This is a genomic window from Mesorhizobium sp. M1027 (assembly GCF_040318745.1).
GTDB lineage: Bacteria > Pseudomonadota > Alphaproteobacteria > Rhizobiales > Rhizobiaceae > Mesorhizobium.
The window spans coordinates 172,121-285,211 of the sequence record NZ_JAMYMW010000004.1 but is presented as its reverse complement, the minus strand read 5'-3'; the positions used below and the strand labels follow the sequence as shown (position 1 = coordinate 285,211).

The 113,091-nt window shown below is 62.9% G+C and carries 110 protein-coding genes, 1 tRNA gene and 1 other RNA gene (2 of these 112 only partly in view); 44 read left to right on the top strand and 68 right to left on the bottom strand.

The genetic code is table 11. The features are described from left to right. The 4 genes from NKH50_RS10495 to NKH50_RS10480 all read right to left on the bottom strand — a co-directional run. Positions 1-469, bottom strand: the beginning of a protein-coding gene (locus tag NKH50_RS10495; protein WP_352702306.1) for a type II and III secretion system protein family protein. Its footprint begins 1,061 nt before the window's first position; only the first 469 of its 1,530 coding nucleotides appear in the window; it begins with the start codon at positions 467-469; its stop codon lies off the left edge, out of view. Further along, the gene (gene cpaB / locus NKH50_RS10490) at positions 466-1,281 is read right to left on the bottom strand and encodes a Flp pilus assembly protein CpaB (protein ID WP_352702308.1); all 816 of its coding nucleotides are present in this window, start codon (positions 1,279-1,281) and stop codon (positions 466-468) included. Before cpaB ends, NKH50_RS10495 begins: the two co-directional genes overlap by 4 nt. Positions 1,282-1,469: 188 nt before the next feature. Further along, positions 1,470-1,988, bottom strand: coding sequence for an A24 family peptidase (locus tag NKH50_RS10485; RefSeq protein WP_254816291.1), 519 nt, complete (start codon positions 1,986-1,988; stop codon positions 1,470-1,472). Between the two features lie 152 nt (positions 1,989-2,140). Then, positions 2,141-2,311 carry a Flp family type IVb pilin gene (locus NKH50_RS10480; protein ID WP_254816290.1) on the bottom strand — a complete coding sequence of 57 codons (171 nt, stop codon included), beginning with the start codon at positions 2,309-2,311 and terminating at the stop codon, positions 2,141-2,143. 336 nt (positions 2,312-2,647) lie between these two features. Here NKH50_RS10480 and NKH50_RS10475 point away from each other — a divergent pair, with 336 nt between their 5' ends. The 12 genes from NKH50_RS10475 to NKH50_RS10420 all read left to right on the top strand — a co-directional run bounded on the left by NKH50_RS10475 (position 2,648) and on the right by NKH50_RS10420 (position 14,374). Next, positions 2,648-3,070, top strand: a complete 423-nt coding sequence (locus tag NKH50_RS10475; protein ID WP_352702310.1) for a pilus assembly protein N-terminal domain-containing protein — start codon at positions 2,648-2,650, stop codon at positions 3,068-3,070. Positions 3,071-3,222: 152 nt separating this feature from the next. Next, entirely contained in the window at positions 3,223-3,783 is a 561-nt protein-coding gene (locus NKH50_RS10470; protein WP_352702312.1) for a TadE/TadG family type IV pilus assembly protein, read from the top strand. A gap of 30 nt (positions 3,784-3,813) precedes the next feature. Then, entirely contained in the window at positions 3,814-4,434 is a 621-nt protein-coding gene (locus NKH50_RS10465; RefSeq protein WP_254816287.1) for a TadE/TadG family type IV pilus assembly protein, read from the top strand. A 389-nt stretch (positions 4,435-4,823) separates the two neighbouring features. Beyond that, a complete protein-coding gene (locus tag NKH50_RS10460; protein WP_352878439.1) occupies positions 4,824-6,065 on the top strand; it encodes a phosphopentomutase in 1,242 nt (413 codons plus the stop codon). Next, positions 6,058-6,948, top strand: coding sequence for a bifunctional DNA-formamidopyrimidine glycosylase/DNA-(apurinic or apyrimidinic site) lyase (gene mutM, locus NKH50_RS10455; protein ID WP_352878436.1), 891 nt, complete (start codon positions 6,058-6,060; stop codon positions 6,946-6,948). Before NKH50_RS10460 ends, mutM begins: the two co-directional genes overlap by 8 nt. 24 nt (positions 6,949-6,972) lie before the next feature. Then, the gene (locus NKH50_RS10450) at positions 6,973-7,746 is read left to right on the top strand and encodes an enoyl-CoA hydratase (RefSeq protein ID WP_254816283.1); all 774 of its coding nucleotides are present in this window, start codon (positions 6,973-6,975) and stop codon (positions 7,744-7,746) included. 159 nt (positions 7,747-7,905) lie between these two features. Then, positions 7,906-8,172 carry a 30S ribosomal protein S20 gene (gene rpsT, locus NKH50_RS10445; protein WP_023676922.1) on the top strand — a complete coding sequence of 89 codons (267 nt, stop codon included), beginning with the start codon at positions 7,906-7,908 and terminating at the stop codon, positions 8,170-8,172. Positions 8,173-9,086: 914 nt separating this feature from the next. Continuing rightward, positions 9,087-10,559, top strand: a complete 1,473-nt coding sequence (dnaA, locus tag NKH50_RS10440; RefSeq protein WP_352751485.1) for a chromosomal replication initiator protein DnaA — start codon at positions 9,087-9,089, stop codon at positions 10,557-10,559. Positions 10,560-10,758: 199 nt separating this feature from the next. Continuing rightward, positions 10,759-11,877, top strand: coding sequence for a DNA polymerase III subunit beta (gene dnaN, locus NKH50_RS10435; RefSeq protein ID WP_023676920.1), 1,119 nt, complete (start codon positions 10,759-10,761; stop codon positions 11,875-11,877). 25 nt (positions 11,878-11,902) lie between these two features. Beyond that, positions 11,903-13,051: a DNA replication/repair protein RecF gene (gene recF / locus NKH50_RS10430; RefSeq protein ID WP_352822504.1), complete on the top strand. Its 1,149-nt coding sequence runs from the start codon at positions 11,903-11,905 to the stop codon at positions 13,049-13,051. Positions 13,052-13,127: 76 nt separating this feature from the next. Beyond that, positions 13,128-13,889, top strand: coding sequence for a molybdopterin-synthase adenylyltransferase MoeB (locus NKH50_RS10425; RefSeq protein ID WP_352644387.1), 762 nt, complete (start codon positions 13,128-13,130; stop codon positions 13,887-13,889). Further along, positions 13,886-14,374 carry a GNAT family N-acetyltransferase gene (locus NKH50_RS10420; protein WP_352644389.1) on the top strand — a complete coding sequence of 163 codons (489 nt, stop codon included), beginning with the start codon at positions 13,886-13,888 and terminating at the stop codon, positions 14,372-14,374. Before NKH50_RS10425 ends, NKH50_RS10420 begins: the two co-directional genes overlap by 4 nt. Positions 14,375-14,439: 65 nt before the next feature. On the opposite strand, the gene NKH50_RS10415 is transcribed toward NKH50_RS10420, so the two are convergent. Further along, on the bottom strand, positions 14,440-15,441 hold the full coding sequence (locus NKH50_RS10415; RefSeq protein ID WP_254816279.1) for a 2-hydroxyacid dehydrogenase: 1,002 nt from the start codon (positions 15,439-15,441) through the stop codon (positions 14,440-14,442). 155 nt (positions 15,442-15,596) lie between these two features. Here NKH50_RS10415 and NKH50_RS10410 point away from each other — a divergent pair, with 155 nt between their 5' ends. Next, the gene (locus tag NKH50_RS10410; RefSeq protein ID WP_023676915.1) at positions 15,597-16,154 is read left to right on the top strand and encodes an SH3 domain-containing protein; all 558 of its coding nucleotides are present in this window, start codon (positions 15,597-15,599) and stop codon (positions 16,152-16,154) included. An 81-nt stretch (positions 16,155-16,235) separates the two neighbouring features. Here the strand turns inward: NKH50_RS10410 and NKH50_RS10405 are convergent, their stop codons facing one another. Both NKH50_RS10405 and irrA read right to left on the bottom strand, forming a co-directional pair. Further along, entirely contained in the window at positions 16,236-16,397 is a 162-nt protein-coding gene (locus tag NKH50_RS10405) for a hypothetical protein (protein ID WP_352644393.1), read from the bottom strand. A 10-nt stretch (positions 16,398-16,407) separates the two neighbouring features. Next, on the bottom strand, positions 16,408-16,839 hold the full coding sequence (gene irrA / locus NKH50_RS10400; protein WP_023676913.1) for an iron response transcriptional regulator IrrA: 432 nt from the start codon (positions 16,837-16,839) through the stop codon (positions 16,408-16,410). Between the two features lie 240 nt (positions 16,840-17,079). Here irrA and fabA point away from each other — a divergent pair, with 240 nt between their 5' ends. The 3 genes from fabA (at position 17,080) to fabI (ending at position 19,769) form a co-directional block, all read left to right on the top strand. After that, positions 17,080-17,598, top strand: coding sequence for a 3-hydroxyacyl-[acyl-carrier-protein] dehydratase FabA (gene fabA, locus NKH50_RS10395; RefSeq protein WP_352506149.1), 519 nt, complete (start codon positions 17,080-17,082; stop codon positions 17,596-17,598). Between the two features lie 124 nt (positions 17,599-17,722). Beyond that, positions 17,723-18,943, top strand: coding sequence for a beta-ketoacyl-ACP synthase I (gene fabB / locus NKH50_RS10390; RefSeq protein ID WP_352506148.1), 1,221 nt, complete (start codon positions 17,723-17,725; stop codon positions 18,941-18,943). A gap of 13 nt (positions 18,944-18,956) precedes the next feature. Continuing rightward, positions 18,957-19,769: an enoyl-ACP reductase FabI gene (gene fabI / locus NKH50_RS10385; protein WP_352506146.1), complete on the top strand. Its 813-nt coding sequence runs from the start codon at positions 18,957-18,959 to the stop codon at positions 19,767-19,769. Between the two features lie 36 nt (positions 19,770-19,805). Here fabI and NKH50_RS10380 read toward each other — a convergent pair whose 3' ends face one another. The 11 genes from NKH50_RS10380 to rimP all read right to left on the bottom strand — a co-directional run bounded on the left by NKH50_RS10380 (position 19,806) and on the right by rimP (position 32,722). Then, positions 19,806-20,819, bottom strand: a complete 1,014-nt coding sequence (locus NKH50_RS10380) for a class I SAM-dependent methyltransferase (RefSeq protein WP_352506145.1) — start codon at positions 20,817-20,819, stop codon at positions 19,806-19,808. 88 nt (positions 20,820-20,907) lie between these two features. Beyond that, entirely contained in the window at positions 20,908-23,055 is a 2,148-nt protein-coding gene (gene pnp, locus NKH50_RS10375) for a polyribonucleotide nucleotidyltransferase (protein WP_352878429.1), read from the bottom strand. A 407-nt stretch (positions 23,056-23,462) separates the two neighbouring features. Further along, positions 23,463-23,774: a 30S ribosomal protein S15 gene (gene rpsO, locus NKH50_RS10370; protein WP_280940423.1), complete on the bottom strand. Its 312-nt coding sequence runs from the start codon at positions 23,772-23,774 to the stop codon at positions 23,463-23,465. 140 nt (positions 23,775-23,914) lie between these two features. Next, the gene (corA, locus tag NKH50_RS10365) at positions 23,915-25,009 is read right to left on the bottom strand and encodes a magnesium/cobalt transporter CorA (RefSeq protein ID WP_352878426.1); all 1,095 of its coding nucleotides are present in this window, start codon (positions 25,007-25,009) and stop codon (positions 23,915-23,917) included. Between the two features lie 146 nt (positions 25,010-25,155). Beyond that, positions 25,156-26,109 carry a tRNA pseudouridine(55) synthase TruB gene (gene truB / locus NKH50_RS10360; RefSeq protein ID WP_352740338.1) on the bottom strand — a complete coding sequence of 318 codons (954 nt, stop codon included), beginning with the start codon at positions 26,107-26,109 and terminating at the stop codon, positions 25,156-25,158. Continuing rightward, a complete protein-coding gene (gene rbfA / locus NKH50_RS10355) occupies positions 26,109-26,534 on the bottom strand; it encodes a 30S ribosome-binding factor RbfA (RefSeq protein WP_352878423.1) in 426 nt (141 codons plus the stop codon). The genes truB and rbfA overlap by 1 nt, the downstream gene beginning before the upstream one ends. Before the next feature lie 96 nt (positions 26,535-26,630). Further along, the gene (locus NKH50_RS10350; protein ID WP_352878420.1) at positions 26,631-27,185 is read right to left on the bottom strand and encodes a hypothetical protein; all 555 of its coding nucleotides are present in this window, start codon (positions 27,183-27,185) and stop codon (positions 26,631-26,633) included. Positions 27,186-27,194: 9 nt separating this feature from the next. After that, complete coding sequence (infB, locus tag NKH50_RS10345; RefSeq protein ID WP_352740335.1) at positions 27,195-29,762, bottom strand: translation initiation factor IF-2; 2,568 nt, start codon at positions 29,760-29,762, stop codon at positions 27,195-27,197. Beyond that, positions 29,759-30,409, bottom strand: coding sequence for an RNA-binding protein (locus NKH50_RS10340; RefSeq protein ID WP_352740334.1), 651 nt, complete (start codon positions 30,407-30,409; stop codon positions 29,759-29,761). The genes infB and NKH50_RS10340 overlap by 4 nt, the downstream gene beginning before the upstream one ends. 38 nt (positions 30,410-30,447) lie before the next feature. Continuing rightward, positions 30,448-32,043, bottom strand: a complete 1,596-nt coding sequence (gene nusA / locus NKH50_RS10335) for a transcription termination factor NusA (protein WP_352686820.1) — start codon at positions 32,041-32,043, stop codon at positions 30,448-30,450. A gap of 46 nt (positions 32,044-32,089) precedes the next feature. Next, on the bottom strand, positions 32,090-32,722 hold the full coding sequence (gene rimP / locus NKH50_RS10330; protein WP_352644410.1) for a ribosome maturation factor RimP: 633 nt from the start codon (positions 32,720-32,722) through the stop codon (positions 32,090-32,092). 281 nt (positions 32,723-33,003) lie between these two features. On the opposite strand from rimP, the gene NKH50_RS10325 reads away from it, so the two are divergent. Further along, positions 33,004-33,168: a hypothetical protein gene (locus NKH50_RS10325; protein WP_352644412.1), complete on the top strand. Its 165-nt coding sequence runs from the start codon at positions 33,004-33,006 to the stop codon at positions 33,166-33,168. Between the two features lie 60 nt (positions 33,169-33,228). Here the strand turns inward: NKH50_RS10325 and trmB are convergent, their stop codons facing one another. The 17 genes from trmB to NKH50_RS10240 all read right to left on the bottom strand — a co-directional run bounded on the left by trmB (position 33,229) and on the right by NKH50_RS10240 (position 50,018). Continuing rightward, positions 33,229-33,930: a tRNA (guanine(46)-N(7))-methyltransferase TrmB gene (trmB, locus tag NKH50_RS10320; protein ID WP_352740330.1), complete on the bottom strand. Its 702-nt coding sequence runs from the start codon at positions 33,928-33,930 to the stop codon at positions 33,229-33,231. 11 nt (positions 33,931-33,941) lie between these two features. Then, positions 33,942-35,231 carry a methionine adenosyltransferase gene (gene metK, locus NKH50_RS10315; protein ID WP_023719567.1) on the bottom strand — a complete coding sequence of 430 codons (1,290 nt, stop codon included), beginning with the start codon at positions 35,229-35,231 and terminating at the stop codon, positions 33,942-33,944. A gap of 331 nt (positions 35,232-35,562) precedes the next feature. Continuing rightward, entirely contained in the window at positions 35,563-35,982 is a 420-nt protein-coding gene (locus NKH50_RS10310; RefSeq protein ID WP_023676895.1) for a helix-turn-helix domain-containing protein, read from the bottom strand. Between the two features lie 137 nt (positions 35,983-36,119). Next, the gene (gene lnt, locus NKH50_RS10305; RefSeq protein WP_352878416.1) at positions 36,120-37,706 is read right to left on the bottom strand and encodes an apolipoprotein N-acyltransferase; all 1,587 of its coding nucleotides are present in this window, start codon (positions 37,704-37,706) and stop codon (positions 36,120-36,122) included. A gap of 69 nt (positions 37,707-37,775) precedes the next feature. Further along, a complete protein-coding gene (locus NKH50_RS10300) occupies positions 37,776-38,849 on the bottom strand; it encodes a hemolysin family protein (RefSeq protein WP_254816261.1) in 1,074 nt (357 codons plus the stop codon). Between the two features lie 28 nt (positions 38,850-38,877). After that, complete coding sequence (gene ybeY / locus NKH50_RS10295) at positions 38,878-39,375, bottom strand: rRNA maturation RNase YbeY (protein WP_352878413.1); 498 nt, start codon at positions 39,373-39,375, stop codon at positions 38,878-38,880. A 17-nt stretch (positions 39,376-39,392) separates the two neighbouring features. Beyond that, positions 39,393-40,385, bottom strand: a complete 993-nt coding sequence (locus NKH50_RS10290; RefSeq protein ID WP_352464821.1) for a PhoH family protein — start codon at positions 40,383-40,385, stop codon at positions 39,393-39,395. Positions 40,386-40,468: 83 nt separating this feature from the next. Further along, entirely contained in the window at positions 40,469-41,878 is a 1,410-nt protein-coding gene (gene miaB, locus NKH50_RS10285) for a tRNA (N6-isopentenyl adenosine(37)-C2)-methylthiotransferase MiaB (protein WP_352878410.1), read from the bottom strand. Positions 41,879-41,940: 62 nt separating this feature from the next. Further along, on the bottom strand, positions 41,941-42,741 hold the full coding sequence (gene olsA / locus NKH50_RS10280; protein ID WP_352878407.1) for a lyso-ornithine lipid O-acyltransferase: 801 nt from the start codon (positions 42,739-42,741) through the stop codon (positions 41,941-41,943). Between the two features lie 21 nt (positions 42,742-42,762). Then, a complete protein-coding gene (gene rimI, locus NKH50_RS10275; protein WP_352878404.1) occupies positions 42,763-43,257 on the bottom strand; it encodes a ribosomal protein S18-alanine N-acetyltransferase in 495 nt (164 codons plus the stop codon). Beyond that, positions 43,257-43,949, bottom strand: a complete 693-nt coding sequence (tsaB, locus tag NKH50_RS10270) for a tRNA (adenosine(37)-N6)-threonylcarbamoyltransferase complex dimerization subunit type 1 TsaB (RefSeq protein WP_352878401.1) — start codon at positions 43,947-43,949, stop codon at positions 43,257-43,259. The genes rimI and tsaB overlap by 1 nt, the downstream gene beginning before the upstream one ends. 159 nt (positions 43,950-44,108) lie before the next feature. Beyond that, positions 44,109-45,215: a DUF1513 domain-containing protein gene (locus tag NKH50_RS10265; protein ID WP_352878399.1), complete on the bottom strand. Its 1,107-nt coding sequence runs from the start codon at positions 45,213-45,215 to the stop codon at positions 44,109-44,111. 2 nt (positions 45,216-45,217) lie between these two features. Beyond that, positions 45,218-46,291 carry an imelysin family protein gene (locus tag NKH50_RS10260; RefSeq protein ID WP_352878396.1) on the bottom strand — a complete coding sequence of 358 codons (1,074 nt, stop codon included), beginning with the start codon at positions 46,289-46,291 and terminating at the stop codon, positions 45,218-45,220. Further along, the gene (locus tag NKH50_RS10255) at positions 46,291-47,895 is read right to left on the bottom strand and encodes a di-heme oxidoreductase family protein (protein ID WP_352878394.1); all 1,605 of its coding nucleotides are present in this window, start codon (positions 47,893-47,895) and stop codon (positions 46,291-46,293) included. Before NKH50_RS10255 ends, NKH50_RS10260 begins: the two co-directional genes overlap by 1 nt. Before the next feature lie 12 nt (positions 47,896-47,907). Continuing rightward, the gene (gene bfr / locus NKH50_RS10250; protein WP_352878391.1) at positions 47,908-48,393 is read right to left on the bottom strand and encodes a bacterioferritin; all 486 of its coding nucleotides are present in this window, start codon (positions 48,391-48,393) and stop codon (positions 47,908-47,910) included. Next, positions 48,359-48,670 (bottom strand): (2Fe-2S)-binding protein, encoded by a 312-nt coding sequence (locus NKH50_RS10245; RefSeq protein WP_023676882.1) that lies wholly within the window; start codon positions 48,668-48,670, stop codon positions 48,359-48,361. Before NKH50_RS10245 ends, bfr begins: the two co-directional genes overlap by 35 nt. A 55-nt stretch (positions 48,671-48,725) precedes the next feature. Beyond that, on the bottom strand, positions 48,726-50,018 hold the full coding sequence (locus NKH50_RS10240) for an imelysin family protein (RefSeq protein ID WP_352878571.1): 1,293 nt from the start codon (positions 50,016-50,018) through the stop codon (positions 48,726-48,728). A gap of 422 nt (positions 50,019-50,440) precedes the next feature. Between NKH50_RS10240 and NKH50_RS10235 the strand changes: the two genes are divergently transcribed. Together NKH50_RS10235 and NKH50_RS10230 are read left to right on the top strand one after the other, a co-directional pair. After that, the gene (locus tag NKH50_RS10235; protein WP_352878388.1) at positions 50,441-51,691 is read left to right on the top strand and encodes an NAD(P)/FAD-dependent oxidoreductase; all 1,251 of its coding nucleotides are present in this window, start codon (positions 50,441-50,443) and stop codon (positions 51,689-51,691) included. Positions 51,692-51,811: 120 nt separating this feature from the next. After that, the gene (locus NKH50_RS10230) at positions 51,812-52,414 is read left to right on the top strand and encodes a sulfotransferase family protein (RefSeq protein ID WP_352878385.1); all 603 of its coding nucleotides are present in this window, start codon (positions 51,812-51,814) and stop codon (positions 52,412-52,414) included. A gap of 63 nt (positions 52,415-52,477) precedes the next feature. Here NKH50_RS10230 and NKH50_RS10225 read toward each other — a convergent pair whose 3' ends face one another. From NKH50_RS10225 to ffs, 13 genes are all read right to left on the bottom strand, one after another. After that, positions 52,478-53,755, bottom strand: coding sequence for a 4-aminobutyrate--2-oxoglutarate transaminase (locus NKH50_RS10225; protein WP_352878382.1), 1,278 nt, complete (start codon positions 53,753-53,755; stop codon positions 52,478-52,480). 144 nt (positions 53,756-53,899) lie between these two features. Beyond that, positions 53,900-54,649 (bottom strand): ABC transporter ATP-binding protein, encoded by a 750-nt coding sequence (locus NKH50_RS10220; protein ID WP_254816189.1) that lies wholly within the window; start codon positions 54,647-54,649, stop codon positions 53,900-53,902. Then, complete coding sequence (locus tag NKH50_RS10215; RefSeq protein WP_352878379.1) at positions 54,646-55,479, bottom strand: ABC transporter ATP-binding protein; 834 nt, start codon at positions 55,477-55,479, stop codon at positions 54,646-54,648. The genes NKH50_RS10220 and NKH50_RS10215 overlap by 4 nt, the downstream gene beginning before the upstream one ends. Then, a complete protein-coding gene (locus NKH50_RS10210; protein WP_352878376.1) occupies positions 55,476-56,396 on the bottom strand; it encodes an ABC transporter permease in 921 nt (306 codons plus the stop codon). Before NKH50_RS10210 ends, NKH50_RS10215 begins: the two co-directional genes overlap by 4 nt. A 13-nt stretch (positions 56,397-56,409) precedes the next feature. Beyond that, positions 56,410-57,477, bottom strand: a complete 1,068-nt coding sequence (locus NKH50_RS10205; RefSeq protein WP_254816192.1) for an ABC transporter permease — start codon at positions 57,475-57,477, stop codon at positions 56,410-56,412. Between the two features lie 18 nt (positions 57,478-57,495). Beyond that, positions 57,496-59,139 carry an ABC transporter substrate-binding protein gene (locus tag NKH50_RS10200; protein ID WP_254816193.1) on the bottom strand — a complete coding sequence of 548 codons (1,644 nt, stop codon included), beginning with the start codon at positions 59,137-59,139 and terminating at the stop codon, positions 57,496-57,498. Continuing rightward, on the bottom strand, positions 59,136-59,294 hold the full coding sequence (locus NKH50_RS10195; protein ID WP_352475995.1) for a hypothetical protein: 159 nt from the start codon (positions 59,292-59,294) through the stop codon (positions 59,136-59,138). Before NKH50_RS10195 ends, NKH50_RS10200 begins: the two co-directional genes overlap by 4 nt. 45 nt (positions 59,295-59,339) lie before the next feature. Continuing rightward, positions 59,340-60,572 (bottom strand): lytic murein transglycosylase, encoded by a 1,233-nt coding sequence (locus NKH50_RS10190; protein WP_352878372.1) that lies wholly within the window; start codon positions 60,570-60,572, stop codon positions 59,340-59,342. 223 nt (positions 60,573-60,795) lie between these two features. Beyond that, positions 60,796-61,401: a recombination mediator RecR gene (gene recR / locus NKH50_RS10185; protein WP_352686846.1), complete on the bottom strand. Its 606-nt coding sequence runs from the start codon at positions 61,399-61,401 to the stop codon at positions 60,796-60,798. A 147-nt stretch (positions 61,402-61,548) separates the two neighbouring features. After that, positions 61,549-62,487 carry a cell wall hydrolase gene (locus NKH50_RS10180; RefSeq protein ID WP_352878369.1) on the bottom strand — a complete coding sequence of 313 codons (939 nt, stop codon included), beginning with the start codon at positions 62,485-62,487 and terminating at the stop codon, positions 61,549-61,551. A gap of 420 nt (positions 62,488-62,907) precedes the next feature. Next, positions 62,908-63,231, bottom strand: coding sequence for a YbaB/EbfC family nucleoid-associated protein (locus tag NKH50_RS10175; protein WP_254816197.1), 324 nt, complete (start codon positions 63,229-63,231; stop codon positions 62,908-62,910). Positions 63,232-63,262: 31 nt separating this feature from the next. Beyond that, complete coding sequence (locus NKH50_RS10170) at positions 63,263-65,089, bottom strand: DNA polymerase III subunit gamma/tau (RefSeq protein ID WP_352878366.1); 1,827 nt, start codon at positions 65,087-65,089, stop codon at positions 63,263-63,265. Between the two features lie 104 nt (positions 65,090-65,193). Then, an RNA gene (gene ffs, locus NKH50_RS10165) (signal recognition particle sRNA small type) lies at positions 65,194-65,290 on the bottom strand. Between the two features lie 358 nt (positions 65,291-65,648). Between ffs and NKH50_RS10160 the strand changes: the two genes are divergently transcribed. The 3 genes from NKH50_RS10160 to NKH50_RS10150 are packed head-to-tail and all read left to right on the top strand — an operon-like array spanning position 65,649 to position 67,376. Further along, positions 65,649-66,068: an HIT family protein gene (locus NKH50_RS10160; protein WP_023676868.1), complete on the top strand. Its 420-nt coding sequence runs from the start codon at positions 65,649-65,651 to the stop codon at positions 66,066-66,068. A 38-nt stretch (positions 66,069-66,106) separates the two neighbouring features. After that, positions 66,107-67,048: an NAD(+) diphosphatase gene (gene nudC, locus NKH50_RS10155; protein WP_352506120.1), complete on the top strand. Its 942-nt coding sequence runs from the start codon at positions 66,107-66,109 to the stop codon at positions 67,046-67,048. 25 nt (positions 67,049-67,073) lie between these two features. After that, positions 67,074-67,376, top strand: a complete 303-nt coding sequence (locus NKH50_RS10150) for a Dabb family protein (RefSeq protein WP_254816201.1) — start codon at positions 67,074-67,076, stop codon at positions 67,374-67,376. Between the two features lie 26 nt (positions 67,377-67,402). Here the strand turns inward: NKH50_RS10150 and NKH50_RS10145 are convergent, their stop codons facing one another. From NKH50_RS10145 to NKH50_RS10105, 9 genes are all read right to left on the bottom strand, one after another. Then, positions 67,403-68,344, bottom strand: coding sequence for a 2-hydroxyacid dehydrogenase (locus NKH50_RS10145; protein WP_352878362.1), 942 nt, complete (start codon positions 68,342-68,344; stop codon positions 67,403-67,405). A 95-nt stretch (positions 68,345-68,439) separates the two neighbouring features. Continuing rightward, entirely contained in the window at positions 68,440-70,068 is a 1,629-nt protein-coding gene (locus tag NKH50_RS10140; protein ID WP_352878359.1) for an ABC transporter ATP-binding protein, read from the bottom strand. Beyond that, positions 70,065-70,565, bottom strand: coding sequence for a type II toxin-antitoxin system VapC family toxin (locus tag NKH50_RS10135; RefSeq protein ID WP_352506117.1), 501 nt, complete (start codon positions 70,563-70,565; stop codon positions 70,065-70,067). Before NKH50_RS10135 ends, NKH50_RS10140 begins: the two co-directional genes overlap by 4 nt. After that, positions 70,565-70,798 (bottom strand): hypothetical protein, encoded by a 234-nt coding sequence (locus NKH50_RS10130; RefSeq protein ID WP_352506116.1) that lies wholly within the window; start codon positions 70,796-70,798, stop codon positions 70,565-70,567. The genes NKH50_RS10135 and NKH50_RS10130 overlap by 1 nt, the downstream gene beginning before the upstream one ends. 224 nt (positions 70,799-71,022) lie before the next feature. Then, the gene (locus NKH50_RS10125; RefSeq protein WP_254816204.1) at positions 71,023-72,162 is read right to left on the bottom strand and encodes an ABC transporter permease; all 1,140 of its coding nucleotides are present in this window, start codon (positions 72,160-72,162) and stop codon (positions 71,023-71,025) included. Next, on the bottom strand, positions 72,162-73,256 hold the full coding sequence (locus NKH50_RS10120; RefSeq protein ID WP_254816205.1) for a microcin C ABC transporter permease YejB: 1,095 nt from the start codon (positions 73,254-73,256) through the stop codon (positions 72,162-72,164). The genes NKH50_RS10125 and NKH50_RS10120 overlap by 1 nt, the downstream gene beginning before the upstream one ends. A gap of 30 nt (positions 73,257-73,286) precedes the next feature. Further along, entirely contained in the window at positions 73,287-75,155 is a 1,869-nt protein-coding gene (locus tag NKH50_RS10115) for an extracellular solute-binding protein (RefSeq protein WP_352878354.1), read from the bottom strand. Further along, positions 75,155-77,038 carry an extracellular solute-binding protein gene (locus tag NKH50_RS10110; RefSeq protein WP_352740896.1) on the bottom strand — a complete coding sequence of 628 codons (1,884 nt, stop codon included), beginning with the start codon at positions 77,036-77,038 and terminating at the stop codon, positions 75,155-75,157. Before NKH50_RS10110 ends, NKH50_RS10115 begins: the two co-directional genes overlap by 1 nt. Before the next feature lie 173 nt (positions 77,039-77,211). Further along, a complete protein-coding gene (locus NKH50_RS10105) occupies positions 77,212-77,856 on the bottom strand; it encodes a c-type cytochrome (protein ID WP_352740894.1) in 645 nt (214 codons plus the stop codon). Between the two features lie 191 nt (positions 77,857-78,047). On the opposite strand from NKH50_RS10105, the gene NKH50_RS10100 reads away from it, so the two are divergent. Together NKH50_RS10100 and NKH50_RS10095 are read left to right on the top strand one after the other, a co-directional pair. Then, a complete protein-coding gene (locus NKH50_RS10100; RefSeq protein WP_352506112.1) occupies positions 78,048-78,776 on the top strand; it encodes a 3-deoxy-manno-octulosonate cytidylyltransferase in 729 nt (242 codons plus the stop codon). Between the two features lie 33 nt (positions 78,777-78,809). Beyond that, positions 78,810-79,673 (top strand): prephenate dehydratase, encoded by an 864-nt coding sequence (locus NKH50_RS10095; RefSeq protein WP_254816209.1) that lies wholly within the window; start codon positions 78,810-78,812, stop codon positions 79,671-79,673. Positions 79,674-79,680: 7 nt separating this feature from the next. On the opposite strand, the gene NKH50_RS10090 is transcribed toward NKH50_RS10095, so the two are convergent. Continuing rightward, positions 79,681-80,037 (bottom strand): hypothetical protein, encoded by a 357-nt coding sequence (locus tag NKH50_RS10090; RefSeq protein ID WP_352702377.1) that lies wholly within the window; start codon positions 80,035-80,037, stop codon positions 79,681-79,683. Positions 80,038-80,092: 55 nt separating this feature from the next. Then, entirely contained in the window at positions 80,093-81,037 is a 945-nt protein-coding gene (locus tag NKH50_RS10085; protein ID WP_352506110.1) for a methyltransferase domain-containing protein, read from the bottom strand. A 109-nt stretch (positions 81,038-81,146) separates the two neighbouring features. Between NKH50_RS10085 and NKH50_RS10080 the strand changes: the two genes are divergently transcribed. After that, on the top strand, positions 81,147-82,157 hold the full coding sequence (locus tag NKH50_RS10080) for a ligase-associated DNA damage response exonuclease (RefSeq protein WP_352702546.1): 1,011 nt from the start codon (positions 81,147-81,149) through the stop codon (positions 82,155-82,157). 238 nt (positions 82,158-82,395) lie between these two features. Continuing rightward, entirely contained in the window at positions 82,396-83,997 is a 1,602-nt protein-coding gene (locus NKH50_RS10075; RefSeq protein ID WP_352878348.1) for a cisplatin damage response ATP-dependent DNA ligase, read from the top strand. A 102-nt stretch (positions 83,998-84,099) separates the two neighbouring features. Here NKH50_RS10075 and NKH50_RS10070 read toward each other — a convergent pair whose 3' ends face one another. After that, on the bottom strand, positions 84,100-85,245 hold the full coding sequence (locus NKH50_RS10070) for a hypothetical protein (RefSeq protein ID WP_352686879.1): 1,146 nt from the start codon (positions 85,243-85,245) through the stop codon (positions 84,100-84,102). 341 nt (positions 85,246-85,586) lie between these two features. Here NKH50_RS10070 and NKH50_RS10065 point away from each other — a divergent pair. Next, positions 85,587-85,662, top strand: a tRNA-Thr gene (locus tag NKH50_RS10065). 192 nt (positions 85,663-85,854) lie between these two features. On the opposite strand, the gene NKH50_RS10060 is transcribed toward NKH50_RS10065, so the two are convergent. From NKH50_RS10060 to NKH50_RS10040, 5 genes are all read right to left on the bottom strand, one after another. Then, complete coding sequence (locus tag NKH50_RS10060; protein ID WP_352878345.1) at positions 85,855-87,444, bottom strand: indolepyruvate oxidoreductase subunit beta family protein; 1,590 nt, start codon at positions 87,442-87,444, stop codon at positions 85,855-85,857. Further along, on the bottom strand, positions 87,437-89,590 hold the full coding sequence (locus tag NKH50_RS10055) for a thiamine pyrophosphate-dependent enzyme (RefSeq protein ID WP_352878343.1): 2,154 nt from the start codon (positions 89,588-89,590) through the stop codon (positions 87,437-87,439). Before NKH50_RS10055 ends, NKH50_RS10060 begins: the two co-directional genes overlap by 8 nt. Positions 89,591-89,632: 42 nt before the next feature. Continuing rightward, on the bottom strand, positions 89,633-90,112 hold the full coding sequence (locus NKH50_RS10050) for a MarR family winged helix-turn-helix transcriptional regulator (RefSeq protein ID WP_352455076.1): 480 nt from the start codon (positions 90,110-90,112) through the stop codon (positions 89,633-89,635). Next, positions 90,112-91,683, bottom strand: coding sequence for a phytoene desaturase family protein (locus NKH50_RS10045; protein WP_352878340.1), 1,572 nt, complete (start codon positions 91,681-91,683; stop codon positions 90,112-90,114). The genes NKH50_RS10050 and NKH50_RS10045 overlap by 1 nt, the downstream gene beginning before the upstream one ends. A 312-nt stretch (positions 91,684-91,995) precedes the next feature. Beyond that, positions 91,996-92,787 (bottom strand): cyclase family protein, encoded by a 792-nt coding sequence (locus NKH50_RS10040; RefSeq protein ID WP_254816222.1) that lies wholly within the window; start codon positions 92,785-92,787, stop codon positions 91,996-91,998. A 117-nt stretch (positions 92,788-92,904) separates the two neighbouring features. On the opposite strand from NKH50_RS10040, the gene NKH50_RS10035 reads away from it, so the two are divergent. From NKH50_RS10035 to NKH50_RS09960, 16 genes are all read left to right on the top strand, one after another. After that, a complete protein-coding gene (locus NKH50_RS10035) occupies positions 92,905-94,479 on the top strand; it encodes a phytoene desaturase family protein (RefSeq protein WP_352878338.1) in 1,575 nt (524 codons plus the stop codon). A 107-nt stretch (positions 94,480-94,586) separates the two neighbouring features. Continuing rightward, entirely contained in the window at positions 94,587-96,113 is a 1,527-nt protein-coding gene (locus NKH50_RS10030; RefSeq protein WP_352878336.1) for an ABC transporter substrate-binding protein, read from the top strand. Between the two features lie 64 nt (positions 96,114-96,177). Continuing rightward, positions 96,178-97,185: an ABC transporter permease gene (locus NKH50_RS10025; RefSeq protein ID WP_352878334.1), complete on the top strand. Its 1,008-nt coding sequence runs from the start codon at positions 96,178-96,180 to the stop codon at positions 97,183-97,185. Then, a complete protein-coding gene (locus NKH50_RS10020; RefSeq protein WP_352756007.1) occupies positions 97,178-98,026 on the top strand; it encodes an ABC transporter permease in 849 nt (282 codons plus the stop codon). Before NKH50_RS10025 ends, NKH50_RS10020 begins: the two co-directional genes overlap by 8 nt. Beyond that, positions 98,023-98,913 carry an ABC transporter ATP-binding protein gene (locus NKH50_RS10015; RefSeq protein ID WP_352878332.1) on the top strand — a complete coding sequence of 297 codons (891 nt, stop codon included), beginning with the start codon at positions 98,023-98,025 and terminating at the stop codon, positions 98,911-98,913. Before NKH50_RS10020 ends, NKH50_RS10015 begins: the two co-directional genes overlap by 4 nt. Then, positions 98,906-99,736 (top strand): ATP-binding cassette domain-containing protein, encoded by an 831-nt coding sequence (locus NKH50_RS10010; protein ID WP_352878330.1) that lies wholly within the window; start codon positions 98,906-98,908, stop codon positions 99,734-99,736. The genes NKH50_RS10015 and NKH50_RS10010 overlap by 8 nt, the downstream gene beginning before the upstream one ends. 80 nt (positions 99,737-99,816) lie before the next feature. After that, positions 99,817-100,416, top strand: a complete 600-nt coding sequence (locus tag NKH50_RS10005) for a VOC family protein (protein ID WP_352878328.1) — start codon at positions 99,817-99,819, stop codon at positions 100,414-100,416. Between the two features lie 143 nt (positions 100,417-100,559). Further along, positions 100,560-102,854 carry a bifunctional salicylyl-CoA 5-hydroxylase/oxidoreductase gene (locus NKH50_RS10000; RefSeq protein ID WP_352878326.1) on the top strand — a complete coding sequence of 765 codons (2,295 nt, stop codon included), beginning with the start codon at positions 100,560-100,562 and terminating at the stop codon, positions 102,852-102,854. Continuing rightward, positions 102,851-103,624: an SDR family NAD(P)-dependent oxidoreductase gene (locus NKH50_RS09995; protein ID WP_352878324.1), complete on the top strand. Its 774-nt coding sequence runs from the start codon at positions 102,851-102,853 to the stop codon at positions 103,622-103,624. Before NKH50_RS10000 ends, NKH50_RS09995 begins: the two co-directional genes overlap by 4 nt. Further along, positions 103,618-104,088: a MarR family winged helix-turn-helix transcriptional regulator gene (locus NKH50_RS09990; protein WP_254816232.1), complete on the top strand. Its 471-nt coding sequence runs from the start codon at positions 103,618-103,620 to the stop codon at positions 104,086-104,088. The genes NKH50_RS09995 and NKH50_RS09990 overlap by 7 nt, the downstream gene beginning before the upstream one ends. Next, positions 104,085-104,897, top strand: a complete 813-nt coding sequence (locus tag NKH50_RS09985; protein WP_352878321.1) for an enoyl-CoA hydratase family protein — start codon at positions 104,085-104,087, stop codon at positions 104,895-104,897. Before NKH50_RS09990 ends, NKH50_RS09985 begins: the two co-directional genes overlap by 4 nt. Before the next feature lie 237 nt (positions 104,898-105,134). Further along, the gene (locus NKH50_RS09980; protein ID WP_352878319.1) at positions 105,135-106,283 is read left to right on the top strand and encodes an acyl-CoA dehydrogenase family protein; all 1,149 of its coding nucleotides are present in this window, start codon (positions 105,135-105,137) and stop codon (positions 106,281-106,283) included. A 72-nt stretch (positions 106,284-106,355) separates the two neighbouring features. Continuing rightward, entirely contained in the window at positions 106,356-106,751 is a 396-nt protein-coding gene (locus NKH50_RS09975) for a RidA family protein (protein WP_254816235.1), read from the top strand. A gap of 177 nt (positions 106,752-106,928) precedes the next feature. Further along, a complete protein-coding gene (locus NKH50_RS09970; protein ID WP_352878317.1) occupies positions 106,929-107,720 on the top strand; it encodes an ABC transporter substrate-binding protein in 792 nt (263 codons plus the stop codon). 108 nt (positions 107,721-107,828) lie between these two features. Continuing rightward, positions 107,829-108,503: an amino acid ABC transporter permease gene (locus tag NKH50_RS09965; protein WP_352476024.1), complete on the top strand. Its 675-nt coding sequence runs from the start codon at positions 107,829-107,831 to the stop codon at positions 108,501-108,503. A gap of 69 nt (positions 108,504-108,572) precedes the next feature. Further along, a complete protein-coding gene (locus tag NKH50_RS09960; protein WP_352878315.1) occupies positions 108,573-109,865 on the top strand; it encodes a cysteine desulfurase-like protein in 1,293 nt (430 codons plus the stop codon). Here the strand turns inward: NKH50_RS09960 and NKH50_RS09955 are convergent. Continuing rightward, entirely contained in the window at positions 109,796-110,668 is an 873-nt protein-coding gene (locus NKH50_RS09955) for an NAD(P)H-dependent oxidoreductase (RefSeq protein WP_254816395.1), read from the bottom strand. The two genes, NKH50_RS09960 and NKH50_RS09955, sit on opposite strands and share 70 nt — an antisense overlap. Positions 110,669-110,761: 93 nt before the next feature. On the opposite strand from NKH50_RS09955, the gene NKH50_RS09950 reads away from it, so the two are divergent. Then, the gene (locus NKH50_RS09950) at positions 110,762-111,682 is read left to right on the top strand and encodes a LysR family transcriptional regulator (protein ID WP_352878313.1); all 921 of its coding nucleotides are present in this window, start codon (positions 110,762-110,764) and stop codon (positions 111,680-111,682) included. Positions 111,683-111,704: 22 nt separating this feature from the next. Here the strand turns inward: NKH50_RS09950 and NKH50_RS09945 are convergent, their stop codons facing one another. Further along, positions 111,705-112,535, bottom strand: coding sequence for a dipeptide ABC transporter ATP-binding protein (locus NKH50_RS09945; RefSeq protein WP_352565201.1), 831 nt, complete (start codon positions 112,533-112,535; stop codon positions 111,705-111,707). After that, positions 112,532-113,091, bottom strand: the 3' portion of a protein-coding gene (locus NKH50_RS09940) for an ABC transporter ATP-binding protein (protein WP_352878311.1). The gene runs 316 nt beyond the window's last position; the window shows 560 of its 876 coding nt (coding positions 317-876); the start codon falls outside the window, past its right edge — the gene reads right to left on this strand; it ends in the stop codon at positions 112,532-112,534. The genes NKH50_RS09945 and NKH50_RS09940 overlap by 4 nt, the downstream gene beginning before the upstream one ends.

The following is a 113,091-nucleotide window of genomic DNA, read 5'->3' as shown; positions in this document are numbered from 1 at the left end:
CGCGCTTGGCGTCCAGAGGAGTGTCCACGGTTCCCGTCAGAACGACGTTGTCGTTCAGCAACTCGATCTTGACCTCCGACGACGGGATGAAGCGCTTGATATAGTCCTCCAGCCCGGCAACATCGCGTTCGACCGCCAGGTCAAGGCTGACGATCTGCTCGCCATTCGGGCCAAAGACGAAGATGTTGGTCTCGCCGACCGCCTTTCCGAACAGATAGATGCGGCGGGCGGTGCGGGTCACCGCGTCGGCTACAGCGGGGTTGGCGACGAGGATATCATAGGCATCGCTCGGCAGGTCGATGACCACCGATTTATTGAGTCCGAGTTTGACCCGCTGGGTGGCGGTCGAAGCCGTGACCCTGGCATTGCCCGCCGCACTGGCATCGAGGATGCCATATGCATTCGTTCCAAGGAGAAACAGGCCGATCGCCGCAGCCAGGGTGAGCGGCAGTTTGGTTTTTAGCCTCATTTCCTTGCCCCCACCTCGGAAACTTCGCCCGACTTGATCAACCGCACGGTGCCGCGCCGACCGTTGCCGGAAACCAGGTAGTCGGCCTCGCCCACATTCTTGTCCTGGCTGTCCTTGATCGAGCGCAGCGCCAGTGTCAGGCGATCCGCCATCTGCTGTGCGACGGTGATGATCTCGGACTGCTGCGGCGTCAGCTCCAGGGTGGCGGTCTGGCCGACTCTGGTCTTCTTGCCTTCCTCATCTTCCTGAATGGTCTGATCGATCGCCAGGACACGAATGTTCTTGAGGATAGTTTCGGTCGTGAAGCCCGGACCACCGCCATTGGCGGCATCGGATCTGCGGGTCATGATGACGTCGACGAAATCGTTCGGAAGAATGAAGCCACCGGCCGAGGTGTCGGCCGAAATGCTTGTGGCGACAGCCCGCATGCCGGAGGGCAGGATCGACGACATGAAGCTTTGCCCTTCACCGATCAACTTCGAGCGGCGCAGCGGCTCGCCGGCATAGAGCGCCACGCGGGCGACGGCGCCCTTCAGGTTGTCCAGCGCTTCAGGCTCGGCAGCGCGGGTGATGAAATTTGCGTTGATGCCGGCGGACGGCCATGACTCCCAGGAAATGTTGTTTTCAAGCGGACTGCCCATCGGCACGTCGCCGGAAAGAACAAGCACATCCTGCAGCGCGATCGCCGGCGCCTGAGGACCGGAATCGACAACCGGAGGCGGCGGAGCCACAACCATGTTCTTCGCGACATAGCCTGCACCACCGGCCGCGGCTATCGCCACGCCTAGAATAATTAATCGGGATGCTGGCATCTGTCCGAACCTCGCCCTTGGCAAACCACTAGCCAAGCCGGACTTTGCAGCGGCAATCGTCAAAACAAGGTTAATGTTATACTTACGATCGTGATTAATTTAAGGTTTACATAAATTAGAGCGACAACTCTGGCCCGAAGGAAAACGTGGCCAATTCGCCTGCTCGGCGCCAACGGCGTAAAGCGAATTCAGCCCGCCAGCCTGGTAAGCGCCCAGGCCATCAACGGTGAGTCGGAATAGGTGAGCAGACCGCCAATGCCAAGCGCAATGCCGTACGGAACGCCGGTCGCCTCATCGGCGAAATGGCGCAGGAACCGATTGTGGCTTGTGACGGCGGCAAGCAGCGATTTTCGATAGGCGATGATGGCAAGGGTCAGCAGACCGCCGATGAACGTCGAGGTGACGAGATACTCGACGAGATGGATGTTCAGTCCCATCCATACGGCAGTGGCGGCCAAGAGCTTGGCGTCGCCGCCGCCCATGCCGCCAAGCGCGAACAGGCCGAATGTCACTACAAGAACCAGGCCGCCGGCGGCGAAGTGCCCGCCATAAGTGGCCCAGTCCATGCCGGTCAAGGGCGCAACCAAGGCAAAGACAACGACGAGCAGCACAGGCACGCGATTGGCGATCGTCATCGACAGCATGTCGGAGATTGCGGCAAAAAGCATGCAGAATGGAAAGACGACGAAGATCACGGCTTCAAGCATGGGCGTGGCGCCTGTGGTCAAACTGTACCTGGTCCCAGCCTAGGTATGTTCGATTAACGATTGATGAGGTCTAAAGTTCAAAATCATGCGTAGGGCTAAATAAGGGCCGCCAGTGCGGCGGCCCTTATTGGGAAGCAACGGAATGTTGTTGCTTACGAAGCGTTGACCTTGGTGGCAATCTTGTCAAACTTGGCGTTCAGCGCGGTGCCGAGCGAGGTGGCGCCGACCATGATGGCGAGCGCGATGAGAGCGGCGATCAGACCGTATTCGATAGCGGTCGCGCCGGATTCGTCCTTCACAAAACGTGCGATGAGGTTAGACATTTGAGCTCCTACTCCAATTGTTACAGCACTTCCGTCAACTTCTCTTGGTGGCTGATCGGATACTGCGAATCTAAGGAGAAGCTGTTTCAATCGGCTTAATAAACAGGCTTACCGATTCCTTTCCCGCTTAGATGGCATTGCGTGGTTAACCCAGAACTAAAATACCCGCAGCTAGGACCCCGGGCCGACACAAAAGGCGCAATTCGGCAAAGACGTTCCAGCCGTGCCGGCTAGGCCCAATGCCGGTTCCGGCTTGATCCTGAACTCCAGCCGCTTAACGGTTGGTTCACCAATCTCGTTCATGTTCCGTTGAACAGTTTGCCAGGGGGCGCCTTAATGGCCGGGCCGAGATCATCATTTCCAGTTGCCGTGCTTTGTGCCGCAGCGGCTTTCGCCTTTCCAGCCAAGGCCGGCGCCGGCATCGAGGTGACGATGAACCAGGCAAAGATCATCAAATTGTCGCGCGCCGCCGATACGATTGTCGTCGGCAATCCGGCGATCGCCGACGCCTCCGTGCAGGACGCATCGACGATCGTACTGACCGGCAAGGGATTTGGCGTCACCAATCTTGTCGTCCTCGATCACGAGGGTAACCCGATCGTCGATGAGCAAATAACCGTCGTGCGCCAGGCGGCGGCGTCGGTGCGCATCTATCGACGCGCCGAAGTGCAGACGATGTCCTGCGCGCCATATTGCGAAAGCTCGTATAAGAGCGATGCCGAGAAGACCTCTGAAGCCGAGATGAGCGCCGGGCATTAGCTGGCCGACGTCTCCGTCTTTGGCGAGAACGTGCTTCGGTTATGGCCGGGTTAAGGCCTTCCCGTTGAATTTAACGGTCATTCCAACCGGACTTCAATCGGTTCCGACTAAGGGTGGGACCGATACAGAAGCGGCATCGGCGGGCAGAGGACATGAGCAAGGCAGGACGAGCAGGTTCTCCAAGACGGTTTTTGGGCGACCGCCGCGGAAGCGCGGCAATAGAATTCGCCATGCTTGCAATTCCTTTCGCGCTTCTTGTCTTCGCCATCCTGGAGAGCTGCATTTCTTTTGCCGCACAGGAAGTGATGGCAAACGCCACAGACGACATCGCGCGCCAGTTGCGTACCGGCCAGCTAAGACCGGCCGATGTGTCCGGCACCAAGCTGCGGGATTTGATCTGCACCAAATTGGAGATCATGGTCGCCAAGACCTGTCCCGGACTGCTGGTGGACTTGCGCGAATATCCGACCTTCGCCGATGCGGCGCTGGCCGGTTTCAAGATCCAGGATGGCGACGTCGTGCTGACCAAGGGCACGAGCACACAGACCTTCACCGTCGCACCTGGCCTGGCGGAGTCGAGAAACATGCTGCGGGTTTTTTACAAATGGCCGGTGATGACCGACTTCATGGCCAAATCGATGGCCAATCTGAAGGACGGCAAAACGCTGCATTTTGCCTCGATCACTTGGCAGAACGAGCCGTTCGACAACTGAGCCACCTAGTCGCTTGAAAAGGGCAAAGCCATGATTCGTGCGGGGGCACAGTTGGGCATCGCAGGGATTTGTACAAGAGCAGTCCGGCTTTGCTCGGACCGCCGCGGTATTGCGGCCGTCGAGTTTGCCCTCATCGTGCCTGTCCTGTTGATCATGTACTTTATGACAATGGAGGCCTCGCAAGCCATCGAGACCAGCAAGAAGGTCAGCCGCATCGGCAGCATGGTAGCGGACCTCGTCACACAGCAGCAGACCATCAAGGCGGCCGATGTCGATGCCATCATGGCGATCGGCAGTTCCACGCTCCAGCCCTACAACCGCTCGAAACCGAAGATCATCATCACGGCGATACAGGTGACGAACGAGACGACGCCGAAAGTCCTGGTCGTGTGGTCGCGCAAACTGGTGGATGGCGTCTCTAGCCTCGACGCGGTCAAGGATTCCACCACAACGGTCCCGAGCGCTCTCAAGATCAAAGGCACTTTCCTCATTCGGGTCGAGAGCGATCTCGCCTACAAGCCAATCATCACCTGGTCGGCGGACGGCCAAAGCCGGTTCGGGTTGAGCTCGGTCTTCAATTCGATATCGATGGCGGAAACTTATTATCTGCGGCCGCGCAGGAGCCCGACCATTCCGTGCAGCGATTGCTGACGCCTGAAGCCCGCTAACCGGTCTGTTGCTATTGCTTGCGACCGCGGGCCGAGACTAGACGCACGATGGCTGCAGCCAGCACATAGTCCCTCGGACCGGCAACGGTTCGGCGACGATACCGATACGGAACGTTCCGATAACATTGCGCCAATCGGCGCGCGCCAGGTTTGCGCAAGACCCCTCCAGCAGCAAAGCCAGTACGGCGGCGAATGCTGTCAGGGCAAGCCTCATGCGAGCTCCGCGCCGCGCATTTCCATCCGCAGATCGACCATGCCGCGATTCGTCTCTCCGGGGCCAGCATGCCAACCGTGCTGTTTGGGTTTCCGAATTGCCAATGGCGGCGCGGAACCCTATGTCTGAGCCAACACACAGGAATGATGAACCTTTCGATGGCACGCGCCTTCCTTTTTGTTCTGGACTCCTTCGGCATCGGCGGCGCGGCCGATGCCGAACGCTATGGCGACACCGGCTCCAATACGTTCGCACACATCGCGCGGGCCTGCGCAGAAGGCCGCGCCGATCGCGAAGGCCTGCGTGACGGGCCCCTTCTTGTACCAAACATGTTTGCGCTCGGCCTCGGCCATGCGGCGGCAACGGCGACGGGTTTCAGGTTCGAGAATGCCGGCAGTGCGCCGCTTGCCGCCGCCTTTCACGGCGCGGCCCAAGAGGTTTCGAGCGGCAAGGACACGCCATCGGGCCATTGGGAAATAGCCGGCCTGCCGGTCCGTTTCGACTGGGGTTACTTCCCGGACGCGATTCCCGCCTTTCCGGCCGAGTTGACCGAAGCAATGGTGCGTGAAGGGAAGGTGCCCGGCATCCTCGGCAATTGCCATGCTCCGGGCACCGAGATTATCGAACGGTTCGGCGATGACCATATCCGCACCGGCAAGCCGATCTGCTACACCTCGATCGACTCCGTCCTGCAGATCGCCGCGCATGAGGTTCATTTCGGCCTGGAACGGCTTTACGAGTTCTGCAAGGTGGTGCGCAGGCTCGTCGATCCGCTGAATATCGGCCGCGTCATAGCACGGCCGTTCATCGGTGAGACCGCCGCCAGGTTCGAGCGGACGCACAATCGCCGCGACTATGCCGTGCCGCCGCCGGAACCGACGCTGCTCGACCGGCTGACGGCGCGCGGCAGCCGGGTTATCGCAGTCGGCAAGATCGGCGACATCTTCGCCCATCGAGGGATCTCGGAAGTGCGCAAGGGTGCCGGCAACATGGCGATGTTCGACAAGGCGCTTGGTGCGATCGACGACGCCGGCGACGGCGACCTCGTCTTTGCGAACTTTGTCGATTTCGACACCGAGTTCGGGCATCGGCGCGACGTCGCGGGCTATGCCGCCGCGCTGGAGGCTTTCGATCGGCGCCTGCCGGAGGCATTCGCACGGCTGAAGCCAGGCGATCTGCTCATCTTGACCGCCGATCATGGCAACGATCCGACCTGGCGCGGCACCGACCACACGCGCGAGCGTGTTCCGGTTATCGGCACACGGCCGGGTTTCAAAGGCGCAGACATCGGACTGAGGACGACATTCGCCGACATCGGCGAAACGGTGGCCGAACATCTCGGGCTGGCGCGCGGCCGTTACGGCACCTCCTTCCATGCCATGACAGGCGGCCATGCCTGAGCTGCCGGAGGTCGAGACGGTCCGGCGCGGTCTGCAGCCGATCCTGGAAGGCGCCCGCATCGTCGGTGTGGAGGCACGCCGGCCCGATTTGCGCTTTCCGTTCCCCGAGAGATTTTCCGAGCGGCTGACCGGCAAGACGATTGCTGCGCTCGGCCGCCGTGCCAAATATCTGACAATGCACATGGACAACGGCCCGGTTCTGATCTGCCATCTCGGCATGTCGGGTTCGTTTCGCATCGAAACGGCCGACGAGAGCGCAACGCCCGGCGCGTTCCACCACGAACGTTCGAAAAACACTGCTCACGATCACGTCGTCTTCGACATCGCATCCCCTGCCGGCGTCCGCTCTCGCGTGATCTTCAACGACCCGCGCCGCTTCGGGTTCATGCTGTTTTCGGAAGGCGAGCCCGACATGCATCCGATGCTGGCGGGATTAGGCGTCGAGCCTACAGGCAACGCACTCGACGGCACGCTGCTCGCTTCGTTGCTGAAAGGTCGCAAGTCACCGCTGAAAGCGGCACTTCTGGACCAGAGGCTAATTGCCGGGCTAGGCAATATCTACGTCTCGGAAGCGCTTTGGCGGGCCGGCCTGTCGCCGCTGCGCGAAGCGGGCACCCTCGCGAGAGCCGGCAAGAAAGCCAAAGAGCAGAGCGAACGCCTGGCCGAAGCTATCCGCTCGGTCGTCGCCGATGCGATCGCCGCCGGCGGCTCGTCGTTGCGCGACTATATGCAGACCGATGGATCGCTGGGCTACTTCCAGCATTCCTTCGCGGTTTACGATCGCGAGGGCGAAGCCTGCTCCAAGCCTGGTTGTGGCGGCCACATCGAGCGTATCGTGCAAAGCGGTCGTTCGACTTTCCACTGCCGGGCCTGTCAGGCTTAAACCAGAAGCGAGGAGGAGCAAAGCATGGGCTATGAAACCATCATCGTCGAAACCCGCGGCAAGGTCGGGCTGATTACGCTGAACCGGCCGCAGGCGCTCAACGCGCTGAATTCACAAGTGCTGGCGGAACTGGTCGCCTCGGTGAACAGCATGGGCGCCAATGCCGACATTGGCGCCATGGTCATCACTGGTTCGGAGAAGGCTTTCGCGGCAGGTGCCGATATCAAGGAAATGCAGTCGATCTCCTACGTGGATGCTTATGTGCAGGATTTCTTCGTCGGCTGGGAAGAATTTACGCGGGCACGAAAGCCGATCATCGCGGCGGTGGCGGGCTATGCGCTGGGGGGCGGCTGCGAACTGGCGATGATGTGCGACTTCATCATCGCCGCCGACACCGCCAAGTTTGGCCAACCCGAGATCACGCTGGGCGTCATGCCCGGCATGGGCGGGTCGCAGCGCCTGACGCGCTTTGTCGGCAAGTCGAAGGCAATGGATATGTGCCTGACGGGACGGATGATGGACGCCGCGGAGGCCGAACGTTCCGGCCTGGTCTCGCGCGTCGTGCCCGCCGGCGAGTTGATCGAGGAAGCGCTTAAGGCAGCGGCCAAGATCGCCGATTTTTCCTTACCGTCGGTGATGATGGCGAAGGAGGCCGTCAACCGCGCCTATGAGACGACGCTCACCGAGGGTCTACGGTTCGAGCGCCGGCTGTTTCATTCGCTGTTTGCGCTGGATGACCAGAAGGAAGGCATGGCGGCCTTCACCGGCAAGCGGAAGCCGAATTTCACGAACCGATGAGATGACGAGGGCACCGGTCAAAAAGAAAACACTGCAGCGTTGACGTGCCGGAAAAGCTGAACTATAAGCCGCACCAACCGAGGCGGCCTGTGGCTGCCCGTTTGTTTTTTGCGCCCCGCGGTATCCCGCAAGCGCCCACCAGATCAGAAGAGAGGCACCATGGCCAATACCTCCTCGGCCAAAAAGGCAACGCGCAAGATCGCCCGCCGCGCGGCGATCAACAAGAACCGCCGCTCCCGCGTCCGAACCTACATCCGCCAGGTCGAAGAGGCGCTCGCGGCTGGCGACAAGGCGGCCGCACAGGCTGCCTTCAAGGTGGCCGAGCCGGAACTGATGCGCGCCGCGACCAAGGGCGTGGTGCACAAGAACACGGCATCGCGCAAGGTGTCGCGGTTGGCCCAACGGGTCAAGGTGCTGTCAGCCTGATATATCCATTCCTGAACTGCGCTACTTCAAACCCGGCCAATCGCGCCGGGTTTTTTCGTTTGCCGGCAAGTACTTAAAAGAAAGCCCGCAAAATGGCGCTCCGCGAGCATTTCAAAGTTCGAAATGCTTTGCCGGCATATACATGCCCGCTCATATTCGGAGCCTCCGAATCCGCCAATACGAAAATTTCCGAGCGTCACGGATTTCCGTTTCTTTTCATAAGCTTACCGATGGTGATCCACAGCTTGTTCACATCAGCTGCGGCCGATAGGCGACAATTGGCTGTCAAGTGAATTATTTCAGAAAATTTCGCGTTGTGTAGCGTTTTTCATATTCGCCGGAAAAGGGTTTGAATCACAATGGCTTTGTCAAAATCAACTATTGCAGCATGGCGTTCGAAAAGTCCCTTGCTAGTCAGATTCCTTAAAAATCCGTTAGGGGTGGCCTTGCTCTATCCACAACGATTTCGGTAATGTCTGTCCATCGAAGGGACGGGCCCTTGGCCCTTGACCAGCCTGAAACCGGCCAGCTCAAATTGGCAGAGTTTGCGGCGCGGATTCAACTCCGCGGACGGGGTTGGTTTGTCTTTTCGATACGGTAGGGGACTGGCGTAATTGTACATGGCAGGTCGACGGTGCGCCGGCGGTTGTTCGCCGGACGGCATTTTGTTGCCCTGACATGACCAAAGCGGATCGGCGCTTCGGCGCCGGACCGACAACGAGGCGATTCATCAGCCGGCGGCGGCGATGGTGTCGCAGCGAAGACACGGTCGCCGGAAACATGGATGCAGGAGGCGCATCCCCGGCGGAAAACAGGTACAAGAGACAAGGAACTCGATCATGCAGAGCGGCGGCATCGAAAGGGAGCTTACAGGCGACCTCCCATTTCCTGGAACGTTAGTCGGAAGGAACGACATGGCGGCTTCCAATGAAGCTGAACAGAAGTTCGATCGGGTCAAGGCCCAGTTGAAGGCGCGTCTGGGAACCGAGGTCTATTCGAGCTGGTTCGGGCGCATGAAGGTCGCTGAATCCTCTAAGGGCATTGTCCGCATCTCAGTGCCAACCGCATTCCTGCGTTCATGGATCAACGGCCACTATCTCGATCTCATCACCGAATTGTGGAAGCACGAGGATCCGGAGATCCTCAAGATCGAGATCGTGGTTCGCACCGCCACACGACAGGGCCGCAACAGCGTTGAGCCAGAAGTGGCGCCGGCGCGCAAGATGACCAGGCAGACGCAAACCGCGCTCTCTGCGGGCACGGCGAGCCCCAGCAGGGTCGAACGGGTCCCGGTACCCCGCCCGGGGATGCCGGCAGAAACCGAGTTCCGGCACAACGTTCTCGGTTCGCCGCTCGATCCACGCTACACTTTCACCTCCTTCATCGAAGGACCATCGAACCGAGTGGCTTTTGCCGCCGCCAAGGCGGTCGCGGAATCGCAGTCGAGCGCGGTGCGTTTCAATCCGCTTTTTCTTCACGCGACGGTCGGGCTTGGCAAGACGCATCTGTTGCAGGCGATCGCCGCAGAATCGCTGAAGCAGAATCCGAAATCGCGCGTCGTCTACCTGACGGCGGAATATTTCATGTGGCGGTTCGCCACCGCGATCCGGGACAACAACGCACTGACGCTGAAAGAGCAGCTCCGCGACATCGATCTCCTCATCATCGACGACATGCAGTTCCTGCAGGGCAAGTCGATCCAGCATGAATTCTGCCATCTGATCAACATGCTGCTCGACAGCGCCAAGCAGGTGGTGGTCGCTGCCGACCGGCCGCCGTCCGAATTGGAGTCGCTGGAGCCACGCGTCCGCTCGCGCCTCAACGGCGGCGTCGCGCTGGAAATGTCGGCCCCGGATTTCGCCATGCGTATCGGTATGCTCAAGCTCAGGCTTGCCACCGCCAAGCTCGACGATGCGTCGCTGGATATTTCCGAAGAGATCCTCAACCACGTCGCCCGCACGGTGACCGGCAGCGGGCGCGAGCTCGAAGGTGCCTTCAACCAGCTTTTGTTTCGCCAATCCTTCGAACCGCAGATCACCATCGACCGCATCGATGAGATCCTCGGCCACATCTATCGTTCGGGTGAACCGAAGCGGGTGCGTATCGAGGACATCCAGCGCATCGTCGCGCGCCACTACAACGTGTCGAAGACCGAACTGCTGTCCAACCGGCGCACACGCACCATCGTCAAGCCGCGGCAGGTCGCTATGTATCTGTCGAAGGTTTTGACGCCGCGCTCGCTGCCGGAGATCGGGCGGCGGTTCGGCGGCCGCGACCATACGACCGTGCTGCATGCGGTGCGCAAGATCGAGGATCTTTCCGGTGCCGACAACACACTGGCGCAGGAGCTCGAATTGCTGAGAAGGCTGATCAACGACCAGGCCTGATGGCCCGAGAAACGCCGGCTCGCGAACTTCGGCCTTTTTATGCCTAGAAAGCCCGCGCAGCCGGTCCGAACCGGTGGCGCGGGCTTGCGTTTGCCGGGTTTTTCCTGTCAGTTTACGCAGATTCTGAGCCTGTTCAGACCTTTCGCGGGGCACCGCTTGCCGGAGACCCGTTCATTCATTCAAGCGAGCCTGTTTCGTCATGCGTGTTATCCTGGAACGGTCAAATCTCCTGAAGTCTCTCAACCATGTCCACCGCGTGGTCGAGCGGCGCAACACCATTCCGATCCTGTCGAACGTGCTGCTCAGCGCCGAGGGGGCCAGCCTTGAAATGAAGGCGACCGACCTCGACCTGGAGGTGACCGAAGCGACGCCGGCAAAGGTCGAGCGCGGCGGGGCGACAACGGTCCCGGCGCATCTGCTCTACGACATCGTGCGCAAGCTTGCCGACGGCGCGGAGGTGGCGCTGAAGACCGACGAAGACGGCAACGCCATGACGGTGACGTCGGGGCGCTCGAGCTTCCGCCTGCAGTGCCTGCCGCAGTCCGACTTTCCCGAACTTTCAGCCGGGTCGTTCTCGCATATTTTCCGGCTCGATTCCGTCGGACTAAAGGGCCTCATCGAAAAGACCCAGTTCGCCATCTCGACCGAGGAGACGCGCTATTATCTGAACGGCATTTATCTGCACACGCACGAGGCCGGCGGCAAGCTGAAACTGCGCTCTGTCGCGACCGACGGCCACCGGCTGGCGCGCGCCGAGATCGATGCGCCGGCAGGCTCTGAGGGCATGCCTGGCGTCATCATCCCGCGAAAGACGGTCAGCGAGTTGCAAAAGCTGGTCGACGATCCCGATGTTGCAGTCACCACCGAGTTGTCCGACACCAAGATTCGTTTCACCATCGGCAGCGTTATCTTGACCTCCAAGCTGATCGACGGCACTTTCCCGGACTACCAGCGCGTCATTCCGACCGGCAACGACAAGAAGCTGATTATCGATCGCCAGAGTTTCGCCGCTGCCGTCGATCGCGTTTCGACCATTTCGTCCGAACGCGGCCGGGCGGTGAAGCTTTCGATCGCCGAAGGACAGGTCACGCTTGCGGTCAACAACCCGGATTCGGGCAGTGCCACCGAGGAACTGGCGGCCGACTATTCGTCTGATCCGATCGAGATCGGCTTCAACGCCAAATACCTGCTCGACGTTGCCGCGCAACTGACCGGCACGGAGGCGAAGTTCATGCTGGCGGATGCCGGTTCCCCGACGCTGATCCACGATATGGCCGACGAGACCGCGCTCTACGTGCTGATGCCGATGCGGGTGTAGGGCCCGAACGGGCCATCTTGCTGCCGTGACCAAATCTGCAAAACCGCAGCAGACCTACATAAGTAAGCTCACACTTACGAATTTCCGCAACTATGCGGCGTTGGCAATCGACCTTGATCCCGGCGCCGTGGTTTTCTCCGGCGACAATGGCGCCGGAAAAACCAATCTGCTTGAAGCGATCTCGCTGCTCACGCCTGGCCGCGGCTTGCGCCGCGCACCCTATGTCGAGGTGGCGCGCGAAGGCGGCGACGGTGGCTTTGCTCTGCATGCCCGGCTTGACGGGCCGGAAGGCCAGGTCGAGATCGGTACCGGAATAGCGGGCAGCGACGGCGAAGGCGGCCGGCGAGTGCGGATCAACGGCGCGGCGGCACGCTCAGCCGAAGACATGCTGGAATGGCTGCGCGTGGTCTGGTTGACACCGGCTATGGACGGCCTGTTCCCCGGGCCGGCGGCCGATCGTCGGCGCTTCCTCGACCGGCTGGTGCTTGCGATCGATCCCGGCCACGGGCAGCGCGCGCTTGACTACGAAAAGGCAATGCGCGGCCGCAACAGGCTGCTTGCCGACGGTTCGCGCGACAGTGCGTGGTTCGATGCGATCGAGATGCAAATGGCCGAGACCGGCGTGGCAATTGCCGCGGCGCGTGCCGAACTGGTGCGCCTGCTCGCCGCCATGATCGACCGGCTGCCCGGCGACGGACCGTTTCCGCAAGCCGACATCGGCATCTCGGGCGAACTGGAAGGCGAAATCGGTATTTTACCGGCCGTCGACGTCGAGGAACGGTTCCGTCACGCCCTTGCCCAGGGGCGCGACCGCGACCGCACCGCCGGGCGCACGCTCGACGGCCCGCACCGTACCGACCTCGTGGTGCGCCACCGGCCCAAAGCGATGCCAGCCGAGCTCTGTTCGACCGGCGAGCAGAAGGCGCTGCTGGTCGGCATCGTCTTATCGCATGCGCGGCTAACCGGCGAAATATCGGGCATGACGCCGATCCTGCTGCTCGACGAGATTGCCGCCCATCTCGACGGCGGTCGACGGGCGGCCTTGTTCTCGATCCTGGAGGAACTGAACTGCCAGGCCTTCATGACCGGGACCGATGCCGCGTTGTTTGACAGCCTCAAGGGACGAGCGCAGTTCCTGACCGTAGATCACGGTAAGGTCAGGCCGACCATTTGACCTTCGGCCATGGCGCATTGCTGAGTGGCACGTATTGATGCCTGACAAGTTTTTTCCTCCGTTATAAGGTCCGGGGATGATCGCAGCCGCCCTTACCGACGAAGAGCTCGAACGCTACGCCCGCCACATAGTGCTGCCCGAAATCGGCGGCGCCGGCCAGCAGCGGCTAAAGCGGGCGCGGGTGCTGGTCATCGGCGCCGGCGGATTGGGTGCGCCGGTGCTCGAATATCTCGCCGCTGCGGGCGTTGGCACGCTCGGTATCGTCGATGACGACAGTGTCTCCCTTTCCAACTTGCAACGACAAGTGATCCACGGCACGGACATGGTCGGCATGGCAAAGACCGACAGTGCCAAGGCTGCGATCAGCCGCATCAATCCAAACGTCGTGGTGGAAGAGCACAATTTCAGGCTGACCGCAGACACCGCCCCTGCCCTCATCGCCCGTTATGACATCGTCGTTGACGGCTCCGACAATTTCGAAACACGCTACGCAGTGGCCGACGCCTGCGCCGCCGAAAGCCGGCCGCTCGTGCATGCCGCCGTTGGCCGCTTCGACGGCTCGGTCACCGTGCTGAAGCCGTTCGAAACCGGCCCGGACGGCACGTTGAACCCAAGCTACCGCGATCTCTTTCCCGAGGCGCCGCCGCCGGGACTGGTGCCGTCCTGCGCGGTGGCCGGCATTGTCGGCGCGCTGACCGGGGTCATCGGCACGCTGCAAGCAATGGAAGCGATCAAGCTGATCACCGGGATTGGCGAGCCGCTGGTCGGGCGACTGCTGCTCTACGATGCGCTGGCCGCACGCTTCGATACGATCCGCTACAAGCGAACCAGCCCGTGAGCCAGCCTGCCGAGGTCTCCATTGTGCAGCTTGCGGCCGATTTCGACCGTTGGGCCGAGCTCTTGGCCCTTGTCCTGCGCGCCTTCGCCTTCATGGACGGCGTCATTGACCCGCCGTCCTCGGCGCATCGACTTACCGTTGAAAATCTCAGGGCTAGAGCGCTGGAGGAGACAGCATTCCTGGCCCTGAAGGAAAACGAGATCGTCGGTTGCGTCTTCGTCCTGAAGCGCGCAGACGACCTCTATATTGGAAAGCTCGCGGTCGAGCCGGTTCTTCAGGGACAAGGCATTGGAAAACAGCTGCTGCAGGCCGTCGAAGATCTCGCCCGCGGCCATAACAGGACCGCCATCGAGCTCCAGACCCGGATCGAGCTGACCGGAAATCACGCAGCCTTTGCCCGCCTCGGTTTTCGTGAAACCGAACGGACAGCGCACAAGGGCTACGACCGACCGACCTCAATCACCATGCGCAAGGCCCTTTGGTAAGCCAACGCTATCCAACGACGAACACGCGGTTGCCGCGGCAAGACCGGTGCCGGTGTGACGGCAGGTCACGCCCTCAATGGCAGCACGCGGTCGGGCGGGCGATGACCGTCGAAGAAGGCGCGGATGTTGATGATTACCTTCTCGCCCATGTCGATACGGCCTTCGAGGGTCGCCGAGCCCATATGCGGCAACAGCACGACCTTGCCTTTGTGGGCAAGTTTCAGCAGCTTGCTGTTCAGCGCCGGCTCGTGCTCGTAGACGTCGAGGCCGGCGCCGGCGATCTTGCCGTCATGGATGAGCTTGACCAGCGATTCCTCATCGATGATATCGCCGCGCGCGGTGTTGACTATGTAAGCTGACGGTTGCAGAAGCGCCAGCCGCCGCGCCGAAAGCAGGTGGAAGGTTGCCGGTGTCGATGGGCAATTGACGGAGATAATGTCCATGCGGGCGAGCATCTGGTCGAGGCTTTCCCAATATGTCGCTTCCAACTCGTCCTCGATTGCCGGAAGCACGCGGTGGCGGTTGTGGTAGTGGATCGAGAGGCCAAAGGCCTTGGCGCGCCTGGCGACGGCGGTGCCGATGCGACCCATGCCGACAATGCCGAGCCGTTTGCCCCAGATGCGCCGGCCGAGCATCCAAGTCGGCGACCAGCCCGCCCATTTCTTGTCGCCGGTCAGCACGTTGGCGCCTTCGGCCAGCCGCCGCGGCACGGCCAGCATTAGCGCCATGGTCATGTCGGCCGTATCTTCGGTCAACACGTTCGGCGTGTTGGTGACGGTGATGCCTTTCTTGGCCGCTGCCGCAACATCGATCTTGTCGACGCCATTGCCAAAATTGGCGATCAGCTTGAGGTTGTCGCCAGCCTGGGCAATCAGCGCCGCATCGATATTGTCGGTCACGGTCGGCACCAGCACGTCGGCCTCCTTGACCGCCGCCACCAATTCCGGCTGCGTCATCGGCCTGTCCTCGACATTCAAGCGGGCGTCGAACAACTCGCGCATGCGGGTCTCGACCGGGTCGGGCAATTTGCGCGTGATGATGACGAGGGGCTTCTTTTTGCCTGCCATTGTTTCCTCGAACCCGATCTCGTTGAGACCTCTTTAACCAAGAACGGCGAAACTGAGAGCCGATCGCGGTACCGGTCATTCATGTAACAAGCGGTTCCGCCGAAGACAAAGAAAAAGGGGCGAAGGCCGATGGGCCGGCGCCGAAAGGAACGAAAGTGTCTGGTTTCGCGTCGCTCCGCCTGACCCTCAGTGCAGCATTCCTCGGCGCTCTCATCCATAGCCCACTGGTGATGGCGCAAAGTGCCGCGGCACCCGCCCAGAGCGTCACGCTCGGACCAAGCGGCTTGCCGCTGCCGCGCTTCGTCAGCCTGAAATCCGGCCGCGTCAACTCGCGCGTTGGGCCGGGCGTCAATTATTCCGTCGACTGGATGTATATGAAGCCAGGCCTGCCGATGGAGATCATCCAGGAGTTCGATACGTGGCGCCGTGTGCGCGATGCCGACGGCTCGGAAGGCTGGATCAATCAGTCGCTGCTTTCGGGCCGCCGTACGGCGATCGTCGCCCCCTGGCAGCGCGGCAAGGACGCTCGCGTCAACCTCCTGGACGATCCGGCAAAAGATGCTGGCGTCATCGCGATCCTCGAACCGGGGGTGATGGGCACGATCAAGTCCTGCGATGGCCAGTGGTGCGAAATGACCTTCGACGGTCATACCGGCTGGCTCGCGCAGTCGCTCGTCTGGGGTGCCTATCCCGGCGAAAAGGTCAAGAACTGACGTTTCTGGACCGCAGGTCGGGCCAGCACGGCAAGCACCGGATCCGGCACTTGTTTCGCTGATCTTCGGTTCGGGGATGGTTTAGCGGCCGATGCGGCCGAGATGGGTATCCTGGAAACTGCTCGACAGCTTCAAGCCATATCCCAAACAACCACCAGGAACACCAGCGATCGCATAGAAGACAAAAGCCGCCACCGCGACTGCGACCCATTCGAGCCGGAGCGTCAAATCCAGGAATTTCATAAGGCGCCGGTCAGTCGCAGCGTTTCGGACGCAGTCTCACCACGATATCGACATTGGCGATCTCCATGCCTTCCGGCGGTTCCGGCAAGTTGGAAACCGTCACCGGGCCGCTGTCGATATCGAAGATCCTGTTTTCGCCCTCGATATAGAAATGATGGTGATCGGAGGTGTTGGTGTCGAAATAAGTCTTCGATCCCTCGACGGCAAGGATGCGCAGAAGACCGGCCTGGGTAAACTGGTGCAGAGCATTGTAGACGGTGGCCAGAGACACCGGCACGCCGGCGGCAAGCGCCTCCTCGTGCAGTTCCTCGGCCGAAAGATGGCGGTCGCCCTTGGCGAAAAGCAGATCGGCCAGCGCGATGCGCTGGCGTGTCGGCCTCAGACCGGCCTCGCGAACCCGCTTGTCCACAGCGACATTATCCTTCCGGCAACCCAGATCCATCTACCCGTCGCGCTCACAGTTCCGCCTCAGACACGCCCAAAATGGCAGAAATAGAGCATCTGCCGAAACTGAACGTGTCGTGACATATATTCTGTCGACCGAATGCGATCAATAGCGCGCATTGACCCGGGCAGACGGGCAGGTTAAGCGCAAACGCCGGTTTCCGGCCTGAAACAGATTGTGTTAGGAAACCACCGACAAGGGCGCCTATCGCCCGGGACGATCACGGGGACGAGATTGATGGCGGGTTCGAAATCCAGCTACGGTTACGAGGAATTGCTTGCCTGCGCCCGCGGCGAGCTGTTCGGACCGGGAAATGCGCAGCTGCCCTATCCGCCGATGCTGATGTTCGACCGCATCACCGAGATCAGCGAAACTGGCGGTGCGTTCGACAAGGGTTTCATCCGCGCGGAATTCGATATCAAGCCGGATTTGTGGTTTTTCGCCTGCCATTTCATTGGCAATCCGATCATGCCGGGATGCCTGGGCCTGGACGCCATGTGGCAGTTGACGGGGTTCTATCTCGGATGGCTCGGTGAACCCGGCAAGGGAATGGCTCTGTCGACCGGGGAGGTGAGGTTCAAAGGCATGGTCACGCCAACGGTCAAGAAGGTGGAGTATGGCGTCGACTTCAAGCGGGTGATGCGCGGTCGGCTTGTGCTTGGTATCGCCGATGGCTGGCTGAAGGCAGATGGCGAGCCCATATATGCGGCAACGGATCTGAAGGTCGGTCTTTCCAAGCAATCGGCCGCCGTCTGAACGAAGACCCTACAGTGCCACGTCTTGGACGTCCAAAGGACGCTGTAGCACTTTAATTTTGCGCATGGTTCCGTTCCGCAAATCGATTTCAGGTTTCGGAGGTCCGCGCTGGAAGGAGTTGCGAATGAGACGGGTCGTAGTCACAGGTCTCGGCATCGTGTCGTCGATAGGCAATAATGCCAACGAGGTGCAGACCTCGCTGCACGATGCCAGATCCGGCATCAGCTTCTCCGACTCTTTCGCCGAGCATGGCTTCCGTTGCCGGGTGTGGGGTGCGCCGACACTGGATCCGTCGGGCATGATCGACCGTCGCGCCATGCGCTTCCTGTCGCAGGGTGCTGCCTGGAACCACGTCGCAATGGACCAGGCGATCGCAGATGCCGGCCTCGACGAGACCGACATCACCAACGAGCGCACCGGCATCGTGATGGGCTCCGGCGGACCGTCGACCCGTGCAATCGTCGAGGCGGCCGAGACCACGATCAAAAACGGCAGCCCCAAGCGGATCGGCCCGTTCGCGGTGCCAAAAGCGATGTCGTCGACCGCGTCGGCGACGCTTGCCACCTGGTTCAAGATCCACGGCGTCAACTATTCCATCTCATCGGCCTGCTCGACGTCTGCGCATTGCATCGGCAATGGCTACGAGCTGATCCAGTGGGGCAAGCAGGACATCGTCTTCGCCGGCGGCCATGAGGATCTCGACTGGACGATGTCGGATCTCTTCGATGCCATGGGCGCCATGTCGTCCAAGTTCAACGACAGGGCATCGGTCGCCTCCCGCGCCTACGACGTCGATCGCGACGGATTCGTCATTGCCGGCGGCGCCGGCGTGCTGATTCTTGAAGAGCTCGAGCACGCAAAAGCGCGCGGCGCCAAGATCTATGCCGAGATCGTCGGCTATGGCGCCACCTCGGACGGCTACGACATGGTGGCGCCATCGGGCGAAGGCGCGGCACGCTGCATGCGACAGGCAATGGCGACCGTCACTTCACCAGTCGACTACATCAATACGCACGGCACCTCGACGCCGGTCGGCGACTCCAAGGAAATGGGCGCCATCCGCGAGGTGTTCGGAGAGGAAGTGCCTTTCATCACATCGACGAAATCGCTGACCGGCCATTCGCTAGGTGCGGCCGGCGTGCAGGAATCGATCTACTCGATCCTGATGATGCAAGGCGGCTTCATCGGCGAGAGCGCCCATATCGAGAACCTCGATCCGGAATTCGAAGGCATGCCGATCGTGCGCAAGCGCATCGACGACGCAAGGATCGACACTGTTTTGTCCAATTCGTTCGGTTTCGGTGGCACCAACGCTACGCTGATTTTCCAGCGCTATTCCGCATAAGGATTTGCCGACCATGGACGGATTGATGAAGGGCAAGCGCGGGCTTGTCATGGGTGTCGCCAACGATCATTCCATTGCCTGGGGTATCGCCCGCAAACTGTCCGAACATGGCGCGGAACTCGCCTTCACCTATCAGGGCGAGGCCTTCGGACGCCGGGTCAAGCCGCTCGCCGAGAAGCTGGGCGCATCGCTGGTGGTGCCTTGCGACGTCGAGGACAGCGCATCGGTCGCCGCAACTTTCGAGACCTTGGGCAAGGCATGGGGTGGGCTGGACTTCATTGTCCACGCCATCGGTTTTTCCGACAAGAACGAGCTGAAAGGCCTCTACGCCGATACCAGCCGCGACAATTTCATCCGCACCATGGTGATCTCCTGCTATTCCTTCACCGAGGTTGCCCGCCACGCCGCCACGTTGATGAAGGACGGCGGCTCGATGATCACGCTGACTTATGCGGGTTCGGTTCGCGTCATGCCGAACTACAACGTCATGGGTGTTGCCAAGGCCGGGCTGGAGGCCAGCGTCCGCTATCTAGCCAACGACTACGGCCCGCGAGGCATCAGGGTGAACGGCATATCGGCGGGACCGGTACGGACGCTTGCGGGCGCCGGGATTTCCGACGCACGCCACATGTTCTCCTACCAGCAGCGCAACTCGCCGCTACGCCGTACGGTGACGATCGACGAAGTCGGCGGCTCCGCGCTCTATTTGCTGTCCGACCTGTCGTCCGGCGTCACCGGCGAAATCCACTATGTCGATTCCGGCTATCACATCGTGTCCATGCCGACGCTTGACGAGTTGAAGCAGACCGACGCCGGACGGGAATAGCGCGAGCGACACGTCGCCGGCTTGCCCCGCAGCGTTTCAGCGTCGCGCCGAGAAGACCGTGAACATGCCGTCGCGGGCGAGCTCCCCATGGCTGGAGAAGGCGGCCGCCAGCACCGGTTCGTAGGGAAGCTGACGGTTTGCCACCATGAACAACCGGCCGCCCGGCTTCAGCGCTTTGCCTGCCGCGCGGATCATACCGGCACCGATTTCCGGCTCAGTCGCCCGGCTGCGGTGAAAGGGCGGGTTCATGACGACCACATCGTAGCGGCGCTCGACCGGTTCGCTCAAAAGATCTGTCCAGAAGAAACGTGGTTCCACGCCTGTGCTGCCGACATTGGTTTTGGCCGCCTCCAGCGCCTCGAAATCCGCTTCGTAAAGGTCAAGCGCCGATATGCCGGGTGAGCGGGCGGCGACCTCGGCAGCGACATAGCCCCAACCGGCACAGAAATCCGCAACACTGCCACGCAGATCGTTGGGCAGATTTTCGACCAGCAGCTTCGATCCCGCATCGATCTTGTCGAAGGAAAACATGCCTGGGGCCGTGCGGAAGCGGTCCTCGACCACCAAATCCGGATTGGCGGCTCGAAGCGTTGCCGCGGCAACGGTATCGGCCGGCCGGCGAAACCAGAAGGCAATGCCGTGATGCTTCGGCAGGTGGCCTTCGAGCGGCACAAGGGCGCCGACATGCTTGCGCAGGCTGGCGACGCCATCGTCCTTGCCGCCGGCGACGACGATCAACCCCCCTGGTGCCACGCGTTCGACCGCTTCGGCGACGCGCAACTCGTTTTGGCCGCGATGGCGGCCGGCGAGCACAAATGCCGCGTCGAAAGCCTCGCCTTCGACCTGCGGCGTGACAGTGAAGCCGGATGCCTGCAAGGCACGAAAATGCGGCCTGAAGCCTTGGACGAGATGAAGCTTGGCATCAAAGCCTTCGGGTAAGCGAAAGCCGGGCTCGGCACCGAGAAAGAGAATGCATTCATCCTTTCGTGGCAGGGACACAGCCCCCGCCTCGAATGGATGGAAAAGCGTCTTCAGCGGCTCGGCGGACATTCACCACTCTTGAACTGCAAGGCTGTTGTTGAATGCAAACGGGCGCGACCTTCCGGCGCGCCCGCTTCGATTGCATAGTTAGATCAGCTTAGGCGGCGTTTTCTTCGCCTTCGCTCTTTTTGTCGCGAGCGATTTCCTTGCCGGTGGCCTGGTCGACGACCTTCATCGACAGGCGGACCTTGCCGCGCTCGTCGAAGCCCATCAGCTTGACCCAGACCTTGTCGCCTTCCTTGACGACATCGGAGGTCTTGGCGACACGATCATTGGCGAGCTGCGAGATGTGGACGAGACCGTCACGCGGGCCGAAGAAGTTGACGAAAGCGCCGAAGTCGGCGGTCTTGACGACCGTGCCTTCGTAGATCTCCCCGACTTCCGGCTCAGCGACGATGGTGTGTATCCACTTCTTCGCCGCCTCGATCTCCTTGGCGTTGGCCGAAGCGATCTTGACCGTGCCGTCATCCTCGATGTTGATCTTGGCACCGGTCTTTTCGACGATTTCGCGGATGACCTTGCCGCCCGAGCCGATCACATCGCGGATCTTGTCGGTCGGAATGTGCATGACCTCGATGCGCGGTGCGAACTCGCCGAGTTCGGCACGCGCGCCGGACAGCGCGTGGGCCATTTCGCCGAGAATGTGCTGACGGCCCTCCTTGGCCTGGTCAAGCGCGATCTTCATGATCTCCTCGGTGATGCCCTCGATCTTGATGTCCATCTGCAGCGAGGTGATGCCGTAGGCGGTGCCGGCAACCTTGAAGTCCATGTCGCCGAGGTGGTCCTCGTCGCCAAGAATGTCGGAGAGCACGGCGAAGCGCTCGCCTTCCTTGATCAGGCCCATTGCAATACCGGCGACCGGCTTGGCCAGTGGCACGCCGGCATCCATCAGCGCCAGCGAGGTGCCGCAGACGGTAGCCATCGATGACGAACCGTTGGACTCGGTGATCTCCGAAACGACGCGCAACGTATAGGGGAACTGGTCGGCGGTCGGCAGCATCGGCCGGATGGCGCGCCAGGCGAGCTTGCCATGACCGATTTCGCGGCGGCCCGGCGAACCCATGCGGCCGGTCTCACCGACCGAATAGGGAGGGAAGTTGTAGTGCAGGAGGAACTTCTCCTTGTACATGCCGGTCAGCGAATCGACATACTGCTCGTCCTCGCCGGTGCCGAGCGTGGCGACGACCAGCGCCTGGGTCTCGCCACGGGTGAACAGCGCCGAGCCGTGCGTGCGCGGCAGGACGCCGACTTCCGAGACGATCTTGCGGACCGTCTTCAGGTCGCGGCCGTCGATGCGCGAGCCGGTGTCGAGGATGTTCCAGCGCACGACCTTGGCCTGGAGTTCCTTGAACACGGTGCCGATCTGTTCGGACGTGTACTTGGCCTCTTCGCCTTCTGCCGGCGCGAACGCGGCCTTGACCTTCGCCTTGACGGCGTCGACGGCGGCATAGCGCTTCTGCTTGTCGGTGATCTTGTAGGCGTCGCGAAGCTCGCCTTCGACGATCTTGAGCATCTCGGCTTCAAGTGCGGAATAGTCTGGGGCGGTGAAGTCGCGCGGGTCCTTGGCCGCGACTTCAGCCAGCTTGATGATCGCGTCGATCACCGGCTGGAATCCCCTGTGGCCGAACATGACGGCGCCCAGCATAAGGTCCTCGCCGAGTTCCTTGGCTTCGGACTCGACCATCAGCACGGCGTCGGCGGTGCCGGCGACGACCAGGTCGAGCTTCGATTCTTGCATCTCGTCGACGTGCGGGTTGAGCACATATTCGCCGTTGATGTACCCGACGCGGGCGGCGCCGACCGGACCCATGAACGGCACGCCGGACAAGGTCAGGGCGGCGGAGGTGGCGACGATCGACAGGATGTCCGGATCATTTTCGAGATCGTGCTGGACGACAGTGACGACGATCTGGGTGTCGTTCTTGTAGCCTTCGGCGAAGAGCGGGCGGATCGGGCGGTCGATCAGGCGGGAAACCAGCGTTTCCTTCTCGCTCGGACGGCCTTCCCGCTTGAAATAGCCACCCGGGATCTTGCCGGCGGCGTAAGTCTTTTCCTGGTAGTTGACCGTCAGCGGGAAGAAATCGAGGCCGGATTTCGGCTCCTTCATCGAGACGACGGTGGCGAGAACCTTGGTTTCGCCGTAGGTAGCCAGCACCGCGCCATCAGCCTGACGCGCGATCTTGCCGGTTTCGAGAATGAGCGGGCGGCCGCCCCATTCGATTTCCACTTTGTGGTAATTGAACATGTCTTGTCCTTCGTATGCGGAAAGGGCCGCGCCGTTTCAGCGTGCGCGGATGCCCTTTCCCTTGGCTTCCTTTCTCGGGCAGCCACGGGCAAGACAACGGGAAGCTCGGCTATTCGGCGCGGTGCCGCACGAGCGTCCTGCAATCCTGCCCCATGACCGTCCATGGGCGGTTTCGAATGGCCCTCTGCTGTTTCGAAACCGGGTTGGCCAATCGATCCGACTGGCCTTGCGCGTGAACCCGAAAACCAGGTTTTCGGAAAGTATCCTGCGCAAATCTAAAACTTCAGAGCGTCCTTTGCGCAGCCAAACCGGTGCGCGGCGCTCTGCTTTCTTCATTGGAGCCTTGGATGATCCGATGCTCCAATGCGCGACCGGCGGGCTCTCGAAAGAACCCGCCGGTCAATTCGTCAACGGCGCAGACCGAGCTTCTCGATCAGCGTCTGATAGCGCGCGTCGTCCTTGCGCTTGAGATAATCAAGCAGGCTGCGGCGCTGGGAAACGAGAGCGAGCAGACCACGGCGGGAATGGTTATCCTTCTTGTGGTCCTTGAAATGATCGGTCAGGTTCTTGATGCGCTCGGAAAGGATGGCCACCTGAACTTCCGGAGACCCGGTATCGCCCTTGGCGGTTGCGAATTCGCCCATCAATTCCTTCTTGCGTTCGGCAGTAATCGACATCGTGTTTTTCCTTGTCTGTTTGAGGAAACGGGACGCCCTCAGCCGGGATGTCGTCCAGCAGGGGCCGGTGCAAGCAACGCGTCAAAGCGCGAAGCTGCGGCGCATATAGTGCAATTCCGACAAAAAGGCCAGCCTAATTCACAAGCCGGCTTTTCGCTGCATAAACGGGCACTTCCGCCTAGTCAGAGCCATTTCTTCCATTTGAAGTACGCAAAGAGCCCGACCGCAACAAGCGCCATGAAGGCGAGCGACAGGGGATAGCCGTAATAGGCCTTCAGCTCCGACATATTCCAGGGCGAGGTGTCGGGGTCGAAATTCATGCCCCATACGCCGACGAGAAAGGTAAGCGGCATGAAGATCACCGAGACGATCGTCAGATAGCTGATGACGTCGTTGGTGCGCGCCTGGCTGAGCGACAAGTGCATCTCGATCAGGCCGGTCAGCATGTCGCGCTGGGTTTCGACCAGTTCGATCAATCGCAGCGAATGATCGAGCGTGTCGTTCAGGAATATCTTGGTTTCGGCCTTCACATAGGGCACGTCGTTGCGGATCATGGTCGCCAGCGCATCGCGCATCGGCCAAAGCACTCCCTTCAGCACATTGGCATCGCGCCGCAATTCGTGAAGCTGCCGCATCTGGTGCTTGTGCGCCTGGTGCAGCATCTGGTCCTCGATGCTATCGACCAATTCGCCAGCAGCCTCGATCGGCGGGAAATAGCTGTCGACGATGGCGTCGATCAAAGCATAGGCGAGATAGTCGGCGCCGCGCGAGCGCAAGCGGTTGGGCACCGAGCTTGCGATCCGCTTGCGCACGGGGTCGAATGGGTCGCCTTCGCGCTCCTGGAAGGTGACGACGAAGGTCTTGCCGAAGAAGACGGCGATCTGTTCGTAACGGTGCGCGGTGACGTCGTCGATCATCCTGACGACGACAAAGGCGTGGTCCTCGAAGAAATCCACCTTCGGCCGCTGACCGGTGTTGACGACGTCTTCCAGCGCCAGCGGATGCAGGTTGAAAATCCGGCCGATCTCCTCGATCAGCTGGATATTGGCGAGGCCTGTGCAGTCGAGCCAGATGACCGGCCAATTGTGGCAATGGGTGTTGACGTCGTCGATGCTGGCATTCTCGATCGTCTTGAACTTTTCAGGCGAGATCAACGTCAGCCTGAGCTCGGAGCGGCGCGCCGCCGGGTCGGCGATCAGCGTGCCCGGCGAAGCCCCGACCGGCGGCCTCCGTGTTTTGAGCGCCGCTCGTTTGTTGACCGTGTCAGCCTTTGCCATGTGCCCCCTCGAGTGCAGCGTCGAACGGCACTACAGCGCAGCGCATCCTTTCGGACGGCAAACGGCACCGTAGCCCCGTTGATCTAACGCATGATCGTTTCCCAAAATAGAATCCGGTTTGGAGATCATGCGCCGGGCCACAGCTGTTACCCGATAAAGACCCGCTTTGGCTTGAACATGCCTTGCTCAATGGCGCCGATGGCGACCAACTTGCCGCGCGCGGTGGCGCAGGCCTCCTCCGCTTCCACCGGCGCGTCACGGCCGCGAATGATGACCGGATTGCCGAGGCGGATTTTGGTTGCCGCATCATCGCTGATCGCGACCTGCGGCAGGCATTCGAGCGCCGCGGCGGTGTCGACCAGGAGTGCATCGATGGCACCGAAGTCGATCGGGGCGTCCGCTGCTTGCGGCTCGCCCTGCTCGCCGAAGCGGGCGATTTCCAGCTCGGCCAGGGTGACGAAATCTTCCTGCGTGAACGGCTCGACCTCGACCCGCCGCAGCTCGGCAATGTGGCCGAAGCAGCCGAGGTCGCGGCCCATGTCGCGCGCCAGCGAGCGGACATAGGTGCCCTTGCCGCATTCGACCTCGAAGACGGTGCGATCGACCATATGCTCGACCAGGTCGAGCCGGCCGATCTCGACCTCGCGTGCCGGAATGTCGACCGTCTCGCCATCGCGGGCAAGGTCATAAGCGCGCTCGCCGGCGATCTTGATCGCCGAAAATTGCGGCGGCGTCTGCATGATGACGCCGGTATATTTCGAAAGCAGCGCCAGCACGTCGGCTTCCGCCGGACGGCGGTCCGAGCTTTTGGTCGCCGGGCCTTCGAGGTCGTCGGTCGAACGCTCCTCGCCCCAGGCAACCGTGAAGCGGTAGACCTTGGCGCCGTCCTGGACGTAAGGCACGGTCTTAGTCGCTTCGCCGAGCGCGATCGGCAGCATGCCGGACGCGAGCGGGTCGAGCGTGCCGGCGTGGCCGGCCTTTTCCGCCTGGAACAGCCATTTGATCTTGGACACGGCTTCGGTCGAGCCCATGCCGACCGGCTTGTCCAGTACCAGCCAGCCCGAGATCGGCCGGCCCTTCTTCTTGCCGCGACGCGCCACTATTCGCTATCCTTCCGGTCGTCTTTGTCTTTGTCGTCGGCGCTGAGATCGCGCGCCACTTCGGGCGAGTGCAGCAATTCGTTGATCTTCTGGAAATTGTCGTAGCTGGTGTCGAGCCGGAAGCGGAATTCCGGCATGTACTTCATCTGCCGCAGCGCGCCGGAGACACGGCCGCGGACGAACTTCGCATGCTTGTTGAGCGCTTCGACCACCACGCCGGCATCCTTGGCGCCAAGCGGTGAGACGAAGGCGGTGGCGATCTTCAGATCGGGCGACATACGCACTTCGGAAACCGAGACCACGGCATTCTCGATCAGCGGATCGAGAATTTCGCCGTGCTGCAAAGTCTCGGAGAGCGCATGGCGCACCTGCTCGCCGACGCGCAGCATGCGCTGGGATGGGCCAGCTGTTGATGGTCTTGGCATGAAAATCTCTTCTCTCAGTGCGGGTTCGAACCGCCTCAAACGGTTGACTTAGCGCCGTTGATCCGGCTTGGCTACCCCAAGGAACCTGCACCTCAGCTAATGTAAGGTGCGCGGCACTGAATGCTCTGTCTCCGGGCCGGCCTGTAATGAGACCATGAACGAAACGATCCTGTCGTATTCGGCTTTCAAATCGCTCTCGGACCCAAATGCACTCATCGGAATAAACCAGCCACCCTCTTGCGTCACAAAACCGATGCCGAATTCGGTCAGAGTAACTCGGCTTACGGATTTCCATCCGATGTGGATCTCTGTATCTGCGGCACGCTTTGAGATGCCGGCGACATCCACTCGGATCATGGTGGGTTCAGGCTCGAAATGAGCAACCTCGACTCGCCTCGCCAGAATGGGGCCGAGATTGATCATGATACCCGTGACAATGGTCATCATGCCCACAACTCCCGCGACTCCGGCCAAAGCACCGGAGCCGTCGAGATAGTTTGTGGCAAGCACAAGCGGAATGCCAACGAGAAAGCAGTAAAACAACCGTCTCAGGGCGCCGAGACGACTTTCGCTCCGCGCCCTTGAGTAGACCCCTGAAAAATCGGCAGGAGACAGAACAAAGCGGTACTCAAGGCTTCGTTCTTGCTCCATATGCCGACACTACAGCGTCCTGGTCACCATCTCGACGCGGAAGCACTCGATGACGTCGCCGGCGCGCATGTCCTCGTAGTTCTGGAAGGCCATGCCGCATTCCTGGCCGGCCGGAACTTCCGAAACTTCGTCCTTGAAGCGCTTCAGGGTCTTCAGCGTGCCTTCGTGGATGACGACATTGTCGCGGATCAGGCGCACGCCCGCACCACGCTCGACCTTGCCTTCGGTGACACGGCAGCCGGCGATCTTGCCGACCTTGGTGATGTCGAAGATTTCGAGGATCTCGGCATTGCCGATGAAGGTCTCGCGACGCTCCGGCGAGAGCAGGCCGGAAAGAGCCGCTTTCACATCATCGACCAGATTGTAGATGATCGAATAGTAGCGGATCTCGATGCCTGCCGCAGCCGCGGCTGCGCGGGCCTGCGCGTTGGCGCGAACGTTGAAGCCGATGATCGCAGCCCCGGACGTTTCCGCCAGCGACACGTCGCTTTCGGTGATGCCGCCGGCCCCGGCATGGACGATGCGGGCGCGCACCTCGTCGGTGCCGAGATTGTCGAGCGCCGCATTGATCGCCTCGATCGAGCCCTGCACGTCGCCCTTGATGACCAGCGGGAATTCCTTCAATCCGCTTGTCTGCAATTGCGACATCATCTGTTCAAGCGAGCCGCGCTGGCCGGCATGCCTGGCCACCGCCTTCTCACGCGCCAGACGCTGGCGATATTCGGTGATCTCGCGGGCGCGGGCCTCGTTGTTGACAACGGCGAAACGGTCGCCGGCCAGCGGCGTACCTTGCAGACCGAGGACTTCCACCGGCATTGCCGGCGGCGCTTCCTTGACCTGCTCGCCGCGATCGTTGACGAGCGCGCGTACCCGGCCCCATTCGTTGCCGGCGACGAGAATGTCGCCCGGCATCAATGTGCCGGTCTGCACCAGCACGGTAGCAACTGGGCCGCGGCCCTTGTCGAGCTGGGCTTCGATGACCACGCCTTCGGCGGTGCGGTCCGGATTGGCCTTCAGGTCGAGGATTTCGGCCTGCAGCAGGATCGCTTCGAGCAACTTGTCGAGATTGATACCCTTGGTAGCCGACACCTCGACATCCAGCACCTCGCCGCCCATCGATTCGACGAACACCTCGTGGCGCAGCAGTTCCGAGCGCACCTTCTGCGGATCGGCGTCATGCTTGTCGATCTTGTTGATCGCCACAATGATCGGAACGCCGGCCGCCTTGGCGTGATTGATCGATTCGATCGTCTGCGGCATGACGCTGTCGTCGGCTGCCACCACGAGGATGGCGATATCGGTCGCCTGGGCACCGCGGGCACGCATCGCCGTGAAGGCGGCGTGGCCGGGCGTGTCTATGAACGTGATCTTGTGACCGTTCTTCTCGACCTGATAAGCGCCGATATGCTGAGTAATGCCGCCGGCTTCGCCGGACACGACGTTGGCATTGCGGATGGCATCGAGCAACGAGGTCTTGCCGTGATCGACATGGCCCATGATCGTTACCACCGGCGGACGCGGCTGCAGGTCCTCGGGGCGATCGGCGATGTTGAACAAGCCCTCTTCGATGTCGGACTCGGCGACGCGGCGGACCGTGTGGCCAAATTCGGTGGCGACCAGTTCGGCCGTGTCAGCGTCGATGACGTCTCCAGGCTTCAGGATCTGGCCCTGCTTCATGAAGAACTTGACCACGTCGACAGCGCGCTCGGACATGCGCTGCGCCAGCTCCTGGATGGTGATGGTTTCGGGCAGGATCACTTCACGCATGACTTTCTCGCGTGGCTCGTTATGCAACGCGCGCTTGAATTTCTCCTGACGGCGGCGCATCGACGAGAGCGAGCGGGCGCGCGCATCCTCGTCGGAAAGAGCCGAATTCAGCGTCAGCTTGCCGCGGCGGCGGTCTTCCTCGCCCTTGGTCGGCTTGGCAGGACGTGCCACTTCGGGCGTGACCAGACGGCGCACCGGTGCACCGGCACCGGCCCGCTTCGGCTTGACCTCTTCCTCGTCATCGACTGTCGCCAGTTCGGCGGCGAGCGGCGCACGGCGGCGCGCCTCTTCCTCGGCACGGCGGCGGGATTCGGCCTCGGCTTGCAGCCGTGCCTCTTCCTCGGCCTGACGCCGAGCCGATTCCTCGCGCTCGCGGCGGCGGCGCTCTTCGTCCTCGCTGCGGCGCTTGGCCTCCTCGATGGCGCGCTGGCGATCCTCGACGTCGCGGACCTTCGAGCCCTCGAGAGCCCGGCGGCGTGCTTCCATTTCCTGGCGCGACAACTCGTTCAGCACCATGCCGCCGCGTTCGATCGGCGGGGGAGGCGGCGGCGCCTTGGGAGCTTCCTGCACGGCAGGCGCTGCCGCGACCGGCTTCGGCGTGAAAACGGACACAGGCGCTGCCGCCGGCTCCGGCTTGTCGCCAGGCAGCGAGAACTTGCGTTTCTTGGTCTCGACGACCACCGACTTGGTGCGGCCATGCGAGAAGTTCTGGCGCACCGTGCCCTGTTCCATACCGGGGCGCTTCAGCGTCAAGGTCTTCTTCGGCGTAACACTCAGCGTCTTGTCGTCGCCCGATTTCGTATCGCTCATTCCATATCCTCTGCGGCATCATCTTCGTCAGCAACGGCCGCAAGCATTGCCAGATCGTCCGGGGAACCGCCCCGATATCGGTCGAGCGCAACCATGCGCTTCTGGACCGCCCTGCCCGCGTCTCCCGCGAGAACGGCAGCATGTATCACATTTGTACCCCCCAATGCCAAGCTCAACTCGGCCTCGGAGAAAAGTTTGTAAGCGCGGATCGCAGGCCCGCCGAGGTGGACGGTTGCCCGTCGCGCCTGGCTTATCTTGCGGACGCCATCGTCGGAGGCCTCGGTCGCGTGGAGCACGAAAAGTGCAAGTCCGCCGCGCACGACGCTCTCGACCTTGGTCGCTCCGAGCGCTATGGCGCCCGCCTTGCGGGCCAAGCCAAGCATGCCCAGAGCGGACCTGGAAAGCAGCGCGTCGACCATACCGCCAAGATCGGCTGGCACGCTCACCTGCGCCTTGAAAGCACGGGCAAACAGGTTTTTGGCCGCCGCCTTTTCTATATGTAGGCGGTCGGCCGTCACCCAGCAACCGCGGCCGGGCAGGTTTCTCTTGATGTCCGGAACGACGGCCGAATCCGGGCCGACGACGAAACGGATCAGCTCATCCGGTTCGGCTTGCCTGCGGGTGACGATGCAGGTGCGATCGTTCATCTCGTCCAAGGGCGGGTTCGGTGCGATGCGGTTTCACCTCACGCACCGACGGTTTCGTCAGCCGGCGCACCCTCGGCGGCAAGCTCGTCTTCGGTGATCCAGCCAGCCTTCAGGCGAGCCGCCAGGACCATCTGCTCGGCATCGGCGCGTGATACGCCATGGTTGGCGAGCACACCCGGGAATACCTTCGTCTCGCCGTCCTTGCGTTCTTTCCAACCGGTCAGGTCGTCGGCGGCGTAGCCGGCGAAATCCTCGATCGTCTTCACGCCGTCCTCGCCGAGCGTCACCATCATGGCGGTGGTGATGCCGGGAATCTCCCGCAATTCATCCTTGACGCCGAGGGCCTTGCGCTTCTCGTCGTGCTCGGCTTCGATCTTCTCCAGATATTCGCGGGCGCGGGTCTGGATTTCCGAAGCCGTGTCCTCGTCGAAGCCGTCGATCGACGCGATTTCGCCGGAATCGACATACGCGACTTCCTCGACGCTGGTGAAGCCTTCGGACGCGAGCACCTGGCCGACCATCTCGTCGACGTCGAGGGCTTCCATGAACAGCGACGACCGTTCGACGAATTCCTTCTGGCGGCGTTCGCTCTCTTCCTGCTCGGTCAGGATGTCGATATCCCAGCCGGTGAGCTGCGAGGCAAGACGGACGTTCTGGCCGCGGCGGCCAATGGCCAGCGACAGCTGATCGTCGGGAACGACGACCTCGATGCGCTCGGCATCCTCGTCGAGCACGACCTTGGCAACTTCCGCCGGCTGCAACGCATTGACAATGAAGGACGCCGCCGAAGGCGACCACGGAATGATGTCGATCTTCTCGCCCTGCAATTCACCGACGACCGCCTGGACGCGGCTGCCGCGCATACCGACGCAGGCACCGACCGGATCGATGGAGCTGTCGCGCGAGATGACAGCGATCTTGGCGCGCGAACCCGGATCGCGGGCGACCGACTTGATCTCGATGATGCCGTCGTAGATTTCCGGCACTTCCATGGTGAACAGCTTCGCCATGAACTGCGGATGGGTGCGCGACAGGAAGATCTGCGGGCCGCGCTGTTCGCGGCGCACGTCATAGACATAGGCGCGGACGCGATCGCCATACTTGTAGTTTTCGCGCGGAATCAGCTCGTCGCGGCGGATGATCGCCTCGCCGCGGCCGAGATCGACGATGACGTTGCCGTATTCGACGCGCTTGACGGTGCCGTTGACGATCTCGCCGATACGGTCCTTGTATTCGTCATATTGCCGGTCGCGCTCGGCCTCGCGCACCTTCTGCACGATGACCTGCTTGGCCGACTGGGCGGCGATGCGGCCGAAATCCATCGGCGGCAGCTGTTCGGCGATGAAATCGCCGAGCTGGGCGTCCGGATTTCGCTCGCGCGCCGAGGAAATGGCAATCTGGGTCGCGTAGTCGTCGACCTTCTCGACCACTTCCATCAGCCGCTGCAGCTTCATCTCGCCGGTATTCGGATTGATATCCGCCCGGATATTGGTTTCCTGGCCGTAGCGCGAGCGCGCGGCCTTCTGGATCGCATCGGCCATGGCGGCGATGACGATCGACTTGTCGATCGACTTTTCACGCGCGACCGCATCGGCGATCTGCAGCAGTTCAAGCCTGTTGGCGCTTACAACCATCTTCTTTCTCCCGAGCTTGTCGCCGACCTTACCGCCGGCAGCCCAATCACATTTCCTGTTCGGTTTCGTCTTCCGCACCCGCTGGTGCGTCTTCGGGTTCGCCGCGGCGTTTCCTGGCTTCCTTGCGCGCCCGGTTGTCCTTCGACAGTGCATCGCGGATAAGATCGTCGGTCAGAACCAGCCGCGCTTCGGCAATCGCATCGTAGGGAACACGCACCGTCGGCTCCTCGCCGTAAGCGGCCTTGTCGCGCTCGATCACCACACCGTCCGCGTCGCTTTCGGCGATCCTGCCCTTGAAGCGCTTGCGGTCGGCGACGAGAACCGACGTCTCCATCTTCACCAGATGGCCGGTCCAGGCTGCAAAGTCCGATTTGCGGACCAGCGGCCGGTCGATGCCCGGCGACGACACTTCGAGATGATAAGCCTTCTCGATCGGATCATCGACATCGAGCGCCGGCGACACCGCCCGGCTGACCTCTTCACAATCCTCGACCGTCATGGTGCCGTCCTCGCGCTCGGCCATGATCTGCAGCGTCAGCCCGTTCTGGCCCGACAGGTGCACACGTACCAGGCGGAAGCCAATGGCCCGCAGTACCGGCTGAACGATCAGCGCGATGCGCGCATCGATGCCGCTTTCGCGGATGATGCGATCGTCGCCTTCGCTTGCCATCACTGTCATTCGGTCCTGTCGCTCGATCCCTGTTGGTCGGCAGGTAATAAAAAAGAGCGGGACCGGGTGGACCCACTCTTCGTCATACCGACCAAGAATTTGAAGCTGATATAGACGATCGTGGTCCTCGTTTCAAGCCCGTCGTGCATGACGGCAAGGCTCCGAGTCCGCAGCGCTGCGCCAAATGCATGGCGCCCATGCAGTGATCCCCCTTTGAGCACCGGCCACGCACGACTATCTATATTGCATTGCACAATTGGAGCGCTCACTGCGTTCGAAAGGGTACGATCATGAACAATCGTGGATTTTTTTCAGCCATAGGCGATGTCTTTAGCGTGTTCGGCAGCGCCGTAGCAGCGTCGCGGGCTGTGGAAAACGGTCGCAAGCCGCGTGCGCATGATCTGCGCAATCTCGGCATGGAGCCGGCAGCCTTCGACAATATCCGTCGCTTCTGAGCCAGGTGAGCGCCGAGAGCCTTCGGCCCGCTCGCCTTGTGCTCAGCTCTAATTTCCCGATTATTTCCGCACGAAGGTCAGATAGGCGGGCCGTCGGCCTTCGCGAATGGCCTTGGCCTCATAGCGCGTCCCCGGCCAGCCATCATAGGGCCGATGCCAGTCGGCGGCTTCGCTTGCCTGCCACGTGAAGGCGCCGTGCGCACGGCAATGCAGCAGCGTCCAGTTCACATAGCTGTCGATGTCGGACGCAAAGTGGAACTTTCCGCCGTGCTTCAGGACGCGCCCGAAGCGGTCGAGATTGACCGGGCTGACGAAGCGCCGCTTCCAGTGCTTCTTCTTCGGCCACGGATCCGGATAGAGGAGGTCAATGCCGTCAAGCGAAGCCTGCGGCAGCCAGTCCAGCAGGCGCGTGGCGTCGTCATCATAGACGCGCAGATTGGCAAGCGGCCGCTCCCGGACCGCCATCATCATCTTGGCCATGCCGTTGACGAAAGGCTCGACGCCGATAAAGCCGGTCGCCTGGCTGGCCGTAGCACGGTGCAGAAGATGTTCGCCGCCGCCAAAACCGATTTCGAGCTGGACAGCGGAAACTTCGGCTTCGAAAAGGCTGCGCAGATCGGCCGGCGGTTCAACCGTCAGATCGAGCCTGTAGGCGGCGAAGCCGCTCTCCAGCGCCGCTGCCTGCTGTGGTCGAATGGTCTTGCCGCGCCGGCGACCGAAAAAGGCCTCGGTCGCACGGCTTGGCCGGTCCTTCGGGTCCATAGGCGCCGCGGTTAGGCGGCGACTGCTTCGGCGACCGGTTCGGCGAGAGCGTCCTTGAGCGCCTTGGCGAGATCGGTCTTCTCCCAGGAGAAGGATCCGTCGCGGCCGGCCTTGCGGCCAAAATGGCCGTAGGACGACGTCTTGGCATAGATCGGCTTGTTGAGATCGAGGTGGCGGCGGATGCCAGACGGCGACAGGTCCATCACGGTGCGCAGTGCACGCTCGAGCTTTGCCTCGTCGACCTTACCGGTGCCGTGGAGGTCGACGTAGATCGACAGCGGCTGGGCGACACCGATCGCATAGGAAAGCTGGATAGTGCAGCGATCGGCGAGCTTCGCGGCAACCACGTTCTTGGCGAGATAGCGCGCCGCATAGGCGGCCGAGCGGTCGACCTTGGTGGTGTCCTTGCCGGAGAAAGCGCCGCCGCCATGGGGCGCAGCCCCACCGTAGGTGTCGACGATGATCTTGCGGCCGGTCAGGCCGGCGTCGCCGTCGGGCCCGCCGATGACGAACTTGCCGGTCGGGTTGATGTACCAGTTGCAATTGTCGGCGATCTTCAGGTCGCCCAGTGCTTCGCGAATATAGGGCTCGACGACGTTGCGCACCTTCTTCGAATCCCATGTCTCATCGAGATGCTGGGTCGACAGCACGATCTGCGTCACTTCCGCCGCTTTGCCGTCGACATAGCGGACGGTGACCTGGCTCTTGGCATCCGGCCCGAGCCTGCCTGCATCACCGCTGCCTTCATGGCGCGCAGCGGCCAGCAGTTCGAGGATCTTGTGGCTGTAATAGATCGGCGCAGGCATCAGGTCCGGGGTTTCGCGGCAGGCATAGCCAAACATGATGCCCTGGTCGCCGGCTCCCTCCTCACCTTGCCGGTCGGAGGCGTTGTCGACGCCCTGGCCGATATCCGGCGACTGGCCGTGCAGCAGGACCTCGATCTTGGCCGTCTTCCAGTGGAAGCCGGCCTGCTCGTAGCCGATTTCGCGGATTGCCTTGCGGGCGACCGACTTGAACTTGGCCGGGTTGACAATCGGATGGCCGGCCGCATCCTTCAGGACATTGCCCTCCTTGTCCTTCTTGAGCAGCGTCTCGGGGACGCGCACCTCGCCGGCGATGACAACGCGATTGGTTGTCGCAAGCGTCTCGCAGGCAACGCGGACCTTCCACGGGTCCATGCCGGTCTTTCTGGCTTCGCGATAGACGAGATCGACAATCTCGTCGGAGATGCGGTCGCAGACCTTGTCGGGATGGCCCTCGGCAACGGATTCCGAGGTGAAGAAGTAATTGTGCCGCGTCACGGGTGTCCCCTCTTGAAAAAATATCGGCAGGCCGCCGATTTTGGCGCGCCAGTTGTTAACGGTGCCGGGCGCCGGTCGTCAAGCCATGCAGCCGTTCTGGCATGAATTTTGACGTTATTTATCTTTGCATCCCGAGACGGCGGCAGGGCGCACTGCGATCAGCCCTTGCGCCAACAGACTGAGGGAAAACGGCTTCGAGGAAGCGTGTCGAGCAAAATCGATCCGCGCTTTGGCGCATCTGCGGAATGCACATCCCTCGATGCGGGCAAGCGCGAGAAATTGCCTGCCCAGCCACGACGAACTCTACCTCTTTGAACTCTTCGCGAGCCAGTCAATCGACCTCGTCGGTGGAGAGCGACTTCACAAGCTCAATGATCTTACGGCGCACTTTCACGTCGGCGATCTTGACGAAGGCGCGATTCAGCTGGAGCCCTTCCGGGCTGCCGCAGAATTCGACGGCGGAGGTCATCGACGCATCCTCGGCAAATCCACGGTTGCCCACGGGCTCCTGACCGGGCGCATCCTCGAAAAAGAAGGCGACGGGCACGCCGAGTATGGAGGCGATTGCCTGCAAACGGCTGGCGCCAACGCGATTGGTGCCCTTTTCGTACTTTTGGATCTGCTGGAACGTTATGCCGAGGTTTTCGCCCAGTTTTTCCTGGCTCATTCCCAGCATATTGCGGCGAAGCCGGATGCGGCTTCCGACGTGGATGTCGATCGGATTCGGCTTTTTCTTGTTTTCTTCTGTCATTTTGTCCTCGCCGAATTTTTCCGGCTTTTTCTACTTTGCTGCCCAAACGACGCCGCGGCCCGTGCCCCAACAGAACGACCTTATCGACTTCGAAAATTTTCAGGCGCTTACAGTATGAGTTTCTAATGTGTCGGCTGTCAATTCGCCCGTAGCCTTTGCCTTACGTTCAAAATGCATGCCGCTACGGCGAGCAAAAACATGATCAGCATTCCGTTAATGCGTCGTTGGCTGGAGGAAACGATGGCTTGGTTGGAGATCGGCACACGCACATCGATGGCGCCGCGTGCATCGATTGCCAGCGCGTCGACGATGCGACCGTGCGGGTCGACAACGGCCGAAATGCCGTTATTAGCCGCGCGCAACAGGGGCACCCCATTCTCCACCGCCCGGATCTGCGCCTGCCTGAAGTGCTGGTACGGCCCCGGCGTGTCGCCGAACCAAGCGTCATTGGTGACGTTCACAATAAGCGCGGCTGTCGTAGCGTCAACCGCGACGAGATCGGGAAAGATGACCTCATAGCAAATAAACGGCAGCGCCCGGATACCGCCGGGCAGCGCGATCGGGTGCCGCTCATTGCCGGCCGCGAAGGTCATCGGACCGGCAACAAGCTGCTCAAGCCCGAGGCGGCCGAGCAGATCGGCGAAAGGCAGATATTCGCCGAAGGGGACCAGGTGGACCTTGTCCACGGCATCGACGATTTCGCCCCTTTCGTCGATCGCCACGACCGAGTTGTAGTAACGGCTGCGAGCCGCCGAGCCGCCTTCCTCGCGAACGACGCCGGCAAGCAGCATCTGGCCATCGCCAAGCATCTCTCCGATGGCAGGCAAGGCATCCGGACGTTCGGTGAACAGAAACGGCACGGAGGTCTCCGGCCACAGGATCAATTGCGGCCTGTCATGGCCGGGTTCCGGTGCCCTGGCCGAAAGCCCCATCATGGTGGCGAAGATGCGGTCACGCACCGAGGCATCCCATTTTTCCGTGAGATCGACGGCAGGTTGCACGATACGGACGTCGAGGCTATGGGCCGCCGGTTTTTCGGGGGCGGCGAGCCGGATATAGCCGAAGCCGGCATGGGCGGCGACGAGAACGACAAGCAACGCCGCGCCGAGGCGAAGATGCTGGCGCGCCGCAAGCAGCGCCGGCAGCGCGAAGACGAAGACCGCCAGCGCGTTCATGCCGACCATGCCGGTCACCGAGACGCTCTGCATCAGCAAAGGCACCGGCATCGCCGCATAGCCGACGGCATTCCACGGAAAGCCGGTGAACAGGAAGCCGCGCAGCCATTCCGCCAGCGCAAAGCCGAAGGCGAGCGCGGCGATGCGGCCGATGTCGTTGCTCCACAACAGCCGGGCAACCACGGCAGCGAAACCGTAAAAGAAGGCCAGCGCGAGGGGGATGCCGACCACCGCGAACGGCAAGGCCCAGGCAAAGCTGTCGGCCTCGACCAGAAGCGCCGAGCCGACCCACCAGAGACCGGCAAGAAAGTAGCCGAAACCGAACCACCAGCCGACGGCGAAAGCCGGCCGCAAGCGCCGCAGAAAACCGTCCGAGGCTTCGCCGGTCGCGCCATCGAGAAGCCACACCAGCAGTGGGAACGAAACGAAGCAGACGGCGAAGAAATCGTAAGGCGCCTGGGCAAGAACCGCCAGCGCCCCGGCAAGAAACGCCACCAGCGCGCGCCGCCAGCCCCAAAGCAGAATTATCCGGCCGGCCTGGCGCTCCATCAATGCTTCCGAGTCGTGCGAATCAGGACGCAAGATTTATCAGGCCGCGGGCTTGCCTCCAAACAAACCCTAAGCCTGCTCGGTGCGCACGGCGCGGCGCCGCCGCTCGCCCTTCAAGGTCTCGACGATGCGCACGCGCTTGACGCGGCGCGGATCGGCGTCGAGCACATGGAACTCGAAGCCGGGTATGGCCTGCACCACTTCGCCGCGCGCCGGCACCCGGCCAAGCGTATTGAAGATCATGCCGCCGATCGTGTCGACATATTCGCCGTGCTCGCCGGCGGCGAAATCCTCGCCGATCATCTTGGCGACGTCGTCGATCTCGGCCTTGCCGTCGACGATGAAGACGCCTTCGCCGGCCTGGGTGATCATCGGCTCGTCCTCGTCATGCTCGTCCTCGATGTCGCCGACCACCATCTCGACGATGTCCTCGAGCGAGACGAGGCCGTCGGTGCCGCCATATTCGTCGATGACCAGCGCCATCTGGGTGCGCGTCGTCTGCATTCGCCCCATCAGGTCGGAGGCGAGCATCGACGGCGGCACGAACAGCACCGGTCGGATCAGGTTGAGATCGCCGATGGTGCGCGCCAGATCGACCTGGGCGAGATCGAGAACCGTCGCGACCGGGGTTTTCCTGGTCGTCCTGCCCTTTCTGACGCGGGCGACCTTGGTGATATGCGCCAGCACGTCGCGGATATGAACCATGCCGCGCGGGTCGTCGAGCGTCTCCGAATAAACTGGCATGCGGGAGTGGCCGGACTGTTCGAACAGCCCCAGAAGATCGCCGAGCTTCGTCGTGATCTCGACCGCCTCGATGTCGGCGCGCGGCACCATGACGTCCTCGACCCGCACTTCGCGCAGGCGCAGGATGTTGTTGAGCATGGCGCGTTCGCCGGGCGAGAAGGATTCTGCATCGCTCGCCGTTTCGGCAAGCGCACCGGCAATCTCCTCGCGCAGGCTGGTGCCGTTGCGGTGCCTGAAAAGCCCGAGCACGCGATCGAACAGGGAAGGACCGGCAGGCGATGCCTCGCTGGCGAAGCTGCCGGTCGTGGTACTCGGACTCGAGCCCTCTTCCGTCGTTTCGGAAGGCTTGATCGCACTGCCGGCGTCGGAGCGGGCGGCAGTCTCTGGTTTGTCGTTCATCATCGTCCGGTCAATTGGTCTTTTGTAATTACGTGTAGGGATCGGGAATGGCAAGCCTCGCAAGTGCTGCGCGCTCTGTCGCTTCCATCAGGTCCGCTTCGGCATCCGTTTCGTGATCATAGCCCAGCAAATGCAGCAGGCCATGGATGACGAGATGGGAGATATGGTCCTCGACGGGCTTGTCTTCCAGTGCCGCCTCGCGCGCGACAGTCTCGGCGGCCAGTACAATGTCGCCGAGCATCGGCGGCAGGGGCCCGCCCCTGGCAAAGGGAAAAGCCGGAAAAGACAGGACGTTGGTCGGCTTGTCCTTGCCGCGCCAGCCGGCATTGAGCGTACGGATATGGGCATCGTCGGAAAAGACGATGCTGAGCTCGGAACGGCCGTCCGCACCGGTCTCGGCAAAGGCGGCCGATACCGCGTGGTCGACCAGCCGCGTCAGCGTCGTCTCGTCGGGCCAGTCGCCCGCCTCGATCGCGATATCGATCTCGACGGGAAGCGGCCCTCCCGCCTTTTGCTCCTCAGCCATGCGGCCGCATAATCATATCAGCTTTCGACACCCAAGCCCCTGGCCAGCTTGCCGTCACGGTCGTAGGCCTTGACGATCTCGGCGACCAGCGGATGCCTGACGACGTCGCCTTCATTGAAGCGGACCGTCACCATGCCGGTGACGCCGTCGAGAATTCTCAGCGCCTCGACCAGGCCGGATTTGGTGTTCGGCGGCAGATCGATCTGGGTCGGATCACCGGTGACGATCATGCGCGAGTTCTCGCCGAGCCGGGTCAGGAACATCTTCATCTGCATCGGCGTGGTGTTCTGCGCCTCGTCGAGGATGACGGCGGCATGCGCCAGCGTACGGCCGCGCATGAACGCCAGCGGCGCGATCTCGATGACCTCGGCGGCAATCGCCCGTTCGACCTTGTCGGCCGGCATCATGTCGTAGAGCGCGTCATAGAGCGGCCGCAGATAGGGATCGACCTTCTCCTTCATGTCGCCCGGCAGAAAGCCAAGCCGTTCGCCGGCCTCGACCGCAGGGCGCGACAGCACAATGCGTTCAACCATGCCGCGTTCGAGCAGCATTGCCGCGTGCGCCACCGCCAGGTAGGTCTTTCCGGTGCCGGCCGGGCCGATGCCGAAGACGAGTTCCGACCGCTCCAGCGCGCGCATATAGGCGTCCTGGTTCAGCGAGCGGGCATAGATGGTCTTCTTGCGTGTCGATATCTGGGCGGCGGACACCTTGCCCTTGCGCTCCAGCGTCGGCAGCGTCAGCTGGTCGTCGGTGGCGATCGCCATGCGCACCGCACCGTCGACATCGGACTGGCCGATATCAGTGCCTTTCTGCAGAATGCCGTAAAGATTGTCCAAGGCGCGGCGTGCCTGCTCGGCGGCCGAGGAAGAGCCCTTGATGGTCAATTGGTTGCCACGCGAGCGGATGTCGACGCCGAGCTTCTGCTCGAGCCTGGCCAGATTCTCGTCGAACTGGCCGTAAAGGGCGCTGGCAAGCTTGTTATTGTCGAAAGTCAGTACGATGTGCGCCATATCCGAGGCCCCGGAGGGTAGATTCTGGGGCAGGTTCTTGACTTCAGCAGCGCTCAACCGTCTCTCCTCATCTGCCGAGGCCTTCAGGCCAATTCGGCGAACAGGCTGTTGTAGCCTGTCTTCGTGATTCGTACCCGGATAATGTCACCGATTTCGCCAGCCTTTTCATCAACAATAACCGGCTGCAGCCACGGCGAGCGGCCAACCTTCTGGCCGGCTTGGCGGCCCGGCTTTTCGACCAGCGTGTCGATGGTCTTGCCGACCAGGCTTGCGCCGAAATGCTGCTGCTGTTTCAGAAGCAGCGCTTGCAATCGCTGCAGGCGCTCGTCCTTGACGGCCTCCGGCACCTGATCGTTCATTTCGGCGCCCGGCGTGCCGGGCCGCGGAGAGTATTTGAACGAGAAGGCCGAGGCATAGTTGACGTCTTCCACCAACTGCATCGTCGCCTCGAAATCCGCTTCCGTCTCACCGGGGAAGCCGACGATAAAATCGCCGGACAGTGCGATGTCGTTCCGTGCGGCACGGATGCGGTCGATCAACGTCAGATAGTCCTTGGCCATATGCCTGCGGTTCATCGCCTTGAGTATGCGGTCGGAGCCGGATTGCACCGGTAAATGTAGATAGGGCATCAGCGCAGGCAAATCACGATGGGCGGCGATCAATTCATCGTCCATGTCGCGCGGATGGCTGGTCGTGTAGCGCAGCCGCGCCAGACCTGGAATCTCTGCGAGCCTGAACAGCAGCCGGCCAAGGCCCCATTCCTCGCTGTCTTCGCCTCTTCCATGCCAGGCGTTGACGTTCTGGCCGAGCAGCGTCACCTCGCGCACGCCGGCATCCGCCAGGCGCTCGGCTTCGGCGACGATCTGTGCCACCGGCCGCGAGACTTCCGAGCCGCGCGTATAGGGCACGACACAGAAGGTGCAGAACTTGTCGCAGCCTTCCTGAACGGTCAAGAACGCCGTCACGCCGCGCCTGATCAGTTCGGCGCGCTTGGGCTGCGGCAGATGCTCGAACTTGTCCTCGACGGCATAGTCGGTCTCGACGATCTTTTCTCCGCTCCGCGCCTTCGCCAGCACAGCGGGCAGCCGGTGGTAGGTCTGCGGGCCGATGACCAGATCGACCGCCGGCGAGCGACGGATGATCTCGGCACCCTCGGCCTGCGCCACGCAGCCGGCGACGCCGACCAGCATTTCGCGCCCGGCCTTGGCACGTTCCGCCTTCAACTCCCGGATGCGCCCAAGTTCGGAATAGACCTTTTCGGCCGCTTTCTCGCGGATGTGGCAGGTGTTGAGCAGCACCAGATCGGCCTCGCCAATGGCGTCTGTCGCGGCATAGCCGTCGATGGCCAGAGCATCGGTCATGCGCTGCGAATCGTAGACGTTCATCTGGCAGCCATAGGTCTTGACGAAGACCTTCCTGGTCGCGGCAGGCGGAACGACCAAGTCTTCGGCGGCAGCGCCGATGTCGTCGCGTTCTATCGTGTTCAATTCCATTTCGCGGCTTCTAGCGCCTTTCACTGACAAAAAACAGACGAATCTGGCCGGTACCGCGCAGACTACCGGCTCGGGCGCGGTTCGGCGAGCGCCGCCTGCACCATCGCGCGCACCTGGCGTTCCATCTGCTTTGCCGTCTCCTTGCGGCTGGAGCCCTTGGAGAAAGCAATCGCTTCGCCAAAATGCACCTCGACGTCGAGAGCGCCCTCGGCCATCAGCACCTTGAGGTGCGGCATCAGTTCCTCATCGCCGATCCAGGCGGCAACCGGTCGATGCCGGCGGCCGAGTGGCACGCCATGCAGGCGCGTATAAACGATCGCCACCGGCTGGATGAAGACCTGTTCGGCCGCCCCTTCAGCAATCGCCATCGTAGCTGCGCCGAACAGTGTGCTCTTGAACGGCAGGATCATGTTGCCGTCGCCGGTCGAGCCTTCGGCGAACAGCACCATGGCGTCCCCCTTGGCCATCCGGCGGGCGATCTCGCTCGCCTGGTCGCCCGACGAACGTTTGCGCTCACGTTCGATGAAGACGGTGCGTTGCAGCTTCGACAGCATGCCGATCAGCGGCCAGCCGGCCATGTCGGCTCTGGCGATGAACGTCACGTCGACCATCGATCCCAGCACCATGATGTCGGTCCAGGAGATGTGGTTGGCGGCGACCAGCAATGGGCGTTGGCCGGATAGCGCCCCTTTGACATGGATGCGCAGCCCCAGCGCCCTGACGATCATCCTGTGCCAGATCTTCAGGATGAAGGTCTCGCGCCAGAGCCCGGTCTTCATCGACAAGACCTGCAGCGGCACAAGCACCAATGAGCCGACGACAACCAGCCCCAGCGCCAGGAAAATCCTGATTTTTCCGATCATCCGCACCACCCCGGCGTTTGGCTAGCGAAGATCGCGGCGCATGACAAGCGCGCCGGTCGGGCCGTGCTCCGGCGACTTGTAATAGTTGGCGCGCTTGCCGACCTCGCGGAAGCCGAGCCGCCGGTAGAGCGCGATCGCGGCGACGTTGGTCTCGTCGACCTCAAGGAAAAGCGCCTCGGCGCGCTGTGCGTGCAGTTCACGCAGCACCGCATCCATCAATTGCCAGCCGAGCCCCCGGCGCCGGTGCGAGCGTGCCACCGCGACCGTCAGGATCTCCCCCTCGCCGGCGGCCAGCCGCGCCAGCACGAAGCCGACCGGCGGCTTGGTACCCTGTCCGGTCTCGCGCGCGGCATAGCCGAACACCGTCTCCTGCTCGAGCAGCGCGGCGAATTCGTCGTCGGTCCACGGCCGCGCGAAATCCTCGCGATGCAGCACCGACATGGCCGCGCTGTCGGCAACCGTCAGCGGCTCGATCGCATAGTCCCTGCGACGCGGCTGGAGGAATGGAATGCGCATCAGTTTTTTTGCCTGGATAGAACAAAGCCGGCCTGCGGCTTGGCGTCGGCGCCCCGCAGATAAAGCGGTTTCGGCTTTTCGCCCTCGCCGTGTTTACCGGGACCTTGGGCCGCGGCCAGCCGCGCATAGACAGCGATGTCGGCGGTGGCCGCCGTCTCGCCGAGATCGAAGCTGCGTCCGGCCGCCGCGGCAATTTGGGTTGCCGCCGTGCCCGCCAGAACCGGAGAGATGTCGATCGCCATGGCTGCGGCGTGCGAGAGCGTGGTCACAGCCGGACCATAGATCAGAACCGACCTCTCATCGTAAAGTGCCGCATGGATCTCATCGCGGCCTGCATCGAGCGCTGCGAGCACGGCGCGGCGGGGAAATATCGCTGCGGTCTCTGCCGCCAGTGCCTCCAGAGTCGTCACGCCGATCGCCGGGATTTTCAGCGCCAGCGCCAGGCCGCGCGCCGCCGAGACGCCGACACGCAGTCCGGTGAAGGAGCCCGGACCGGTTGAAACGGCAATGGCGCCGAGGCTGGCATAATCGCTTCCGGCCGCCTTCAACGCGCCTTCGATGACACCCATCAGATGCTCGGCATGACCCTTGCCGAGATCGAGCACCGAACGGCCGAGTTCTTTCCCGGCCGCCGCGTCGTAGACGCAGGCGGCGCAGAGATTGGCGGCACAGTCGATGGCAAGCAACTTCATGAAGCGGCCGGTTGAGACAGTTTCGAAAACAGCTTCCCTCTGCCCGCCAGGGCTGATCCCCGCAAGGGAATAATGGATAAATCGTCAGGCGACTTGGCTTCGGCGCGGGTCCAAGAATGTAAGTTCCAACGCACCCAATCCCCACAATAGGTATCGGAACTAGCCGACCTGTTCGATACGCAGCAGGTGATTGTCCCAGACATAGTCCGGCTCTGAACGGGTCGCGCCACCGGACTCGACGATATCGCCGGCGCCGGTCGTCGCCATGAAGCTTTCCCCATCGGGCGCAACGCCGCAAACCTCGACCAGCGCCTTGGTGGCGACGATGCGGCCGCTGGCCGTGTCGATCACGGCAAGCGAATTCCCCTCAGGCGAAGACACGGCGATGGTGCCGGCGGCAGGGTTGGCCGCGACCGAGCCGATATAATTTCTGAAGGCCGAGAGCACGTCCTGCGGCATGTCGAGCAATTTCAAGTCCATGCCGCGCGGCGCGCGGCCGAGCAGTGGGGGACGATCGGTACCCGGCCCCCTGTATTGACAGCCGAACCAGACGGTGCCGGAGCGGTCGGCATCCATATGGCGGATCGACAGTTGGTGCAGCGCCGGCGGCAATCCGTGCTTTTCGGTGAGATCGCCGGTAAGGCGGTCGACCAGAACATAGGAAGGCTTCATCGTTGCGATATTGAGCTCGGCGCGGCCATAATCCGGATGCGTCTCGATGCCGCCATTGGCGACAGCGATTGTCCTGCCGTCGGAGAGAAGCAGAAGTTCGTGCGGCCCCATGCCGTATGTCGGGAACTCGCCGATACGCTTGAATTTCGCATGCGCGTCATAGACGCCGACGACGCCGGCGGCATTGTCGAAATCGTTCTCGGTTGCGTAGAGCAGCGTGCCATCGGCCGAAAACACGCCATGGCCGAAGAAATGCCGGCCGGCAACGCTGGCAATGGTGTGCGGTTCATCGCGGCCGGTATGGTCGAAGACGACAGCAAAGGTGCCCGGCTGCCTGGCAAACACCACCGAACGCTTAGACACCGGGTCGAAGGTAACGTCGTGGCCCCGATCGGGCAGATCGATCGTGTGCAACAACTTGCCGGCCTCGGACAGGACGGCCGCGCCATAGCTGCCGTCGCGCTTGACGAAAGCGGTGGCGAAGACCGCGTCGGCGTCGAGTGTATTTGCCCAGGCCGAAGGCGCCATCGCCGCCACGAAACCAGCGCCCGCGGCCCTCAGGAAATCGCGCCGATCGATCAGCGGCGTCCTCATGATCAGTCGCCATCCAGTGACGAGAACCCGGCGGTCAGGCCGAATTCGGCGGTCAGCCTGGCGCCGATCAGGGTCGTCAGGCTGGATGTCACCAGTGCGAAGTAGTCGAGCTTCTGGCGCAACGTCGGATCGGCTAGTGCCTTGTCGACCGGACCCCTGATCGCCTTGGCGGCCTCGATCCCGTTGGTGAATTGGATGTGGACCGATTCCGCCATCCAGCGTGCATCAGGCGGCAGCGCATCGCCAAGCTGGGAGGCCTGGAACAGCGCATCCATGCCCGCCAGATTGCCGGTCAGCGAGCGTGCGGTGTTCTGCGAGCGCCAATAAATCGCCTGTTTCGGTTTGTCGGCCTCCGGCTTGGCGCCCAGGAAGCCTTTCAGGCGCACGTCGCGAACCATTTCCAACTCGTTGATGAAGACGCCGACCAGTTCGGTCACCGCTTCAGTGCCGTCGTGATAGAGCGCGTTCTGCGGACCGGGATTGGCCCAGAGCGCGGCAAAGCCGTCGGGCTTGTTCCAGGCCTCGCCGACCTCGCCGGCAATCGTCTCGACATTGCCGGCAATGGCTGCACCATAGGCGCAGCGATAGGCGTCGCCCTTGCCGGCCAATTGACCGGCCCCATCGCCGTAGAGCACGAACTCCAATGCGCCGAGCCCTTGCATGGCGACACTCTTTCTCGCCAGTTGGGCCGGATCGGCGGCCGCCGGATCGTTGCCGGCCAGTGCTGCCTGCACCTGCTTCAGGCCGATGCTCTTGCGGTCCGGCCAAAACAGCATGCGCTCAAGCCGGTTGTTTTCGGCGATCGGCCCGAAACGGATGATTTCCACCACCGACCAGGCATCCACGACGCCTGAGAATTCGGCGCGTGCCGCATCGAGAGTATCTTGCGAAGGCGCCTGGCAAAGCGCGTGCATGGTCTTGGCCAAGCTGTCCGCATGGTCATGCAGCCTGGCATAGGCCGGGCGGACGAAGCCGTCGATCGCCCGCTGGATCACATCCGAAGCCTTCACTGCGGCGGATGCCGACAGCGCATCGGCGAGGACCAGCATCAGCGCGAGTGCAAGACGCTTCCGCATCAGAGCGACTCCAGAAACTTGATCAGCGCGGCGCGTTCGGCCGCATTGGCAGCGGCAAAGCGGTCACGCGCTTTCTGGCCCTCGCCGCCATGCCACAGGATTGCCTCGGCCAGGCTGCGTGCGCGCCCGTCATGCAGGAAGAAGGTGTTGCCGCTGACGGTCTGGGTGAGCCCGATGCCCCACAGCGGCGGCGTGCGCCATTCGCTTCCCCTAGCCTCGCCCACCGCCTGTCCGTCGGCAAGGCCGGGTCCCATGTCATGCAGCAGGAAATCGGAATAAGGCCAGATCAGCTGGAAGGCCTGCGCTTTGTTCGGGGTGCCGCGACGGGTGACGAATTTCGGCGTATGGCAGGAGATGCAGCCCATATCGTAGAACAGTTTTTTGCCGGCGAGCACGTCCGGTCTGTCGAGATCGCGCCGAGCCGGCACGGCAAGGTTTTGCGAATAGAAGGTCACGAGGTCCATGACCGGCGGCGGCGCTTCGACCGGACCGAGGCGCTCCTGCACACCGTTGGGTAGGGCAAGGCAGGTCTTTTCTGCGGCGCTGCAATCGCCCCAGTGCCTCGGCACCTCAGGCGTCGAAATGCCGATATCGCCCGCAAAAGCGTCCGCCGATTGCTGACGGATCGAAGCCGCCTGCGCCTTCCAGCCGAAACGGCCGAGCGTCAGTTCACCGCTGCTGCCGTCGCGTATTATGTTGGGCCTGCCGGAAATCCCGTCACCATCGCGGTCGGTCGCATCGGCACGCGCAAGGATGTCGGCAGGAGCGATCTGCTCCACCAGGCCAAGGCCGATCATAGGCGGTGTCATGCGCGGCGACAGCGTGGTGTGCGGATCGAGCCGCCCGTAGGCGAGACCCTCGACCGAATAGCTCGGCTTGCGCAGCGACACGACGCTGCCGTCCGCCAGTTTTACTTTCTGCTCCTGATAATCGACATGCATCCTGCCTTCGCCCTGCAGGCCAGGAACGGCTAGCTCCTGAAGTTGTGTGCCATAGACCGGGTCGGGAAAGTTGAGCACCTTGTGATCGGCGAGCGCGGCTTTCTCCTCCTCGGTACTGGCTTCCCTTGCCAGGCGCAGGAACATCGAGGTGGTGCCGCTGTCGCCTTCGGGTGGATGGCCGCGGCCGTCCTTCCGATGGCAGTTTTGGCAGGCGCGCTCGTTGAACAGCGGGCCGAGCCCATCCGAGGCTTGTGTCGAGGATGGCGACGACACCCAGTTCTTGCGGAAAATGGCATTGCCGAGCTTGAAGGTACCCTCTTCCTCGAAGCTGATGTTGGCGGAGGATTGCGAGAAGGCATCCTTGTTGACGTCCTTCTTCGAGGTGCCGGCGCCGCCCTGCATCACTTCGAATTGCTCGGGCTTGGAGAAATCGCTGGTCGGCCTGGTGATCGCGATGACGCGCGCCAGATCCTTCGGCGTCAGATCGGTGCGGCTGGTGGCAAGCCCCGCCGGTTGCGGCGCTCCGGCCAGCGCCGAGGCTGTGAGCGTCGCCACCGCGGCAAGAAAAGGGCCGCGAAGGATCCCGTATCGCGGCTTCTTCTGAGGCGGCAGGCCGCAATCTTCGGCCGGCAAGCGGCGCAAGCAATCTAGGGGGCGCCGCATTCCGGCATGTCCTTATTCCGCCTCGTCGGCCGACGCTGCGTTGAGTTGGCCGTACTTTTCCTCGCCGATGGAGGCGAGCAGGTCGAGTTGCGTCTCGAGGAAGTCGATGTGACCTTCCTCGTCAGCCAGCAATTCCTCGAACAGCTTCATCGTCACGTAGTCGCCTGCTTCGTTGCAAACCTCGCGCGAACGCTTGTAGGCGGTGCGCGCGTCATATTCGCCGGCAAGATCGGATTCGAGCACTTCCTTGACATTCTGCCCGATACGCAGCGGCGCCACGGACTGCAGGTTCGGCTGGCCCTCAAGGAAGATGATGCGCGCCACGAGCCGGTCGGCATGGTGCATTTCTTCGATCGATTCAGCGCGTTCCTTCTTCGCCAGCTTGGCGTATCCCCAGTCTTCCAGCAGCCGGAAATGCACCCAGTATTGATTGACCGCCCCAAGTTCCAGAAACAGAGCCTCGTTAAGCCGCTCTATGATCTGCTGTTCGCCTTTCATGGGTTCTGCTCCCGTATTGGACGCGCAGGCCTCTGACGCGATCCAGGTGTGAAACGATGTCCACGCCGCTCGCCGCCGAGCGGGCGTGATAATTTTCGGTGACCCGAATGATCGTTTCGACCACATTTGGGAAGCAGCCGCAACAGCGACCGCGCTTGTGCATGGCATGATAGACCTTCGCCGGCACGATCAGCTGCCAGGGGTCCTCATCCAGCAGTCCGACGATCGTCTGCTCTATCTCCTTTTCGGTGATGATGTTGCAATGGCAGATCAGCATTTGTCGCTCTGGCTAACGGCGCTCATTTGCGCCGCGTGGCTGTTGGTTTCGAAGTTTACTGGAACACCTTGTCCGGTGAATCGAGGCTGTCCGAGCCCTCGAAGGCGATGGCATTGAGCTTCAGGGTGCCGACGGCGCGTTCGATCGACTTGGTCTGATCGACCAGCGCGTCGATCGCCGCCTGCACGGTGGCGTTGCCGTCAGCGTTACCCTCGGCGATCTGCTGGTCATAGGCCTCGCCGGCAAGCGCCCGCGCCTTGATGGCCTCCATCTTGGCGATGGTGACATCCAGTTTAGCCGACAATTCCTTGTCGATCGCCGGATCGGCCGCCTTCACCATGTCGGCCACCGACGGCCCCTCCACGACAGTGCCGTCAAGCCGCGTGTAGCTGCCGTGATAGGCGGCACGGATGCCGATCGCATCGTAGAGATGGGAGTTGTAAGTGTTGTCGGAGAAGCAATCGTGCTCCTCTTCCGGATCGTGCAGCAAAAGGCCGAGCTTCATCCGCTCGCCGGCGAGTTCGCCATAGGACAGCGAGCCCATGCCGGTGAAGATGGTCGAAATGGCGGCGTTCGGCTCGCCATCGACAAGGTTCTTGCGGGCGGCGCCGCCTGCCTTCCAGTCGTCGACCATATCCTTTAGATCGGAAACCAGAAGGTCGCTCGCCGATTTCAGGTACTGCGCCCGACGGTCGCAATTGCCGCCGGTGCAATTGGCGAGGTCGTAATCGGTGTAGGGCCGCTCGCCGGCGCCCGGACCGGTTCCGTGCAGGTCCTGACCCCAAAGCAGGAATTCGATGGCGTGATAGCCGGTCGCCACATTGGCCTCGATGCCGCCGGCCTCCTGCAGGGTGCCGGAGAGGAACTCCGGCGTCAGATTGGTGGCGTCGACCTTCTTGCCGTTGATCTCGATCGACTTATTGGCGATCACATTGGCGGTGTAGAGCGCGTTGGCATCCGACTCGGTGCCGTAGCTCTTGGCGACATAGTCGATCAAGCCCTCGTCAAGCGGCCAGGAGTTCACCTTGCCTTCCCAGTCGTCGACGATGGCATTGCCGAAGCGATAGACCTCGGTCTGCCGATAGGGAACGCGCGATGCCTTCCAGGCCTCGCGGGCGGCGTTCAGCGTCTCGGCTGATGGCTTGGCGAGCAGCGCATCGACAGCCTTGTCGAGCGCCTCGGCCGTGATCAGCGAATCCTCATATTTGGCGAGCGCGATGTCGGAATAGGTCTTGATGACCGCCTTGGCATCGGTTTGCGCCTTGGCCGGCAGCACGAACACCGCCGCCGTGAGCATCGCGGTGGCGCCGATCGCCGCAAGCCTGCCGCCATACCGTGCCGTGATCATCGTTCTCATGACTGTCTCTCCTCGGGAATCAATGAAATGCCGGCGCCGCGGCGGGCAGCTGCCAGCGGGCAAAGAAGGGTCGCGCCATCGCGCGGTTCGCGGAAGAAAGACACCGAAATGCCTCCAATCGAAAGGGTTCAAGGCCCAGACATCAAAGGGATGCGCTGACGCGCGAGCTTCCATAAAACGGCGAAGACACCGGATGTCAACTGGTGGCGTAGAAAAAATTCAATTGAAACAACAGTTTAGAATTATTCTAAACTAGAACTGTCAACTTTAACACCGATGTATAGGGATGCCGGCGCATGACGCGGTTGACAGGCGGCCGTTCCGGGTGCGACCCGGATCGGCGCTCTTGCGGCGGGACCAGACAATCGCCACCTGGCGGGACGTCCTAGATTTGGGTGAGGAATCGGGCTGTTATGAAGATCGGGGTCGTCATTGTCGGTGCGGGTCATGCGGGCGTGCAAGCGGCCGCCAGTCTGCGCGAAGAAGGCTATGACGGGCCGGTAATCCTGATCGGCGACGAAAACGAATTGCCCTACCACAAGCCGCCGCTGTCGAAGACCTTCATCAAGGATCAGCAAGCAAAGCCGCAGCCGTTGCGCGGCGAGGCTTTTTATGCCGGCAGCGCCATCGACTACCGGCCAGGCCTCCGGGTCGAGCGGATCGACGTCGCCGGCCGCCGGCTGGAGATATCAGGCGGCGTGCTGCCGTTCGACCGGCTGATCCTCGCCACCGGCGCGCGTCCGCGCCTGCTGCCGCTGCCGGGTTCGGAGCTTTCTGGCGTTGTGCCGCTGCGCTCGCTCAGTGATGCCCGCCTGATCCGCGAATTGAGCGCGCAAAGCGAGGAGGTCGTCATCCTCGGCGGCGGCTTCATCGGCCTTGAGATTGCCGCAACGCTCACCGCCGCCGGCCGCAAGGTCACGGTGGTCGAGGCGGTTGACCGGCTGCTCGGGCGCGCCGTGGCGCCGGTCATCGCCGGCCATGTGCGCCAGCGGCTGGAGGCGACCGGTGTGCGCATCCTTACCGGCACCACCATCGAACGGCTGGAGGGCGAGAACGGCCGTGTTTCGGCTGCAATCACCTCATCTGGCGAAGGATTGCCGGCGCAGATGGTCGTCATCGGCATTGGCGTCGTGCCGAATGTCGAATTGGCCGAAGCCGCCGGCGTTGCCATCGCCAACGGCATCCGCGTCGACCAGCAGATGCGCACGTCGGTGCCGGAAATCCTCGCCATCGGCGACGCCGCGTCCTACCGGCACTGGTTCACAGGCGGCGACGTGCGGCTGGAATCGGTGCAGAACGCCACCGACCAGGCGCGGCTCGCCGCGCGCACCATTGCCGGCCACACCGACAATTACTCGGCGGTGCCGTGGTTCTGGTCCGATATCGGCGACATGAAGCTGCAGATGGTCGGCCTGATTGCGGGCGGCGACAGCCATATCGTGCTGGGCGACGTGGCCGAGAACAAATTCTCTATCTATCACTACGCCGGAAGCCGGCTGCTCGGCATCGAATCGGTCAACCGGCCCGGCGACCACATGCTTGGCCGCAAGATGCTCGGCGCCGGCTTTTCGCCGTCGCCGCAGATTGTCGCGACTGGGCCCGACGGGCTGAAGGCGGCGCTCGCCGCCTTCCAGGAAGAAGAGCCTGTCCGCGCTGCGGGATAAGATCAAACCCAATCACCCTGAATGACCTAGTCTAGTTCGACCGGGAGCTGACCTTCAAACATATAGCGAAGTAAAGGAAACAGCGGTATTTTGACCAATTGAAATCGTCGGGGGGTGCTCATGGCTCTATATGTCATTGGCGCAGGCATGGGTCGCACTGGCACATATTCGCTGAAGCTCGCGTTGGAGCATCTTGGGTTCGGGCCGTGTCATCACATGGCAGATGTCCACGCCAATCCCGAGCAGAAGACGCTGTGGCGCGCAGCCGGCCAGGGACAACTCCCGACTTGGGATGTGGCATATGCCGGCTATCTTTCCGCGGTCGATTGGCCAACGGCGCATTTTTGGCGCGAAGTGAGTGACCACTACCCTGATGCGAAGGTTATCCTGACAGTTCGTGACCCCGAAGCCTGGTATGACAGCATGGCGCAAACAATAGGGCTCACGATGGATGCTGCTACCAATGATCCACAGTCCTTTGGTGTGGCGGTGATTGGAAACACTGTCTTTGGCGGTCGATTTGATAACCGTGATCACGCAATCGCCGTCTATGAAGCACATAACGCTTCCGTGAAATCAACGCTGCCACCTGAACGCCTTCTTACTTATCAGGCCTCCGAAGGGTGGGAGCCGCTTTGTGCCTTTCTCGGTGTACAGTTGCCTTCCGAACCGTTTCCACGCACCAATTCGACTGCCGAATTTCGTGCTCGCATAGGGCGTTGAACGGCGGCTTGCCGCCTGTCTCCGCCTTCGCCGCAGTTGAATCCCAGGCGGTATCCTCGCCGCTCAGGCGGCGCGGGCCTCGCGGATCGAACTTTCCAGGATGTCGAGCGCCTCGTTCATGACGCCGTCCTGGATGGTGATCGGCGCGAGGAAGCGGATGACGTTGCCGTAGACGCCGCAGGTCAGCAGGATCAGACCCTTGTCGAGCGCCTTCAGCCGTACCGCATTGGCGAGTTCCGGCGACGGCAGGCCCTTCGTCACATCGTTGAACTCGACCGCGTTCATAAAGCCGGGGCCCCTGATATCGACGATCTCCGGCGCTTCGTCACGGATCGATTGCAGGCGCTGCTTCAGACGGTTGCCCAGCGTGTTGGCGCGGTCGCAGAGCTTCTCCTCGTCGATGACGTCAAGCACGGCATGCGCCGCGGCGACGCCGATCGGACTGCCGCCATAGGTGCCGCCGAGCCCGCCGGGGTTCGGCGCATCCATGATCTCGGCACGTCCGGTGACCGCCGCCAGCGGAAAGCCGCCGGCCAGGCTCTTGGCCATGGTGGTGATGTCGGCCGCCACCTCGTGGTGGTCCATTGCGAACATCTTGCCGGTGCGGGCAAAGCCGGTCTGCACCTCGTCGGCGATCAGCAGCATGCCGTGCTGGTCGCAGATCTTGCGCAATGCGGTCATGAAGTCGCGCGGCGCCTCGTAGAAGCCGCCCTCGCCCTGCACCGGCTCGACGATGATGGCGGCGACGCGGGCCGGATCGACGTCGGCCTTGAACAGCCGATCGAGCGCCGCCAACGAATCGGCGACCGACACGCCGTGCAGCGAAACCGGGAACGGCGCATGGAAGACATCCGCCGGCATGGCGCCGAAGCCGACCTTGTAGGGCACGACCTTGCCGGTCAGTGCCATGCCCATGAAGGTGCGGCCGTGAAAGCCGCCGGAAAAAGCGATGACCGCCGGCCGGCCGGTGGCGTTACGGGCAATCTTGATAGCGTTCTCGACCGCCTCGGCGCCGGTAGTGACAAAAATCGTCTTCTTGTCGAACTTGCCGGGCAGCATGCCGTTCAGCCGTTCGGCCAGCCGGATATAGCTCTCGTAGGGCACGACCTGGTAGCAGGTATGGGTGAAGCGGTCGAGCTGCGCCTTGACCGCTTCGATCACCGTGGGATGACGGTGGCCAGTGTTGACGACAGCGATACCGGACGAAAAATCGATATAGCGGCGGCCTTCGACGTCCCAGATTTCCGAGTTTTCGGCGCGATCGGCATAGATCTGAGTGGTCATGCCGACGCCGCGCGAAATCGACTGGTTCTTGCGTTCGGAAATGGCTGAATTTGTCATCGTATCCCTCACCGGACCGGCGCCCGCTCTCGTTCGATGGCTGTTAAGACTCTTTTGGGCTTATTTCAGGTTTTCCTCAAGTTGGCACCGTCGCCCGGCGATTGGGCCTGTCGATGCCGATGTCGGCAACCGAACGCCCGTCGCTCATGCCGTCCTGACAAACCCCTCGCTCGCCCTCAGCAGATTGCGCGTGTAGTCCTTGGTGACGCGGCGCTCGACGAGGTCGCCGGCGGTGAGGTGCTCGACCGCCTCGCCGTTCTGCATGACCATCAGCCGCTCGCACATATGGGTGATGATGGCGAGGTCGTGGCTGACCATCAGGAAGGTCAGCTTGCGCCGCCGCCGGATCTCTTCCAGCAGGTTCAGCACCTCCGCCTGCACCGAAGCGTCGAGCGCCGAGGTCGGCTCATCGAGCAGCAGGATCGACGGTTCGAGGATCAGGGCACGGGCGATTGCCACGCGCTGGCGCTGGCCGCCGGACAATTGATGCGAATAGCGAAAACGGAAGCCGGTGCCCAGGCCGACCTCGTCCAACGCCCGCTGGATGCGCTTTTCGCCGTCAGCAAAGCCGTGAATGGCGAGCGGCTCCTGCAGCAAGCGGTCGACGGTCTGGCGCGGGTGCAGTGAGCCGTACGGGTCCTGGAAGACCATCTGCACCTCGCGGTAGAACGCCTTGTCGCGGCGCGCGCCGAGCTGTTTGCCGTTGACGGCGATCGTGCCCGAAGCGGCCGGCGCCAGGCCGGCGATTGCCCTGAGTAACGTCGACTTGCCGGAGCCGGACTCGCCGACCAGGCCGAAGGATTCACCGGATTCGACTTCGAGGCTGACGCCCTTCAGCGCGCGAAAACGGTCGAAGACCACCTCCAGCCGGTCAACGGAAAGGGCTGCCGTCATGCCGCCCACTCCGGCTTGCGGTCGAGCACCGGCAGCGGGTGACGGTCGGCGCCGATCTTGGGCATGCAGTTGAGCAGGCCGCGCGTATAGGGATGCTGGGCACGGCCGAGCTCCGAGGCTTTGAGCTGTTCGACCACCTTGCCGGCATACATGACGATGACACGATCGCAGAAAGATGAGACCAAGCGCAGGTCGTGCGAGATGAAGATCAGCCCCATGCCGCGCTCGCTGACCAGCCGGTCGAGGATGCTGAGCACGTCGAGCTGCACGGTGACGTCGAGTGCCGAGGTCGGCTCGTCGGCGATCATCATCTCCGGCCCGGCGATCAGCATCATGGCGATCATGGCGCGCTGGCCCATGCCGCCGGAAACCTCGTGCGGATGCAGGTCGAAGACACGGGCCGGATCGCGGATCTGCACAGCCTCCAGCATGGCAAGCGCGCGGTCGCGGGCTTCGGCCTTGGAGACTGTCTCATGCGTGCGCAGTGTCTCGACGATCTGGCGGCCGATGCTCATCACCGGGTCGAGCGAATATTTCGGATCCTGCAGGATCATGGCGATACGCTTGCCACGCAGTGCGCGGCGCTCGCGCGGCGAGGCGGCCAGCAGGGCGATGCCGTCGAAAGCAAGCGTCTTTGCGGTCACCTCGGCCTGCGGCGGGGTGACGCCCATAATGGCGCGGCCGGTCTGCGACTTGCCCGAACCGCTCTCGCCGACGATGCCGAGCCGTTCGCGGCCGAGCGAGAAGGAAACGCCGCGCACTGCCTCGATCAGGCCGGTGCGCGTCGGGAAGGTGACGCGCAGCTCGTCGACTTCGAGAAGCGTGCTCATTGGTCACCGCTTCGCGGATCGAGCGCGTCGCGCAAGCCGTCGCCGAGCAGGTTGAAGCCCAGGCTGACGATGAGGATGGCAAAGCCCGGCGCGCCCGCCACCCACCACTGGTCGAGCACGAAGCGGCGGCCCGACGCGATCATCGCGCCCCATTCCGGCAGCGGCGGCTGCGCGCCGAGGCCGAGGAAGCCGAGGCCGGCGGCGGTCAGGCACATGCCGGCCATGTCGAGCGTCACCCGGATGATCAGCGAGGAGATGCAGAGCGGCATGATGTGGCGAAGCACGATGCGGAACGGCGAAGCGCCCATCAACTGCACCGCCTTGATGTAATCGGAATTGCGCACCGTCAGCGTTTCGGCGCGGGCAATGCGGGCATAGGGCGGCCACGAAGTGATGGCGATGGCAAGCACGGCATTTTCAATGCCGGGGCCGAGCGCGGCGACAAAGGCCAGCGCTAGGATCAGCTTCGGAAAGGCGAGGAAGATGTCGGTGATGCGCATCAGGATCGCATCGGTCCAGCCGCCGGCATAGCCGGCAACGGTGCCGACCAGCAAGCCGATGGGCGCGGCGATGATGGCAACCAGAATGACGACGTACAGTGTCCAGCGCGAGCCGAAGATGATGCGCGAATAGATGTCGCGGCCGAGATCGTCGGTGCCGAACCAGTGCGCGGTACCCGGCGCCAGCAGCCGCGAGCCCTTGAGGTCACCGAATGTCGGCGAATAGGGCGCCAGCACATCGGCGAAGGCTGCGACCACCAGCAGGGCGATGATGATGAGCAGGCCGACAAAGGCCAGCCGGTTGGCGGAAAAGCGCCGCCAGGCTACATAGGCGCGGCCGAGCCTTGCCTGCACGCGCGACGCCGGCCGCTCGCTGAGCAGCCAATCACGGCGGGTTTGAATCGCTTCTGCGCTCATCCTGCCTTGGTCCTCATCCTGCCTTGGTCCTTGGGTCGAGCAGCCGGTAGAGCAGGTCGGACAAAAGATTGATGCCGATGAAGACCGAGCCGATGATGATCGTGCCCCCAAGCACGGCATTCATGTCGGCGTTCTGCAGCGAGTTGGTGATGTAGAGGCCGATGCCCGGCCACGAAAACACCGTCTCGGTCAGCACCGAGCCTTCGAGCAGCCCGGCATAGGACAGAGCGATCACCGTAACCATCGGCACCGCGGCGTTGCGCAGCGCGTGACCCCAGATGATGCGCGTTTCCGACAGGCCCTTGGCGCGCGCCGCCACGATGTATTCCTGGGTGAGTTCGTTCAGCATGAAGGAGCGCGTCATGCGGCTGATGTAGGCGAGCGAGAAATAGCCGAGCAGCGAGGCAGGCAGGATGATGTGGCGGAAGGCATCGGCAAATACGTCCCACTGCCGCTGCCAGAGTGCATCCAGCAGGTAAAAGCCGGTAATCGGCGTGAAGGTGTATTCGTAGACGATATCGAGGCGGCCGGGAAAGGCGACCCATTGCAGCTTGGCGTAGAACAGCACCAGCGCCAGCAGCCCCAGCCAGAAGATCGGCACGGAATAGCCGACAAGACCGATGATGCGCACGATCTGGTCGATGATGCTGCCGCGCCGCACGGCCGCCAGCACACCAAGCGGCACGCCGATCACCGAACCGATCAGCGTCCCTAGTGTTGCCAGTTCGAGCGTCGCCGGAAAGGCGCGGCGGATGTCCGTCATCACCGGATTAGTGGTCAGCACCGAGGTGCCGAAATCACCATTCAAGGCATGTTTGACATAGATGTAGAACTGCTCGACCAGCGGCAGGTCGAGACCCATCTCGCGGCGCGTTCGTTCGACGACATTGGTCGGCGCCCGGTCGCCGAGCACCGCCAGCACCGGGTCGATCGGGATCACCCGGCCGATGAAGAAGGTCACCGCGAGCAGACCGAGATAAGTCGTTATGGCGATGACCAGGAACCGGGCGATCGATGAGGCAGCGGCAACGGCGCGAGCGCTGCCGCGCCCCGCCGTCGTTTCCCTTTCAGCCAAGCTCATGCGGCGCGTCCGCCGAGATCACTCCTTCGAAACCGGGCCGACGAAGTTGGTGTCGAAGCTCGGACCGAGCGCAAAGCCCTTGAGGTTCTTGCGCAGGCCAGCCACTTCCAGCTGCTGGTGGATGATGACGAAAGGACTGGTATCGAGGATCTTCCTCTGAAGATCCTCGTACATTGCGGCGCGCTTGGCCGAATCCTTCTCGAGCAGGGCCGCCTCTGTCTGCTTGGTCAAGTCCGGAATGTCCCAAGCATTGCGCCAGGCCAGGGTCTTGGTCTTGGCTTCATCCGAATTGTCCGGGTTGCTGGCAAAGGTCTGGGCATTGGAGTTCGGATCGAAATAGTCCTGGCCCCACTGGCCGATATAGATGTCGTGGTTGCGGGCGCGGTATTTGGTCAGCGTCTGCTTGCCGTCGCCGGGGATGATCTCCAGCTTGATGCCGGCCTGTCCCAGCGTCTGCTGGATCGATTCCGCCATGCCGGTGGTCGGTTGGCCGGTGCGCACGTCCATGGTGACGTTGAAGCCGTCGGCGAGACCCGCCTTGGCAAGCAGGTCCTTGGCCTTGGCGACATCGAGCTTGAACGGGTTTTCGTCGAGAGCACCAAGGTCGCCCTTGGGCAGGAAGGTCTGGTGGATCTCGCCGATGCCCTTGAGGATGGTTGAGCTCAACGCGTCGTAGTCGACCAGATATTTGAAAGCCTGGCGGACCTCGGGCTTGGCGAGGTTCGGGTTCTTCTGGTTGAGGCTGATGTAAAAAACCGTGCCTTTCGGCGCGCTGGTGGTGGTGAGATCGGCGTTCTTGGCGATGGCGTCGAGATCGTTTGGCTCGAGATTGCGGGCGACGTCGATATCACCGGTTTCCAGCGCCAGGCGCTGGCCCGAGCTTTCCTTCATGTTGCGATAGATGACGCGGGCAAGCTTGGCCTTCTCGCCGTAGTAATTGTCGTTGCGCTCAAGGACGACAACTTCGTTGGCGCGCCATTCGCGCAGCTTGAAGGCACCGGAGCCGGCATAGCCGGTCTTCAGCCAGGCATTGCCGAAATCATTGTCCCATTTGTAGTCGGCGCTCGGCGTGACCGCCGCGACATGCTCCTTGACCAGCTTGGCGTCGACGACCGAGGCGACCGTCGCCGACAGGCAGTTCAGCACGAAGCTCGGCGCATAGGCCTTGTCGACGGTGAACTGGAACGTCGTGTCATCAACAGCCTTGGCCTTCTCGGTGACGTTGCCGCCGTCGATGCCGAACTGGCCGATGATGAAGGCCGGGCTCTTGTCGAGCTTGATGGCGCGCTCGAACGAATAGGCGACGTCCGCCGCTGTGATCGGATTGCCGGAGGCGAATTTGAGGCCGGGCTTGAGCTTGAACGTGTAGGTCAGGCCGTCGTCGGAGACGCTCCAGCTTTCGGCGAGATCGCCTTTGACCTTCGAGGTGTCGCTGAGGTCGAGGCGCACCAGGAGATCGTAGGTGTTGCCGGTGACTTCAGCGGTAGACAGTTCGAATGCCTCGCCTGGATCCATGGAGATGATGTCGTCGATGGCGAAACCCTCGACCAGCGTGTCGGCGGGCGTGACCGCGAAGGCAGGCGCACCGGCCAGAAGCAGCGCGGACATGGCGGCGCCCGCGAGCAAGAAGCGGGTGCGTAGAGCAAACTTTTCCATCATCATTTCAACTGTTCCCTGTTTTTGTTGACCTGAGTTCCCGGCTCAGGGTTGTGGCATTTCTTGCCGCGTCGAACGGTGATCCCCGGACCGTCGTATTGGCAATTTTTGTGCGGTTCCAGCTCACCATATCCGGCGGTTTCGAGCGCGGCAACGAGCATTTGCAGAACGGTCGATTGGGCCAGACCGGCGGTGCGAAAATCCGGCTATTTCAGCGCGGTAACCAGGTCGGGGTCGGGAAAGCAGGTAGCGGAACGGCCGTTGCTGGCCTGCCATTTGCCGATCGAGCGGCGCGTCTTGAAGCCAGGCAGGCCGTCGGCGCTGCCGACATCGTAGCCCTTGGCTTCCAGCGCCCGCTGCAGGGCGGCGATGTCGGAGCGGTAGAGCCCGCCGACCGCGCCCCAATTGCCCGAGAAATTGCTGTCGCCATGGGCGATGCGATCGGCGCCATGGCCGATGAACAGGGCATAGAGATCGCTGGTGTTATACTGCTTCAGCACGTAGAAATTGGGGGTCACGATGAAGGCCGGGCCGCTACGCCCGGCCGGCATCAAAAGAAAGCCCTCGGCTTTCAGTTCGCTCGCCGGGAACGGTTTACCCGACACACGCCTGATGCCCATATCAGCCCATTGGGAAATCTTCCTGCCCTGGTCCGGACCTTCGAGCGAGCACGAGACGCTTTCCGGCACCATCACCTCGAAGCCCCAGCCGCGGCCCCTGACCCAGCCATAATGTACGAGATAATTGGCGATCGATGCCAGTATGTCGGGCGTCGAATTCCAGATGTCGGTGCGGCCGTCGCCGTCAAAATCGACGGCATGCTTGAGGAACGACGTCGGCATGAACTGCGGCTGGCCGAGCGCGCCGGCCCAGGACGATTTCATCGCACCGACCGGGGCAAGCCCGCGCTCGACGATCTCCAGCGCCGCCAAGAGCTCGGTGCGGAAGAATTCCTTCTTGGTCGACATGAACGCCTTGGTGCCCAGCACCTCGAAGGCGTCATAAGGCAGCTTCGCTGCGCCGAAGCCGCTCTCGCGACCCCAGATCGCCAGCAGCACTTCGCCAGGCACGCCGTAGCGTTTCTCGATCGCTGCAAGGGTCCTAGCGTTGGCCGCCTCGCGGGTGCGGCCGCCGGCGGTCACCGCACGGACGATCTTTTCGGCGAAATAGGCGCCTGGCGAACCGAACTCGGCCTGATGCTGCTTCCGCGGCGTCGTCGCCCTCTCGCCCGGCTTTACCAGGTCGGGCAGCTTGAGGTTCGGCTTGACGCCGTCGAAGGCGGCATCGAAGGTTTTCCTGGAAATGCCTTTGGCGCTGGCTTCGGGCCAGAGGTCGTTGGCAAGCCAGGTGCGGAACTGGTCGTCGATCTTTGCCGCGGAGGCGGGTGTGGCGAGGAGGAGGGCAACGATGGTTGCAAGAAGAAACGCAAAGCTGAGCATGCAAAGGTCGCGTTCCTTCGCGCCCCCCTCTGTCCTGCCGGACATCTCCCCCTCAAGGGGGGAGATTGGCAGTTTCGATTTCGTCGCCAGTTTCGCAGCGTTGAAGATTGGCGAAAGCCGGCATGACAGCCAATCTCCCCACTTGAGGGGGAGATGTCCGGCAGGACAGAGGGGGGCGTGAAAGAACGCAATCATCTCAGAGCTACCCTCCCCGCAACTCGCCTCAAAACACCGTCCGCGAGCGCAGTGCCGCGGCGAGCGTGCCTTCGTCGAGATAGTCGAGTTCGCCGCCCACCGGAACACCGTGCGCCAGGCGCGTCACCTTGACGTTGAAGCCGGAAAGCTGGTCGGTGAGGTAGTGCGCGGTAGTCTGGCCCTCGACCGTAGCGTTGACGGCGAGGATCACTTCCTTGACCTCGCCGCCGGCGACGCGATCGACCAGCGATCGGATGTTGAGCTCATCGGGACCAATGCCGTCGAGCGGCGACAGCGTACCGCCGAGCACATGATAACGCACGTTCATGGCGGTCGCCCGCTCCAGCGCCCAAAGGTCGGCCACGTCCTCGACAACGATGAGCGTGGTGGGGTCGCGGCGCGGGTCAGTGCAGATCATGCATGGATCGGAGGTGTCGACATTGCCGCAGGTCGAGCAGATGCGCACCTTGTCGACCGCCTCGCCCATGGCGGCGGCGAGCGGCGCCAGCAGCTGCTCCTTCTTCTTGATGAGGTGGAGCGCGGCGCGGCGCGCCGAACGCGGGCCGAGCCCCGGCACCTTGGCCAGCAGCTGGATCAGGCGTTCGATCTCGGGACCGGCGATTCGCTTCGACATCGCTCCGGTTTAGGATTTTTCAACGGGTTTTGGAACAGCGCTGAGGCGCGCTGTTCAGCCTGCAAAGAGGCAATCGCCCGGCGTTGCGCCGCCCCTCATTGCCCTGCCGGGCATTTCTCCCCGTACAACGCGCCGACTCCGGCCGCCTCAGTTTTCCTCCAGCGGCCGGGTCTGGCCGGCGATCATCGCGCCGATGGCGTCGGTGTTCTCGGGCGTCGTCTCGAACGACATTGTCGGCTCTGCCGGCGCCGCCTGGAATGATGTGACCGGCCGGGGGTTCACGGTTCCACCGAAACGGGCCGCGTCCGGTTCCTGCATTGGCTCTTGCAGCGCCACAAGGATTGGCTTCTCCGGTGCCGCCCTCGCCGCGGTCGCCATTCCTGCAGTCACCCTTGTCTGCTTTGCCGGCAGCGATGCGGCGGCGGTAACATAGGTTGCCTTGGCGAATGTCGGCTTGACCTCGCGAGCCGGCTCCGCCGAAGCGACAAGTATGGCCTGAGCGGCAGGCGCTTGCGGCTTGGCCTGGGCTATGGCGACCACCGGTTCGTCCGGCAACGGCTGCCAGTTGCGGCCGCGCTTTTCATAAAAGGCATTGCCGCCGGCGACCATGGTGTAGTGCATGTTCTTGTAGGGGAAGCGCAGGCCGGCGGTGTGGAAATACATGGTGTTCTTCAGCTTGGCTTTGCGCTCGCCCTTGAGCACCGCCTCGGCGGCCTCCTCGACGTCGGGCATCGCCTTCGAATTCATCGGCCGTGTCATGACGCCCGGCGCGAACTGGCCGCGCTCGCCAACCACTTCGCAGATGGTGCTGCCGTGCTTGCCGGACCGCAGTCGGTTCATCACCACGGTGCCAACCGCAATCATGCCGTCACGGCTCGACCGGTTGGACTCGAAGAACATCGCCCGCTCCAGGCATTCCTTCTCCTTCGGCGTGGAATTGTAGGAGCGCAAGCTCAGGAAACCCGGCGTAATGGCATCGGTCAGGCTGGACATGCCGTGCGAGGCGGTCTGACTGCAAGCGGCCAAAAACAGCGGCGAGATAACGACGCCGAGCCGCAACGGCGTCTTCCATCGGGTAGAGATCAACAGGTGTCCCCTCATTCTGCTGCCAGCCCGCCCCTGGTTGCGGCAAGAATGAGACACTTTCAGGCAAAAAGATGGCTAAAGCGTTATTAAGTTTGGGGCGTTGCCCAATAGACACAGCTGGCGGGCGAAGAGCGTTGGATCGCTGCCCTCTTCGGTCAGGTGCCGGCATGGTTCCAAGGATTCATGCCGTGACCTTGGAGCGCCGCAATCTCCGCAAGAGGGCTTGCCCAAGCCTGGAGAGATTGGTTCAGTCGACGCGGTAACTGTAAACACAGCTCGAGGTGTGCTGAGATTCAGGTCAGGCCGAGCCGAAAATGGCGGCTTCCGAGAACCGGAGCGGAGCGTACGTTTCGTACGTGAGCACCGGAAGCGCAGGAAGCCGCCGTTTGCAGGCCGGCATCACCTGAATATCAACACACCTTAGAACGGCAGCTTCATTCCCGGCGGGATCGGCAGTCCCGCGGTCAGGGCCTTGGTCTTCTCCTGCATGATCTGCTCGACCTTGGTCCTGGCGTCGTTGTGGGCAGCGAGGAGCAGGTCCTCGAGAATCTCGACCTCGTCCTCCTTGAACAGCGCCGGGTCGATCTTCAGCGACTTCATCTCGAATTTGCCGGTCAGCGTCACGCTGACCAGGCCGCCGCCGGCCTGTCCGGTGGCTTCCAGCGTGGCAATCTCATCCTGCATGGCCTGGAACTTGGCCTGCATTTCCTTTGCCTTGCCCATCAGGCCGAGAAGATCTTTCATCGCACGGTCCTTTGCAGTTGGTGCTGGTTGTTCAGGTTTCGTCGTCGTCGGCCGGCGGCTCGACCGGCACTTCGGCCTCTGCCGCATCGGCTTCCGGCGCGTCGGGAATGCGCACATCGATGATCTTGGCGCCGGGAAAGCGCGCCAGGATGGCGGCAACCGTCGGGTCGCTCTTGGCATCGAGGAAGGCGTTTTCGCGCTTTGTCGATTCCATCTCGGCCAGCGTCTGGCCGCCCTCCTCCTTCGACAGCGACACCAGCCAGCTGCGGCCCGTCCAGGCGCGCAGCTTGGCGGTCAAATCGTTGAGCAGCATCTTCGGCGCATCGTCGGTCAGGCTGACGTCGATACGGCCGGGCTCGATGCGCACCAGGCGCACGCAACGCTTCACCAGCACCTTGAAGGCCATGTCGCGCTGGGCGTCGGCAAGGGCGACAATATCGGCCAGCGATTTCACCGGCACCGGCGGCGCCTCGACCACCGGCTCCGGCGGAGCAACGAAGTTGGTCGGCACGGGCTCGGCCTCGACCAGGCGCATCGTCTGCGCGCCGCCATTGGCCGTCGGCATCCGCGTCTGCGCCACGGCACCGGCACCACCGCTTGCAGGCGCATGGTTTGCGGGGCCGGGGCTTGCCGGCGCGCCATTCACGCGCGGCGCGGCGCCCGGCGGCGAAACGCCGTTCTCCAGCGATTTGAGCGCCTCGTCCAGCGTCGGCAGGTCGGCGGCATGCGCCAGCCGGATCAGCACCATCTCGGCGGCGCTGACCGGGCGGTTGGAGGTCTGCACCTCGGGAATGCCTTTCAAGAGCATCTGCCATGTCCGCGACAGCACCTTGACCGACAGCGTGCTGGCGAAATCGGCGCCGCGCCGGCGCTCGTCCTCGGACAGCGAGGCGTCGTCGATGGCAGCCGGCACGAAACGCAGACGGGTGACCAGATGGTTGAACTCGGCAAGGTCGGTCAGCACCGCGGCAGGATCGGCGCCGGTATCGTACTGGGCACGGAATTCGGCAAGCGCGGCGGCGACGTCGCCCTTCATGACATGCTCGAACAGGTCGACGATGCGGGCGCGGTCGGCAAGGCCGAGCATGGCGCGCACCGCTTCGGCGCTGACCGCGCCGCCGCCATGGGCGATCGCCTGGTCGAGGATGGACTGCGCATCGCGCATCGAGCCTTCGGCCGCGCGGGCGATCATCGCCAGCGCATCCTCTTCGACTTCGATGCCCTCCAGACCGGCTATCCTGGCAAGGTCGGCCTTGATCATTGCCGCATCGATGCGCCTGAGGTCGAAACGCTGGCAGCGCGACAGGACGGTGATCGGCACCTTGCGGATTTCGGTGGTGGCGAAGATGAACTTGACGTGCGGCGGCGGCTCTTCCAGCGTCTTCAGCAGGCCGTTGAAGGCCTGGTTGGAAAGCATGTGCACTTCGTCGATGATGTAGACCTTGTAGCGCGCCGACACCGGGGCGTAGCGCACACGCTCGATGATGTCCCTGATATCGTCGATGCCGGTATGCGAGGCGGCGTCCATCTCGATGACGTCGACATGCCGGCCTTCCATGATCGCCTGGCAATGCTCGCCGAGCACGGCAAGGTCGACGGAAGGCTGGTCGACCGTCGGTGTTTTATAATTCAGCGCCCGGGCGAGTATGCGCGCGGTCGTCGTTTTGCCGACGCCGCGCACGCCGGTCAGCATCCAGGCCTGGGCGATGCGGCCGGTGGCAAAGGCATTGGTCAAGGTGCGGACCATCGGCTCCTGGCCGATCAGCTCGGAGAAATTCGACGGTCGGTATTTGCGCGCCAGCACGCGGTAGGCGGCAGGCTTGTCCAATTTCCCGGCCTCGTTTCCGGCTTCGCTCATTCGCCCGTCAAGCTCCAAGGGCTGCCACTGGAGGCCGCCGATTCCTGCGCATAGTTTCGCCCGCACGGCTTGGCGCCGTCAATGTCGGGGCAAAAGGCGAAGAGGCGGGAGGCTGGAACAATGACCCGTTCCGGGCTCGTTAGGGCTGCTTCCTTCCGGACCTGACCCGGTTGGCGAGTGGACCGTCCACCACCAACCTCCCAGCCTCCATATCGGCAATCCGGCGATGAAATGCAAGTGCGGATGACAGGGGCCTTCAGCGACGGCGAAAGCTGAAACCAAAACCCGCCTCGGCGGGCGGGTCGTTGGTGCGAATAATCACCATAGCGGGATTAGTAGCATAGTTGCCGGCACAAAGCAAGAACAAAATGTGGCCACGATCAAAATCGTCGATCTCGGCGGGGCAGCGCCAACCTGATGCAATTTGCCCGGGCCTTCACTTCTTCGCGCACAATCAGCGCCGCGACGGCCAATGTTGCTTGCTGCCCCTTGCGGCCCTTCGGAAGCCGCTCTAGCGTCGATAGAGTTCAAAAAACGTCCAAAAGTGAGGGAAACGCCGATGCTGCCGGGCCTCAAGGCCGGATTCACGCTTGACGCCCAGCTGGAAGCCGACAGCGAACAGCTGATGTGGCTCGGCCTGTGCGAATTGCGCGTCATGAACGACCGCCGCTGGCCATGGCTGCTGCTGGTGCCGCAGCGGCCGGGCATCGAGGAAATCCACGATATGACGCCGCTCGACCAGGCGATGCTGACCTTCGAGACCAATATGGTGGCGCTGGCGCTGAAGCGGGTGACCGGCTGCACCAAGATCAATACCGGTGCACTCGGCAACATCGTGCGCCAGTTGCATGTACACGTTATTGCGCGCTCGGAAGGCGATCCCGGCTGGCCCGGCCCGGTGTGGGGGCACGGCCTGCGCGAGCCCTATCAGCGCTCCGACCTCCGCAAGTTTGCGGAAAAGATCAAGGCAGCGCTATAAGCCTCCCCCGTGTCCATCTTGAACCTTCCCGAGTCTGCATGAGCTTTCGCCTGTTTGACGCGCCCTTGCGCGAGCCGAGCCAGTTCGTCGGCTTCGCCGGCAACATTATCGACCGGCAGTCCGAAAACCGCGCCGACGATTCCGTCGAAAAGGCACTCGCCGATCCTTCGGCGCGGCTTTTGCTGATGCGTGGCGGCCGGCTCTATCTGAAGCTTGCGCAAGGCGCATTCGACCCCTGGTTCGGCGTGGCCGAATGCCGGCCGCTCGAAGCATCGCTCGAAAACGGCGTGCTGCTCGGTTTTTCCGAAAGCGGCCCGGTGCTGGCGGTGCCGGCCGGAGTCGAGCCCGAGCAGCTTCCCGAGACGATCAAGGCCATCGACTATCGCTCGGTCTATATGCAGGGGTTGATCGACGAAGCGGCCGCCGGCGCGCTGGCGCAAGGGGCGGCGCTGCTTGCCTGGCATGCCAGCCATCGCTTCTGCAGCAAGTGCGGCACCGAAGCCGAGATGCGGGCGGGCGGTTACAAGCGGCATTGCCCGGCCTGCGGCACGGAGCACTTTCCGCGCACCGACCCGGTGGCGATCATGCTGACGGCAACACGCGAAAAATGCCTGCTCGGCCGCGGCCGGCATTTCGGGCCCGGCATGTATTCGGCGCTCGCCGGTTTCATCGAGCCGGGCGAGACGATCGAGGCGGCGGTGCGCCGCGAAACGCTGGAGGAAGCCGGCATTCGGCTAGGCCGCGTCGTCTACCACGCCAGCCAGCCCTGGCCGTTTCCCTATTCGCTGATGATCGGCTGCTTCGGCGAACCGCTCAACGACGATATCCACCCCGACTTCAACGAGCTGGAAGATTGCCGCTGGTTCTTTCGCGACGAGGTGCTCTCGATGCTGGCCCGCGAGCATCCGGGCGGCCTGGTGACACCGCCGAAGGGGGCGATCGCCTATAACCTTATCCGCGCCTGGGCCGACAGCGCGTGATACGAAGACATCGCAGGAGCAAAAAATGATCCGTCACACCGTCGTGTTCACGCTAAAGCACCCGCCGCATTCGCTTGAGGAAAAAAGGTTCCTCGCCGACGCCAAAACGATCCTCACGGCGATAAAGGGCGTCACGCATTTCGAGCAGTTGCGGCAGGTCAGCCCCAAGAACGACTACCGCTTCGGCTTCTCGATGGAGTTCGCCGATCAGCGGGCTTACTCCGGCTACAACGACCATCCCGACCACGTCGCCTTCGTCCGCGACCGCTGGATCCCGGAGGTCGAGGCGTTTATGGAGATCGACTACGTGCCGCTCGGCTGGGGCTGAGACTGGAAAGCGACGCTCTAAAAAAATCAATACCCCGCGTCGCGATCCACCACATTTTCCAGCGCTTCGCCGCGCTCGAAGGCGTCCATCTGACGCAGCATGATCGGCGCCAGGTGGACCGGATCGGAAGTTGCCGCCGCGTGCGGCGTCACGAACACTTTCGGGTGGCTCCATAGCGGGCTGGTCTTCGGCAGCGGCTCGACCTCGAACACGTCGAGGCTGGCTTCCTTCAGCGTGCCGTCGTCCAGCGCGCGCAAAATGTCGGCGTCCTTCTGCAGCCTTCCGCGCCCGGCATTGATCAGCACCGCGCCGCCGAGGCCATTGCGCTTGCGCAGCTCCTTCAGCACGCCGTGGTTGATGATGCCGTGCGTCTGTGGCGTCAGCGGCAACAGCACCACCAGGATATCGGTGGCGTTGAGGAACGGGATCAGGCCGGCCTCGCCCGCGTAAGTCGAGACACCTTGCATCGGCCGATCGCTGCGCGACCAGCCATTAACGGGAAAGCCGAGCGACAACAGTACCGATGCCGCCGCGCGGCCAAGCGTGCCGAGCCCCATAATGCCGACCGAGATGTCGCCGGCCGGCCGCTGCTGCGGCTCGTGCCAGATCTTCTTCTGCTGCTGGGCGCGGTAGAGCATGCCCTGGCGATGGTGGTCGAGCACCCGCCAGACGACGTATTCGGTCATGTACTGGGTAAGGTTGTCGGCGACCACCTTGACGACCGGTACGTCGGGCAAGGTGGGATCGGCGAAAATGTGGTCGACGCCGGCGCCGATCGAGAAGATTGCCCGCAGATTGGGCAGCGACGACAACAGGTTCGGCCGCTGTTTCCACACCACCGCATAGGTGATCGAGGGATCGCCGGCGCCATTCGGCTCGAGCACCACTTCGCGCTCCGCCGACAGCAGTTCGCGCCAGCGCAGCGGATGAATACCGGTGAGGGCAAGCAGGATGCGGCCTTTTTCCATTGCGGATTGTTTTTCCCTTTTACCAACAGCGTTCGCGTCCGGACTCGCAGGGGCGCGGCAGCGTTTTGATTTAGTGCATGATCTCTGGCGAAAATCTACTCGCTGACGATACCGACCGGCGCCGTTTCGATCTTGAAGGCGGCCGAGATCAACGCCTTTGTATAGTCGGTCCGCGGGTTGCCGAAAATCTGTTCGGAAGGACCGGCCTCGACGATCCTGCCATTACGCATGACGATGACTTCGTTGGCGAGCGCGCGGATGACCCTCAGATCGTGGCTGATGAAGAGGTAGGCGAGATCGTGCTTGGCCTGCAGGCTGCGCAAGAGGTCGACGACCTGCGCCTGCACGCTCATGTCGAGCGCCGAGGTCGGCTCGTCCAGCATGACGAAACGCGGGTTGAGCACCATGGCGCGCGCGATGGCGACGCGCTGGCGCTGGCCGCCGGAGAATTCGTGCGGATAGCGGTTGCGCGTCGCCGGATCGAGGCCGACTTCCTTCAGGACGTCGACGACACGCTCGTCGCGCGCATCGGGAGACAGTTTCGGCTCGTGGATCTTCAACCCTTCCTCGATGATCTCGGCGACCGACATGCGCGGACTGAGCGAACCGAACGGATCCTGGAAGACGATCTGCAACTCGCGTCGCAACGGCCGCATTTCGCTGAAGGACAGCTGATCGATGCCGCGTCCGTTGAACTGGATGGTCCCCGTCGACGAGATCATCCTGGCCAGCGCCAGGCCGAGCGTCGTCTTGCCTGAGCCGGATTCGCCGACGACGCCAAGCGTCTGGCCGGCCCGCACGGTGACGTCGATGCCGTCGACCGCCTTCACATTGTCGACGGTGCGCCGGAAGAAGCCCTTCTTGATCGGAAACCAGACCTTGACGTCCTTGCCGACCATCACCGGCTTGGCGGCCTGGTTGGCCGCCGGCGGCTTGCCTTTCGGCTCGGCGGCAAGCAGATGCCGCGTGTAGGCGTGCTGCGGATTGGCGAATATCTCCTTGGTCGGGCCGGTCTCGACGATCTTGCCCTTGGTCATCACGCAGACCCGGTCGGCGATCTTCCTGACGATGCCGAGATCGTGGGTGATGAACAGCATCGACATGTTCTTGCGGCTTTTCAGGCCGGCCAGCAATTCGAGGATCTGCGCCTGGACGGTGACGTCGAGCGCGGTCGTCGGCTCGTCGGCGATCAACAGTTCAGGCTCGTTGGCGAGCGCCATGGCGATCATGACGCGCTGGCGCTGGCCGCCGGAAAGCTGGTGCGGATAGGCGTCGAGCCGTTTTTCCGGTTCGCGGATGCCGACCTCGTGCAGAAGTTCCAGCGTGCGCGCCTTGGCGTTGCGATCGCCCAGGCCCTGGTGCAGCTTCAGCACCTCGACGATCTGCTGCTCGATCGTGTGCAGCGGGTTGAGCGAGGTCATCGGCTCCTGGAAGATCATGGTGATCTTGTTGCCGCGCACGCGGCGCAAGTCTCTCTCGTCCGCGGCAAGCAGGTCGGCGCCGAGGAACAGGATCTTTCCCGACGGGTGGCTGGCGGTCGGATAGGGCAGCAGCTTCAGCACCGCCAGCGCGGTGACCGACTTGCCGGAGCCGGATTCGCCGACCAGCGCCACCGTCTCGCCCTTGGCGAGGTCGAAGGAGATATGGTCGACGGCGACCGACTGGCTGCCGCCTTGCGTGAAGGCGACGCTGAGATCCTGGACCGAGAGGAGAGGGGGGGTCATAGCTCAACTTCCGCGACAACCCTGTCCAAGGCGGAAATTTCCGGTCGTATGATCGAAATTTTGGCTGCCATTTGAGGGGGGACGAGACGATTTGGTGCGATAGAATAGGTCTCTTTCAACCTCGTGTCCGCGGTCAGAAATTGGGTGCAGCCGAAGTGCATCGCTGTGGAAAGATGGATCGCGTCTGGTAATCTCAACGAAAGGAATTCCGAACGTAACTGTGCTGCGTGCCAGAGAACGTCGCGAGTTATCGTCCCAATTGAGATGAAGGCATTGCCGATTGAAATATTGTCGTAGAGCTCGATCAGTCGCTCATTGTTCTTTCTCAAGGGATCGACCATCAACTCCGCGAGCACGATCTCACTCGTCGCCAGGAAAGGCTGCTTTCTGCCCTCGTTCAGTGAAATGAGCTGAAGCAGTTTGTTTGCAAGCGCATCATTGTTTTCAAAGGCATAGATGAAAATGTTGGTGTCGACATAAAGCCGGACTGCAGCCATCAATCCTCCCACTCATCGCGGAGGGCACGAACACGCGCGACAGCCTCGTCGAGGCTTGTTCCCGGCGCGTTGGCCTGAGCATCCCGCATGAGTTCAAGCAATTGTTCGCGGCCAAGGGGCCTGTTGGCCTCCTCCTCCACTGTCACTCTGACCGAGGCGCTCGGCGCTATGCCTTTTCGCAGTTCATCCGGGAGCTTCGATGCCGGGTAGTGTTCAAGGATGATCCTATTCATAACCCTTCCTTCCCCAACGTGCGGATTGACGGACTGCACGGACGCCAACACACCGTCATGGCTCCGGGTTCGCTCATATCGGCCAATTTGCTCTCCAGTGATCGAGCGATGGCTGCCACTGGTGTTTCACCGATCAAAGCCGCCGGTCACTTGAGGGTACGTCCGCTTTTGTCCGGATTGCCATTTCCGGAATATAACATGCCGAATGCCAGCCTGCATCGCCCTCATCTGAACGTCTTGCGCGGATCGAAGGCGTCGCGGGTGGCCTCGCCGACGAAGACCAGCAGCGACAGCATCAGCGAGATGACGACGAAGCCGGAAATGCCGAGCCAGGGGGCATTGAGGTTGCGCTGCGCCTGCTTCAACAACTCGCCCAGTGAGGCGGAGCCGGGCGGCAGGCCGAAGCCGAGATAGTCGAGCGAGGTCAGCGTCGAGATCGAGCCGCTGAGCAGGAAGGGCAGGAAGGTCAGCGTCGCCACCATGGCATTGGGCAGCAGATGCCGGAACATGATGGTGATGTTGGGCACGCCGAGCGCGCGCGCCGCATTGACATATTCGAAGTTGCGGGCGCGCAGGAACTCGGCCCGCACCACGCCGACCAGCGCAACCCAGGAGAACAGCAGCATCAATCCGAGCAGGATGAAGAAACCGGGCGGCAGGATGGCGGCGACGATCAAGAGCAGATACAGCACCGGGATCGCCGACCAGATCTCGATGAAGCGCTGGAAAAGAAGGTCGGTCCAGCCGCCGAAATAGCCCTGCAAGGCGCCGGCCGCCACGCCGATCAGCGCCGAGCCGGCGGTCAGGATCAGGCCGAACAGCACCGATATCCTGAAGCCGTAGATGACGCGCGCCAGCACGTCGCGGGCCTGGTCGTCGGTGCCCAGCCAGTTCCAGTTGCCGACGTTGCAATTGGGGTCCGCTTCGCCTTTCGGATACTGGTTGCAGCGCGTCTTCTTGTCGTAGAGCCAGGACGGCTTGGTCGGTGCTGCTTCGGGAATGGCGTTGTTGACGGTCTGGTAGGAGTAGCGCACCGGCGGCCAGACCATCCAGCCATTGGCATTGATCTCGTCCTGGATGACCGGGTCGCGGTAGTCGGTGACCGCATAGAAGCCGCCGAACTTCTCCTCGGGATAGGCGACCAGGACCGGAAACAGGATCTCGCCCTTGTAGGAGGCGATGATCGGCTTGTCGTTGGCGATCAGTTCGGAAACCAGCGACAGCACGAACAGGAACAGGAAAATCCACAACGACCAGTAGCCGCGCCGGTTGGACTTGAAGTTCTGCAGGCGCCGCTGGTTGAGCGGCGACAGAAAGGGCCGCGCGATCCGAGGCGGCGCCGTTTCGGCTGTCGCCTGCGCCATCAGACGTCTCTCCGCTCGAAGTCGATGCGCGGATCGACCCAGGTATAGATCAGGTCGGACAGCAGCCCGACGAACAGGCCAAGCAGCGAGAAGATGTAGAGATTGGCGAAGACCACCGGATAGTCGCGTTGCACCACCGAGTTGAAACCAAGCAGGCCGAGGCCGTCGAGCGAAAAGATGTTCTCGATCAGCAGCGACCCGGTGAAGAATGCCGAGATGAAGGCACCGGGGAAACCGGCGATGACGATCAGCATGGCGTTGCGGAAGACGTGGCCATAAAGCACCTGCCGCTCCGACAGGCCCTTGGCGCGGGCTGTGACCACATATTGCTTGCGGATTTCCTCGAGGAAGGAATTCTTGGTGAGCAACGTCGTCGTGGCGAAGGCCGACAGCACCAGCGCCGTCAGCGGCAGGGTCATGTGCCAGAAATAGTCGACAATCCGCTGCGGCCACGACAGCTGGTCCCAATTGTCGGAGGTGAGGCCGCGCAGCGGAAACCAGTCCCAGAACGAGCCGCCGGCAAACAGCACCATCAGCAATATGCCGAACAGGAAGCCCGGAATGGCGTAACCGACAATGACGACGCCGCTGGTCCAGACGTCGAAGGTGGAGCCGTCCTTGACCGCCTTGCGGATGCCGAGCGGGATCGAGATCAGATAGGACAAAAGCGTGATCCACAGCCCGATCGAGATCGACACCGGCATCTTTTCCAGGATCAGGTCGAGCACCGATATGTCGCGGAAATAGCTGTCGCCGAAATCGAAGCGGAGATAGTTCCACAGCATCATGCCGAACCGCTCGAGCGGCGGCTTGTCGAAACCGAACTGCTTCTCCAGCTTCTTGATGAATTCCGGGTCGAGCCCCTGCGCGCCACGGTATTTCGAGCCGACGTCGCCGGCGACGTCGAAATTGGCGCCGCCGGCATCACCCCCGCCGCCGCCGAGGCGATCGCTGCCGCCCTGGTTGGTCAGCCTGGCGATGACCTGCTCGACCGGCCCGCCCGGCGCGAACTGGATGACGGCGAAGGATACCGCCATGATGCCGAACAGGGTCGGGATCATCAACAGGATGCGGCGCAGTATATAGGCGCCCATCAGGTTCCCTGCCTCGCTTGTGCAAAAATCTCAGCCTTTGCCAATCTTTGCCGCCTTGTCTTTGTCGAACCACCACGACGTCTCGACCGGAAAGTCGTAATCCGGCTTTTGAGCGGGAAAGCCGAACATGTCCCAGAAGGCTGCTCGGTGATTCGCCAGATGATATGTTGGAATCCAGTCTAGCCGCGCGCGCAAGACCCGATCGAGCGCGTTGAGCGCGGTGACCAGTTCGATCCGGCTCTGCGCCTTGCCGGCTGCCTCGATCAGCGCGTCGATGGCTTTGCTTTCCGTACCCGGATAGTTGCGCATCCCCGGCGTTTTCGCCATTCGGGAAGCATAGAGAATCTCCAAACCGTCGGCGGTGGGCGTCGCTCCGATCGACCATGCGAGCATGTTGAAGTCGAAGTCAAAATTGCTCTGCCGCGCTTCAAATTGCGTCGAGTCGACCTGCCGGATCGAAGCGTCGATGCCGATCGCCTTCATATTCTCGGACCACGGCGCGAAAATACGAACGAGACCCTCGTCCTCGGCAAGCATTTCCACGCGCAGGCGCTCGCCTTTGTCGTTGACGACGAAATTGCCCGCTCGCTTCCAGCCGCCTTCGGCAAGCAGCCTCGAAGCCGCGCGCAGCATCTTACGGTCGTGCCCGGAGCCGTCGGAGACGGGTTGCATCACCGGTTCGCCGAAGGTCTCCGGCGGCAACTCGGCTCGAAACGGCTCCAGCAGGGCCAACTCCCTGGGTGAGGGCAGGCCCTTGGCCTTGTAATCCGATCGCTCGAAGTTCGATTGCGAACGCTCGTAGGAGTCGAAAAACAGAACCCGCCTGGTCCATTCGAAGTCGAAGCAATAGGCGATTGCCCGTCTCGCGCGAATGTCGCGGAACTGCGGACGGCGCTGGTTCAGCGCGACAGCCTGCATGGATGGCGTTTTCTCGCCGGGAAATTCGCGTTTGACGACCCTGCCATCCTTCAGTGCTGGAAAGTCGTAGCCGGTCGCCCATACCCGCGAGGTGAACTCCTCGCGAAAATGCGTATCCCCTTTCTTGAATGCTTCAAAGGCTGCCTGGCGATCAAGGTAGAAATCGATACGGATGCGGTCGAAATTATAACTGCCGCGGTTCACGGCCAGATCGCGGCCCCAATAGTCGGCGAGGCGTTCATATTCGACAGTCTGCCCGGCCACCACCCGTCCAACCCTGTATGGTCCGGAGCTGAGCGGTGGGGTCATCGTCGAGACGTCGAAATCATTGGCGGTGTAGAAAGCTTTCGACACGATCGGCATTACGGCGATGGCGAGGATATTCTGCGCGGACTGTTGGCCGTTGAAGGTGAGGTTGACTGTAAGCGGATCGATTGCGACCGCTTCCGTCATATGCCGCAGCGCTTGGGAAAGGTTCGGATGTCCCCGGTCTTTGTAGAGGTTCAAGGCGAAGGCAATGTCGTCGGCGGTCAGCGGCGACCCGTCATGGAAGCGCGCTTGTGGCCGCAGGCTGAAGCGGTAGCCATTGCGATCCTGCGACAAGGTAACGGATTCGGCAAGCAGGCCGTAGACCGCATCCGGTTCGTCGACTGCCCTTGCCATCAGCGAATCGAAGCAGAGCTCGGTGCGCGGCGGCGAATCCCCCTTCAACACCAGTGAGTTCAGCGTGTTGAAAGTCAGGAAACTCTGATTGAGGGTGGAGTTCGGCGGGGCGAAATTCATCCGGCCGCCCTTGGGAGCGTCCGGATTGACATAGTCGAAATGCGTGAAATCCGGAGGATATTTGAGATCGCCAAAAGCCGACAACCCGTGCAGTTTTACGCCGGTTGGAATGGCCGCGAAAGCCCGGCCGGGCAGCAGCGCTGCGGCCGCGGCGGCACCGCCCAGGGCGAGGAAGTCGCGACGGGGCAGCGCCGCCATCAATTGCCGCTCTTGTATTTGGCCGCCAGCGCCTTTTCCCTGGCCGGGTCGATCCACCAGGAATTCTGGTCGACGCCGCTATAGGCGGGCTGCTTTTCCGGCATACCGAACTTGTTCCAGTAGGCGAGCCAGACCACGGCGCGGTAATATTGCGGCACGACGTAGAAATTCCACAACAGCACCCGGTCGAGCGCATGGGTGGCGGCAACGAGATCGTCGCGGTCGGTGGCATAAATGATCCGGTCGACCAGCGCATCGACGACCGGATTCTTGATGCCGGCGTAATTGCGCGATCCCGGCGAATCGGCGGCCTTGGAGCTCCAGAAATCGCGCTGTTCATTGCCGGGAGAGTCCGACTGGCCGAGTATCGAGGTGACCACGTCAAAGTCGAAATGGGTGACGCGGTTGATATACTGGGTCTGGTCGATCAGGCGCAGCGTGGCGTCGACGCCGATTTTGCGCAGATTGGCGATATACGGGCTGGCGATGACCTGGTCGGTGTCGTTCCAGCCGAGGATCTCGAATTTGAACGGTTCGCCGGTCTTGGCGTTGACCATCTTGCCGCCCTTGATCACCCAGCCTGCCTTGGCGAACAGATCGACCGCGGCCTTCAGGTATTTGCGCTCCGCCTGCGGGGTGTCGTAGACCGGCAGCTTGAATTCCTGGGTGAAGACTTCGGGCGGCAGCTTGTCGCGGTACTGCTCCAGGATCTCCAGTTCCTTGCCCTGCGGCAGGCCGCTCGACGCCAGTTCCGTGCCCTGGAAATAGCTGCTGGTGCGGGTGTTGGAACCGAAGAACAGGGTCCGGTTCATTGTCTCGAAGTCGAACGGGTACATCAGCGCGGCGCGCACCAGGCGATCCTGAAACAGCGGGCGCCTGGTGTTGAGCATGAAGGCCTGCATCGGTTCGGGCGACGCGGTCTTGAATTCCTTCTTGATGACGTCACCGGCCTTGACTGCCGGGAAATTATAGGCCGTGTTCCAGCGCCTCGAACTGTTCTCCGGCTTGATGTCGTCCAAGCCGCCCTTGGTGAAGGCCTGCCAGGCGGCATTGTCGTCGAGAAAATAGCTGAAACGCTGCCTGTCGAAATTCTCGCGGCCAATTTTTACGGGCAGCTTGGCCGCCCAGTAATCGGGCACGCGCTGCCAGATGATTTCGGAGCCCGGCTTGAAGCTGGCGATCTTGTAGGCGGCCGATCCCAGCGGCGGCTCCTGCGTCGGTTTGGTGACGTCGCGCTTCTTGCCGCTGGCATCGGTGCCTTCCCACCAGTGCTTGGGCAGCACGACGAGATCGCCGATGATCTTCGGTAGCTCCCGGTTGCCCTTCTGGTTGAAATGGAACTCGACCTCGCGGTCGGAGATGGCGACGGCGTCGGTGACGTTCTCGAAATAGCGGCTGTACATCGGGCTGTTGGCCTTCAGTACCTGGAACGACCAGATCACGTCGTCCGTGGTGATCGGCTGGCCGTCATGCCATTTGGCCCGCGGGTCGAGCCGGTAGGTCGCCGAGGAATAGTCGGCCGGATATTTATAGGCGTCGGCGATCAGCGGATGGCTGGTGCTGCCCTCGTCGGTCGCCTGCTCCATCAGCGTGTCGTAGAGCAGGCCGCCGCCGAACTGTGCAAAGCCGGCGGCCGGCGAACCCTGCACGATGTAGGGATTGAAGCTGTCGAACGTGCCCAGCACAACCGAATTCAGCGTGCCGCCCTTCGGTGCATCCGGATTGACGTAATCGTAGTGCTGGAAATTGTCGCCATATTTGGATTCGCCGATCAGCGACGAGGTCGTGCGCCATTGGTCCGCGAAGGCCACCTGCAGGCCGCTGGCAAAAGCAGCCAGCATCAGCACTGATTTCAGAAGCGTCCGCGCTCGGCCAACCGTCATGCGTTCTCCTCTTCGCGATATAGCGCCGTCACCATAGCGTCTGGGCCCAATCTAGATCATTTGGCGGCGCTGAAAACCGCAACCGAGCGGCTTTGTCGTCGCATATGCATTTTCCCAAACGAAAAAGCCGGGCTGAACCCGGCTTTTTCAAGGATTATGTCATTACAGTTTTGTTATTTTGCGGGAGCGGCCGGAGCGGCGCCTTCTGCCGGCTTGGCAGGGGCTGCACCTTCGGCCGGCTTGGCGGGCGCGTTCTCGGCCGAGGCGCCGGGGGCCGGCAGTGGCTTCGGATTGTCCGACAGCGTGCGCAGATAGGCGATGACGTTGGCGCGGTCCTCATCCTTCGGCAGGCCGGCGAAGCCCATCGCCGTGCCCTTCACGAACTTCTTCGGCGAGGTGATGAAGTGGTTGAGATTGTCGTAGGTCCACTTCTCGCTGCCGCCCTTGGAGAACTCCTTCATGCCGGCCGAATAGGCAAAGCCCTCATGCTCGGCGACCGGACGGTCGATGATGTCCCACAGATCGGGGCCAACCTTGTTGGGGCCGCCTTTTTCGCCGGAGTGGCAGGCCTGGCATTTCTTGAAGATGGCGGCACCCGCTTCGGCGTTGGCGGTGGCCAGCAGCTCGGCGATCGGCTTGGCCTCCGCGGCTGGAGCGGCCGGGCCGCCTTCGGCGGGCTCGGTCGCCTCGATGGCGAAGCCGGGCTTTTCCGGCGTCGGCGAGGCAAACAGCGCGTCAGATACGATGCCAACGGAAAAGACGATGAACACCGTGCCGAGGAAACCGGCGAGCAGCTTGTTGACTTCGTTGGAATCCATACGCCCCAGGCTCCCTTTTCCGGCGGACCGATCCGTCCACTCCGTCCGTCGGTTCGTGAACCACCCTGCGAGGCGGTCAAATCGCGCGGAAACTAGGTCTTTTGCTCCGGCGTTGCAACACCTATAAGGGCGCTGCCAGTGAGACCTTTTGCCACTTTTGTCCCCCTCTTTTTCGAGCCCCTGCCCGCCTCATGTCCACGCTCATCCTGATCCCGGCCCGCATGGCCTCGACCCGCCTGCCGGGCAAGCCGCTGGCCGACATTGCCGGCACTCCGATGATCGTCCACGTCGCCCGCCGTGCTGCCGAGGCGGGGCTCGGCCGGGTGGTCGTCGCCACCGATACGCAAGGCGTTGCGGAGGCGGTGCGCGCGCATGGTTTCGAGGCGGTGATGACGCGGGCGGACCACGAAACCGGTTCCGACCGCATCTTCGAAGCCCTGACCATTCTCGACCCCGGCAAGACGGTCGAGACGATCGTCAATGTGCAGGGCGATCTGCCGTCCATCGACCCCCTTGTTATCGGTGCCGCGCTGAAGCCTTTCGAGAACGCGGCGGTGGATATCGCCACGCTCTGCGTCGAGATCGTCCGCGATGAGGAAAAGACCAATCCGAACGTCGTCAAGCTGGTCGGCTCGCCACTCTCGACGACGCGGCTCAGGGCGCTCTATTTCACCCGCGCCACCGCCCCTTGGGGCGAAGGCCCGCTCTACCATCATATCGGCCTCTATGCCTATCGCCGCGCCGCGCTCGAACGCTTCGTTGCGCTAAGGCCATCGCCGCTGGAGCGCCGCGAGCGGCTCGAGCAGTTGCGGGCGCTGGAGGCTGGCATGCGCATCGATGCGGAGATCGTGCAGTCGGTGCCGCTTGGCGTCGATACGCCGGACGATCTCGAACGCGCCAGGGCGCTCCTTTCCAACTAAGAAATTCTTCCCCCAATTCCCGAGACTCCGCGCATGCCTGAAAAGACCAACAAAATATCCTTCCAGGGCGAGCCGGGCGCCAATTCCGACACCGCCTGCCGCAACATGTTCCCGTCGATGGAGCCGTTGCCGTGCCCGACCTTCGAGGACGCCTTCAACGCCGTCGAGACCGGCAAGGCCGATCTGGCCATGATCCCGATCGAGAACACCATTGCCGGTCGCGTCGCCGACATCCATCACCTCTTGCCGGAATCGAAGCTGCACATCATCGGCGAATACTTTCTGCCGATCCACTTCCAGCTGATGGTGCTGCCCGGCGTCAGGCGCGACGAGATCAGGACCGTGCACAGCCACATCCACGCGCTCGGCCAATGCCGCAAATACATCCGCAAGAACGGCTGGAAGGCGGCGGTTGCCGGCGATACCGCGGGCGCCGCCAAGATGGTCGCCGCGATGAAGGACCGCACCATGGCCGCGCTGGCGCCGGCGCTGGCCTCGACCCTCTACGGACTCGACATCATCGAGGAGAATGTCGAGGACACCGACAGCAACGTCACCCGCTTCGTGGTGCTGACCAAGAACAAGCAATGGGCCGAACGTCCCTCGGCCGACGCCAAGATGATGACGACCTTCATCTTCCGCGTCCGAAACGTGCCGGCGGCGCTCTACAAGGCGATGGGCGGGTTTGCCACCAACGGCATCAACATGACCAAGCTGGAAAGCTACCAGCTCGGCGCGTTTACAGCGACGCTGTTCTACGCCGACATAGAGGGCCATCCCGACGATCCGCTGGTGAAGCTGGCACTCGACGAGTTGCGCTTTTTCTCGCGCGAAATGCGCATTCTCGGCGTCTATCCCGCCAGCGCCTCGCGCGAGCAGTGGAAGGTGGCGGATTAGGATCCGGTCAGGTCAGGCCGAGCTTGTTCCTTTTGGCCGGCTTGCCGCATTCGCGGCGGGCAATCGACCGGTTCATGGCGTCGATCTTGCCGCTTGCCTGGTCGGCGTCGCGCTTGGCTTTTGAGCGAATATCCGGCGTGAACGGGCCAAAGCCCGTCGCCGGGTTGGAGAAGGACGGCTTGGCGTCCACCGGCAGATGATATTGCTGCGCCAGGCCGTTTCGTTGCGCCAGCAATTGATCGCAAGGCACCTTGTCATACAGCAGCGAGGACTGGACGTTTTCGTCCTGCCGTTCGGACATCGAATTGCCGACGCAGCCGGCCATCGCCAGGCAAGATGCCAAGACCGTCATGTTCCAGCGCATGAACGTGCTCCTTGTCTTTCGCCGCTGCGGCTTCTCATGCGCAGCGGCAGAAGTCTTAGCCAGATTTTACGCTGCCGGAAAGCAAGCTTGCCACTACGGCCAGCCCTTCGACCGGTTCGCGGCGATCCTGCCGGATGATCGTTGCCTGCAGCGACAGGACCGAAAAGCCGTCGGCATCCAGAACCCGCTCTATATAGCCTCGCGAATGCGCGTAGCGGCGCGACGGCTGCAGGGCGAAGCCGGCACTGTCAGACGATTCTCCGCCCGGGAGCGTCTCGACGGAGAACGCAAACAGACCGCCGCCGGCAAGCATTCCGGCAATCTTGTTCACCACCCTGTCGAGTGCGCCGACATAGATAAACACATCGGCCGCCGTCACCAGATCGGCTTTCGGGCCAGAATAGCAAAAATCCTGCAGGTCCGTCTTGACGAGCAGATCGTAGAGGCCTTTGGCGCGCGCCTGCCTCAGCATGCCGGCCGAGATGTCGTAACCCTCCAGCCGATCGGCGATTGGCCGCAGCTTCTGGCCCATGAGGCCGGTGCCGCAGCCGAGATCGAGCGCCAGCGAAAACCGGCCCGGCCGTGCTGCCCGGATGGCGCGGTCGAGGCATTCGGGCAGACGGTAGCCGAGCCTGTCGACCAGCTCACCCTCGAAGCTTTCGGCATAGTGGTCGTAAAGCGTCTCGACAAAGGCGCTGGGCGGCGCCTGGGCAGCCGCTGCCCTGCCGATCAATTGCAGCTTGAGCACCGCGCCGAGCCTGTCCGCCGGGTCGAGCCGCAGTGCCGTCGTCCAGGCCTGCGCGGCACGATCGGGCGCGCCCGCCGCTTCCTGCATCTCGCCGAGGCGGAACCAGCCGGCTGGCCATTGCGGCGCCAGTTCGAGCGCGCCGAGCAGCAATTCCGCGGCTGCCGCATGATCGCCGGATGCATAGAGCATTTCGGCATAGTCGGCGCGGCGGTCGGCGGTCAAATCGCCGGACGAGGTCTGGAGCGGTTTCATCGTGATCGAGTTCCGCCGGGTGTTTGCAGCCCGGCTTGCGCTCTATGCTGGAGTCAGCAGTGACTTACAACAGGCTTCCCGCGCCGGAATTAGCGCCTATCTTGGGGCCATGCGCGCCAGCGACCTGCTTCATCCCCGGCCGGAAGGGTTGTATTGCCCGCCCGGCGATTTCTTCATCGACCCGGTGCGGCCGGTCAACCGGGCGCTGATCACGCATGGCCATTCCGACCATGCCCGCTCCGGCCACCGCTCGGTAATGGCGACGCAGCAGACGCTCGATATTATGGGTCTGCGTTACGGCGAAGGTTTTGCCGGAACGACGCAAGCCGCCGTGCTCGGCGAGACGATTGCGCTTGGCGGTGTGGCCGTCAGCTTTCACCCGGCCGGCCATGTGCTGGGCTCGGCGCAGATCAAGGTCGCGCATCAGGGCACATGCATCGTCGCGTCCGGCGACTATAAACGCCAGAACGACGCGACCTGCGAGCCGTTCGAGCCGCTCCAGTGCGACGTCTTCATCACCGAGGCGACGTTCGGCCTGCCGGTGTTTCACCATCCACCCGATTCCGAAGAGATCGCCCGGCTGCTGAAATCGACCGAACAGTTTCCCGAGCGCACGCATCTGGTCGGCGCTTATGCGCTGGGCAAGGCGCAGCGTGTCATGCGGCTGCTGCGCCATGCCGGCTACGAAAAGCCGATCTACATCCATGGTGCGCTGGCCAAGCTCAGCGAATATTACCAGAGCCAGGACATAGATCTCGGCACATTGGAACCGGCGACCGTCGAGACCGGCCAAAAAAGCGACTTTGCCGGCGCCATCGTCATCGGCCCGCCATCCGCCTTCGCCGATCGCTGGGCGCGGCGCTTTCCCGATCCGATGTCGTGCTTCGCCTCAGGCTGGATGCGCATCCGCCAGCGCGCCAAGCAGGGCGGCGTCGAGCTGCCGCTGATTATCTCCGATCACTCCGACTGGGACGAGCTGACAGCAACGATCAAGGAGACCGGCGCGGAAGAAATCTGGGTGACGCATGGCCGCGAGGAGGCGCTGGTGCGCTGGTGCGAACTCGAAGGCATCGCCGCCAGGCCGCTGCATCTCGTCGGCTATGAGGACGAGGGCGATTGATGGCAATTGTTGAACCACCAATCGCGGGCGCCGCGATCCTTCACACCCCCCTCTGGCCTGCCGGCCATCTCCCCCGCAAGGGGGGAGATTGGCTTCTTCGCCGCCGCGCTCATTCCAGCGACGTTCGAGATTGGCGAAACCAGTCGCGACATCCGATCTCCCCCCTCGTGGGGGAGATGTCCGGCAGGACAGAGGGGGGCGCGAAGGATCGCAAACTTCCCCCCTTGGCGCTCCGCTCATGAACCGCTTCGCCGAGCTTCTCGACCGGCTGGTGCTGACGCCGTCGCGCAACGGCAAGCTGACGCTTTTGACCGACTATTTCCGCAGCGTCGAGGATCCGGATCGCGGGCTGGCGCTGGCGGCCATTACCGGCGATCTTTCCATCGCCGCGGTCAAGCCGGCAATGCTGCGCACGCTGGTGATCGAGCGCATGGATCCCGTGCTGTTCGGCTATTCCTACGACTATGTCGGCGACCTGGCCGAGACCGTGTCGCTGGTCTGGCCGCAATCGCCTCTCGATATTGCGAACCACGCGCCGACGCTGGCCGAGGTGGTGGCCAAGCTGCAGGCGGCAAGCCGTTCCGACGGGCCGCAGGTGCTGGCCCGGCTGCTCGACAGCGCCAGCACGTCCGCGCGCTTTGCCATCATAAAGCTGGTCACCGGCGGCCTGCGCATCGGTGTCTCGGCGCGGCTCGCCAAGCAGGCGCTGGCCGATTTCGGCAAGGTCGATATCGCCGAGATCGAGGAACTCTGGCACGGGCTGACGCCGCCTTATGCGGCTCTGTTCGCCTGGCTGGAGGGCAAGGCGGAAAAACCCAGGAAGACGGCGCTGGCGCTGTTCAGGCCAGTGATGCTGTCGAACGCCGTCGGCGACGGCGACCTCGAAAAGCTCGACCCGGCCGACTACGCGGCCGAATGGAAATGGGACGGCATCCGCGTCCAGGCGGTTTGCGAAGGCGGCATTCGCCGGCTCTATTCGCGCACCGGTGACGATGTCTCCGGCGCTTTTCCGGATCTTGCCGAGGCGATGGATTTTTCAGGCTCCCTCGACGGCGAGCTTCTGGTCGGTGACCCCAGGCAGGCGACGGGCACGTTCTCGGACCTGCAGCAGCGGCTGAACCGCAAGAGCGTGTCACCCAAGATCCAGCAGCAATACCCCGCCTTCATGCGCTGCTACGATGCGCTGCAGATTGGTGACGAGGATGTGCGGGGATTGCCCTTCCGCCAACGACGCGGCCGGCTAGAGGCCTTCGTGAGGACACTCGATCCGAGTCGCTTCGATCTGTCGCCGCTGGTCGAATTCACCACCTGGCAGGCGCTGGAGGAATTGCGCCGCAAGCCGCTGCATCCGGTCATCGAAGGCGTCATGCTGAAGCGCTGGGATTCGCCCTATGTGGCCGGGCGGCCGAAGGGGCCGTGGTTCAAATGGAAGCGCGATCCGCACACGGTCGACGCCGTGCTGATGTACGCCCAGCGCGGCCACGGCAAACGCTCGAGCTTCTATTCCGACTACACATTCGGCGTCTGGTCCGGGCCGGAGGGATCGGAGGAGCTGGTGCCGGTGGGAAAAGCCTATTTCGGCTTCACCGACGAGGAACTGAGGCAAATCGACAAATATGTTCGCGACAATACGATTGAGCGCTTTGGCCCGGTGCGCTCGGTACGGGCCGACCGCAGACATGGCCTGGTGCTGGAGGTGGCGTTCGAAGGGCTTAACCGTTCGACGCGGCACAAATCCGGCGTCGCCATGCGCTTTCCGCGCATTTCGCGGCTGCGCTGGGACAAGCCGGCCGCGGAAGCCGACCGCATCGAGACGCTGCAGGCGCTGCTCGATAGTTAATGCATGTCGCGCAAAAAGCGTGCAGCGGTTTTGCGGTACCGACATGCATCAAAACAAGAATTTAAACTGCGTCGCATGAGGCCGGTCCGAACGCGACGTGCTTTACGGAACGACCGAGACGCGAATCTCGTAGATGTCGACCGACTTGCCCTGCTTGTCGAAGTCGGAATTGATGGCGATGGTGCCCGCAGCACCCGGATGCTTGTCGGGAAAGCGCACGTCGAACAGATATTCATTGCGCTCGCGACCGACGGCATAGCGCTTGCGGCCGCAGTCGCCGAGTTCGCCGAAATTGCAATCGACGGAAATCTGCGTCTCCTGGCCCTCCTCGGAGCGCGCGATGATGTCGAATGTGGCATGCTTGCCGGCGAGTTTTTCCAGCACGCCTTGCCCGACGTCGAAGCTGATGGCCGAACCGGATGCACCCGAGCGGATGCGCAGGAAGGAACCGCTTTCGTCCTGGATAACGTCGGCCTTGGCGTCCGACGGTGCATTGACCTGCGTCGGGTCACCCGGCGAAAACACGTTGATCCAGTCGCGCGCCTGGTCCGCCTCGCCCTGCTTTGGCGGCGAAGCGGTGTTGTCCGGCGTGAAATCATCGCCGTCGACCGTTGGCGGCGCTTCCGGCGGCGCCGTGTCGAGTTCGGTCGCCGATTTGAAGACGCCGGTCTGGTTGGCGAAATAAAGGCCGATGCCGGCGGCTGCGAGCAGCGTCACGCCGAAGAAGATCGCGGTCAAAGGCAGGCGCCGCCGCCTCGCCCGCCGGTCGTCGCGGTCGGGCGTCACTTCCGCGTCGTCGGTTTCGGCTTCGGTCGGAGCCGAGGCCCCCATGTCGATCACCGGCGCCTCGGGAACAGGCGCATCGGGCATTATGTCCGGGACGACCGGCAGGACGCGCGACCGGGGCGCATCGGATTCGGGCGGCTGCGGCGGACCGTCAACGACGACATCGGGCGACGGCGCGGGCTCGGCTTCGGCCGGAGGCTCCACCTCCGGTGCTGCCTCCAAACTGTCGGTCGGCGCGGCGACGTCGGTAACCGCCGGCAGGAATTCCGATTCGATTTCGGTGATCTTCGCCTGGACCGCCTTGCGGCGCTTGATGGCGACTTCCACGGTGACGTTTGGATTGGCCTGCAGGGCACGGTCGAGTGCCGCGAAAGCCGATCGGTAGACCCGCTCGCGAAACGCCCGGTCGTCGGCATTGCCTTTCTCAAAGGCGTTGCGGATCGCTTTTTCGATCGCGTCCAAACGAATTCCCTCTGCAATTCCACTCACATTGTCATGATCGTTAGCCGCAGGCGACCAATCAATCAACAAGCGAGCGGCTGCATTCTGCCTTGCCGAGGGATACAAAGCTCATTTCGGCGGTTTTCGGTAAAGAAATCAACCTTTTTCGCTGATTTTTCCGTCACGGCCCCGACGTGACGGACGGGGCGGCCTGCCGATACGGCATCGCATCGGCGCGGCGGCTGCCCTTGCGCCCGGCCTGGGACGGAGACGAATTGCTCGTCCTGAATTCGCGCAGCCATCTTGAATTCGCGGCCGGTTGCGTCTATCACCCAGCCCATCTTGGAAGCACGGCTTCCCGGGCCGCTTTAGCTCAGTTGGTAGAGCACATCATTCGTAATGATGGGGTCGCGTGTTCGAGTCACGCAAGCGGCACCAGTTATCCTTGGAATTGCCGGCAAATTTAGCCTGTCTGTTAGAAAGTTATTTGGACGCAAGCCCAAATAAGCGAAATCCATGTCCGTAACCGACACGTCGGGCAGTCCGGATTTCCAGGGTGCCCTTCGTAGACTGCCGCGTCGAAGGCGACATGGACGACAGACTGAGTTGCAGCCGCGTCGAAGGAGCGCCTCACCTCACCGGATTGTCGCCCAGCGACGCCACGGTCTTCAGCGCGCCGTCGAGCATGTCGCCCTTCTCGTCCTTCAGCGCCGCTTCGCGCAGGCGCCGGATCCAGTCGGCGGCGTCCGGGCGGCCCTTGACCAGGTCGAGCGCCGACAGCACCCGGTCGAATTTCGACTGCGCGCGGGCGTGGGTGTCGCTGTAACCCTTGATCAGCCGGCGGCAGTTGAGGATCTCCGTACCAAGCGCGTAGTCCTGGCCGACCTGGCCCAGCGCCAGCGCATACCAGCGATCGACATGCGCGGTCTCGACCTTGTGGCGCAGCAGGCGGCGGCGCCAGCGGCGCAAGCCGCCGATGAACCACAAAGCGGCAAAGCCGGCGAAACTGTCGGTGCGGATGTGGCGGCCGCGATTGATGCGGCGGTCGAGAAAGGCGGCGAGCTTCGGCCGGTCCTCGATGTAGCTGCCGAGCCCGGCCGGCAGCGTGCCGCAGAATTCCTCGATGCGCGGATGGAAATATTCGGTCACCTGCAGGACTGAGCCTTGCTTGACACCGACTTCGCGGCGTACGCGCTGGTCGCGCGTCGAGCGTGTCTTCAGATCGGCGACGCGGATCATGTCGTCGTAGCACATGGCGTTGGCCAGATGCTTGGCCGCGGCGATCGACAGCACGTAGTGATGGTCGGCATTGTCCAGGACGACCGCCCGGTCGAGCCGGTCGAGATACTCGCCGCCATAGGCGACGTCCTGGTAGTCGACGACTTTTTTCAGGCCGCGAAGCGCCATGTCGTGCACGGGTAAAGGCAAAGCAGCGACGCGCGCCGCCAGTTGTTGCCAGCCCTTCAACAGGCTTTCCGGGCCGCTGACTTTTGTCGCCGCGGCCGAGCGGGTTTCAGTGGCTGCCGGCTGTGCAGTCTTGTCGCCCGAAGGCGCGCTCGCGATGGCGCGCGCCCGATCGTAGGCGGCGGCGAAGGCGGCGAGGCTTGCCTTGACGCCGCGGCCGCCGGCGCCGATGGCCTGCTCATAGCTCTCGCGTGTGAACGGCAAGGCATCGGACCCGGCCAGCGCGCCGAGCAGGCTGGCCGAGATCATCGAGCCGTTATCGACGGCGATCTTCTCCATGTCGAAGGCGATGAAGCGCTTGGCCGCGGCTTCAGCCGTGGCATGCACCTTCGAGGACGATGCGCGGCCGTCGCCGGGTTCGATCTTCTCGGAGACCGCTGCGATGCGGTGCGACGAGGCGATCAGCGTGGTGCGCTCCGGCGTGACGAACCCGCGGATGATGGCGCGGCCGGCCTCCATCAGTTCGGCGGCGATCAATATATCGACGTCGCTCTGCGACGGCGACAGCGCGAAGACGGGCAGCCGGCCGGTGTCGCGGCACATTTCGACATAGTAGATGGTGGCGCCGGTGCGCTGGGCGACGCCGGCAACCGAGGTCGATTGGGCGACGTAGCCGTTGCGCTCGGCGGCGTCGGTGATCCAGTCGGCCAGCACGCCGCCGCCCTGGCCGCCGACCGCCAGCACGGCAAGCTTTATGACGCGCTCATCGTCCAGCGCGCCGGCCTTGGAACGGGTTGATGGGACAGCGTCAAGCATCGGCAAATATCAGCCGCCGGCTTTCGCGGCGGCGCTGCAAGAGGCGGATCGTGGCGCGCCGCGCGGCTTCAAGCAAACCGTCCCAGCGGCTCGGATTGTGCACCACGTCGGCGCGGTAGAAGGATGGGCACAGCACCGCCGCATCGGCAACCTCGCCACAATTGCCGCAGCCGACGCAGCTCTGGTCGATATGCGCCACCGGATCGTCGCGCAGCGGGTCATCGAGCGACTTCACCGACAGCGACGGACAGCCGGAGAGCCGCATGCAGGCATGGTCGCCGGTGCAGATGTCCTCGTCGACGCCGAATTTCGGCTTGACGACCCGCTCACCGCCCTTGATCGCCTTGTCGACCAAAGGCTTCTCGCGACGCTGGCGGTTGAGCATGCATTCGGACGAGGCGACGATGACTTTCGGGCCCTTCTCGTCCGTCGTCAGCGCCTCGCGCAGCGTGTCCTGCATCCTGGTCACATCATAGGTGCGGTCGATGTGGCGCAGCCATTTGACGCCCATGCCTTTCACCGCCTCGGTGATCGGATGCTTGGTCGACTTGGTCTTGTTGCCGGCGCGGGAGGAAAGGATATCCTGCCCTCCCGTCGCCGCCGAATAGAAATTATCGACGATGACGATGACGCCATCGTTCTTGTTGAACACGGCATTGCCGATCGAGGACGTCAGGCCGTTGTGCCAGAAGCCGCCGTCGCCGACGAAGGAGATCGAGCGACGCTTGGCATCGGGCGAGTTGAACGCCGAGGCCGAGGCCGGCCCCAGCCCGTAGCCCATGGTGGTGGCGCCGAGCTCGAAAGGCGGCATGATCGAGAACAAATGACAGCCGATGTCGGAGGCGATGTGGTGCTCGCCCAGCTCCTGCTCGACCAGCTTGGTGGCGGCGAAGATCGGCCGCTCCGGGCAGCCGACGCAGAAGCCGGGCGGGCGGCCCGGGACGACGTTGACCAGGTCGGCGGTGTCGAGCCCGTCGCCGATCTTGTTGGGCGCGCGGACCTCGCTTGACAGCAGATGCGGGATGGTGGCGCGCAGGAACGATCCGATGCCGTCGAGCATCACCTGGCCGGTGTATTCGCCGGCCATAGGCAGATGTTCCTTGCCAACGAGCTTGGTGCCGCGGCCGGCCTTGTGCAGCATCGCGGCAAAGGCCTGTTCGATGTAGTTGGGCTGGCCTTCCTCGACGACGAGCACGGCGTCCTTGCCTTCGCAGAAGGACAGGAATTCGTCATCGACCAGCGGGTAGACGGCGTTCAGCACATAGAGCGGCACGTCGGTGTCGCCATAAGTGTCGGCGAGGCCGAGCCGCTGCAGCGCCCGGATGACCGAATTGTACATGCCGCCCTGCATGACGATGCCGACCGAGCCGTGCTCCGGGCCGAAAAACTCGTTGATCTTGTTGGTGCGGATTAAATCGACCGCCGCCGGCCAGCGTTTCTGCACCTTTTCTTTCTCGTGCAGGAAGGACGCGGGCGGCAGCACGATGCGGCCGGTGTCGCGGCGCGGCGCCTCGAGCGCGTCGGCCACCGTCATCGCCGGGCGCTTGTTGTCCTTGGCGATGAAATGGCCATGGACATGGCAGCAGCGAATCCGGACCTGAAGCATGACCGGCGTGTTGGAAACCTCGGACAGCTCGAAGCCGTCTTCCACCGCCTTGACGATCGACGGCAGGTTCGGGCGCGGGTCGAGCAGCCAGACCTGGCTCTTCATGGCGAAGGCGTGGCTGCGCTCCTGCATGATCGAGGAGCCTTCGCCGTAATCCTCGCCGACGATGATCAATGCACCGCCGGTGACGCCGCCGGAAGCGAGATTGGCGAGCGCGTCGGAGGCGACATTGGTGCCGACCGTCGACTTGAAGGTGGCCGCACCGCGGATCGGATAGTGCACCGATGCCGCTAGCATGGCGGTGGCGGTGGCTTCCGAGGCGCTTGCCTCGAAATGCACGCCGAGCTCGCCCAGGATATCCTGCGCGTCGGCCAGCACGTCCATCAAATGGCTGATCGGTGCACCCTGATAGCCGCCGACATAGCCGACGCCGCATTGCAGCAGCGCCTTGGTGATGGCGAGAATGCCTTCGCCGGAAAACTCCTCGCCGGCGCCGAGCCTGAGCTTTTCGACTTCCTTGGCAAAAGACCGTTCGGCCATTTTGGGCTCCTTCCGTTGCCGCCCCGATGGCGGCGCGTACGATCAGATGTCGTGCTTGCGAATGTTCTTCAGCATCTTCTGCAATGTCGCGATCAGCGCCGCGTATTCGGCATCGTCGACATCGTCAAACATTGCCTCGAAAGCGTCGTGCATGGCCGGCCAGGCGCGCGCGAACTCGGCGCGGCCATCGTCGGTCAGGAACACATGGCGGATACGGCTGTCGGTGACCCCCTGCTCGCGCCGAACAAACCCTTGTCCCTCCAGCGTGTCGAGCGTGCGGCTCAAGGTCGACTGCTCGATGACGGTATAGACCGAGAGATCGTTGACGGTGACGCCATCGGTGACCGACAATACGGCCAGCGTGCGCACCTGCGGAATGGTCAGGCCTTGCTTGCGGAAATTGTCGCGCAGCGTGGCGTTGTAGCGGCCCATGATGCGGTTCATCAGATAGGGCGCGAACTGCTGCAGGCCGATCTGGCCCAAAGTCGAGATGCGCTGGCGTTTTTCAACCTTCTGTTCCATCACAGCCTCCCCGCCAGGAGAAAGCCGGAGCCGCCGCCCAGGCCAGCACCCGGATGGGTCGAGGCGCCGATGTGGTAGAGACCCCTGACCCCGGTTTCGTGATTGCGGCTCGTCTTGAGCGGCCGCCACAGAAACGACTGGTCGATGGTCGAGGAACCGCCATAGGGGTCGCCGCCGACCAGATTGACGTTCATCGCTTCCAGGTCGGCCGGCGAACAGGCGCGGCGTGCGATGACGCTGTCCTTGAACCCATCGATATGGCTGGCGAGGATCGCTTCGGCACGGTCGGCGTAGGCTTCGCGCAGCGCCTCGGTCCAGCGACCGTCTGCCGGTGTCTGCAGTTTGCCGGCGGCATCGCCCTTGATATGGCGTGGCGCCTCGGGCAGTTGCAGCCACAGGACCGCTTTGCCGTCCGGGCAGCGCGATGGGTCGAGCGCGTGCGGCTGGCCGACGCAGATGGTCGGCACCTCCGGCAGCATGCCGCGCACGGCTTCGTTGCAGGCCTTCGAGACGCCGTCGAGCCCCGGCGTCAGATGCAGCAGCGCGACCTTGTCCAGGCCCTCGCCGCGCCATGCCGGCGGCTTGTGCAAGGCATAGTGGATCTGGAAATTGCCCTTGCCATAGCGGTATTTTTGCGCTGCCTCGACGTCGGCTTTCGGCGCCGCGTCGCTGAGCAGCCGCTCGTAGAGCTGGCTAGGCGTGACCGAGCAGATGACGCTCTTGTTCACGTTGATCGTTTCGCCCGAAGCCAGCCGCACCCCACTGGCGCGGCCATTGCTCTGAACGACTGAGGCGACATCAGCGCCAGTGCGGATTTCGCCGCCACGTTCCCTGATCAGCGCTTCGAACGCGGACAGCAGATTCCTGGCACCGCCCTTGACGATCGGCGCGCCGGCCGCTTCAAGCGCGAAGGCGATGACCTTGGCGATCTGGCCGGAGAACGCGTCCTCAGGCCCGAGGCCGGCATGCAGCACCCAGGGCGCCCACAGCGCGCGCATCGTTTCCGACCGGTAGGTGCTTTCCAGCCAACTGCGCGCCGGCACCAGCGCGCTGCCGACAAAGGCGGCAAGGCCACGCGGGCCGCGCCGCCAGGCTTCGCCCGCGAGCAGCTTTGCCGTCGGGTAAGACCACAGGCTTCCGCCGAGCAGACCGAACAGCAGGCCAGCATTGCGCTCGATCTCGCCGACATCGCTGCGGTGCCGGTCGCCGTCGCCCGCGGCAAGCGCATTGGCCGCCGTGACATTGGCGATACGATCGGTGCGCAGGATGGCGTGGCTGCCGTCCGGGCGCAGCACGCCGGTCGGCGTGGAGGTGTTGCAAAACTCCAGGCCGTGCCGCGCCAGATCCTTGCCCAATGCCGCATAGGCCGGTGAGGTGATGAACAGGACGAAGGTCGTCGCCATCACGTCGTGGATGAAGCCGGGCGCGGTGATCTCTTCGGTGCGCATGCAACCGCCGATGCGGTCGTTGCGCTCGAGCACCAGCACCTTCGCCCCCTTGCCGCCAAGCATCGCCGCGCAAACCAGCGCGTTGATGCCGCTTCCGACGATGATGTGATCGATATCGCTCATCGAGGGTTGCTCCGGGTGAGCGGAAGGTGGAATTCATTTGCGTGGATTGCCGTTCCTTCGCGCCCCCCTCTGTCCTGCCGGACATCTCCCTCACTTGGCGGGAGAACGGCTGTCACCGCGGCCTTCGCCACTCTCCTACGTCGCAGGAATGAGCGAGGCGCCGAAACTGCCAATCTCCCCCCAAGTGAGGGAGATGTCCGGCAGGACAGGGGAGGGCGCCGTAGAGCCGCAGCCTTGCAAGACTGCCGCTCCCAACCCGTCACCACAGCATTGCCTGCAAGCATGATCTTCTCCCGAAGACCGCCAGTTGCCCTATTGTCTCGGCACGAGTGCCAGTGCGCGGATCGGGCTGCCGGTGCCGTGCTCGATCTTGAGCGGTGCGGCGATCAGGATCGCGCCCTTCGGCGGCAGCCGGTCGAGATTGCACAGGCTGGCGAGCCCATAGCGGTTGGCCTTGTGCATCAGGCTGTGCGCCGGGAATGGCGGCTCCATTCCCCCTGCTTTGCCAGCATCCGTGCCGATCGTCTCGCTGCCCCAGCCCTTGATGTCCTTGCTGATCAGATACTGGATGGCCTCGGCCGTCGGTCCGGGCGTGTGCGGTCCGGTCTCATTGGCGTTGAGGAACTCGGCTTCCGAGCCGTTGCGCTTGTACCAGTCGGTGCGCATCACCACCCATTCGCCCGCGTTGATAGCGCCATGTTCGGCTTCCCAGGCCTTGATGTGGTCGACGGTGAGCAGGAAGTCGTGATCGGCGGCGGCTTGCTTCGAGCAGTCGATGACATTGACCGGGCCGACGAAATTCTGAACCGGAATGGTGTCGGTGGCACCGTCCGGATAATCCTTGCCGGTGATCCAGTGCTGCGGCGCGTCGAAATGCGTGCCCGAGTGTTCGCCGAGCTTCAGCCAATTCCAGGCCCACCACGGACCGTTCTTGTCATAGTGGGAGATGGCGTGGATCTCGACCTTCGGCGTGTCCACCGCCAGCTCCGGCGGCAGCTTGATCAGCGGCGTGTTAGGCCCGAGCGGCGCCGTCAGGTCGACCACCTGGATGGCGCCTGAAAGAAGCTGGCCGGCGACGTCGCCGAGGAGTTGTTGTGTGTCCATGGTCTCTGTTCCCTCTTTCTCAATGGTGCTGAAGGCTCTCGCGGCCCTTAATATCCTACTAGACGAAAACATATGCATCTGCAATTATCTTTAAGCATAAAAGAAATGGGACGGGGCGTGAGCGAGTTCGACGCCATATTTGTCGGGGCAGGCCACAACAGTCTGGCATGCGCCGCGCATCTGGCGCTCAAAGGCTGGAAAACAGCGGTTTTCGACCGCAATCCAACGATCGGCGGCGCCGTCCAGACGCGTGAATTCACGCTTCCAGGCTTCCGGCACGATTTCGGTGCAATGAATCTGGGCCTGTTCGCCGGCTCGGCCTTTCACAAGAAATATGCAAATGAATTGAAAACCCACGGGCTGGAATTCGTGCCGGTAGCCGACTGTTTTGCCAGCGCCTTCCCCGACGGTCGCTGGTTCGGCGTCAGCAGCGACCTGGAGAAGACCACTGGACGGATGGCCGCCTTCTCCGCGACCGATGCAGCCACATGGCGCCGTCTGGTTGCGGCATTCCCGGCGGAGGCCGAGCATCTGTTCCGGCTGCTAGGCTCGCCGATGAGTGGGCGTGCGCTCGCCGGCACGGCCTGGAAGCTCTGGCGCAAGAAGGGTATTGGCGGCGCGCTCGATACCGGTCGATTACTGCTTTCCTCACCCCGCGCGTGGCTCGAGCAGACTTTCGAGTCACCGCATGTCAGGGCGACGCTGGCCACCTGGGGCATGCATCTCGATTTCGCGCCTGACATCGCTGGCGGCGCGGTGTTCCCTTACCTCGAATCCATGGCCAACCAGTGCTTCGGCATGCTGCTCGGCAGAGGCGGCGCCGACACGATCATCCGCGCTTTGTCGGGCATGCTCACGGCCGCCGGCGGCAAGATCGTCACTGGGGCTGATGTCGCCGAGATCACGGTTTCGGCCGGCAAGGCGACCGGCGTGCGGCTCGCTTCCGGCGAGACTCACACCGCCACCAGGGCCGTCATCGCCGGTGTCGCGCCCAAGGCGCTGACCGGGAAACTTCTGCCCAATGGATCGGGCGACGCCGGCTTCGACACGGCCATGAAAAAATTCCGCCACGCGCCGGGCACGATGATGATCCATCTGGCACTCGACGATTTGCCGGACTGGCGCGCCGGCGCCGAGCTTCGGCAGTTCGCCTATGTGCATCTCTCGCCGTCGCTCGACGCCATGTCGCGAACCTATCAGCAGGCGATGGCAGGCATGCTGCCAGACGAGCCGGTGCTGGTCGTCGGCCAGCCGACGGCGATCGATCCGTCGCGCGCGCCGGACGGCAAGCATGTGCTCTGGGTGCAGGTGCGCATGCTGCCGGCCGAGATTGTGGGCGATGCGGCGGGCATGATCGCGCCGGCCCACTGGGACGAGGCTAGGGAGCACTACGGCGAGCGCGTCCTCGACATTATCGAGCGCTATGCGCCCGGCCTTCGCCGGAAGATCCTCGGCCGCGCCGTGTTCTCGCCCATCGACCTCGAACGCGAGAATCCCAACCTGGTCGGCGGCGACCAGGTCTGCGGCAGCCATCATCTGGCGCAGAATTTCCTGTTCCGGCCGGCGCGCGGTTACGCCGGCTGGAACACGCCGATCGGCAATCTGCACCTGACCGGGGCGGCAACATGGCCGGGCGCCGGCACCGGGGCGGCGTCAGGCTTCATGCTCGCACAACAACTTGGCGGGAGGTAGGCTCCATTTTTCATCCAGGGTGAAGGAGGACAAGGCGCGGTTGCCCAAGGAGCCTGAACCCACCGATTGACAACGACACCGCGCATAAAAGCAACAGGGGAACGACCATGACAATCAACAGACGAGAATTGCTCGGATACGGCGCGGCCGCACTTGGCGCCACGGCGCTCGGCCTGCCGCAAATCGCCAAGGCTGCCGGCGAACTGACTATCGCCTACAACGTCAACCTACCGTCCTGGGACCCGACCACCGGGCCTTCGGCGGTCAACCCGACCATCCAGGGTCTCTACCAATCGGTGTTCGACCAGTTCATCCCGCAGAAGCCGGACCTTTCTTTCGCACCCGGCCTGCTCACCGAATGGGGCTGGAACGAGGATCGCAGCAAGATCATGATGACGGTGCGCGAGGGCGTCACCTGGCATGACGGTTCGCCGTTCACGGCCGAAGACGTGGTCTGGTCGCTGCAGCGGGCGGGCGATGAAAAGACCGGCAACCCGATCCAATTCGTCTGGAAGAACGTCAACAACTTCAAGATCGACGGCAACAAGATCACCGGCGACGTCGTGCAATTCGACCCGGTGTATTTCAAATGGATGTCGTTCCTCACCGGCTACATCATGCCGAAGGCCTATTACGAAAAGGTCGGCGCCGAGGGTTTTGAGAAAGCCCCGATCGGCACCGGGCCCTATATGGTCGACAAATTCGAGCGCAACGCCTTCCTGCGGCTCAAGGCCAACCCGAACTACTGGGGCGGCAAGCCGGCCTTCGAAAACGTAGCCATCAAGTTCGTCACCGATGCGGCGAGCCGCGTCGCCGAGATCGAGTCCGGCTCCTCGCAGGTGACTCTCGAAATCCCCTATGAGGAATATGACCGCCTGATCGCCAAGGACGGACTTACCGGCTCATGCAAGAATGTTTCCGACATCGGCATGATCTTCTTCAACGACATCGACGTGATGCTGGACAAGAACGTGCGCCAGGCAGCGGTGATGGCGGTCGATAAAAAGCTTTTGGTCGACCGGCTGCTGCGCGGTTACGGCCAGCCCATCGATACGCTGGAGACGCCGGAATACGCCGCCTACGATGCGTCGATCAAGGCCGAACATAACCCGGAAAAGGCCAAGGAATTGCTGGCCGCCTCCGGCTATTCGCCGGAAAAGCCGGTCAAGTTCACGATACAGACGACCAAGGGCTTCAAGCCCAAGGACTACGAGATGATCCAGGCGATCGTCGGCATGTGGCGCAAGGTCGGCATCGAGGCGACGATCGAGGTCTACGATATCGCCAAGCACTATGAGTTGCGCGCCGCCGACAAGCTGGCGCCGGCCGCCTTCTACAATTGGGGCAACGCCATCGGCGACCCGACCACCTCGACCGGCTTTGCCATGTATGGCCCGAGCCCGCATTCGGTGTGGGACAGCCAGGATCTGATCGACATGATCAACCCGCTGTGGGGCGAGAAGGACGAGGCCAAGCGCATTGCCGGCTGGAAGGCCGTCGACAAGTACATTGCCGAGCAGGCCTATGTACTGCCGCTGATCCAGTATGCGCAGCCGATCGTGCATGCCAAGGGCGTCAATGTCGTGCAGCATGTGTCGGGCGCGCTGTTGCCGGCGCTGATGAGCCCGGCCTGAGACAGCCTTCGGCTTGCCGCGCGCCGTCCGGAATGACGGCGCGCATTTTCTGTCACGGGCGACCATGCTGCTGCAAAGATTCCTGATCCGTCTTCTGACGATGGCGATCACGCTGTTCGGCGGGGCCGTCGTCGTCTTCGTCGTCATCCGTGTCGCGCCAGGCGATCCGATCGCGATGATGCTGCCGCCCGGTGCAACCGATGCCGACATCGCGCGTCTGCGCGCGCTTTACGGGCTGGACAAGACCATCGTCCAGCAATTTTTCATCTGGCTGGCAGGTGTCGTCAGGGGCGATTTCGGCACTTCGATTTCGCTCCGGCAGGATGTTCTGGGCCTGGTCTTCAACCGCCTGCCGGCGACGCTGGAACTCGCGATCGTCGCGCTCTTGATGGCGCTGGCGATCGGCGGCACGACGGCGATCCTCGGCGCGCGCGAACGCGGCACCGCGGTCGAGGCTGGCATCGACATCGCCAGCGGTGCGGCGCTGTCGATTCCCGATTTCCTGTGGGGTTTGGTGCTGATCCTTTTGTTCGGCGTGCTGGTGCCGGTTTTCGACATTTCCGGCCGGGTGTCGCCGCAACTCGATCTGCCCTTCGTCACGCAGTTCTATTTGTTCGAGAGCATCGTGCGGCTGCGCTTCGACCTGACCAAGGACCTGCTGGCGCATATGCTGATGCCGGCCGTGGCTCTGGCGCTGCCACTCGCCGCAATCATCTCGCAATTGCTGAAACAGTCGCTGAAGGAAGTGCTCGACCTCGACTATGTCGTGCTGGCGCGGGTAAAGGGCTTTTCGGAAACGCAGGTCATCCTGCGCGAGGCGTTGAAGAACGCCGCCCTGCCGACGCTCACTCTGGTCGGCGTGCAGTTCACCTTCCTGATCGGCGGCACGGTCATCGTCGAGCGGCTATTTTCCTATGAGGGTCTCGGCAACATGGCGATCGATGCCGTCATCAACCGCGACCTGCCGCTGATCCAGGGCATCGTGCTGGTGTTCGCGCTGTTGTTCGTGCTGATCAACCTCAGCGTGGACATGATGTATGCGCTGCTTAATCCGAGGCTGCGCCATGGATGAGGCCCGCATTTCAAGACATGGCTCGCGGGCACGCCTGTGGCTGGCCGGCGGCTGGCTGCTGATTGCGCTGCTGGCCGCGATTTTTGCGCCGTTGGTCGCGCCGCAGGACCCACTGGCGCAGGATTTGATGCTGGAGCGGCTGCCGCCGTTCTGGCTGAGCGGTGCTGAGCCCGGCTACTGGCTCGGCACCGACAGCCTCGGCCGCGATCTTCTGTCACGGCTGATCTTCGGTGCCCGCATCGCCTTCATCGTCGCCTTCGCGGCAGCCCTTGCCGCCTGCCTGGTCGGCTCGACGCTAGGCTTGATCGCCGGCTATTTCGGCGGCTGGGCCGACCGCATCATCTCGCGTATCGTCGATGTCTGGATGGCGTTTCCGCCGGTGCTGTTCGCCATCCTTTTGGTCGCCGTGCTCGGCACCGGCTTGAGCTCGGTCATTATTGCCATCGCTGTCATCGACTGGACGCGCTTCTGCCGGGTGATCCGCGCCGAGACGATGGGCCAGTCGCGCATGGACTATGTCGAGAACGCCCGCATCGCCGGTTACGGCCGCATCGGCATCATGCTGCGCGAAGTGCTGCCCAATGTGGTGCCGTCGATCGTGGCGCTGCTGTCGCTGGAGATGGGCATTGCCGTCATCGTCGAGGCGATCCTGTCCTTCGTCAATCTATCGATCTCGACCGACGACCCGACCTGGGGCGGCATCATCGCAGAGGGTCGCCTGTCGATCCATCAGGCCTGGTGGGTGCTGGTGTTCCCGCTGGTCACCCTGATCCTCACGGTGCTGTCGTTCAGCCAGTTCGGCGAAGGTCTCAGGGCACGTTTCGATCCGGTGCTGCGATGAACGCGCTGGCGAAATCCTGCCTCGACATCCGCGACCTTAGCGCGGTGCTGCCTAATGGCTTGCGCGTGCTGCGCTCGGTATCGCTCTCCGTTCAGCCCGGCGAGGTCCGCGCGCTGGTCGGCGAGAGCGGCGCCGGCAAGACGATGATCGGCAAGGCGGTGCTCGGTGTGCTGCCACCCAGCGTGCGCATTGTCGAAGGCGACATGCTGCTCGAGGGCAAGGACCTCGGCAAGCTTCAGCCGACGGCAAGGCGCACGCTGATCGGCGCGCGCACCGCGCTGATCCCGCAGGACCCGCTGACCGCGCTCAATCCGTCACGGCGAATCGGCACACAGATGACCGACCGGCTGGTGCGCATCCTCGGCTGGAGCGGTGAGAAGGCCGATACACGCATCCGCCAATTGCTGGACGAGGTGCATATCCGCGACCCCGAGCGTGTCCTCAAATGCTATCCGCACGAGCTGTCCGGCGGCATGCGCCAGCGCGTGCTGATCGCTGCGGCGTTCGCAGCCGAACCAAGGCTGATCGTCGCCGACGAGCCGACCACGGCGCTCGACGTGACCGTGCAGAAGCAGATCTTGCGGCTGATCGCGCAATTGCAGCGCGAGCATGGCACGGCGATCCTGTTCGTTACCCACGATCTCGGCGTCGTCGCCAAGATCAGCCAGAAAGTTTCAGTGCTCTACGCCGGCAAGGTGGTGGAGGCGGCCGAGACGGCTGCTCTCTTCGCTGCCCCGCAGCACCCCTATACGCGGGCGCTGATGGCCGCGACGCCGCGCTACACCGATCCCCTCGCTTCGCTGAAACCCGTGGACGAGGCGGTACTGGCCGGGCTGGCCGCGGAGATCGCCGCCGCCGATCAGGCCTGGAGGCACCCGCATGGCTGAGCCGCTGTTTTCCGTGCGCGGGCTGAAGGTTGCCTTACCCGACATGACGCGCAAGCCGTTGTTTGGCCGCGCTCCGCTGGCCGAGATCCTGAAAGGCCTGGACTTCGATCTGCCTAGGGGATCGGTGACCGGCATCGTCGGCGAATCCGGGTCGGGGAAATCGACGCTCGGCCGCGCGCTGGTGCGTCTGCTGGAGCCCAGCGCCGGCACGGTCAGCTTCGACGGCCGCGACATCACGCATCTGCCTGAGGCGGAGCTACGGCCCGTGCGCCGCAATCTGCAGATGATCTTCCAGGACCCGATGTCGTCGCTTAACCCACGCCGCACCATCGCCAGCATCATCGCCGCACCACTCAAACAGAATGGCCTCGGCGACAATCTGAAAGCCCGAGTTGCTGAAGCGCTTCAGCGCGTCGGCCTGCCGCAAGGCTTCGCCAGCCGCTATCGTCATGAATTGTCGGGCGGCCAGCGCCAGCGCGTCGGCATTGCCCGCGCGCTGGCGCTGTCGCCGAAATTCGTGCTGGCCGACGAAATCGTCTCAGGCCTCGACGTGTCGACGCAGGCACAGATCCTGACGCTGCTGGAAAAACTCGCCGCCGACATGGGCCTGACCGTTGCCTTCATCAGCCATGACCTGTCGGTGATCCGGCGGCTCTGCCGGCAAGTGATCGTCATGCGGGAAGGCGCGATCGTCGAAGCCAGTGCGACGGATACTTTGTTCGAGAAGCCGCAGCAGGCTTACACGCGCGACCTCCTCGCCGCCATTCCGCTGCCCGAGATCGATGACGTCTGGCTGCTTCCCCCCGCAAAGGCGCCGTCATGAACACATTCCTACTCGCACACCGAAGAGCGGGCCTCGGACGTGCGCCGACAAGTCAGCTCGCGAAACGGAGGAGAACTGGAATGCAATACGCAATCAGAAACACGATGCTTGCGGCCGCTCTGGCCGGCTCGATGGGAGCAGCCTCGGCTGATTCGATACCTGGCATGCGTGGCCACGACCACACCGGCGTCACCGTCCCCGACATGCAGCAGGCCGTCGAGTTTTTTACCGAGGTGGTCGGCTGCAAGAAGGCGATGTCGTTCGGCCCGTTCGCCGACGACAAGGGCACGTTCATGCAGGATCTACTGGGCGTCGATCCCAAGGCAGTGATCGAGGAGATCACCCTGGTCCGCTGCGGACACGGGTCGAACATCGAGCTGTTCAAATACATCGCGCCGGACCAGAAGGACCTGACGCCTCGCAACAGCGACATAGGCGGCTTCCACATCGCCTTCTATGTCGACGACATCGCCGCCGCAAAAGCCTATCTTGACGGCAAAGGCGTCAAGACGCGGATGGGGCCGCTGCCGGTTACCGAAGGCCCGGCCGCCGGCCAGACCATCCTTTACTTCCAGGCGCCGTGGGGCTTGCAGTTGGAAGCGATCAGCTATCCCAATGGCATGGCCTATGAAAAAGATGCGGAGACGGTGCTGTGGAGCCCGAAGAACCCGGAGAAATAGCCCGGAGCTTCCCTGGCCAGCGCAAGCCGACTGCCGGCAAGCTTGGTTTCTGAGGCGGATTGTTTCAATCCTGAAACTTCAAGCTTGAATTAATCTGCTTCAGGCGTAAACTCGACTGACAGAAGCGAAGAGGAGATCGCACGATGAAAGTTGCGGTTCTCGGCGGCGGACCAGCCGGGCTCTACTTTGCAATCTCGCTGAAGCTCAGGGATGCCGTGCATGAGGTCACGGTATTCGAGCGCAACCGTGCCGATGATACATTCGGCTGGGGCGTCGTGCTGTCGGCCGAAACGCTGGAGAACCTGACCAAAAACGACCCGGTCAGCGCCGTCTGGATCCGCAAGCATTTCGCCTATTGGGACGACATCGCCGTCATCCATGACGGCGTGCGAACGGTCTCGACCGGTCATGGCTTTTGCGGCATCGGCCGCAAGCGGCTGCTCACCCTGCTGCAACGGCGGGCGCGCGAGCTCGGCGCCAAGCTGGTCTTCGAATCCGACATCGCCGATCCAAAGCCGTTTATGGAGACGCACGACCTGGTTGTCGCCGCCGACGGGCTGAACTCGAAAGCGCGGGGCACCTTCGTCGACGTGTTCAAGCCCGATATCGACATCCGTAAATGCAAGTTCGTTTGGCTCGGCACCCACCAGAAATTCGACGACGCCTTCACGTTCATCTTCGAGAAAACCGAGCATGGCTGGGTGTGGGCGCATGCCTACCAGTTCGACAGCGATACCGCGACCTTCATCGTAGAATGCAGCGAGCAGACCTGGCAGCGCTTCGGCTTCGGCGCGATGTCGCAGCAGGAATCAATTGCCGTCTGCGAGCGCATCTTTGCCCGTCATCTCGGCGGCCACGCGCTGATGACCAACGCCAATCATATCCGCGGCTCGGCGTGGATCAATTTCCCGCGCGTCTTGTGCGAACGCTGGTCCTACAAGAACCTGGCGCTGATGGGCGACGCGGCGGCGAGCGCGCATTTCTCGATCGGTTCCGGCACCAAGCTGGCGCTGGAAAGCGCGGTGGCGCTGGCCGACTATGTCGAGTCCGAACCGGACCTCGAAGCAGCCTTCCGCAAATATGAGGACGCCCGCCGCACCGAAGTGCTGAAGCTGCAGTCGGCGGCGCGCAATTCGCTCGAATGGTTCGAGGAGGTCGAGCGCTATCTCGGCCTCGATCCGGTGCAGTTCAACTATTCGCTTTTGACGCGTTCGCAGCGCATCAGTCACGAGAATTTGCGGCTGCGCGATGCCGAATGGCTGGCCGGCGCCGAGGAATGGTTCCAGCGCCAGGCCGGCGCCGGCGGCAACAATCTGCGTCGCGCGCCGATGTTCGCGCCGTTCCGGCTCCGCGGCATGGCGCTGCAGAACCGCGTCGTCGTCTCGCCGATGGCGCAGTACAAAGCGGTCGACGGCTGTCCGACTGACTGGCATTTCGCCCATTACGCCGAACGGGCCAAGGGCGGCGCCGGTCTCCTCTACATCGAGATGACCTGCGTCAGCGCGGAGGGCCGCATCACGCCTGGCTGCCCCGGTTTCTATGCGCCCGAGCATGAGGTCGCCTGGAAGCGGCTGGTCGAGTTCGTCCATGCCGAAACCGAGGCCAAGATCTGCGCCCAGATCGGCCATTCCGGTGCCAAAGGGTCGACCAGGCTCGGCTGGCAGGGAACCGACGTGCCGCTGCCCTCAGGCAATTGGCCGGTCATGGCAGCCTCTTCCGTGCCGTGGTCGCCGGAAAACCAGGTGCCGAAGGCGATGGACCGCGCCGACATGGATATGGTGCGCGACCAGTTTGTCGCTTCGGCCGAGATGGCGGCGCGGTGCGGCTTCGACATGCTCGAAATCCACGCCGCGCACGGCTATCTCCTGTCCTCCTTCATCACGCCCTTGACCAACCGGCGCACCGACTCCTATGGCGGCTCGCTGGAAAACCGCATGCGCTATCCCTTGGAAATCTTTCATGCGGTGCGCGCCGCATGGCCGGCCGAGAAGCCGATCTCGATGCGCATATCCGCCAATGACTGGCTGGGTATCGAAGGCGTGAGGCCGGCCGACGCCGTAGAGATCGCGCGGCTGCTGCATGAGGCCGGCGTAGACATCTGCGACGTATCGGCCGGCCAGACTTCGGCCGTGGCAAGACCGGTCTATGGCCGCATGTTCCAGACGCCGTTTTCCGATCGCATCCGCAACGAGGTCGGCATGGCGACGATGGCGGTCGGCAATATCTATGAGCCGGACCACGTCAACTCGATCCTGATGGCGGGCCGCGCCGATCTCGTCGCACTGGCTAGGCCGCATCTTGCCGATCCGTACTGGACACTGCACGCGGCCGTCACGCTTGGCGACCGCGGCGTCAAATGGCCGGATCCCTATCTGCCCGGCCGCGACCAGCTCTACCGGCTGGCCGAGCGCGAAGCGGCAGCGGGGTTGAAAGTATGAGTGCCGTGGCGATGATTTCGGGACGTCATGCGCTGGTCACCGGCGGCGGCTCCGGCGTCGGCCGCGCGATCGCGCTGGCGCTGGCCGGCGCGGGCATTAACGTGACCATCTGCGGCCGGCGCGTGGAGCCGCTTGCCGAGGTTGCCGCCGAGAACAAGCGCATCTTCGCAGTTGCCGCCGACGTCACCGACGAGGGATCGATGACGGCACTCTACGAGGCTGCGCAAGCGGCACACGGAGCGTTCGACATCGTCGTTGCCAATGCCGGCATGTCCGGCAGTGCTCCGGCGCTGCGGACCTCGCTGGCAGACTGGCAGCGCACGCTCGACGTCAACTTGACTGGTGCGTTCCTGACGGTGAAGCCGGCGTTGGCCGGCATGGCAGGGCGCAAGACTGGCCGTGTCGTCTTCGTCGCTTCCACCGCCGGATTGAAAGGCTATCCCTATGTCGCAGCTTACGTTGCCGCCAAGCATGGCGTCGTCGGCCTGATGCGGGCACTCGCCGTCGAGACCGCCAAGTCCGGCATAACAGTGAATGCCGTGTGCCCAGGGTTTGTCGAAACCGAGATGCTGGAGAGCGCCGTCCAGCGCATCGTCGAAGCGACCGGCCGCTCGTCCGAGCAGGCACGGGCAAGCCTTGCCGCGACCAACCCGCAAGACCGCTTCATCCAGCCGGAGGAAATTGCGGCCGCGGTACTTTATCTGTGTGGCGACGCCGCCCGGTCGATTACCGGGCAGACGATTTCGATCTCCGGAGGTGAGACATGGTAGCCGGTCCCCTACCCGCCCCGTCCGGACCCGGCAAGGACCGTCTGCGGCTGTGGATACGCCTGCTGCGCGCCTCGCGCACCATCGAGGCCGAGCTGCGCGAACGCCTGCGCCAAGAGTTCAACACGACGTTGCCACGCTTCGACGTGATGGCCGCGCTCTACCGCGCGCCGGAGGGCATGCTGATGAGCGACCTGTCGCGCTTCCTGCTGGTGTCCAACGGCAATGTCACCGGCATCATCGACCGGCTGGTCTCGGAAGGGCTGGTGATGCGGGCCCGACGCAATGGCGACCGCCGCACTTCGATGGTGCGGCTGACGGAAGAGGGATCGAAGACTTTCGCGGTGATCGCCGCCGCGCATGAAAAATGGGTCGGCGAGTTGCTGGGCAATGTGAGCGAGGACGAGGCGCGCCGGCTGACCGGCATGCTGACCTCCTTCCGCAGCAATTGGGAGGGACGGGAATGACGAAGATGGCTGGCCGCAAGCCGAAGCATTTCCTCTGGCAGGTCGAAGGCAAGATCGCAAAAATCCGGCTCGATCGGCCGGAGCGCAAGAACCCGCTGACCTTCGACAGCTATGCCGAATTGCGCGACACTTTTCGCGATCTCGTCTATGCCGACGATGTCGATGCGGTGGTGTTCCTTCCCAATGGCGGCAATTTCTGCTCGGGCGGCGATGTCCACGAAATCATCGGCCCACTGGTCAAGATGGACATGAAGGCGCTGCTCGCTTTCACCCGCATGACCGGCGATTTCGTCAAGGCGATGCTGAATTGCGGCAAGCCGATTATTGCTGCGGTCGACGGCGTGGCGGTCGGCGCCGGCGCAATCATCGCCATGGCGTCCGATATCCGCATCGCCACGCCACAGGCCAAAACGGCTTTCCTGTTCACCCGCGTCGGCCTTGCCGGCTGCGACATGGGCGCCTGCGCGATCCTGCCGCGCATCATTGGCCAGGGCCGCGCCGCCGAGCTGCTCTATACCGGCCGCACGATGAGCGCCGAGGAAGGCGAGCGCTGGGGCTTCTACAACCGGCTGGTCGATGTCGCAACGCTAGAGGCCGACGCGCTCGACATGGCCGCGCGCGTCGTTTCCGGCCCGACCTTCGCCCATGGCATGACCAAGACGCAGCTGAATCAGGAATGGTCGATGGGGCTTGACCAGGCTATCGAATCGGAAGCGCAGGCGCAGGCGATCTGCATGCAGACACGCGATTTCGAACGGGCGTACGAGGCTTTCGTCGCCAAGGAAAAGCCGGTGTTCGAGGGGAATTGAGGATGTTTTCTTCGATAAAGACCGACAGGTTGGCGGGACAGCGCCCCCCTCTGTCCTGCCGGACATCTCCCCCTCAAGAGGGGAGATGGACTTTGGTTCCCACCTTATGCAATTGCAACCGCCGCAAGATGCGGGCGGACGCCGGAGCTGCCAATCTCCCCCCTAACGGGGGAGACGGCCGGCAGGCCAGAGGGGGGCGCCGTAGAGCGCGAGGCCCGAAGCATAGCGGAGGCAGAAATGCCTGATCGGTCCTTCCTCAACTGGCCGTTCTTCGAGGACCGACACCGCGCACTCGCCGAAGAGCTGGATGCCTGGTGCGGGAAAAACCTGCCGGTCGCGCATGACGATGTCGACGCCGCTTGCCGCGAGCTGGTGGCCAAGCTCGGCCGGGACGGCTGGCTGAAGCCGACGGCGCTCGATACCGAAAACCCCTCGCCGCTCGACGTGCGCACGCTCTGCCTCACGCGCGAGACGCTGGCCCGCCATGATGGGCTGGCCGATTTCGCCTTCGCTATGCAAGGGCTCGGCACTGGCGCGCTCAGCCTGTTCGGCACGCCAGACCAGCAGCACTGGCTGGCCAAGACACGGGCCGGCAAGGCGATTTCGGCTTTCGCGCTTTCGGAGCCGCGTTCGGGCTCGGACGTTGCCAATATGGAAATGACCGCCGCGCGTGACGGCGACAGCTATCACCTATCCGGCGAAAAGACCTGGATCTCCAACGGCGGTATCGCTGACTTTTATGTTGTCTTTGCCCGTACCGGCGAGGCGCCCGGCGCCAAGGGGCTTTCCGCCTTCGTCGTGCCGTCCGAGGCCGAGGGGCTGACCATCGCCGAGCGGCTGGAGGTGATCGCGCCGCACCCGCTCGCCCGGCTATCTTTCGACAATGCACGCGTCCCAGCCTCGGCGCTGATCGGCAAACCCGGTGACGGTTTTCGCATCGCCATGTCGGTGCTCGACGTATTCCGTTCGACTGTCGGCGCAGCGGCGCTCGGCCTTGCCCGGCGCGCGCTGGACGAAGGCATCACAAGAGTGGCCGAGCGCAAGCTGTTCGGTGCACCGATGGCCGAGCTGCAGATGGTGCAGGGCCATATCGCCGACATGGCGCTGGATGTCGATGCCGCCGCCTTGCTGGTCTACCGCGCCGCCTGGACCAAGGACATGGGCGCGGCCCGGGTTACCCGCGAAGCCGCCATGGCCAAGCTGTTCGCTACCGACAAAGCGCAGGAGGTGATTGACAAGGCCGTGCAGCTGCATGGCGGCGACGGCGTCCGCAAGGGCCATATCGTCGAAAGACTGTATCGCGAGATCCGGGCACTGCGCATCTACGAGGGAGCGTCCGACGTGCAGAAAGTGGTGATTGCACGGCAAGTGATGGGAGCGGGTTGAGACAGCAGTTTGCGCAAAATTGATTGTCCTCGAGTTTTGAGCGACCGGATTTGAGCATTGGGAGGTTTTGACATGCACACCATCCTGCAGCCGGAAGGCTGGGCGAAACCCGTCGGCTACGCCAATGGCGTCGCCGCGCGCGGGCAGCTTGTCTTCGTCGGCGGGCAGGTCGGCTGGAACGGACAGGGCTGCTTCGAGACCGATGATCTTGTCGGTCAGGTGCGGCAAACGCTGGCCAATATTGTCGCCGTGCTCGCCGAGGCCGGCGCCAAGCCGCAGCATATCACCTCGATGACCTGGTACTTTACCGACAAGGCGGAATATCTGGCCAATCTCAAGGGGATCGGCGAGGTCTATCGCGAGGTGATCGGCCGGCATTTTCCGGCGATGGCCGCCATGCAGGTGATGGCGCTGGTCGAGGATCGCGCCAAGGTTGAGATCCAGGCCACGGCGGTTATTCCGGAGTGACGGCAACACGCGGCAATTTTTTAAGCTTAAACTTTCGCCTTGAAAAGCGCGGTACTTTGGATAGCATCCGATGTCTTACGACTGCCGTGCCGGGAGGGCTTTCCGGCAGTCCCGTCACTTGGCGCATCAAAACCGTGCGGGGCCAAACCCGCCCGATCACAACCAGAGGGAACGAAAATGAACTTCACCCGTCGCAACCTGCTTCTTGTTGCTGCCGCCATCGGCATCGCCGGCGGCCCGGCCTACGCCGAAGGCACGCTGAATGTCGGCGCCTATCCGACCAATCCGCCTTTTGAATACAAGAACGAGAGCGGCACGTTCGAGGGTTTCGAAGTCGACATCATCAATGAGGCGGCAAAGCGTATCGGCATGACCACCGATATCGCCGATCTCGGTTTCCAGGCGCTGTTCGCCGCCACCACCTCGAAGCGCATCGACGTCGCCATCTCGTCGATCACCATCACGCCGGAGCGGCTGAAGTCGCAGTCGTTCACGCAGCCCTACTATGATTCCGACATGGGTATCGCCGCGAAGGCCGACAGCCCAATCAAGGCCGAGGCCGACCTCAAGGGCAAGATCGTCGGCGTGCTGTCCGGCTCGACCGGCGAAGCCTGGGTCAAGGCCCACCAGGAGGCGGACGGGTTCAGTGACGTCAAAGGCTACGACACCCAGCAGAATTTGCTGCTCGATCTCAGTTCCGGCCGCGTCGATGCAGCGGTCAGCGACATTCCGGGCCTGGAATATTCTTTCACCAGGATGAAGGATCTCGCCGTAAAAGAGCGCATCAAGACCGGCGAGCAGTACGGCCTGATGATGACCAAGGACCACCCGCTGCTCGGCAAGCTGAACGACGCGCTGACCGCGATGAAGAAGGACGGCACGCTGGCCGCGATCCACAAGAAGTGGTTCGGCAGCGACGCACCGGCCGATTCCTCGAGCGTCAAGGAAATGCCTATGCCGAAGGCCTGAGCGGCAGTTCGCTCTTAAATTTCGTGCCGGCTTTCGTGCCGGCACGATTTCGGATTTCGGGCTTGGGCTCGAGCGTCGCGGGACGCCAAACGTTTTGGAAATGCTGCGATGTCGCTGCTGGACACCTTCTTCAACGCCGACGTCATGGTCTCCAGCCTGCCGGCGCTGCTGCGCGGTTTCCTGAACACGCTTCTGCTTGGAATCATGAGCATCGGCATCGGTATTCCCGTCGGCCTCGCGATCAGCCTGGTGCGGCTCTATGCGCCAAAGCCGCTTCGGCTGCTGGCTGTCGGCTACATCGACATTTTCCGGGCGATGCCGGTGCTGGTCGTGCTTATCCTGATCTACTATGCGCTGCCGTTCCTCGGCATTCGCCTGTCATCGTGGACTTCCGCGGTGATGGCCTTCGCCATCATCATGGCGGCCTATTCGGCCGAGGTGTTCCGCTCCGGCATAGAGAGCATTCCGCGCGGCCAGTTCGAGGCGGCGCAGGCGCTCGGCCTGCCGTTCTTGCTGACCTTGCGCAAGGTAGTGCTGCCGCAGGCGATCCGCGTCGTCATTCCGCCAATGACCAGCAATTGCGTTTCGATGTTCAAGGATACTTCGCTCGCCTCCACGGTAGCATTGCCTGAACTGCTGAAGGAAGCGACCAACGCGCAATCGCTCTATGCCAATCCTTCACCGCTGATCGGCGCGGCGCTGGTCTATCTGATCTTTCTCTGGCCGATGGTCCGACTCGTCAGCCTCCTGGAACGCCGCTTCCAGACCGAAAAGGCCCGCTGAGGCCGCCGCGATTTCCGTCCGCCAATTCCCGAATATCAACTTCCGTTAGGCACTTCGCAGGAGACGAGCTTGAACCAGCATCAGATTTCGAAAACCGGCGATCCCGCAGCTTTCCCGGTCGACACGATCCGCGCCCTGTTTCCCGCCTTGCAGCAAGCCGGAGACTTCGTCTTCATGGACAATGCCGCGGGCGCGCAGATCCCGCAAAGCGTGCTCGATGCGGTCACCAACCATTTGGTCGCGCATAATGTGCAGCGCGGCGGCCGCTATGGCCGCAGCGTCACCGTCGATCAAGCAGTCGCCGGCGCGCGCGAAAGCGTGGCCTTGCTGATCAACGCTACCAACCCGGCGGAGATCTGCTTCGGCATGAACGCCACTTCGTTCATCCGCCTGATCAGCCTCGGCATCGGCCAGATGCTTTCCGAGCCCCCCAACGGGGAGCGTGACGAGATCGTCATCACCGACATGGATCACGACGCTAATATCGCGACGTGGCTGGCGCTGGCGCCCGCTGGCGCCAAGTTCAAATGGTGGCGGATGCGCGAGGACGGCAATCTGCATGTCGACGATTTGCGCCCGCTGGTCTCAGAGCGCACCCGGCTCGTCGCCTGCACGGTGACGGCGCATTCGATCGGCTCGATTGTCGACGTTGCTTCCGTGGCTGGGATTGCGCATGCGGCAGGCGCCGAAGTGTTCCTCGACTGCGTGCATTACGGCCCGCACGGGTTGATCGATGTGCAGGCCTGGGATTGCGATTATCTGGTCTGCTCCGGCTACAAGAATTTCTCGCCTCATATGGGCTTCCTGTGGGGCCGCTTCGAAACACTGAAGCGCTTGCCGACCTTCCGCGAGGATTTCATCCCCGACGAGCCGCCTTACAAAATCGAGGCCGGTACCTTCATCTACGAGAACGTCTCCGGCATGGATGCCGCGGTGCGCTATCTCGAGTCGATCGGCCGCAATTTTGCTCCAGCCAATAACCGGTCGCGACGCGACAACATCGTCGCCGGCATGAATGCCATCCGCGATTACGAGCAGGTGCTGGCGCGCGAAATGCTGGCGGTGCTCAAGGGTTGCGGCGCGACGATCTATGGTGTCGCCGACGAAGCACGCCTCAGCGAGCGCGTGCCGACTTTCTGTTTCAACATCGGCACGCTGTCGCCGCAGAGGATCGTCGAGGAAATGGCCGAGATGCAGATCGGCATTCGCGACGGCCATATGTATGCGCCGCGCCTGATGAAGCGGCTCAACCTCAGCATGGACAGCGGCGCCGTCCGCGCCTCCCTGGTGCATTACAATACGATTGAGGAAGTTCGGCGTTTCGGCGAGGCGCTGCGTACTGTCATCGCCCGGCTGTCCTGATCGGGCTGTCCGGCTGCGCTTGCGCCGTTCTGGTGGAGCGCAAAAGCGGTTGCACCCGGGCTCTCCAGGCCGGGGCGCAACTGCATGCTTGGGATCAGGTAATCGCCGCCATTCTGCTGCCGATAAGGAATGGGCCGGATTGTCTCGAGCGTCCGCATCCTTTCGCGCAGCCGCTCCGCGACAGGCTCGAAATCGGCCTCCCCAAAACGGTCCACTCTATAGACCACGAACGGCGGAAGCACGTCATAGCCCGGATAATAGAGAATCCCGTGATTGATCGGGAACAGCAGGTCGTCGATCGGGCCGTTGACGCCGCGGGCAGAATAATGCTCCTCCCAGCCGCCGGTGGTCACGATCAGCATTGCGCGCTTGCCGGCGAGCGTTCCCTCACCAAAGCGGTCACCCCACCGCTTGTCGCTGTGCTCGCCAACGCCATAGGCGAAGCCGTAGGCGTACACGCGATCGACCCAGCCCTTGAGGATCGCCGGCATGGCGTACCACCACAGCGGGAACTGGAGGATCAGGGTGTCGGCCCATAGCAGCTTGTCGATCTCGGCTTTGACGTCATCGGTCAGAGTGTTGGTCGCAAAAGCCTTTTTGGAGGCGCCGGCCGGCAGGAAGCGTGCTTCGGGCGGCCACGCCGGAAAGTCGGCACGGTCCACCTCGGCTTTCCAGCCGTCGGCATAGAGGTCCGACACCCGCACCTCGTGGCCTTGGGCCTCGAGTTCCCTGATGGCGACGTCACGCAGCGCGCCGTTGAGCGAACGCGGTTCAGGATGAGCAAAAACAAGCAGGACTTTCATGGGTCTACTCCGAAGAAGGACGATAGACACCAAAGGTAGCCAGCCGCGGGCTGATCCACTATATGTAGGAAATGTATAAGATTATGCCGAATAATGGATAGATCGGACGTCACTCTCGAGCGCATGCGCACCTTCGTTCGCGTCGCCGAGCGCGGCAGCCTCTCGGCGGTGGCGCGCGAACTCGGAGTTGGGCAGTCGACGGTCACACGGCATTTGCGAGAACTCGAGGAGGCCGTCGGAGTGCCCTTGCTCAGCAGGACCACCCGGCGTGTGACGATGACCGATGAAGGCAGCCGTTACTATGCCGACAGCGTCCAGATCCTGCGCCTCGTTGAGCAGGCCGGCGATGAGGCGCGGGGCACGCGCGGCGCGTCGGCCGGCACGATCCGGATATCCTGCACGGCGGCGCTCGGGGTCTTGCACGTCAGCCGGTTGATCTTCGCCTTTCAGGACCGCTATCCCGATATCGGCATCGATCTTAGCCTCACCGACGAGCGCATCGACCTTGTGCGGGAGGGCGTCGACATTGCGCTTCGCCTCGGTCCGCTCACCGACAGCTCGATGAAACTGCGGGCGCTCGGGCAATCCCGGCGTCTGCTGGTGGCGGCGCCGGCCTATCTGGCGGCGCGGGGCAGACCGGCTGTCCCGCAGGGTCTGCCTGCGCATGAAGGCATCCGGATGTCGAACATCGCGGGAAGCGACACGCTCACCCTGCAGGGGCCGGGCGGCGAGACCTTTGCGGTGCCCTTTGGCGGGCGATTTCGTGTGGACCATGGGCTTGCCGCGCGCGAAGCCCTTGTCACCGGACGCGGTATCGCACCCGCCCACCACTGGCTTGTCGACGATCTTCTGGCCGCCGGCCGGCTGGAAGTGGTCATGCCGGGCTATTTTCCGCCTCCCGTCCGGCTGAGCATGCTGATCGTTCCGGAGCGTGCGGGCATTGCCCGGGTGCGGCTGCTGGTCGACTTTCTCGTCGAGGAGATCTCCAGCATTCCGGGGATCGAGAAGCGGTAGCCGGCCGGCAAACCTCGCCGGATCAGGCGGCCTTCTTCTTCGCCAACCTTGCCTTGATGCTGGCGACGTCGGCACGCGGCGTAGCCGCGAACAGCGTCCTGGTGTAGCTGTGCTTGGGGTCGGCGAAGACCTCGTCGCGCGAGCCGTATTCGACCGCCTCGCCGAAATACATCACCATCACGTCGTCGGCGATGTAGCGCACCACCGACAGGTCGTGGCTGATGAAAACATAGGTCAGCTGAAACTCGTCCTGCAGGTCGGCGAGCAGGTTCAGCACCTGCGCCTGCACCGAAAGATCAAGTGCCGAGACCGGCTCGTCCAGCACCAGGAGGCTGGGGTTGAGCATCAGCGCGCGGGCGATGGCGATCCGCTGGCGCTGGCCGCCCGAAAACATATGCGGGTAGCGATTATAGTGCTCGGGGCCGAGACCGACCTTCTTCAGCATCTTCATGGCAAGATCGCGCCGCTCGTCGGCCGTGCTGTCGGTGTTGATGAGCAGCGGCTCGCCAAGCACGTCGCCGATCTTCTGGCGTGGATTGAGCGAACCATAGGGGTTCTGGAAGACGATCTGCACCTTGCGACGCATTTCCTTCGACAGGCCGTCCCTGGCGATGTCCACCTTCTTGCCGTCGATGAAAAGCTCGCCGGAGGTCGCCGGATCGATCAGGGTGATGATGCGGGCAAGTGTTGACTTGCCGCAGCCGCTCTCGCCGACGATGGCCAGCGTCTTGCCCTTGTTGACGCTGAACGAAACACCCTTGACCGCATGAACCGTACGGGAAGGGCGGAAAAGCCCGCCGCCGACATGATAGTCGCGAACGATGTTCTTGCCTTCGACTACCGTCACGCTCATGAGGCGGTTCCTCCTGCGGACCGGGCTGCGACTACAGATGGGGCCGGCTCGAACAACATGTCGGAAACAGTAGGCAACCGGTCGCCGACGGCGTTTTCCGGCAGCGCCGACAGGAGCGCGCGCGTGTAATTGCTCTTGGGGGATTCGAACAGCGACAGCACGTCGGCCTCTTCCATCTTGCGGCCCTTGTACTGGACGATGACACGGTCGGCGGTCTCGGCAACCACCCCCATATTGTGGGTGATCATGATCAGGCCCATGCCATATTTGGCCTGCAGGCCGACCAGCAGATCGAGGATCTGCTTCTGGATGGTGACGTCGAGGGCCGTGGTTGGCTCGTCGGCTATCAAAAGCTTCGGATTACAGGCGATGGCGATGGCAATCATGACGCGCTGGCACTGGCCGCCCGACATCTGATGCGGGAACGAGCCCAGCCGTTCCTCGGGGTCGGCGATGCCGACGAGCTTCATTAGTTCAATGGCGCGCGCCCGGCGCTGAGCGGGGTCCATGCCCATATGAAAACGCAGCACCTCCTCGATCTGGAAGCCGACGGTGA

Excerpts from the sequence above, each read along its gene's own strand:
- cpaB (WP_352702308.1), bottom strand. The coding sequence starts at position 1,281 with ATGCCAGCATCCCGATTAATTATTCTAGGCGTGGCGATAGCCGCGGCC.
- NKH50_RS10485 (WP_254816291.1), bottom strand. The coding sequence starts at position 1,988 with ATGCTTGAAGCCGTGATCTTCGTCGTCTTTCCATTCTGCATGCTTTTT.
- NKH50_RS10480 (WP_254816290.1), bottom strand. The coding sequence starts at position 2,311 with ATGTCTAACCTCATCGCACGTTTTGTGAAGGACGAATCCGGCGCGACC.
- NKH50_RS10475 (WP_352702310.1), top strand. The coding sequence starts at position 2,648 with ATGGCCGGGCCGAGATCATCATTTCCAGTTGCCGTGCTTTGTGCCGCA.
- NKH50_RS10470 (WP_352702312.1), top strand. The coding sequence starts at position 3,223 with ATGAGCAAGGCAGGACGAGCAGGTTCTCCAAGACGGTTTTTGGGCGAC.
- NKH50_RS10465 (WP_254816287.1), top strand. The coding sequence starts at position 3,814 with ATGATTCGTGCGGGGGCACAGTTGGGCATCGCAGGGATTTGTACAAGA.
- NKH50_RS10460 (WP_352878439.1), top strand. The coding sequence starts at position 4,824 with ATGGCACGCGCCTTCCTTTTTGTTCTGGACTCCTTCGGCATCGGCGGC.
- mutM (WP_352878436.1), top strand. The coding sequence starts at position 6,058 with ATGCCTGAGCTGCCGGAGGTCGAGACGGTCCGGCGCGGTCTGCAGCCG.
- NKH50_RS10450 (WP_254816283.1), top strand. The coding sequence starts at position 6,973 with ATGGGCTATGAAACCATCATCGTCGAAACCCGCGGCAAGGTCGGGCTG.
- rpsT (WP_023676922.1), top strand. The coding sequence starts at position 7,906 with ATGGCCAATACCTCCTCGGCCAAAAAGGCAACGCGCAAGATCGCCCGC.
- dnaA (WP_352751485.1), top strand. The coding sequence starts at position 9,087 with ATGGCGGCTTCCAATGAAGCTGAACAGAAGTTCGATCGGGTCAAGGCC.
- dnaN (WP_023676920.1), top strand. The coding sequence starts at position 10,759 with ATGCGTGTTATCCTGGAACGGTCAAATCTCCTGAAGTCTCTCAACCAT.
- NKH50_RS10425 (WP_352644387.1), top strand. The coding sequence starts at position 13,128 with ATGATCGCAGCCGCCCTTACCGACGAAGAGCTCGAACGCTACGCCCGC.
- NKH50_RS10415 (WP_254816279.1), bottom strand. The coding sequence starts at position 15,441 with ATGGCAGGCAAAAAGAAGCCCCTCGTCATCATCACGCGCAAATTGCCC.
- NKH50_RS10405 (WP_352644393.1), bottom strand. The coding sequence starts at position 16,397 with ATGAAATTCCTGGATTTGACGCTCCGGCTCGAATGGGTCGCAGTCGCG.
- irrA (WP_023676913.1), bottom strand. The coding sequence starts at position 16,839 with ATGGATCTGGGTTGCCGGAAGGATAATGTCGCTGTGGACAAGCGGGTT.
- fabA (WP_352506149.1), top strand. The coding sequence starts at position 17,080 with ATGGCGGGTTCGAAATCCAGCTACGGTTACGAGGAATTGCTTGCCTGC.
- fabB (WP_352506148.1), top strand. The coding sequence starts at position 17,723 with ATGAGACGGGTCGTAGTCACAGGTCTCGGCATCGTGTCGTCGATAGGC.
- fabI (WP_352506146.1), top strand. The coding sequence starts at position 18,957 with ATGGACGGATTGATGAAGGGCAAGCGCGGGCTTGTCATGGGTGTCGCC.
- NKH50_RS10380 (WP_352506145.1), bottom strand. The coding sequence starts at position 20,819 with ATGTCCGCCGAGCCGCTGAAGACGCTTTTCCATCCATTCGAGGCGGGG.
- pnp (WP_352878429.1), bottom strand. The coding sequence starts at position 23,055 with ATGTTCAATTACCACAAAGTGGAAATCGAATGGGGCGGCCGCCCGCTC.
- corA (WP_352878426.1), bottom strand. The coding sequence starts at position 25,009 with ATGGCAAAGGCTGACACGGTCAACAAACGAGCGGCGCTCAAAACACGG.
- rbfA (WP_352878423.1), bottom strand. The coding sequence starts at position 26,534 with ATGCCAAGACCATCAACAGCTGGCCCATCCCAGCGCATGCTGCGCGTC.
- NKH50_RS10350 (WP_352878420.1), bottom strand. The coding sequence starts at position 27,185 with ATGGAGCAAGAACGAAGCCTTGAGTACCGCTTTGTTCTGTCTCCTGCC.
- infB (WP_352740335.1), bottom strand. The coding sequence starts at position 29,762 with ATGAGCGATACGAAATCGGGCGACGACAAGACGCTGAGTGTTACGCCG.
- NKH50_RS10340 (WP_352740334.1), bottom strand. The coding sequence starts at position 30,409 with ATGAACGATCGCACCTGCATCGTCACCCGCAGGCAAGCCGAACCGGAT.
- nusA (WP_352686820.1), bottom strand. The coding sequence starts at position 32,043 with ATGGTTGTAAGCGCCAACAGGCTTGAACTGCTGCAGATCGCCGATGCG.
- rimP (WP_352644410.1), bottom strand. The coding sequence starts at position 32,722 with ATGACAGTGATGGCAAGCGAAGGCGACGATCGCATCATCCGCGAAAGC.
- NKH50_RS10325 (WP_352644412.1), top strand. The coding sequence starts at position 33,004 with ATGAACAATCGTGGATTTTTTTCAGCCATAGGCGATGTCTTTAGCGTG.
- trmB (WP_352740330.1), bottom strand. The coding sequence starts at position 33,930 with ATGGACCCGAAGGACCGGCCAAGCCGTGCGACCGAGGCCTTTTTCGGT.
- NKH50_RS10310 (WP_023676895.1), bottom strand. The coding sequence starts at position 35,982 with ATGACAGAAGAAAACAAGAAAAAGCCGAATCCGATCGACATCCACGTC.
- lnt (WP_352878416.1), bottom strand. The coding sequence starts at position 37,706 with ATGGAGCGCCAGGCCGGCCGGATAATTCTGCTTTGGGGCTGGCGGCGC.
- NKH50_RS10300 (WP_254816261.1), bottom strand. The coding sequence starts at position 38,849 with ATGAACGACAAACCAGAGACTGCCGCCCGCTCCGACGCCGGCAGTGCG.
- ybeY (WP_352878413.1), bottom strand. The coding sequence starts at position 39,375 with ATGGCTGAGGAGCAAAAGGCGGGAGGGCCGCTTCCCGTCGAGATCGAT.
- NKH50_RS10290 (WP_352464821.1), bottom strand. The coding sequence starts at position 40,385 with ATGGCGCACATCGTACTGACTTTCGACAATAACAAGCTTGCCAGCGCC.
- miaB (WP_352878410.1), bottom strand. The coding sequence starts at position 41,878 with ATGGAATTGAACACGATAGAACGCGACGACATCGGCGCTGCCGCCGAA.
- olsA (WP_352878407.1), bottom strand. The coding sequence starts at position 42,741 with ATGATCGGAAAAATCAGGATTTTCCTGGCGCTGGGGCTGGTTGTCGTC.
- rimI (WP_352878404.1), bottom strand. The coding sequence starts at position 43,257 with ATGCGCATTCCATTCCTCCAGCCGCGTCGCAGGGACTATGCGATCGAG.
- tsaB (WP_352878401.1), bottom strand. The coding sequence starts at position 43,949 with ATGAAGTTGCTTGCCATCGACTGTGCCGCCAATCTCTGCGCCGCCTGC.
- NKH50_RS10265 (WP_352878399.1), bottom strand. The coding sequence starts at position 45,215 with ATGAGGACGCCGCTGATCGATCGGCGCGATTTCCTGAGGGCCGCGGGC.
- NKH50_RS10260 (WP_352878396.1), bottom strand. The coding sequence starts at position 46,291 with ATGCGGAAGCGTCTTGCACTCGCGCTGATGCTGGTCCTCGCCGATGCG.
- NKH50_RS10255 (WP_352878394.1), bottom strand. The coding sequence starts at position 47,895 with ATGCGGCGCCCCCTAGATTGCTTGCGCCGCTTGCCGGCCGAAGATTGC.
- bfr (WP_352878391.1), bottom strand. The coding sequence starts at position 48,393 with ATGAAAGGCGAACAGCAGATCATAGAGCGGCTTAACGAGGCTCTGTTT.
- NKH50_RS10245 (WP_023676882.1), bottom strand. The coding sequence starts at position 48,670 with ATGCTGATCTGCCATTGCAACATCATCACCGAAAAGGAGATAGAGCAG.
- NKH50_RS10240 (WP_352878571.1), bottom strand. The coding sequence starts at position 50,018 with ATGATCACGGCACGGTATGGCGGCAGGCTTGCGGCGATCGGCGCCACC.
- NKH50_RS10235 (WP_352878388.1), top strand. The coding sequence starts at position 50,441 with ATGAAGATCGGGGTCGTCATTGTCGGTGCGGGTCATGCGGGCGTGCAA.
- NKH50_RS10230 (WP_352878385.1), top strand. The coding sequence starts at position 51,812 with ATGGCTCTATATGTCATTGGCGCAGGCATGGGTCGCACTGGCACATAT.
- NKH50_RS10225 (WP_352878382.1), bottom strand. The coding sequence starts at position 53,755 with ATGACAAATTCAGCCATTTCCGAACGCAAGAACCAGTCGATTTCGCGC.
- NKH50_RS10220 (WP_254816189.1), bottom strand. The coding sequence starts at position 54,649 with ATGACGGCAGCCCTTTCCGTTGACCGGCTGGAGGTGGTCTTCGACCGT.
- NKH50_RS10215 (WP_352878379.1), bottom strand. The coding sequence starts at position 55,479 with ATGAGCACGCTTCTCGAAGTCGACGAGCTGCGCGTCACCTTCCCGACG.
- NKH50_RS10210 (WP_352878376.1), bottom strand. The coding sequence starts at position 56,396 with ATGAGCGCAGAAGCGATTCAAACCCGCCGTGATTGGCTGCTCAGCGAG.
- NKH50_RS10205 (WP_254816192.1), bottom strand. The coding sequence starts at position 57,477 with ATGAGCTTGGCTGAAAGGGAAACGACGGCGGGGCGCGGCAGCGCTCGC.
- NKH50_RS10200 (WP_254816193.1), bottom strand. The coding sequence starts at position 59,139 with ATGATGATGGAAAAGTTTGCTCTACGCACCCGCTTCTTGCTCGCGGGC.
- NKH50_RS10195 (WP_352475995.1), bottom strand. The coding sequence starts at position 59,294 with ATGCTCGTTGCCGCGCTCGAAACCGCCGGATATGGTGAGCTGGAACCG.
- NKH50_RS10190 (WP_352878372.1), bottom strand. The coding sequence starts at position 60,572 with ATGCTCAGCTTTGCGTTTCTTCTTGCAACCATCGTTGCCCTCCTCCTC.
- recR (WP_352686846.1), bottom strand. The coding sequence starts at position 61,401 with ATGTCGAAGCGAATCGCCGGTCCCGAGATCGAACGCCTGATCCAGCTG.
- NKH50_RS10175 (WP_254816197.1), bottom strand. The coding sequence starts at position 63,231 with ATGAAAGATCTTCTCGGCCTGATGGGCAAGGCAAAGGAAATGCAGGCC.
- NKH50_RS10170 (WP_352878366.1), bottom strand. The coding sequence starts at position 65,089 with ATGAGCGAAGCCGGAAACGAGGCCGGGAAATTGGACAAGCCTGCCGCC.
- NKH50_RS10160 (WP_023676868.1), top strand. The coding sequence starts at position 65,649 with ATGCTGCCGGGCCTCAAGGCCGGATTCACGCTTGACGCCCAGCTGGAA.
- nudC (WP_352506120.1), top strand. The coding sequence starts at position 66,107 with ATGAGCTTTCGCCTGTTTGACGCGCCCTTGCGCGAGCCGAGCCAGTTC.
- NKH50_RS10150 (WP_254816201.1), top strand. The coding sequence starts at position 67,074 with ATGATCCGTCACACCGTCGTGTTCACGCTAAAGCACCCGCCGCATTCG.
- NKH50_RS10145 (WP_352878362.1), bottom strand. The coding sequence starts at position 68,344 with ATGGAAAAAGGCCGCATCCTGCTTGCCCTCACCGGTATTCATCCGCTG.
- NKH50_RS10140 (WP_352878359.1), bottom strand. The coding sequence starts at position 70,068 with ATGACCCCCCCTCTCCTCTCGGTCCAGGATCTCAGCGTCGCCTTCACG.
- NKH50_RS10135 (WP_352506117.1), bottom strand. The coding sequence starts at position 70,565 with ATGGCTGCAGTCCGGCTTTATGTCGACACCAACATTTTCATCTATGCC.
- NKH50_RS10130 (WP_352506116.1), bottom strand. The coding sequence starts at position 70,798 with ATGAATAGGATCATCCTTGAACACTACCCGGCATCGAAGCTCCCGGAT.
- NKH50_RS10125 (WP_254816204.1), bottom strand. The coding sequence starts at position 72,162 with ATGGCGCAGGCGACAGCCGAAACGGCGCCGCCTCGGATCGCGCGGCCC.
- NKH50_RS10120 (WP_254816205.1), bottom strand. The coding sequence starts at position 73,256 with ATGGGCGCCTATATACTGCGCCGCATCCTGTTGATGATCCCGACCCTG.
- NKH50_RS10115 (WP_352878354.1), bottom strand. The coding sequence starts at position 75,155 with ATGGCGGCGCTGCCCCGTCGCGACTTCCTCGCCCTGGGCGGTGCCGCC.
- NKH50_RS10110 (WP_352740896.1), bottom strand. The coding sequence starts at position 77,038 with ATGACGGTTGGCCGAGCGCGGACGCTTCTGAAATCAGTGCTGATGCTG.
- NKH50_RS10105 (WP_352740894.1), bottom strand. The coding sequence starts at position 77,856 with ATGGATTCCAACGAAGTCAACAAGCTGCTCGCCGGTTTCCTCGGCACG.
- NKH50_RS10100 (WP_352506112.1), top strand. The coding sequence starts at position 78,048 with ATGTCCACGCTCATCCTGATCCCGGCCCGCATGGCCTCGACCCGCCTG.
- NKH50_RS10095 (WP_254816209.1), top strand. The coding sequence starts at position 78,810 with ATGCCTGAAAAGACCAACAAAATATCCTTCCAGGGCGAGCCGGGCGCC.
- NKH50_RS10090 (WP_352702377.1), bottom strand. The coding sequence starts at position 80,037 with ATGCGCTGGAACATGACGGTCTTGGCATCTTGCCTGGCGATGGCCGGC.
- NKH50_RS10085 (WP_352506110.1), bottom strand. The coding sequence starts at position 81,037 with ATGAAACCGCTCCAGACCTCGTCCGGCGATTTGACCGCCGACCGCCGC.
- NKH50_RS10080 (WP_352702546.1), top strand. The coding sequence starts at position 81,147 with ATGCGCGCCAGCGACCTGCTTCATCCCCGGCCGGAAGGGTTGTATTGC.
- NKH50_RS10075 (WP_352878348.1), top strand. The coding sequence starts at position 82,396 with ATGAACCGCTTCGCCGAGCTTCTCGACCGGCTGGTGCTGACGCCGTCG.
- NKH50_RS10060 (WP_352878345.1), bottom strand. The coding sequence starts at position 87,444 with ATGCTTGACGCTGTCCCATCAACCCGTTCCAAGGCCGGCGCGCTGGAC.
- NKH50_RS10055 (WP_352878343.1), bottom strand. The coding sequence starts at position 89,590 with ATGGCCGAACGGTCTTTTGCCAAGGAAGTCGAAAAGCTCAGGCTCGGC.
- NKH50_RS10050 (WP_352455076.1), bottom strand. The coding sequence starts at position 90,112 with ATGGAACAGAAGGTTGAAAAACGCCAGCGCATCTCGACTTTGGGCCAG.
- NKH50_RS10045 (WP_352878340.1), bottom strand. The coding sequence starts at position 91,683 with ATGAGCGATATCGATCACATCATCGTCGGAAGCGGCATCAACGCGCTG.
- NKH50_RS10040 (WP_254816222.1), bottom strand. The coding sequence starts at position 92,787 with ATGGACACACAACAACTCCTCGGCGACGTCGCCGGCCAGCTTCTTTCA.
- NKH50_RS10030 (WP_352878336.1), top strand. The coding sequence starts at position 94,587 with ATGACAATCAACAGACGAGAATTGCTCGGATACGGCGCGGCCGCACTT.
- NKH50_RS10025 (WP_352878334.1), top strand. The coding sequence starts at position 96,178 with ATGCTGCTGCAAAGATTCCTGATCCGTCTTCTGACGATGGCGATCACG.
- NKH50_RS10020 (WP_352756007.1), top strand. The coding sequence starts at position 97,178 with ATGGATGAGGCCCGCATTTCAAGACATGGCTCGCGGGCACGCCTGTGG.
- NKH50_RS10015 (WP_352878332.1), top strand. The coding sequence starts at position 98,023 with ATGAACGCGCTGGCGAAATCCTGCCTCGACATCCGCGACCTTAGCGCG.
- NKH50_RS10010 (WP_352878330.1), top strand. The coding sequence starts at position 98,906 with ATGGCTGAGCCGCTGTTTTCCGTGCGCGGGCTGAAGGTTGCCTTACCC.
- NKH50_RS10005 (WP_352878328.1), top strand. The coding sequence starts at position 99,817 with ATGCAATACGCAATCAGAAACACGATGCTTGCGGCCGCTCTGGCCGGC.
- NKH50_RS10000 (WP_352878326.1), top strand. The coding sequence starts at position 100,560 with ATGAAAGTTGCGGTTCTCGGCGGCGGACCAGCCGGGCTCTACTTTGCA.
- NKH50_RS09995 (WP_352878324.1), top strand. The coding sequence starts at position 102,851 with ATGAGTGCCGTGGCGATGATTTCGGGACGTCATGCGCTGGTCACCGGC.
- NKH50_RS09990 (WP_254816232.1), top strand. The coding sequence starts at position 103,618 with ATGGTAGCCGGTCCCCTACCCGCCCCGTCCGGACCCGGCAAGGACCGT.
- NKH50_RS09985 (WP_352878321.1), top strand. The coding sequence starts at position 104,085 with ATGACGAAGATGGCTGGCCGCAAGCCGAAGCATTTCCTCTGGCAGGTC.
- NKH50_RS09980 (WP_352878319.1), top strand. The coding sequence starts at position 105,135 with ATGCCTGATCGGTCCTTCCTCAACTGGCCGTTCTTCGAGGACCGACAC.
- NKH50_RS09975 (WP_254816235.1), top strand. The coding sequence starts at position 106,356 with ATGCACACCATCCTGCAGCCGGAAGGCTGGGCGAAACCCGTCGGCTAC.
- NKH50_RS09970 (WP_352878317.1), top strand. The coding sequence starts at position 106,929 with ATGAACTTCACCCGTCGCAACCTGCTTCTTGTTGCTGCCGCCATCGGC.
- NKH50_RS09965 (WP_352476024.1), top strand. The coding sequence starts at position 107,829 with ATGTCGCTGCTGGACACCTTCTTCAACGCCGACGTCATGGTCTCCAGC.
- NKH50_RS09955 (WP_254816395.1), bottom strand. The coding sequence starts at position 110,668 with ATGAAAGTCCTGCTTGTTTTTGCTCATCCTGAACCGCGTTCGCTCAAC.
- NKH50_RS09950 (WP_352878313.1), top strand. The coding sequence starts at position 110,762 with ATGGATAGATCGGACGTCACTCTCGAGCGCATGCGCACCTTCGTTCGC.
- NKH50_RS09945 (WP_352565201.1), bottom strand. The coding sequence starts at position 112,535 with ATGAGCGTGACGGTAGTCGAAGGCAAGAACATCGTTCGCGACTATCAT.